Origin of the sequence: Rhizobium mesoamericanum STM3625, assembly GCF_000312665.1 — a bacterium.
In the GTDB taxonomy this organism is placed as follows: Bacteria; Pseudomonadota; Alphaproteobacteria; order Rhizobiales; family Rhizobiaceae; genus Rhizobium; species Rhizobium mesoamericanum.
In genome coordinates this window covers 217,106-332,448 of the sequence record NZ_HF536772.1, presented here as the reverse complement: position 1 = coordinate 332,448, position 115,343 = coordinate 217,106, and the positions used below count along the sequence as shown (strand labels likewise).

At 60.1% G+C, this 115,343-nt stretch carries 99 protein-coding genes and 3 pseudogenes (1 of these 102 cut by a window edge); 53 read left to right on the top strand and 49 right to left on the bottom strand.

Translation table 11 applies throughout. The features are described 5' to 3' along the window. The 7 genes from BN77_RS01640 to BN77_RS01610 all read right to left on the bottom strand — a co-directional run. Positions 1–293: the 5' portion of an ester cyclase gene (locus BN77_RS01640; protein WP_007527798.1), read on the bottom strand. 202 nt of this gene lie to the left of the window's left edge; 293 of the gene's 495 nt are visible here — the first part of the coding sequence; it begins with the start codon at positions 291–293; its stop codon lies off the left edge, out of view. A gap of 28 nt (positions 294–321) precedes the next feature. Next, positions 322–1,749 (bottom strand): gamma-aminobutyraldehyde dehydrogenase, encoded by a 1,428-nt coding sequence (locus BN77_RS01635; RefSeq protein WP_007527797.1) that lies wholly within the window; start codon positions 1,747–1,749, stop codon positions 322–324. 74 nt (positions 1,750–1,823) lie between these two features. Next, positions 1,824–2,639: an ABC transporter permease gene (locus BN77_RS01630; protein ID WP_007527796.1), complete on the bottom strand. Its 816-nt coding sequence runs from the start codon at positions 2,637–2,639 to the stop codon at positions 1,824–1,826. After that, positions 2,629–3,603 carry an ABC transporter permease gene (locus BN77_RS01625; protein ID WP_007527794.1) on the bottom strand — a complete coding sequence of 325 codons (975 nt, stop codon included), beginning with the start codon at positions 3,601–3,603 and terminating at the stop codon, positions 2,629–2,631. Before BN77_RS01625 ends, BN77_RS01630 begins: the two co-directional genes overlap by 11 nt. Continuing rightward, complete coding sequence (locus BN77_RS01620; RefSeq protein ID WP_007527793.1) at positions 3,600–4,586, bottom strand: ABC transporter ATP-binding protein; 987 nt, start codon at positions 4,584–4,586, stop codon at positions 3,600–3,602. Before BN77_RS01620 ends, BN77_RS01625 begins: the two co-directional genes overlap by 4 nt. 192 nt (positions 4,587–4,778) lie before the next feature. Then, complete coding sequence (locus BN77_RS01615; protein ID WP_007527792.1) at positions 4,779–5,939, bottom strand: ABC transporter substrate-binding protein; 1,161 nt, start codon at positions 5,937–5,939, stop codon at positions 4,779–4,781. A gap of 125 nt (positions 5,940–6,064) precedes the next feature. Continuing rightward, positions 6,065–6,973, bottom strand: coding sequence for a LysR family transcriptional regulator (locus BN77_RS01610; protein WP_007527791.1), 909 nt, complete (start codon positions 6,971–6,973; stop codon positions 6,065–6,067). A gap of 181 nt (positions 6,974–7,154) precedes the next feature. Here BN77_RS01610 and BN77_RS01605 point away from each other — a divergent pair, with 181 nt between their 5' ends. Continuing rightward, positions 7,155–7,880 (top strand): hypothetical protein, encoded by a 726-nt coding sequence (locus BN77_RS01605; protein ID WP_007527790.1) that lies wholly within the window; start codon positions 7,155–7,157, stop codon positions 7,878–7,880. 65 nt (positions 7,881–7,945) lie between these two features. On the opposite strand, the gene lysS is transcribed toward BN77_RS01605, so the two are convergent. The 4 genes and pseudogenes from lysS to BN77_RS01585 form a co-directional block, all read right to left on the bottom strand. Beyond that, entirely contained in the window at positions 7,946–9,442 is a 1,497-nt protein-coding gene (lysS, locus tag BN77_RS01600; RefSeq protein WP_007527789.1) for a lysine--tRNA ligase, read from the bottom strand. Between the two features lie 16 nt (positions 9,443–9,458). Then, positions 9,459–10,916 (bottom strand): glutamate--tRNA ligase, encoded by a 1,458-nt coding sequence (gltX, locus tag BN77_RS01595; RefSeq protein ID WP_007527788.1) that lies wholly within the window; start codon positions 10,914–10,916, stop codon positions 9,459–9,461. A gap of 192 nt (positions 10,917–11,108) precedes the next feature. Next, a pseudogene (locus BN77_RS31815) lies at positions 11,109–11,941 on the bottom strand (SLC13 family permease). 196 nt (positions 11,942–12,137) lie between these two features. Further along, positions 12,138–12,899, bottom strand: a complete 762-nt coding sequence (locus BN77_RS01585; protein ID WP_007527785.1) for a bestrophin-like domain — start codon at positions 12,897–12,899, stop codon at positions 12,138–12,140. A 148-nt stretch (positions 12,900–13,047) separates the two neighbouring features. Between BN77_RS01585 and BN77_RS01580 the strand changes: the two genes are divergently transcribed. Next, the gene (locus BN77_RS01580; RefSeq protein WP_007527784.1) at positions 13,048–13,596 is read left to right on the top strand and encodes a glutathione peroxidase; all 549 of its coding nucleotides are present in this window, start codon (positions 13,048–13,050) and stop codon (positions 13,594–13,596) included. Between the two features lie 29 nt (positions 13,597–13,625). Here the strand turns inward: BN77_RS01580 and BN77_RS01575 are convergent, their stop codons facing one another. Then, positions 13,626–14,282 carry a TetR/AcrR family transcriptional regulator gene (locus tag BN77_RS01575; protein ID WP_007527783.1) on the bottom strand — a complete coding sequence of 219 codons (657 nt, stop codon included), beginning with the start codon at positions 14,280–14,282 and terminating at the stop codon, positions 13,626–13,628. Between the two features lie 121 nt (positions 14,283–14,403). On the opposite strand from BN77_RS01575, the gene BN77_RS01570 reads away from it, so the two are divergent. Together BN77_RS01570 and BN77_RS01565 are read left to right on the top strand one after the other, a co-directional pair. Further along, positions 14,404–15,606, top strand: a complete 1,203-nt coding sequence (locus tag BN77_RS01570) for an HlyD family secretion protein (protein WP_007527781.1) — start codon at positions 14,404–14,406, stop codon at positions 15,604–15,606. Between the two features lie 23 nt (positions 15,607–15,629). Continuing rightward, complete coding sequence (locus tag BN77_RS01565; protein ID WP_007527779.1) at positions 15,630–17,213, top strand: DHA2 family efflux MFS transporter permease subunit; 1,584 nt, start codon at positions 15,630–15,632, stop codon at positions 17,211–17,213. 209 nt (positions 17,214–17,422) lie between these two features. Here the strand turns inward: BN77_RS01565 and BN77_RS01560 are convergent, their stop codons facing one another. Beyond that, positions 17,423–18,172, bottom strand: a complete 750-nt coding sequence (locus BN77_RS01560; RefSeq protein WP_007527777.1) for a TerC family protein — start codon at positions 18,170–18,172, stop codon at positions 17,423–17,425. Positions 18,173–18,839: 667 nt separating this feature from the next. Then, positions 18,840–19,511 carry a TetR/AcrR family transcriptional regulator gene (locus tag BN77_RS01550; RefSeq protein WP_007527774.1) on the bottom strand — a complete coding sequence of 224 codons (672 nt, stop codon included), beginning with the start codon at positions 19,509–19,511 and terminating at the stop codon, positions 18,840–18,842. A 153-nt stretch (positions 19,512–19,664) separates the two neighbouring features. Here BN77_RS01550 and BN77_RS01545 point away from each other — a divergent pair, with 153 nt between their 5' ends. The 9 genes and pseudogenes from BN77_RS01545 (at position 19,665) to BN77_RS01505 (ending at position 28,675) form a co-directional block, all read left to right on the top strand. Then, entirely contained in the window at positions 19,665–20,861 is a 1,197-nt protein-coding gene (locus tag BN77_RS01545) for an HlyD family secretion protein (RefSeq protein ID WP_007527772.1), read from the top strand. A 22-nt stretch (positions 20,862–20,883) separates the two neighbouring features. Beyond that, positions 20,884–22,476 (top strand): DHA2 family efflux MFS transporter permease subunit, encoded by a 1,593-nt coding sequence (locus tag BN77_RS01540; RefSeq protein ID WP_007527770.1) that lies wholly within the window; start codon positions 20,884–20,886, stop codon positions 22,474–22,476. A gap of 146 nt (positions 22,477–22,622) precedes the next feature. Next, complete coding sequence (locus tag BN77_RS01535) at positions 22,623–23,648, top strand: LacI family DNA-binding transcriptional regulator (protein ID WP_007527768.1); 1,026 nt, start codon at positions 22,623–22,625, stop codon at positions 23,646–23,648. Between the two features lie 18 nt (positions 23,649–23,666). Further along, on the top strand, positions 23,667–25,121 hold the full coding sequence (xylB, locus tag BN77_RS01530) for a xylulokinase (protein ID WP_007527766.1): 1,455 nt from the start codon (positions 23,667–23,669) through the stop codon (positions 25,119–25,121). Positions 25,122–25,159: 38 nt separating this feature from the next. Further along, positions 25,160–26,470: a xylose isomerase gene (gene xylA, locus BN77_RS01525; RefSeq protein ID WP_007527764.1), complete on the top strand. Its 1,311-nt coding sequence runs from the start codon at positions 25,160–25,162 to the stop codon at positions 26,468–26,470. 119 nt (positions 26,471–26,589) lie between these two features. Continuing rightward, a pseudogene (locus tag BN77_RS33390) lies at positions 26,590–26,882 on the top strand (transposase); the annotation flags it as partial. Positions 26,883–27,007: 125 nt separating this feature from the next. Further along, entirely contained in the window at positions 27,008–27,784 is a 777-nt protein-coding gene (locus BN77_RS01515) for a phosphodiester glycosidase family protein (RefSeq protein ID WP_040677505.1), read from the top strand. Between the two features lie 77 nt (positions 27,785–27,861). After that, positions 27,862–28,080, top strand: a complete 219-nt coding sequence (locus BN77_RS01510; RefSeq protein WP_007527759.1) for a hypothetical protein — start codon at positions 27,862–27,864, stop codon at positions 28,078–28,080. 127 nt (positions 28,081–28,207) lie between these two features. Further along, positions 28,208–28,675, top strand: a complete 468-nt coding sequence (locus tag BN77_RS01505) for a cupin domain-containing protein (RefSeq protein WP_007527757.1) — start codon at positions 28,208–28,210, stop codon at positions 28,673–28,675. A gap of 82 nt (positions 28,676–28,757) precedes the next feature. Here BN77_RS01505 and BN77_RS01500 read toward each other — a convergent pair whose 3' ends face one another. After that, positions 28,758–29,789 carry a LacI family DNA-binding transcriptional regulator gene (locus BN77_RS01500; RefSeq protein WP_007527754.1) on the bottom strand — a complete coding sequence of 344 codons (1,032 nt, stop codon included), beginning with the start codon at positions 29,787–29,789 and terminating at the stop codon, positions 28,758–28,760. A 170-nt stretch (positions 29,790–29,959) separates the two neighbouring features. Here BN77_RS01500 and BN77_RS01495 point away from each other — a divergent pair, with 170 nt between their 5' ends. From BN77_RS01495 to BN77_RS01485, 3 genes are all read left to right on the top strand, one after another. Continuing rightward, the gene (locus BN77_RS01495) at positions 29,960–31,483 is read left to right on the top strand and encodes a sugar ABC transporter ATP-binding protein (protein WP_007527752.1); all 1,524 of its coding nucleotides are present in this window, start codon (positions 29,960–29,962) and stop codon (positions 31,481–31,483) included. Between the two features lie 80 nt (positions 31,484–31,563). Then, positions 31,564–32,568: an ABC transporter permease gene (locus BN77_RS01490; RefSeq protein WP_040676595.1), complete on the top strand. Its 1,005-nt coding sequence runs from the start codon at positions 31,564–31,566 to the stop codon at positions 32,566–32,568. 88 nt (positions 32,569–32,656) lie between these two features. Further along, positions 32,657–33,604 (top strand): substrate-binding domain-containing protein, encoded by a 948-nt coding sequence (locus tag BN77_RS01485; protein WP_007527748.1) that lies wholly within the window; start codon positions 32,657–32,659, stop codon positions 33,602–33,604. 65 nt (positions 33,605–33,669) lie between these two features. Here the strand turns inward: BN77_RS01485 and BN77_RS01480 are convergent, their stop codons facing one another. Then, the gene (locus tag BN77_RS01480; protein ID WP_007527746.1) at positions 33,670–35,445 is read right to left on the bottom strand and encodes an adenylate/guanylate cyclase domain-containing protein; all 1,776 of its coding nucleotides are present in this window, start codon (positions 35,443–35,445) and stop codon (positions 33,670–33,672) included. Between the two features lie 293 nt (positions 35,446–35,738). On the opposite strand from BN77_RS01480, the gene BN77_RS01475 reads away from it, so the two are divergent. From BN77_RS01475 to BN77_RS01450, 6 genes are all read left to right on the top strand, one after another. Next, positions 35,739–36,791, top strand: a complete 1,053-nt coding sequence (locus BN77_RS01475) for a sugar phosphate isomerase/epimerase family protein (protein WP_007527743.1) — start codon at positions 35,739–35,741, stop codon at positions 36,789–36,791. Positions 36,792–36,910: 119 nt separating this feature from the next. Further along, a complete protein-coding gene (locus BN77_RS01470; RefSeq protein ID WP_007527741.1) occupies positions 36,911–38,098 on the top strand; it encodes a Gfo/Idh/MocA family protein in 1,188 nt (395 codons plus the stop codon). Between the two features lie 353 nt (positions 38,099–38,451). Then, a complete protein-coding gene (locus BN77_RS01465) occupies positions 38,452–40,053 on the top strand; it encodes an ABC-F family ATP-binding cassette domain-containing protein (RefSeq protein WP_007527739.1) in 1,602 nt (533 codons plus the stop codon). A gap of 162 nt (positions 40,054–40,215) precedes the next feature. Further along, the gene (locus BN77_RS01460; RefSeq protein WP_007527738.1) at positions 40,216–41,589 is read left to right on the top strand and encodes a GH1 family beta-glucosidase; all 1,374 of its coding nucleotides are present in this window, start codon (positions 40,216–40,218) and stop codon (positions 41,587–41,589) included. 40 nt (positions 41,590–41,629) lie between these two features. Next, positions 41,630–42,178 carry an NADPH-dependent FMN reductase gene (locus tag BN77_RS01455; RefSeq protein WP_007527735.1) on the top strand — a complete coding sequence of 183 codons (549 nt, stop codon included), beginning with the start codon at positions 41,630–41,632 and terminating at the stop codon, positions 42,176–42,178. Positions 42,179–42,324: 146 nt separating this feature from the next. Beyond that, on the top strand, positions 42,325–44,535 hold the full coding sequence (locus tag BN77_RS01450) for a bifunctional diguanylate cyclase/phosphodiesterase (RefSeq protein ID WP_007527733.1): 2,211 nt from the start codon (positions 42,325–42,327) through the stop codon (positions 44,533–44,535). A 40-nt stretch (positions 44,536–44,575) separates the two neighbouring features. Here BN77_RS01450 and trhO read toward each other — a convergent pair whose 3' ends face one another. From trhO to BN77_RS01435, 3 genes are read right to left on the bottom strand one after another with little or no spacing between them, the layout of a single operon-like run. Then, positions 44,576–45,517: an oxygen-dependent tRNA uridine(34) hydroxylase TrhO gene (gene trhO, locus BN77_RS01445; protein WP_007527731.1), complete on the bottom strand. Its 942-nt coding sequence runs from the start codon at positions 45,515–45,517 to the stop codon at positions 44,576–44,578. A gap of 46 nt (positions 45,518–45,563) precedes the next feature. Next, on the bottom strand, positions 45,564–46,472 hold the full coding sequence (locus BN77_RS01440) for a CHAD domain-containing protein (RefSeq protein WP_007527727.1): 909 nt from the start codon (positions 46,470–46,472) through the stop codon (positions 45,564–45,566). After that, positions 46,450–46,938 (bottom strand): CYTH domain-containing protein, encoded by a 489-nt coding sequence (locus BN77_RS01435; protein ID WP_007527725.1) that lies wholly within the window; start codon positions 46,936–46,938, stop codon positions 46,450–46,452. The genes BN77_RS01440 and BN77_RS01435 overlap by 23 nt, the downstream gene beginning before the upstream one ends. 151 nt (positions 46,939–47,089) lie before the next feature. Here BN77_RS01435 and BN77_RS01430 point away from each other — a divergent pair, with 151 nt between their 5' ends. The 4 genes from BN77_RS01430 (at position 47,090) to BN77_RS01415 (ending at position 49,528) form a co-directional block, all read left to right on the top strand. Then, the gene (locus BN77_RS01430) at positions 47,090–47,728 is read left to right on the top strand and encodes a 2-dehydro-3-deoxy-phosphogluconate aldolase (RefSeq protein ID WP_007527723.1); all 639 of its coding nucleotides are present in this window, start codon (positions 47,090–47,092) and stop codon (positions 47,726–47,728) included. 108 nt (positions 47,729–47,836) lie between these two features. Continuing rightward, a complete protein-coding gene (locus BN77_RS01425; protein ID WP_007527721.1) occupies positions 47,837–48,547 on the top strand; it encodes a tellurite resistance TerB family protein in 711 nt (236 codons plus the stop codon). A 70-nt stretch (positions 48,548–48,617) separates the two neighbouring features. Next, entirely contained in the window at positions 48,618–49,316 is a 699-nt protein-coding gene (locus BN77_RS01420) for a GNAT family N-acetyltransferase (protein WP_007527719.1), read from the top strand. Beyond that, positions 49,313–49,528, top strand: a complete 216-nt coding sequence (locus tag BN77_RS01415; protein WP_007527718.1) for a hypothetical protein — start codon at positions 49,313–49,315, stop codon at positions 49,526–49,528. The genes BN77_RS01420 and BN77_RS01415 overlap by 4 nt, the downstream gene beginning before the upstream one ends. A gap of 15 nt (positions 49,529–49,543) precedes the next feature. Here BN77_RS01415 and BN77_RS01410 read toward each other — a convergent pair whose 3' ends face one another. The 3 genes from BN77_RS01410 to BN77_RS01400 form a co-directional block, all read right to left on the bottom strand. After that, positions 49,544–50,563 carry a nickel/cobalt transporter gene (locus BN77_RS01410; RefSeq protein WP_244426199.1) on the bottom strand — a complete coding sequence of 340 codons (1,020 nt, stop codon included), beginning with the start codon at positions 50,561–50,563 and terminating at the stop codon, positions 49,544–49,546. Positions 50,564–50,616: 53 nt separating this feature from the next. Continuing rightward, positions 50,617–51,258 carry a DUF1007 family protein gene (locus BN77_RS01405; protein ID WP_007527714.1) on the bottom strand — a complete coding sequence of 214 codons (642 nt, stop codon included), beginning with the start codon at positions 51,256–51,258 and terminating at the stop codon, positions 50,617–50,619. An 87-nt stretch (positions 51,259–51,345) separates the two neighbouring features. After that, complete coding sequence (locus BN77_RS01400; protein WP_007527712.1) at positions 51,346–52,239, bottom strand: LysR family transcriptional regulator; 894 nt, start codon at positions 52,237–52,239, stop codon at positions 51,346–51,348. Between the two features lie 564 nt (positions 52,240–52,803). On the opposite strand from BN77_RS01400, the gene odc2 reads away from it, so the two are divergent. The 3 genes from odc2 (at position 52,804) to BN77_RS01385 (ending at position 55,947) form a co-directional block, all read left to right on the top strand. After that, on the top strand, positions 52,804–53,937 hold the full coding sequence (gene odc2, locus BN77_RS01395; protein WP_007527708.1) for an ornithine/lysine decarboxylase: 1,134 nt from the start codon (positions 52,804–52,806) through the stop codon (positions 53,935–53,937). Between the two features lie 88 nt (positions 53,938–54,025). Beyond that, entirely contained in the window at positions 54,026–54,616 is a 591-nt protein-coding gene (locus BN77_RS01390; protein ID WP_007527706.1) for a GNAT family N-acetyltransferase, read from the top strand. Positions 54,617–55,719: 1,103 nt separating this feature from the next. After that, entirely contained in the window at positions 55,720–55,947 is a 228-nt protein-coding gene (locus BN77_RS01385) for a DUF6719 family protein (protein ID WP_007527700.1), read from the top strand. Between the two features lie 91 nt (positions 55,948–56,038). Here the strand turns inward: BN77_RS01385 and BN77_RS35500 are convergent, their stop codons facing one another. From BN77_RS35500 to BN77_RS01365, 4 genes are all read right to left on the bottom strand, one after another. Then, positions 56,039–56,161: a hypothetical protein gene (locus BN77_RS35500; protein WP_280109903.1), complete on the bottom strand. Its 123-nt coding sequence runs from the start codon at positions 56,159–56,161 to the stop codon at positions 56,039–56,041. A 267-nt stretch (positions 56,162–56,428) separates the two neighbouring features. Continuing rightward, complete coding sequence (locus tag BN77_RS01375) at positions 56,429–57,418, bottom strand: WD40 repeat domain-containing protein (protein ID WP_007527699.1); 990 nt, start codon at positions 57,416–57,418, stop codon at positions 56,429–56,431. After that, the gene (locus BN77_RS01370) at positions 57,418–58,518 is read right to left on the bottom strand and encodes a CobW family GTP-binding protein (protein WP_007527697.1); all 1,101 of its coding nucleotides are present in this window, start codon (positions 58,516–58,518) and stop codon (positions 57,418–57,420) included. Before BN77_RS01370 ends, BN77_RS01375 begins: the two co-directional genes overlap by 1 nt. Positions 58,519–58,644: 126 nt before the next feature. Beyond that, entirely contained in the window at positions 58,645–59,436 is a 792-nt protein-coding gene (locus tag BN77_RS01365; RefSeq protein ID WP_007527695.1) for a creatininase family protein, read from the bottom strand. Positions 59,437–59,610: 174 nt separating this feature from the next. On the opposite strand from BN77_RS01365, the gene BN77_RS01360 reads away from it, so the two are divergent. The 3 genes from BN77_RS01360 (at position 59,611) to BN77_RS01350 (ending at position 62,233) form a co-directional block, all read left to right on the top strand. After that, positions 59,611–60,123 (top strand): MarR family winged helix-turn-helix transcriptional regulator, encoded by a 513-nt coding sequence (locus BN77_RS01360; RefSeq protein WP_007527693.1) that lies wholly within the window; start codon positions 59,611–59,613, stop codon positions 60,121–60,123. Between the two features lie 120 nt (positions 60,124–60,243). Continuing rightward, positions 60,244–61,266 carry a LacI family DNA-binding transcriptional regulator gene (locus BN77_RS01355; RefSeq protein ID WP_007527691.1) on the top strand — a complete coding sequence of 341 codons (1,023 nt, stop codon included), beginning with the start codon at positions 60,244–60,246 and terminating at the stop codon, positions 61,264–61,266. A 19-nt stretch (positions 61,267–61,285) separates the two neighbouring features. Then, positions 61,286–62,233: a 2-hydroxyacid dehydrogenase gene (locus BN77_RS01350; protein WP_007527689.1), complete on the top strand. Its 948-nt coding sequence runs from the start codon at positions 61,286–61,288 to the stop codon at positions 62,231–62,233. Between the two features lie 198 nt (positions 62,234–62,431). Here BN77_RS01350 and BN77_RS01345 read toward each other — a convergent pair whose 3' ends face one another. Continuing rightward, positions 62,432–62,803: a COG4315 family predicted lipoprotein gene (locus tag BN77_RS01345; RefSeq protein WP_007527687.1), complete on the bottom strand. Its 372-nt coding sequence runs from the start codon at positions 62,801–62,803 to the stop codon at positions 62,432–62,434. A gap of 284 nt (positions 62,804–63,087) precedes the next feature. Here BN77_RS01345 and BN77_RS01340 point away from each other — a divergent pair, with 284 nt between their 5' ends. Together BN77_RS01340 and BN77_RS34595 are read left to right on the top strand one after the other, a co-directional pair. Beyond that, a complete protein-coding gene (locus BN77_RS01340) occupies positions 63,088–63,978 on the top strand; it encodes an adenylate/guanylate cyclase domain-containing protein (RefSeq protein ID WP_040677502.1) in 891 nt (296 codons plus the stop codon). Positions 63,979–64,193: 215 nt separating this feature from the next. Beyond that, positions 64,194–64,776 (top strand): annotated as a pseudogene (locus tag BN77_RS34595) (VOC family protein); the annotation flags it as partial. A 45-nt stretch (positions 64,777–64,821) separates the two neighbouring features. On the opposite strand, the gene BN77_RS01330 reads toward BN77_RS34595, so the two are convergent. Continuing rightward, complete coding sequence (locus tag BN77_RS01330) at positions 64,822–65,601, bottom strand: gamma-glutamyl-gamma-aminobutyrate hydrolase family protein (RefSeq protein ID WP_007527684.1); 780 nt, start codon at positions 65,599–65,601, stop codon at positions 64,822–64,824. A gap of 296 nt (positions 65,602–65,897) precedes the next feature. On the opposite strand from BN77_RS01330, the gene BN77_RS01325 reads away from it, so the two are divergent. Then, on the top strand, positions 65,898–67,007 hold the full coding sequence (locus tag BN77_RS01325) for a TRAP transporter substrate-binding protein (protein ID WP_007527683.1): 1,110 nt from the start codon (positions 65,898–65,900) through the stop codon (positions 67,005–67,007). 58 nt (positions 67,008–67,065) lie between these two features. Here BN77_RS01325 and BN77_RS01320 read toward each other — a convergent pair whose 3' ends face one another. Together BN77_RS01320 and BN77_RS01315 are read right to left on the bottom strand one after the other, a co-directional pair. After that, complete coding sequence (locus BN77_RS01320; RefSeq protein WP_007527682.1) at positions 67,066–68,613, bottom strand: TRAP transporter large permease; 1,548 nt, start codon at positions 68,611–68,613, stop codon at positions 67,066–67,068. Between the two features lie 22 nt (positions 68,614–68,635). Continuing rightward, the gene (locus tag BN77_RS01315) at positions 68,636–69,175 is read right to left on the bottom strand and encodes a TRAP transporter small permease subunit (protein WP_007527680.1); all 540 of its coding nucleotides are present in this window, start codon (positions 69,173–69,175) and stop codon (positions 68,636–68,638) included. A 329-nt stretch (positions 69,176–69,504) separates the two neighbouring features. On the opposite strand from BN77_RS01315, the gene BN77_RS01310 reads away from it, so the two are divergent. The 6 genes from BN77_RS01310 to BN77_RS01285 all read left to right on the top strand — a co-directional run bounded on the left by BN77_RS01310 (position 69,505) and on the right by BN77_RS01285 (position 76,156). Next, positions 69,505–71,808: a putative bifunctional diguanylate cyclase/phosphodiesterase gene (locus BN77_RS01310; RefSeq protein ID WP_007527678.1), complete on the top strand. Its 2,304-nt coding sequence runs from the start codon at positions 69,505–69,507 to the stop codon at positions 71,806–71,808. A gap of 150 nt (positions 71,809–71,958) precedes the next feature. Then, complete coding sequence (locus BN77_RS01305; RefSeq protein WP_028746749.1) at positions 71,959–72,711, top strand: N-acyl amino acid synthase FeeM domain-containing protein; 753 nt, start codon at positions 71,959–71,961, stop codon at positions 72,709–72,711. A 180-nt stretch (positions 72,712–72,891) separates the two neighbouring features. Continuing rightward, complete coding sequence (locus tag BN77_RS01300) at positions 72,892–73,116, top strand: aa3-type cytochrome c oxidase subunit IV (protein WP_007527674.1); 225 nt, start codon at positions 72,892–72,894, stop codon at positions 73,114–73,116. A 92-nt stretch (positions 73,117–73,208) separates the two neighbouring features. Then, positions 73,209–74,366, top strand: coding sequence for a Re/Si-specific NAD(P)(+) transhydrogenase subunit alpha (locus BN77_RS01295; protein ID WP_007527672.1), 1,158 nt, complete (start codon positions 73,209–73,211; stop codon positions 74,364–74,366). Then, positions 74,356–74,754: a proton-translocating transhydrogenase family protein gene (locus BN77_RS01290; RefSeq protein WP_028746746.1), complete on the top strand. Its 399-nt coding sequence runs from the start codon at positions 74,356–74,358 to the stop codon at positions 74,752–74,754. Before BN77_RS01295 ends, BN77_RS01290 begins: the two co-directional genes overlap by 11 nt. Positions 74,755–74,761: 7 nt before the next feature. Then, positions 74,762–76,156: an NAD(P)(+) transhydrogenase (Re/Si-specific) subunit beta gene (locus BN77_RS01285; RefSeq protein ID WP_007527668.1), complete on the top strand. Its 1,395-nt coding sequence runs from the start codon at positions 74,762–74,764 to the stop codon at positions 76,154–76,156. Positions 76,157–76,267: 111 nt separating this feature from the next. Here the strand turns inward: BN77_RS01285 and BN77_RS01280 are convergent, their stop codons facing one another. From BN77_RS01280 to rpsU (BN77_RS01260), 5 genes are all read right to left on the bottom strand, one after another. Beyond that, positions 76,268–76,750 carry a DUF992 domain-containing protein gene (locus BN77_RS01280; RefSeq protein WP_007527666.1) on the bottom strand — a complete coding sequence of 161 codons (483 nt, stop codon included), beginning with the start codon at positions 76,748–76,750 and terminating at the stop codon, positions 76,268–76,270. Between the two features lie 58 nt (positions 76,751–76,808). Next, positions 76,809–78,467, bottom strand: coding sequence for a sensor histidine kinase (locus BN77_RS01275; RefSeq protein ID WP_007527664.1), 1,659 nt, complete (start codon positions 78,465–78,467; stop codon positions 76,809–76,811). A gap of 222 nt (positions 78,468–78,689) precedes the next feature. Then, positions 78,690–79,754, bottom strand: coding sequence for an NAD(P)/FAD-dependent oxidoreductase (locus tag BN77_RS01270; RefSeq protein ID WP_007527661.1), 1,065 nt, complete (start codon positions 79,752–79,754; stop codon positions 78,690–78,692). Positions 79,755–79,778: 24 nt separating this feature from the next. Continuing rightward, positions 79,779–80,642, bottom strand: a complete 864-nt coding sequence (locus tag BN77_RS01265; RefSeq protein WP_007527659.1) for a tetratricopeptide repeat protein — start codon at positions 80,640–80,642, stop codon at positions 79,779–79,781. 135 nt (positions 80,643–80,777) lie between these two features. Continuing rightward, positions 80,778–80,990, bottom strand: a complete 213-nt coding sequence (rpsU, locus tag BN77_RS01260) for a 30S ribosomal protein S21 (protein WP_003585885.1) — start codon at positions 80,988–80,990, stop codon at positions 80,778–80,780. A gap of 444 nt (positions 80,991–81,434) precedes the next feature. Between rpsU (BN77_RS01260) and BN77_RS01255 the strand changes: the two genes are divergently transcribed. Then, complete coding sequence (locus BN77_RS01255; protein ID WP_007527644.1) at positions 81,435–81,644, top strand: cold-shock protein; 210 nt, start codon at positions 81,435–81,437, stop codon at positions 81,642–81,644. Between the two features lie 3 nt (positions 81,645–81,647). On the opposite strand, the gene BN77_RS33380 is transcribed toward BN77_RS01255, so the two are convergent. Further along, on the bottom strand, positions 81,648–82,001 hold the full coding sequence (locus BN77_RS33380; protein WP_040676593.1) for a hypothetical protein: 354 nt from the start codon (positions 81,999–82,001) through the stop codon (positions 81,648–81,650). Positions 82,002–82,014: 13 nt separating this feature from the next. Here BN77_RS33380 and rpsU (BN77_RS01245) point away from each other — a divergent pair, with 13 nt between their 5' ends. The 7 genes from rpsU (BN77_RS01245) (at position 82,015) to BN77_RS01215 (ending at position 88,452) form a co-directional block, all read left to right on the top strand. After that, the gene (gene rpsU, locus BN77_RS01245; protein ID WP_007527643.1) at positions 82,015–82,254 is read left to right on the top strand and encodes a 30S ribosomal protein S21; all 240 of its coding nucleotides are present in this window, start codon (positions 82,015–82,017) and stop codon (positions 82,252–82,254) included. A 42-nt stretch (positions 82,255–82,296) separates the two neighbouring features. Next, on the top strand, positions 82,297–82,521 hold the full coding sequence (locus tag BN77_RS01240) for a hypothetical protein (protein WP_007527641.1): 225 nt from the start codon (positions 82,297–82,299) through the stop codon (positions 82,519–82,521). Positions 82,522–82,765: 244 nt separating this feature from the next. Next, the gene (locus tag BN77_RS01235) at positions 82,766–84,019 is read left to right on the top strand and encodes a sarcosine oxidase subunit beta family protein (protein ID WP_007527639.1); all 1,254 of its coding nucleotides are present in this window, start codon (positions 82,766–82,768) and stop codon (positions 84,017–84,019) included. A 12-nt stretch (positions 84,020–84,031) separates the two neighbouring features. Beyond that, complete coding sequence (locus BN77_RS01230) at positions 84,032–84,373, top strand: sarcosine oxidase subunit delta (protein ID WP_007527637.1); 342 nt, start codon at positions 84,032–84,034, stop codon at positions 84,371–84,373. After that, entirely contained in the window at positions 84,370–87,363 is a 2,994-nt protein-coding gene (locus BN77_RS01225; RefSeq protein WP_007527635.1) for a sarcosine oxidase subunit alpha, read from the top strand. The genes BN77_RS01230 and BN77_RS01225 overlap by 4 nt, the downstream gene beginning before the upstream one ends. Beyond that, complete coding sequence (locus BN77_RS01220; protein ID WP_007527633.1) at positions 87,356–87,904, top strand: sarcosine oxidase subunit gamma; 549 nt, start codon at positions 87,356–87,358, stop codon at positions 87,902–87,904. Before BN77_RS01225 ends, BN77_RS01220 begins: the two co-directional genes overlap by 8 nt. A gap of 152 nt (positions 87,905–88,056) precedes the next feature. Then, positions 88,057–88,452 (top strand): VOC family protein, encoded by a 396-nt coding sequence (locus BN77_RS01215; protein WP_007527631.1) that lies wholly within the window; start codon positions 88,057–88,059, stop codon positions 88,450–88,452. A gap of 42 nt (positions 88,453–88,494) precedes the next feature. Here the strand turns inward: BN77_RS01215 and BN77_RS01210 are convergent, their stop codons facing one another. The 13 genes from BN77_RS01210 to BN77_RS01150 form a co-directional block, all read right to left on the bottom strand. Then, a complete protein-coding gene (locus BN77_RS01210; RefSeq protein WP_007527629.1) occupies positions 88,495–88,980 on the bottom strand; it encodes a MaoC family dehydratase in 486 nt (161 codons plus the stop codon). An 87-nt stretch (positions 88,981–89,067) separates the two neighbouring features. Beyond that, positions 89,068–91,035, bottom strand: coding sequence for a glycogen debranching protein GlgX (gene glgX / locus BN77_RS01205; protein ID WP_007527627.1), 1,968 nt, complete (start codon positions 91,033–91,035; stop codon positions 89,068–89,070). A 10-nt stretch (positions 91,036–91,045) separates the two neighbouring features. After that, positions 91,046–92,677 carry an alpha-D-glucose phosphate-specific phosphoglucomutase gene (locus BN77_RS01200; protein ID WP_007527624.1) on the bottom strand — a complete coding sequence of 544 codons (1,632 nt, stop codon included), beginning with the start codon at positions 92,675–92,677 and terminating at the stop codon, positions 91,046–91,048. 6 nt (positions 92,678–92,683) lie between these two features. Next, positions 92,684–94,126 (bottom strand): glycogen synthase GlgA, encoded by a 1,443-nt coding sequence (glgA, locus tag BN77_RS01195; protein ID WP_007527622.1) that lies wholly within the window; start codon positions 94,124–94,126, stop codon positions 92,684–92,686. 3 nt (positions 94,127–94,129) lie between these two features. Then, positions 94,130–95,392, bottom strand: coding sequence for a glucose-1-phosphate adenylyltransferase (glgC, locus tag BN77_RS01190; RefSeq protein ID WP_007527620.1), 1,263 nt, complete (start codon positions 95,390–95,392; stop codon positions 94,130–94,132). A gap of 20 nt (positions 95,393–95,412) precedes the next feature. Continuing rightward, the gene (gene glgB / locus BN77_RS01185) at positions 95,413–97,620 is read right to left on the bottom strand and encodes a 1,4-alpha-glucan branching protein GlgB (protein ID WP_007527618.1); all 2,208 of its coding nucleotides are present in this window, start codon (positions 97,618–97,620) and stop codon (positions 95,413–95,415) included. Beyond that, positions 97,617–100,079 carry a glycogen/starch/alpha-glucan phosphorylase gene (locus BN77_RS01180; protein ID WP_007527616.1) on the bottom strand — a complete coding sequence of 821 codons (2,463 nt, stop codon included), beginning with the start codon at positions 100,077–100,079 and terminating at the stop codon, positions 97,617–97,619. The genes glgB and BN77_RS01180 overlap by 4 nt, the downstream gene beginning before the upstream one ends. 279 nt (positions 100,080–100,358) lie before the next feature. Then, positions 100,359–101,546 (bottom strand): vWA domain-containing protein, encoded by a 1,188-nt coding sequence (locus BN77_RS01175; RefSeq protein ID WP_007527611.1) that lies wholly within the window; start codon positions 101,544–101,546, stop codon positions 100,359–100,361. A 170-nt stretch (positions 101,547–101,716) separates the two neighbouring features. Beyond that, on the bottom strand, positions 101,717–102,604 hold the full coding sequence (locus BN77_RS01170) for a transglutaminase family protein (RefSeq protein ID WP_007527608.1): 888 nt from the start codon (positions 102,602–102,604) through the stop codon (positions 101,717–101,719). Further along, entirely contained in the window at positions 102,601–105,018 is a 2,418-nt protein-coding gene (locus tag BN77_RS01165; RefSeq protein ID WP_007527606.1) for a circularly permuted type 2 ATP-grasp protein, read from the bottom strand. The genes BN77_RS01170 and BN77_RS01165 overlap by 4 nt, the downstream gene beginning before the upstream one ends. Positions 105,019–105,031: 13 nt before the next feature. Further along, on the bottom strand, positions 105,032–108,355 hold the full coding sequence (locus BN77_RS01160) for a transglutaminase family protein (RefSeq protein WP_007527604.1): 3,324 nt from the start codon (positions 108,353–108,355) through the stop codon (positions 105,032–105,034). Positions 108,356–108,464: 109 nt separating this feature from the next. After that, the gene (locus tag BN77_RS01155) at positions 108,465–109,847 is read right to left on the bottom strand and encodes a sensor histidine kinase (protein WP_007527602.1); all 1,383 of its coding nucleotides are present in this window, start codon (positions 109,845–109,847) and stop codon (positions 108,465–108,467) included. Next, entirely contained in the window at positions 109,844–110,521 is a 678-nt protein-coding gene (locus BN77_RS01150; RefSeq protein ID WP_007527600.1) for a response regulator, read from the bottom strand. Before BN77_RS01150 ends, BN77_RS01155 begins: the two co-directional genes overlap by 4 nt. A gap of 163 nt (positions 110,522–110,684) precedes the next feature. Here BN77_RS01150 and BN77_RS01145 point away from each other — a divergent pair, with 163 nt between their 5' ends. The 4 genes from BN77_RS01145 to BN77_RS01125 all read left to right on the top strand — a co-directional run bounded on the left by BN77_RS01145 (position 110,685) and on the right by BN77_RS01125 (position 115,205). Next, positions 110,685–111,731 (top strand): ABC transporter substrate-binding protein, encoded by a 1,047-nt coding sequence (locus BN77_RS01145; RefSeq protein WP_208856449.1) that lies wholly within the window; start codon positions 110,685–110,687, stop codon positions 111,729–111,731. 511 nt (positions 111,732–112,242) lie between these two features. After that, complete coding sequence (locus tag BN77_RS01135; RefSeq protein ID WP_007527594.1) at positions 112,243–113,187, top strand: Bug family tripartite tricarboxylate transporter substrate binding protein; 945 nt, start codon at positions 112,243–112,245, stop codon at positions 113,185–113,187. Then, on the top strand, positions 113,184–113,675 hold the full coding sequence (locus BN77_RS01130; protein WP_007527592.1) for a tripartite tricarboxylate transporter TctB family protein: 492 nt from the start codon (positions 113,184–113,186) through the stop codon (positions 113,673–113,675). Before BN77_RS01135 ends, BN77_RS01130 begins: the two co-directional genes overlap by 4 nt. A gap of 12 nt (positions 113,676–113,687) precedes the next feature. After that, a complete protein-coding gene (locus BN77_RS01125) occupies positions 113,688–115,205 on the top strand; it encodes a tripartite tricarboxylate transporter permease (protein ID WP_040676592.1) in 1,518 nt (505 codons plus the stop codon). Positions 115,206–115,343 lie beyond the last annotated feature (138 nt).

Genomic DNA, 115,343 nt, shown 5'->3' with positions numbered 1-115,343 from the left:
GGATCGCCGCGCATTACCCATTTCAGATCAGGTGCCGCGGCCATGAAGTTGTCGATGACTGCGGCCTTGGCTTCCGCCTTTCCAACGGTCGGCTTGCCAACGGACGCGTCGTAGTAGCTGACCTTTTCATCGAAATATGAGGCGGCCTTGGCGGCATCATGCGCGTTCCATGCGGCCAGATACTGCTCGACGATCGAAAGCGGCGTTTGGTCGGCGGCGTAGACCGGCACTCCGGCAAGCGTTGAAGCGAGGAAGATGCCGCCAAAGGCGGCAAGAATGGTACGACGTTTCATGCAAGTCCTCCCTTTCACTTTTGGATTATCAGCCGTGGTTGATCATGACGTGACGGACGGCGGTGTAGTCCTCCAGCGCGTAGACCGACATGTCCTTGCCATAGCCGGACTGCTTCAAGCCGCCGTGCGGCATCTCGTTGACCAGCATGAAGTGGGTGTTGATCCAGGTGCAGCCATAGTGCAGACGGGCGGCGGTCTTCATGCCGCGGCTGATCTCCTTGGTCCAGACGGACGAAGCCAGGCCATAGTCGCTGTCGTTCGCCCAGATGACGGCATCCTCGACATCGGTGAAACGGGTGACCGAGACGACGGGGCCGAAAACCTCCCGGCGAACAATTTCGTCGGCCTGGGTAGCGCCCGCGATGACTGTTGGCGTGTAGAAGAAGCCCTTGTCACCAGACGTCTTGCCGCCGGCCGTGATCTCCATGTGCTTGTGCTCGCTGGCGCGGGCGACGAAGCTTTCGACGCGGTCACGCTGGCGTTTGGAGATTAGCGGGCCGATCTCGTTTTCAGTGTCGTCTGCCTGGTTGAACCGGATCGAGGAGACGGCCGAAGAGAGGTCGGCGACGAATTTGTCGTAAACCTTCGCGTCTGCATAGATTCGGCAGGCGGCAGTGCAGTCCTGGCCAGCATTATAGTAGCCAAAAGTCCGGATGCCGGAGACGACAGCATCGATGTCGGCGTCATCGAAGACGATGACCGGTGCCTTGCCGCCGAGCTCGAGGTGGGTGCGCTTCACGGTCTTGGCGGCCGCCTGCAGGACCTTCTTGCCGGTTGCGACATCGCCTGTTATCGAGACCATCGAAATCTTCGGATGGTTGATCAGCGCGTTGCCGACGCTTTCGCCGCGGCCGAGGATGACGTTGACGACGCCTTCCGGAAGAATCTCGGCAAGCAGCTTCGCCATCTTCAGCGCGGTCAGCGGCGTTTGTTCGGACGGCTTGAAGACGACAGTGTTGCCGCCCGCGATTGCCGGCGCCAGCTTCCATGCCATCATCATCAACGGATAGTTCCAAGGTGCGATCGAGCCGACAATGCCGACGGCGTCGCGGCGGATCATCGAGGTGTGGTTCGGCAGATATTCGCCGGCGACCGGGCCATGCAGGTTGCGCACCGCGCCGGCAAAGAAGCGGTAGCAATCGACGATCGCAGGGATCTCGTCGTTCAGCACGGCATTGATCGGCTTGCCGCAGTTCAGCGCTTCCAGCACTGCAAAGCCTTGCGCGTCATTCTCGATCGCATCCGCGATCTTCAAGAGATAAGCCGAGCGCTCACCGGGTGTCGTCAGCGACCAGCTCCTGAATGCGGATTCGGCTGCGTCCACGGCTGCGTCGATCTGGCCAAGCGAGGCTTCCGGCAGGTCAAGCACCGTCTCGCCCGTCTTCGGGTTGAGGATGTGCTCTTCAGTTTCCGTGCCCGCTACGAAGCTAGACCCAATCAGCATTGAGGTGTCCATGACGTTCTCCTTATTGTCGACGGAGTGGGATATGGGCGGAAAGCCGCTTCACACTTTTCCGCATCCCACTTTGGTTATTTGCCGGCTCCGGCGACTTGGTCGCCGTCGCGAGTAAGATAGTAGGCTGCCAGGATCGGCAGAAAGGTGACGAGCACGACGACCATCGCGACTACGTTGGTGACAGGGCGCTGGCGCGGGCGGATGAGTTCTTCGAGCATCCAGATCGGCAGTGTGGATTGCTGTCCGCCGGTGAAGGTGGTGACAATGACCTCATCGAACGACAGCGCGAAGGCGAGCATGCCGCCGGCTAAAAGCGCCGTGCCGATGTTCGGCAGGATGATGTGGCGAAACGTCTGGAAGCCATCGGCGCCAAGATCCATCGATGCCTCGATCAGCGAACCGGAGGTGCGGCGGAAGCGGGCAACGGCATTGTTGTAGACCACCACGACGCAGAAGGTTGCGTGGCCAAGCACGATCGTCCAGACCGAGAACGGGATGTCGAACAGGCTGAAGGCCGAGCGTAACGCAATGCCGGTGATTATGCCGGGGAGCGCGATGGGCAGGATGACCAGCAGCGAGATTGCCTCCCGACCGAAGAACTTCGTCTGGCTGATCGCCGCGGCGCAGAGGGTGCCGAGTACCAATGCAATTGATGTGGCGATGCAGGCGACCTGCACGGACAAGCCGAGTGCAGACCAGACATCCGGGCGGTTCCAGGCAATAGCGAACCACTGCATCGTAAGACCTGGGGGCGGCCACTGATAGCTCTTCTCCTCGGTCGTGAAGGCATAGACGAAGATCAGTAGGATCGGCAGGTGTAGGAAGAGCAGGCCACCGGCTGCGGCGATCTTCAGGAACAGCGGGGAACGTTGTGAACGGTCAGAGCGCATCGAAGGCCCCCTGTTTCTTGGCGAGCCAGAGGTAGACGGCCATGATGGCGATCGGGACGACGGAAAAGGCGGCCGCGAGCGGGACATTTCCGGCCGTGCCCTGCTGGGCATAGACCGCTTGGCCAATGAAGAGGCGCGACGAGCCGATGATCTGCGGGATGATGTAGTCGCCCAAGGTCAGGGAGAAGGTGAAGATCGAGCCGGCTACGATACCGGGTAGTGCCAGCGGGAAAACCACATTGCGGAAAGTCTGGCCGGGTGTCGCGCCGAGATCGGACGAGGCCTCAATCAGATTGCCTGGTACGCGCTCAAGTGCTGCCTGTGTCGGCAGGATCATGTAGGGCAGCCAGACATAGACGAACACGAGAAACGTCCCGAGATAGCTGACCGACAGTGAATTGCCGCCGATGATGGGCAGGTTGAGAATGCCGTCGAGCAGCCAGGAAAGGTGTAGCTTCTCGAAGATCCAGGTGAGGATGCCTTCCTTGGCCAAGATCAGCTTCCAGGCATAGATCTTCACGAGATAGCTGGACCATAGCGGCAGCATGACGCCGAGATAGAACAGCGCCTTCCATTTGCCCTGTGCATAGCGGGCGGCGTAATAGGCAATCGGGAAGGCGACGACAGCGGAGGTCAGCGTCACCAGCGCCGCCATGATGATGGTGCGAATGATGATGTCGAAATTCGTCGGGCTGAGCAGCTGCGCATAGGTCGCAAGCGTGAACTCGTAATTCACCAGGCCGGAGAAGTCATCGATCGAGAAGAAGCTCTGCAGCAGCAGCGCGATCAGGGAACCGATGTAGATGATGCCGAGCCACAGCAGCGGCGGCGTCAGCATCAGGAGGAGCAGCAGTTTAGGATGTCGCCAGAAAGCGTCCGAGAGCTGTCCGAAGAAACCGCCACGACCAGGAAGGATCGAGGTCTCACGCAGATCGGCGGGCTTGGTCAAAGCAATCGCGGTCATGCTGCGTCGTCCATGTAATGCACGTCCACGGGTTGCCAGGCGAGGCGAACGCTCGTGCCGATATCCGGTATGTGGGCGCCGGCAGGCAGCATGACGTGCAGCCGCGTGCCGCGGATATCGACCGACAGGCGGGTTGCAGCACCGAGAAAGCTCGCGTGCTCCACGCGCGCTTCGACACCTTCGCCGGCGACGTGGATCGCTTCCGGACGCAGGCTCGCCCAACGCTTCTCGCCGCCAAGCGTGGTCATCAGGTCGGGGGCTATGACATTGGAGGAGCCGACGAAATCCGCGACGAAGCGTGTCTTCGGGCAGCGGTAGATGTCTTGCGGGGTGCCTTCCTGGACGATCCCGCCATTGTTGAAGACGGCGACGCGGTCGGCCATCGACAGCGCCTCGCCCTGGTCATGAGTGACGAAGACGAAGGTGATGCCGAGCGCGCGCTGCAGGCTCTTCAGCTCCTCTTGCATCTGCTCACGCAGCTTCAGATCAAGCGCGCCGAGCGGCTCGTCGAGCAGCAGGACCTTCGGCTTGTTGACGAGGGCGCGGGCGAGCGCCACACGTTGCCGCTGGCCGCCGGAGAGCTGGCCGGGCTTGCGCCCGCCATAGCCGGGAAGCTTCACAAGGTCGAGCGCCTGTTCGGCGGCTTTGGTGCGTTCAGCCTTACCGATGCCCTTGACCATTAGCCCATAGGCGACGTTGTCAAGGATGTTAAGATGCGGGAAGAGCGCGTAGTCCTGGAAGACGGTGTTGACGTTGCGGCGATAGGGCGGAATGCCTTCGGCCGTCTCGCCAAAGATTTCGATGTGGCCGCCCGTTGGCTGTTCGAAGCCCGCGATCAGGCGCAGGCACGTGGTTTTGCCGGACCCGGAAGGGCCGAGCATGGCGAAGAATTCGCCCGGCGCAATTTCGAGATCGACGCGATCGACAGCGCGGACCTGCCCGAAATAGCGCGAGACCTGTTGGAAACGGACGGCGGGGATCATTGTAAAACTCCGGGATGTTGTGTCTTTCGTCTTCCCAGTGGGAAGGCAGCCCGAGGGCCCTGACGAGGGGACAATTCGGCGTTCCGTCGTCGCCCCAGCGCTCGGACGTTCGCTCTTGTCTTCATTGCCCCCTCGCGTTGCCGTCAGCGGGCGTCTTTTCCGCTTACGGAGAAGCAGAGATTGCGCGAGAGACTATCGTCCCCCGATTACGCCGATATAGTCTGAGACCCAACGGTGATACGGTACGCACTCGTTCTGCGTGGCGCACTTCGAGGTCGGCGTTCTCCAGAATTTGATCTTGTCGAAGTGGTTGAAGCCGTTCGTTGCGCAACCCTCGTCCGTCAGCAATTCGTTGCCTTTGCAGGCTGCGGGGACCGACGGCACGGCGCCAAACCAGGCAGCGGCATCGCCCTGGACCTTGGCCTGCAGCGAATGCTCCATCCACATGTACGCGCAGTTCGGGTGCTCGCTGTCGACGTGCAGCATGGTCGTATCAGCCCAGCCGGTCGCCCCTTCTTCCGGGAAGGTGGAGGCGATCTTCTGCTTGTCTGCCTGCATCAGATTGACCTGGAATGGCCAGGAGCCCGAGGCGACGACGCCCTCGTTCTTGAAATCGTCGATCTGGATCATCGCGTCGTGCCAGTAGCGGGAAACGAGCTTGCGCTGGCCGCGCAGGAGATCGAGGGCTGCCTTGTACTGGTCTTCGTTCAGCTCGTAGGGATCTTTGATGCCGAGGTCCGGCTTGTGCGCCATCAGGTAGAGGGCGGCATCCGCAATATAGATCGGGCCGTCATAGGCCTGGACACGTCCCTTGTTGGACTTGCCGTCCGGAAGCGTCTCTTCTTCGAAAACGACCTTCCAGCTGGTGGGTGCCTTATCCTTGAAGGCATCGGTGTTGTACATCAGAACATTCGGCCCCCAGAGGTAGGGTACGCCGTAGTGGACGCCGTTGACCGTGTACCACGCGCCCTTCTGCAGACGTGGATCGACATTCTTGAAGCTCGGGATCAGGTCCGTGTTGATCGGCTGGACGCGCTTGCCGGCGATCAGGCGGAGCGATGCGTCGCCGGAAGCGGTGACGAGATCGAAGCCTCCTTCGTTCATCAGCGAGACCATTTCATCCGAGGTCGCGGCCGTCTTGACTGAGACCTTGCACCCGGTTTCCTTTTCAAAGCTGGTGACCCAGTCGTAGCTCTTGTCGCTTTCGCCGCGTTCGATGTAACCGGCCCAGGCTACGATGCTTACTGCACCCTCGCCCTTGCCAAGCGCCTTCAGCGGTTCGGCGGCGACCCCCTGCGTCACGAAGCTCAGGCTCGCGAGGGCAGCCGTGCACGATTTCAGAAGATATTTCATCTGACGTCTCCCGGTTTGCCACTTTTCGTGGCGTTATGTTCCCGGGCGAAAAGGTGCGCCGAATCTTCCGTTTTCGCAAATTCATTTATCAGAAAGTCGATATCGGAAAATCCGATATCAGGCATTCAGCGGGGTCGACCGGATCGGAGCGCTTCAGCGATGCCCACGAAGTCGCGTGCCGCCTGTGGCAGGCTCGACCCCTTGCGCCAGACCATGCCCACCTGGACGACGGGCAGCGAGCCGGACACGTCGCGGCTTTCGATGCGATCGCCTTCCAATGACCAGGGACGATAGACGAGATCCGGCAGTAGCGCCACGCCGGCGCCGGTCGCGACCAGACTGCGCACCGCTTCCACCGAACGTGTGCGGAAAGCGACATGGGGGCGGGCGCCGAGCGCCGAGAGCAACTTGCCGGTGTTTTCCTCGATTTCGTCGACGGTAAGCATGATCAGCGGCTCGCGGGCAATATCGGCGACGGAAATGATGTCGGCGGAGACCAGCGGATGCCCCATGGGCAGCCACAGCCGGTAAGGCGAGGTTTCCAGAATTTCCGCCTGCAGGGCCATACGGTCCCGCAGGTTGGAGATCACCATGACGGCCACATCCAGCTCGCCGCCGACCAGCAGATGTTCGAGATAGCTGCCGTTGTCCTCGATGGCGCTGACTTCGACGCCCGGGCAGGCGCGGCGATAGCGAGCCAAGAGGTCGGAAAGCACGTAGCCGGCAACGAGCGAGGTGACGCCGATATTGAGCGTGCCTGACAATTCATTCTGCTTGCCGGAAAAGCTGGTGCGTGCATCAGAAACGCTCGCCAGGATCTTCGTCGCATGGCGAAGGAACTGATGGCCATTGTGGGTGATCGACAGACCCCGCGGATGGCGTTCGAAGAGCGCCACGCCGAGGTCGGTTTCTAGCTCCTTTAGCGCCTCCGTAACCGAGGATTGCGAGATCGAAAGGTTCTGCGCGGCACGCGTTACGGAGCCCTGTTCGGCGACTGCAACGAAATACTGGATCTGGCGGAGCGTAAAGGCCATACGCCGTTAGAGCATGGTCGCGAGGATATTGGCAAGCATAGGGAAAACTTGGACCTTTTTTGGTGCTAATCCCCTACTGACGCAAAGTTGGAGGGCCCGTTTAAGTATTCGGAAACGTCATTTCTCTAGCGTCGAGACCACTTGTATTGCGTTGGAGCTTATTAATGGCGGAGCAGTTGGCGTGAAGGCCCTACTGCGCATCTTCCGGCCTTCCCGGAAATTGGTGTTTATAATCGCTGGCGTTGCCCTCCTCGGGGGTGTCTCCGGCGGTGCCGCGCTGCTTATCGGTAAAAACAAGATCCTCGGCCTGTCAGCGGAAACGATGAACGGTCTCTCCTGCACAGACGTCAATCTCGTTACCATCAAAAAGCAGAACCGAGTCTGGATCCGCAAGTATATCAAAACCGAGCCGACCGATGGCATGACGCGGGTCAGGACCGCGCTTCGCGTGGCCAAGGCGATCTACGACGCGCAGAGGCCCGATCTTGTGCAGGTCGTCGTCCTCGACGCCAATGGGCCGACGCTGCGTTCCGACATTCGCGGCCGCGCGATCGGCGCCGACGTCGTCTATATTCCGCATCCCGATCCCGTCCTCGAGAGCACGGACGCCAAGACATACACTGCCCATTATTTCGACGGTGCGGCGGCCGCTAACGGACTATTCTTCGGCGAACGTGTGGATCTACCCGAAGACGAAATCACCGCTTTGGGCGCGTCCTTCAAGGAATACTCCGACTGTATCGATCCTATCGCCGTTGCGGCCACGAAGGGTGGAGAAGGTGGGGCTAAGAAGACTGCGAAGACAGAAGAGGCGAAGGAAGAAGGGTCGGCCGAGGGGGGCAGTCGGGACGCTGCGCCTAAAGAGGGACCTTCGCCTACCGACGCAGCCCCGGCTGCCGATCACTGACGATTTCGAAAAGAAAAAGGCGGCGAGCCCATCGGGCCGCCGCCTTTCTGTTCAATCTGCCTGGCTCAGTCGGCCTTGCTGCGGCGAGCTGGGAAGAGGATCACGTCGCGGATCGACGGGGCGTTGGTCAAGAGCATGATCAGGCGGTCGACGCCGATGCCGAGGCCACCAGCCGGCGGCATACCCTGGTCGATTGCATCGAGGAATTCGTCGTCCAGCTGCTTTTCCTTTTCGCCGCGGGCGTGCGCCTGCTCAAGCTGCTCGACCATGCGGCGGCGCTGCTCTTCCGGATCGTTGAGTTCCGAGAAGGCGTTGCCGAGTTCCCAGGCGTTGCAGTAGGTTTCGAAGCGCTCAACAAGGCGCGGCTCGCCCGGGACTTCCTTGGCGAAGGGCGAGATATCCTTCGGGAAATGCGTGACATGCGACGGCTGGATCAGTGTCGCCTCGACCTTCTCTTCGAAGATGAATGCAAGGCACTCGCCCCAGGTCCAGTCCTTCTCGACCGCGAAACCGGCGGCCTTGGCGGCGGCGCGGGCTTCCTCGTCCGTCGTCATCGCGAGGAAGTCGATACCGGTCGCGTCCTTGACGGCATCGGGCATCGGCACACGCTTGAACGGACCCTTGAAAGAAATCGTCTCGTCGCCGAAAGGGAATTCCGTCGTGCCGTGGATCGACAGTGCCAGGCTTTCGAACAGCCGCTCGACGAGGTCCATGATGTCCTCGTAGTCGGCATAGGCCCAGTAGCACTCCATCATCGTGAATTCGGGATTGTGCCGGGTCGAGACGCCTTCGTTGCGGAAGTTGCGGTTGATCTCGAACACCTTGTCGGTGAGGCCCGAAACCAGCGTGCGTTTCAGATACAGTTCCGGCGCGATGCGCAGGTACATATCAAGCTTCAGCGTGTTGTGATGCGTCTTGAAGGGCTCGGCGGTTGCGCCACCATAGACCGAATGCAACATCGGCGTTTCGATTTCCATGAAGCCGTCGTTTTCCATGAAGCGGCGGATGCCGGAGACGATCTTCGAACGCTGCTGGAAACGGAGCTTCGATTCGTCATTGGTCATGATGTCGAGGTGGCGCTTGCGATAGCGGATCTCGACGTCGGAAACGCCGTGCCACTTCTCCGGCATCGGGAGCAGCGTTTTCGTCAGCATGGTGATCTCGCGGGCGTTGATCGACAGTTCGCCGCGCTTCGTACGCCGCACCGTGCCGGTGACGCCGATGATGTCGCCGATATCGATCATGCCGAGCATGCTACGTGCTTCTTCCGGCGTCACGTCCTTGTGGCTGAAGATCTGGATCTTGCCCGAGGCGTCATGGATATCCATGAACATGCCTGAATTGCGAGAGGAATAGACGCGGCCGGCAACGGTTACGACATCCTGCGTTTCCACGTCGGGATCGAGATCTTTGTATTTCTCCGCCAGCTCGGCATTGGTCATGGTCCGGTGGAAATGCGCCGGATAGACGTCGCCGATCTGTTCGCGCAGCAGTTTCAGCTTCTGGGCGCGCACCTCGGTCGCGTCGGAGGAAAGGGTTGCTGTTTCGGTCTTTTCGGTCATGATGCAAACGTCCGGTTCAGGTCTTCGGGCCAACTAGGGAGGCGACTGTCTGGGCCGCAAGCTTCAAGCGCTGGCGCACGACGGAGCGGCCTAGAATCGCCATCGAGTCAAAGAGCGGCAGCGAGCGCGAGGAGCCGGAAACGGCGACGAAGAGCGGGGCTACCACGACCTTCAGCTTCTTGCCCATGCGATCGGCAATCGCGCGCAGTTCTGCTTCGATCGTCTCGACGTTCCATTCCAGGATCTTTTCGAGATCCGGCTGAACGGTGTTGAGGATCTCGAGGATCTCTTCCGGCGGCGACTTGATCTTGGCGAAAGCCGACGGATCGACACCAAGATCGGATTTCAGCAGGAAGCCCGCGAGATCGGGAAGCTCGCCGAGCTTGGAAATACGCGACTGCGACAGGCGCAGGCCAGCCTTTAGACGGTCGTTCTCCATTGCCCAGTCGAGCACGCGCGCAAGGAATTCCTCTTCTGAAAGCTTCTCGCGAATCCAGCGACCGTTCAACCAGTCGAGCTTCTGGATGTCGAAGATCGCGCCGGCCTTGGATAGGTTCTCGGGATCGAACTTTTGCGAGAGTTCGTCCATCGTCAGCAATTCTTCGCCTTCGGCGATCTGCACGAAGAACAAGCCGAGGAAGTTCATCAGCGCTTCCGGGATATAGCCGAGAGCGGAGTAATAGGAGATCGACGTCGGATTCTTGCGCTTCGAGAGCTTCGACTTGTCAGCGTTACGCATCAGCGAAAGATGCATGAACACCGGTTGCTCCCAGCCGAAGTAGCGGTAAAGCAGGATGTGCTTCGGCACGGAAGCCAGCCACTCTTCGCCGCGCGCGACGTGGGTGATCTGCATCAGATGGTCGTCAATGACGTTTGCCATGTGATAGGTCGGCATGCCGTCGCCCTTGATGAGGACCTGCATATCGACCGAATCCCAGGGAATGCTGACGTCGCCATAGACGCCGTCGGTAAAGTCGCAAGAGCCCTCGGTCGGGATCTTCATGCGGATGACGGAGGACTCGCCAGCCGCCATCTTGGCGGTGACTTCCTCGGCGGTGAGCTTCAGGCAAAGACCGTCATACTTCGGTGCCTTGCCTGCGGCGCGCTGCTCTTCGCGCATCTTTTCCAGGCGATCCGGCGTACAGAAACAGCGGAACGCATGGCCCTTGTCGAGCAGTTCCTGGCCGTAGGGCGTGTAGATGTCCTTGCGGTCGGACTGACGATACGGGCCGTAGGGGCCGCCGATATCGGGGCCTTCCTTCCATTCGAGGCCGCACCATTTCAGCGCGTCCAACACCTTCTTCTCGAATTCCGGGGTCGAGCGCGTCGCATCGGTGTCTTCGATGCGCAGAATGAACTCGCCGCCGTTCTTCTTGGCGAAAAGATAGTTGAAGAGAGCGATGTAAGCAGTGCCGACATGCGGCTCGCCGGTCGGCGAGGGAGCAATGCGGACGCGGACGCCGGAAGCTGTCATTTTTAAGTGCCCGTTAAATGAATGCCGGACGGCTTTTTCTGAGAAAGCGACGTTCGGCCGGAAAGAATGCAGATAACTGGATCAGGAAACCGGCTGGAAAAGGGCACTGCCCCCTTTCATCCGCCGATTGCCCATTTGGCTGGCCTTAAGGCCATATTCGACCGCGCGCGTCAAGGAAAATGGGCAATTGGGTCAACGAACCGGCCAGACGTATAGCAGAGCGGGCACGCTGACGAGGATGATGATGAAAGACAGCGGCATGCCGAGGCGAGGATAGTCGCTGAAGCGGTAGCCGCCCGGGCCAAAAACAAGCGTATTACATTGGTGGCCGATCGGCGTTAAGAAGTCGCAACCCGCCCCAATGGCGACCGCCATCAGGAAGGCCTCTGGCCGGTAGCCGAGAGTTTGGGCGAAGCTTGCCGCAATTGGTGCCATTACCAGAACCGTTACCGCATTGTTGAGGAACGGTGTTACCGCCATGGCGGTGATGAGTATCAGCGCCAATGCGCCGAAGGGTGGCATCTGGGCCGCAAATTGGCCGAGCCCACCCGGCAATCAGTTCGCTGCCGCCGGTTGTTCGCAGCGTGTCGGAGACGGGGATCAGAGCCGCAAGCATGATCAGGATCGGCCCGTCCACGGCCTTATAGACCTCGACGAGCGGGATGACCCGAAAGGCGACCATTGCCAGCGCCGATGTTCTTGATGAAGGCAGAGAGAACGGCGACGACGATGAGCAGCAGGGCGAGCTGCGCATGCAACTTAGTCAGATTGGGGAAGGACCGCTTGATTGTGGTGTCGACGATTCGCGAGCGCACGACGCCGGCGCTGACGATGAGTGCACTGCCGACAATGATGACGATGTCGTCGCTGAAACCGGAAAATGCCGTGTCGAAAGGCACGATGCCGACAGCTACCGCCAGAACGAGGGAACAACAGGCGACCAGATCATAGCTGAAGCGATCCCAGAGGAAGATCGCCATCATCAGGCCGATCACACTGAAGGCTAGGATCTGCTGTGTTGTCATGCGACTCCAGCGTCTCGAGGCTGACCGCGGGCCTGCGCCCGCCGCGTTGATATCTGAAAGTCTTCCTGGACTAATCAATGCCATGCCGGATGCAAAGTTCCGATTTGGACCTCCAAGCCACGCGGACCGTTTGCGTGCGGATCTCGTCGGTGTCTCGATAACACGAGCACAATGCCGCTCGTGGTTGCGCAAACTGCTATTGTTGGAGCTCGGCCAGGGCCCTGCGAAGGGGCGTATCGGAAATCTGGATCCAGCCCGAGAACGGAATATCCATGTCTAGCACAATGAAGATCGACAGCGATATGAGGAGCGCGGACATGAAGAACATCAGGACGACGATGATGTTTCTCGGAGCACGATAGCCGAAGCTGGCAAAGATCAAGGTCAGCCACGCCGTCAGCATTGTGATGAGCGGCCTCGGAATGACGCCTTCCGATTGTTCGACGATGATCCAACGCAGCTCGACGATCCTTTGATACTGCTGGCGGGCGTCGTTCCAGAGCGCAACATGCCCTGGGTCGGACGGCTTGATCAGCGAAAGGCTGTCGCCGACGGCATTGAGGGCAAGTTCGCTCGTGCGGTCGCTCTTGACCATTGGATCGGTGGCGGCGCGGGCCGGATTGGTAAGCGCCTTTTCGACGTAGTTTTCCAGGCGCGCACGGGTTTCATTAGCCTCGAGGCCAAAGGTGCGCAAGGTTCGGTCAAGAAGGATGATCTGCGTCGCGAAGGCGTGAACGTTCTTATCAATCTCGGCGAAGGTGTTCTTCGACGAATTGATCATTAGGCCAAAGACAAGCGATGTCATAACGACGAAGATATTGGCGACCAGCCGGACGACGGTATTGGTCTCATCCTGACGGTGATGCACCGGCAGCTTCGAGTAGGTCAGCATCGTTCCTATCGAGGCTATCATGAGCAAAGCGAAGACAACGACCGCCACCAGCAATTCCAGCACCATCTTCCGCCGCGCCCACCCGTGCTCTTTGGGGGCAAACTAGCTGTTTTGATTGATTTTGCCAGTGGACTGCATCTGCCTCCTGGACAAACGCACGGGTAGGTATAGCTTCCGCGGCGAAATTCTTGCTGGAGATAGTCTGGAGATGGTGATGATTGATCTTTTGAACATACCGGTGAAGTTGGCCGACGGTCGCGAGACAACGCTGAACGATCACCGTGGCAAGGTAATCCTCATCGTCAATGTCGCCTCCAAATGCGGCCTGACTGTCCAGTATGAGGGGCTCGAGAAGCTCTATGAGGACAAACGCGAGCGCGGCTTCGTGATTGCCGCCTTTCCGGCGAACAATTTCAAGGGACAGGAACCCGGCACGGATGCCGAGATCGTTGAGTTCTGCACTCTGACATATGACGTGAAGTTTCCGATCTTCTCCAAGATCTCGGTAAAGGGTGACGACAAGCATCCACTTTACCAGTTGCTGACAGCTGCTGCCGGGGTGGCCGTAGGCGAAGGTCCGATGCGGGAGCGGCTGCGCAGTAATGGCCTGGCGACCGACGACAACAGTGAAATCCTCTGGAACTTTGAAAAGTTCCTGATTGGCCGCGATGGCAAGGTTGCTGCACGGTTTGCGCCTGACGTCACGGCCGACGATCAGCGACTGACGTCGGCCATCGACAAAGAGCTTGCAAAGAACGCCTGAGGCGGCTCTCGATACCTACGCGCGGGCGGCTAAGCCGGAACGATTGCCGCGCCGTTCAAAAACAGATCGGCGCACATTTTTGCCCGGGCAGCGATCTCCTCGATCCCGGGCGCCGGCTGCTGGCGTAGCATTGCGGCGCGCTGCGGCTCCATGGCCATCATGCCGCGCAACATGCCGCAAGCGGCATGCGGGTCTTCGAGAGCGATGAGGCCGCGATCGACCTGTTTGCGCAGCCACCCCTCCATTAGTGCGCTCGTTCGAACGATGGCTTTTTCATAGAAAGATGCGGAGATTTCGGGGAAGCGGTCGGACTCGCCGATCACGAGGCGCATCATGGTGATGGTGTCGTCCGAGAGCGTCAGCATGCCATAGGCCATCAGCATCCGCTCGAGACCTTGGCGAAGATCGGCCGCAGCAAGCGTGGTCGGGTCGAGCGCCAGCAAAAAGCGGCTAATGCGATCGGAAATCAGGTCGGAAAAAAGGTCTGCTTTCGTCGGAAACAACCGGTAGAGCGTTTTTGTCGAAACGCCTGCTTCCTGCGCGATCGCCGCTATGCTCGCCGTCGCATATCCATTCTCGTGAAACTGCTTGTTGGCGGCCTCGATGATGACGCTCCTGGTGTCGTCATCGCAACGCGCTTGCGGTCTGCCTCGCGGCCTTCTCTCGATCTTGTGATTTTGGACCATTACTATTTTCCAAATTCATGTTGACATCGATTTTATAGAGCATATTTTGGAAAACGTCAATTTTCCATTTTATGCATCAGGCTGTATCCCGCGCGATAGCGGCTTTGATCCGGAGAAAACAATGACCGCCCAAAAGCTGCATGCCATGAACAACAATGCTACCCCAAGCACCGAAACGGTCGCCGAGGAAGCGCCGGGAACGCTAGAGGCGGGCAAGCCACTGCGCGCCGAGGCGCTGCGCGCTGCCCCAAACATGCAGCAGGCCCGCAAGCGACCAGGTCGGTCGCTGCTGCTTGGCGCAGCCGCCATCGCGATCGTGGTAGCAGGCGCCTATTATGGGCACGATTACTGGACGGTCGGTCGCTTTCATGTGTCGACCGACGACGCCTATGTGAAGGCGGACAACAGCACGATCGCCCCAAAGGTTTCCGGCTATATCGCTCAGGTGCTCGTCAACGACAACTCGGCCGTCAAGGCCGGCCAGCCGCTCGCGCGCATTGACGATCGCGATTTCCAGGCCGCGCTCGACCAGGCGAAGGCGGATGTTGCAGCTGCGGCAGCCACGTTAAGCGCAAAGCAGGCGGCCCTTGAGATCCAGCAATCGACGATCGCAGCCGCCCGCGCCGCGGTCGATGTCGACAAGGCCAACGAAACGTTCGCCGAGCAGAACAACAGGCGCTATTCGAGCCTTGCAAATAACGGCTACGCTCCGGTCCAGACCGCCCAACAGGCCGCCTCACAAATCGCTGCTGCACAGGCAACGATCTCGCGCGACAGCGCGGCCCTCGAGGCAGCCATAAAGCAGGTCGATCTTCTGAATGCCGAGCTTGCACAGGCAAAAGCTGCGCTAGGCCGCAGCCAAGCGCTGGAGCGTCAGGCCGAACTCAATCTCTCCTATGCCACGATTGTAGCACCCGTTGATGGCACGGTCGGCAACCGGACGCTGCGCGTTGGCCAATACGTCCAGGCAGGCACACAGTTGATGTCGGTCGTTCCCACCAGCGCGGCCTATGTGATTGCCAACTACAAGGAAACGCAGCTGACCGACGTACATGCAGGCCAGCCCGTCGACATCGAAGTCGATACGTTCCCCGGCCGCACCTATCGCGGTCATGTCGACAGCATCGCACCGGCGAGCGGCCAGGAATTCGCGCTGCTACCGCCGGATAATGCCACTGGCAACTTCACGAAGGTCGTCCAACGTATCCCGGTCAAGATAGTGCTCGACGACAATGGCGCGGCAGCCGGTGACCTTCGCCCCGGCATGTCGGTGCAACCAAGCATCAACACCAAAGTCGCCGATGCGGCCGGCCATGGGGCCTGACCGGAGAGGATGAGGATCGTGTCATGTCTACCGCAACTGCAACCGCTGCCCCCATCTCCCAGGAGGGCGCCAGCCTAAAGGATTGGATTGCCGTACTCGCCGGGATGATAGGCGCGTTCATGGCAATCCTGAATATCCAGATCACCAACGCCTCGCTGCTCGACATCGAGGGCGGCATCGGCACGGGCGTCGACAATGGCGCCTGGATCTCGACGTCGTATCTGATCGGCGAGATCGTTGTCATTCCGTTGACGGCGTATTTCAGCAGCGTCTTTTCCTTCCGCCGCTACATTCTCGTCAACTCGGTTCTTTTCCCGATCTTCTCGATCGCCTGTGCATTCGCTCATGATCTCGGCACCATGATCCTACTGCGTGGGTTGCAGGGATTTGCTGGAGGCGTGCTCATCCCCATGGCATTCACCATGGTCCTGACCAAGCTGCCAAAGTTTCAGCAGCCTCGCGGCCTTGCCCTCTTTGCGCTGTCGGTTACCTTTGCTCCGGCGATCGGCCCGACAATCGGCGGCTATCTCACCGAAAACTACGGCTGGCAGACGATTTTTTTCATCAACGCCGTCCCAAGCGCAATCATGGCGGTCGCGCTTGCCATCACGCTCGAGAAGCAGCCTATGCAACTTCATCTGCTGAGGGAGGGCGACTGGGCCGGCATCGCTACCATGGCGATCGGCCTTTCTGCCCTGCAGACCGTGCTTGAGGAGGGCAACAAGGAAGACTGGTTCTCTTCGACTTTTATCGTCAAGCTTAGCATCGTGGCGTTCGTTTTTCTTGCAGCCTTCATCTGGATCGAGATGACGGCTCAAAAGCCCCTGGTGAAGCTGCGTCTCTTGAAGCAGCGCAACTTCGGCATCGGTGTTGCCGTCAATGTGCTCGTCGGCGTCGCCCTTTTCGGGACCGTCTACATCCTGCCGCAGTATCTCGGTCAAGTGCAGCGTTACAATGCCGAACAGATTGGCAATGTGTTGGCCTGGACTGGCCTGCCGCAGCTGCTGCTCATCCCGTTGGTTCCGCTGCTGATGAAGCGCTTCGACGCTCGCTATATCGGCTTCCTTGGCATTTCGATCTTCGCTGTCAGCTGCTTCATGAACGTCACGCTGTCAGCGAACAACGCCGGCGATCAGTTCTGGATCCCGAACATCGTGCGCGCGATCGGCCAGGCTCTTGTCCTAACCCCGATCACCGCCATCACGACCGCAGGCATTGCTGCGTCGGATGCGGCTGCTGCCTCTGGTCTGACGAACATGCTGCGCAATCTAGGCGGCGCGGTCGGCACGGCATCGCTTGGCACGATCCTGACCAAGCGCGAGCAGTTCCATTCGAATATCATCGGTCAGTCTGTAACTCTGGCTCGCGACGAGGTTCGCGATCGCCTAAGCCAAACGACCAATTATTTCCTGGCACACGGCGTCTCCGATCCGGCCGTCGCCAGCCACAAAGCCATCATCGCCCTGGGTCAAATTGTCAGACGTCAGGCTTTGATCCTGGGCTTCAGCGATACCTTCGCCGTGATCGGTGTGGTGCTTGCCATCGCCGCCTTGGCCCTATTGCTCACCAAGAAAACGCAATCCGGCGGGGGAGCCGGGGCGCACTAAGCAGCGCAGTGGGATCAAATCAATGTGTGTTGCGGCGATGATCAACTTGATCTTGAGCCCCGCCGCTTCATCGCTCCCTGCGTTTGCCTGCCGGGGTGATTGGACAGTGATCCGGTGCCGCGTTGCCCCGGCCGATGCGAGGCTTGAGCGGATCGCCCGCAACAAAGTCCGAATGAAGCGAGCCGATCAGGCTATATCTCGCGGAGATGTCAGTGGCTGCCTTGCTTTCTGCGCCTACGGGCATTGCGAGCGAGCATATTGAGGGCTTCCACGAGCGCGGAGAAGGCCATCGCGGCATAGACATAGCCCTTCGGCACGTGCACGCCCATGCCTTCGGCGATCAGGGTCATGCCAATCATCATCAGGAAGGCGAGGGCCAGCATGACGATGCTCGGGTTTTTCTCGATGAAGTTCGCAAGCGGCGTTGCGGCAAGCAGCATGACGGTCACGGCCGCGACTACGGCGACGACCATGATCGGTAAGTGTGGCGTCATGCCGACCGCGGTGATGATGCTGTCGACCGAGAAAACGAGGTCCAACAGCAGGATCTGGCCGATCGCGGCGGTAAAGCCTGTTGCTACCGCCGTCGCAATGAAATCCTCGTCGTGATCGGTCGGATCGACGTTGTGGTGGATTTCCTTTGTTGCCTTCCACAGCAGGAAAAGACCGCCGGCAATCAGGATGATGTCTTTCCACGAGAAGCCGTGGCCGAACAGTTCAAAGATCGGCGTGGTCAGCTTCACGATCCAGGCAATGGTACCGAGGAGGACAAGACGCATGATGAGAGCAAGGCCGATACCGAGCGTGCGGGCCTTCTCGCGATGTTCAGGTGGCAGCTTGTTGGTGAGAATTGAGATGAAGATGAGGTTGTCGATCCCGAGGACCACTTCCATTACCACGAGCGTGACGAGGGCCACCCAGGCGGCCGGGTCCTGAACGAGCATCATGATATCTTGCATCGGTGTTTATCCCCCTGCGCTACATAGTTTGAGGCTCGCAATGTACGGACGCGGCCTGCCTTGGCAAGCGCGCAAGGGGATATACGAAAGCAAGACGAGTTTTATTCCTTCATGGGAATCCAGATCGGGATCGCGGCATTGCCGCCGTAGGGTTAGATCTCCTGCAGGCGGCAAAGAGCATCGGCGCAGTGTTTCGAAGCCTGGTGGTTCGAATTCGGGAGGGCGAGAGGGGTCCATGCGGATAGGCTCCAAAGTGCGAGGTTGCGCGTGTGCCCCTACTTACCGATGGCGGGTGTTTAGACCGAACTGGTTGCGAAGGCACGGGTGAATGCATCGTGCAAGCCGTGCATCTAGGGGCTACCTCGAGAATGCTCTCCGATCGATCGACCAGCACCGATGCCGCACCGATCAAGCGGCGGCTCGGATATGGCTGCTGATCGAATGGCCCGTCACGAGCCCGAAGACGCGTGAAAGGTGGTAGCGCGAAAGACCGACAACGTCCGAGGTCCAGAGTGATGTCTTTGGTGAATTTCTATGAAGCAGATCGCTCATCCGACGGCGCTCATTCGCTCTCCCTTGGGTGCGAGAGGTTGTAGGGCAACCGTTCGCGCCTGATTCCGGTTGCGGAATTCGGACGCGAATGGCGAGAGAAATCAAAAGGACGGGTTCAGGACTGCTTCTTGGCGCCGTAGGCTGCGGTGAAAACTCGGATCGCGCCATTGACCACTCGATCCATTTCCTCGTGCGGAGGTTGGGCGTCCATGTCGCCAAACAGGCGCAGCTTGAAGAAGCTTCCGCCGCAGAGTTCCAGGAACTGGCGGGCGGCAAGCTCGATGTCGTCGATCTCGAAACGGCCGGCCCCGACTTGGCCTGTCAGAAAGTCCCTTAACACCGTCCGAATGTTCTCCGGGCCACTGAAAAAGCGCTGACAGAGGTGGGGCATGCGGTCGCGTACGCCGATGACCGTGCGCATCGCATTGATGACCTTGTCCTCGGTAACATGGCTGACAAAGGTCATGCCGAAATCGTGTAGTGCGACGTTTGGATCGCTGGATTCCTTGAGAGTATTGCGCACGCTTTCGACGAAGGCCGCTCGCTCGCTCTCCATCATCGCGGTGAAAAGCTCTTCCTTGTTAGCGAAGTAGACGTAGAGCGTTCCCTTTGACACTCCGGCCTCGCGCGTTACATCGTTCATGCTCGCGGCATCGAAGCCAAGTTTCATGAAGACACGGCGGGCACCGTCGAGAATTTGCTTGCGCTTGGCAGGATCTTCGCCTGCGGCCCATCGGCCGCCTGTTGAGGGGGACTCGTCCACGCGCGTATCGGAAAGCTCTGTCATAGCTCCTTAACCATATCCGCATCAGCGAATTTTTCGTTAACAAAATCGAACCAGGTGGTTCGATATATCTTGATATGAATGGAAAAAGGTTCTATGTCAACTGAACCGAACCGTTCAGTTCGATTAAATTCACTCAATTTGCCGGTAGCCGCCATGTCGTCCAGTCCAAAAGCCAACGTTGCCCGTATCGTCAGCGAACCTGCTGAAGCCGAGGGCAAGGCTCAGGAAGCCGTAGTCCCCACCGCCGAAGCGCCGCGTGCGCCGCAAGCGCCCGCAGAGACGCAAGCCGTCCCCGCCGAGAAGAAGAAAAAGCGCAGTCTCGCTCTGCCCATCATTGGGCTTGTGCTGCTCGCAGGCGCTGCCTGGTACGGCTACGACTGGTGGACAACGGGTCGTTTCCTCGTCTCAACTGACGATGCCTATATCGAAGGTGACATCGCGACTATCTCGCCGAAGGTTACCGGCTATGTGGCCAAGGTGAATGTCGTTGCCAACCAGAAGATCAAGGCTGGCGATATTCTGGCGACGCTCGATGACGGCGACTACAAGCTTGCTCTCGATCAGGCGGTCGCTTCTCTCGATACCGAAAAGCTGTCGCTGCAGCGAATCGATGCGCAGATCGCCGGTGGGCAAGCAAGCCTCGATCAGGCCAAGGCTCAGAAGACGGCTTTGGAAGCCACCGTGCGGGGTGCGCAGATCACGCAGACCCGCGCCGCGGAACTGCAATCTAAGTCGGTCGGCACCACCGCCAATCTCGATGCTGCGAACATTGCGCTCGACCAGGCAAAGGCAAATCTCGTGGGTGGCGATGCCGCGATCGCATCCGCAGAGGCAAACATTACGCTCCTTCAGGCGCAGCGCCGCGAAGCCGAAGGCACGATCCGCCAGCTTGAGCTTTCGCGCGACAAGGCTGCGCGCGACCTCTCCTTCACGGTACTGAAAGCTCCTTACGACGGCGTCGTCGGCAACCGTTCAGTCCAGGAAGGCGATCTTGTGTCGCCCGGCCAGCGTCTGATGGCGCTCGTGCCGGTTCGCCAGCTCTATATCGATGCGAACTTCAAGGAAACGCAGATCCAGCACCTGGTCCCGGGATCAAAGGTCAACGTGCACGTCGATGCTTATGACGATCATCCGATCGTCGGCACGGTCGAGTCGATTTCGCCGGCATCCGGTTCCGTCTTCTCGCTGCTGCCGCCTGAAAACGCGACGGGCAACTTCACGAAGATCATTCAGCGCGTGCCGGTACGCATCGCGCTGCCGCAGGATGCTCTGGACAGTGGCCGCCTGCGCGCCGGCCTCAGCGTTGTCGTCGATGTCGACACACGCACAGCGCAGGATGCGGCCAAGTAATATCGGCGGACGAGGTTAACCTATGGCCGCGAGCGCAACAGTTGGAACCGTTCCGGCCACTCCGGCTGCGACGGATCACATGGATCCCCGCAAGCTCATTGCGTTTTTTGCGATGGTGCTCGGGATGTTCATGTCGATCCTCGACATCCAGATCGTTTCGGCCTCGCTTGCCGAAATTCAGGCTGGCCTCAGCGCCGGATCCGATGAGATCGGTTGGGTGCAGACCTCCTACCTGATCGCTGAAGTGATTATGATTCCGCTGTCGGGTACTCTCGCGCGCATTGTCTCGACGCGATATCTGTTTGCCGCGTCGGCCGCGGGCTTCACCATGGCGAGCGCGCTCTGCGCGACGGCGACGAACATCGACCAGATGATTGTCTACCGCGCCATTCAGGGCTTCATCGGTGGCGGGATGATCCCGTCGGTCTTTGCGGCCGCATTCACAATCTTCCCGCCCTCCAAGCGTAGCATCGTGTCGCCCATTATCGGCCTGATCGCCACGCTTGCGCCGACAATCGGCCCGACGGTCGGTGGTTATCTCAGCCACGCCTTCTCATGGCATTGGCTGTTTCTGGTCAACATCGTGCCGGGCATCATCGTGACGATTGTCACGTGGAATTTCATCGATTTCGACAAGCCCGAATTCTCGCTGATCAAGAAGTTCGATTGGTGGGGGTTGTTGTCGATGGGCGTCTTCCTCGGTGCGCTGGAGTACGTGCTGGAGGAAGGCAACTCCAACGACTGGTTCAACGACAGCCATATCTTCATGGGCGCGATCGCCTCTGCGATCGCCGCCGTTGTCTTCTTCTATCGCGCCTTCAGTGTGGAATTTCCGGTGGTTGACCTGAGGGCCTTCACGAACCGGAATTTTGCCTTCGGCTCCGTCTTCTCGTTCGTCATGGGTATCGGCCTTTACGGCTTGACCTATATCTACCCCGTCTATCTCGGGCGCATTCGCGGCTACGACTCGCTGATGATCGGCGAAACGATGTTCGTGTCAGGCCTTGCGATGTTCTTCACTGCGCCGATTGCCGGAAAGCTGTCGGCGAAGATAGACCTGCGACTCATGATGGTAATCGGTTTCGCCAGCTTTGCGGCCGGCACCTACATCATGACGCATCTGACTAAGGACTGGGACTTCTACGAACTCTTCATTCCGCAGATTTTCCGCGGCTTCGGGCTGATGATGTGTATGGTGCCGATTAACAACATCGCGCTTGGCACGATGCCGCCGGCCCGTATGCGCGGCGCGTCTGGGCTCTTCAACCTGACCCGCAACCTAGGCGGCGCTGTTGGCCTGGCGATCATCAACACGGTGCTGACGACCCGGCAGGATGTTCATTACGAGCGGCTGCGCGAGAATATAGATTGGGGACGCCCTGCCGCGATCGATCAAATGAACAACATGGCAGCGAACTTCAATACCTACGGCATGGATGGTGCCGTGGTCGCCATCAAGCAGATGGTCGGACTGGTGACCAAGCAGGCCGTCGTCCTGGCCTTCGGTGACGTCTTCCTGATGCTGACCTTGCTTTTTCTCGCCATGATCCTCGGCGTTGCAATGCTCGACAAGCCTGCGCCACAAGGTGGGGGCGGAGGTGGCGGAGGCCACTGATTAGTATTTCAAATCAATGTCCAAGACGATCGGGGTGTAACCGACCGAGCTTTGTTTTGCACAAAGCCGTGACGTGAACGGAAGCGTTCGCAGATTTTGATTTACGTACATCAAATTTGGAGCTAAAGGTCTCGTCAGGAGGAAAGATGAGGCCCACAGTTCACGATATTGCTGCTGCGGCAGGCGTCAGCCTGGCGACCGTTGACCGGGTTTTGAACCAGCGGCCGGGCGTGCGCCACGTGACGCGCGAGAAGGTCGAGAAGGCCATTCGCGAGATCGGCTACATCAGGGATGTCGCCGCTGCCAACCTTGCGAAGGGTCGGACCTATCCATTTGTGTTCATCCTTCCTGCCAGCGACAACTCCTTTATGCATGGATTGAACGACGAGGTGCGCGCCGCCGTCGCACGTTCGCCCGTGGAGCGAACGGACATCCGCACCATCGAGGTGCCGGCGTTCGATCCAGCCGCGCTGGTCAGGGTTCTGGAAGAACTTGGAAGAGAGCGGCCATCGGGGATCGCGCTTGTCGCGACTGATGCGCCCGAGGTGCGCGATGCCGTGGACCGTCTCGTGCAGGATGGCATTCCGGTCGTTACACTTGTCTCTGATCTCACCGGTTCGCAGCGACATCACTATGCCGGCGTCGACAATATTGCCGCCGGCCGGACTGCCGCACGGCTTCTCGGACGTTTCCTCGGTGGCGCAAGGGGCGAGATCGCAGTGCTCGCAGGCTCGATGCTGGTGCGCGACCATCGCGAACGCCTCGAGGGTTTTGCTTCCGTCATGGCGGCGGAGTTCCCATCACTCTCCATTCTACCTGTCATCGAGGGCCGCGACGATCCCGAGATGGCGCATATGTTGGTTGCGGACGCGCTCTCGAAGAAAAGCGGCATCATTGGCATCTACAGCCTCGGTGCTGGCAATCGTGGACTTATCAGGGCGCTGAAGGAAAAGGCGGTCGATCGGTCGCTGACGGTGATCGCACACGAGTTGACGACGCATACCCGCGCCGCACTTCTTGATGGAACGATTGATGCAATTCTGAATCAGAACGCGGGTCATGAGGTGCGTAGTGCCATCCGGGTCCTCAAGGCCAAGGCGGACGGACTTGCCGTCATCGAGGCGCAGGAGCGCATCCGCCTCGACATATTCCTGAAAGACAATCTGCCGTAACGGCAAAGGGAGAAACACATGTATCTGGGTCTCGATCTCGGAACCTCCGGCGTCAAAGCCATGCTGATCGACGGCGATCAGAAGGTCATCGGCTCGGCCAATGGTTCGCTCGACGTCTCACGCCCGCATTCCGGCTGGTCGGAACAGGAGCCCTCCCATTGGATCCGCGCGACGGAAGAGGCCGTGGGCGGCCTAAAGGCAAACTACCTGAGGGAGCTCGCCGCCGTGAAGGGCATTGGCCTCTCCGGTCAGATGCATGGTGCAACGCTGCTCGATGCCGACGACAAGGTGCTGCGCCCCTGCATCCTCTGGAACGATACGCGGTCGTACGTTGAAGCGGCTGCCTTGGATTCCGATCCGCGTTTCCGCAAGTTGACCGGCAATATCGTTTTCCCCGGCTTCACCGCGCCGAAGCTTGCCTGGGTTGCCAAGCATGAGCCTGAGATCTTTGCCAAAGTTGCCAAGGTTCTGCTGCCGAAGGACTACCTGCGTCTCTGGCTGACCGGCGAGCATCTCTCCGAGATGTCGGATTCGGCCGGAACCTCGTGGCTCGATACAGGCAAGCGCGCCTGGTCCTCCGAGTTACTTGCGGCGACCGGCCTTGATGAAAAGCAAATGCCTCGCCTGATCGAAGGCACGGAGCAGGGTGGCAAGCTGCGCGGCGAGCTGGCGGGCAAATGGGGGATTTCGGGAAGCGTCGTGGTTGCCGGCGGGGCCGGCGACAACGCCGCTTCGGCTTGCGGCATGGGCACGGTCAGCGATGGCGCTGCCTTCGTTTCGCTCGGCACCTCGGGGGTTCTCTTCGCGGCCAATGCCGCCTATCTGCCAAAGCCGGAAAGTGCGGTGCATGCCTTCTGCCACGCGCTGCCGAACACCTGGCATCAAATGGGCGTCATTCTCTCGGCGACAGACGCCCTGAACTGGCACTCGAGCGTGACAGGCAAATCGGCGGCGGATCTGACCACCGAGCTCGGTGAAACAGTGAAGGCGCCCTCGGGCGTCACCTTCCTTCCCTATCTCTCCGGCGAGCGCACGCCGCATAACGACGCCGTCATTCGCGGCGCGTTCATCGGCCTCGAGCATGAGAGCAGCCGTGTAGTGCTGACCCAGGCGGTCCTCGAAGGCGTGTCCTTCGCCATCCGCGACAATCTGGAAGCGCTGCACTCAGCGGGCACCGATATTTCCCGCGTCACGGCGATCGGGGGTGGCTCGCGCTCGCGCTACTGGCTTGCCTCGATCGCGACGGCACTCGGCGTTCCGGTTGACCTGCCCGCCGACGGTGACTTCGGCGCGGCATTCGGCGCTGCGCGCCTCGGACTTATTGCGGCGACCGGCGCTGATCCGGTTGCCGTCTGCACGCCGCCGAAGACGGCGGGCACAATCGAACCAGTCGCGGCGCTCTCTGGCGCTTATGAGGATGCCTACAAGCGCTATCGCGCTCTCTACCCGGCGATCAAATCGCTCCAGCACTGAACCCAGAACTACAAATTCGAAACCTGAGGAGACACAAGATGAGCACCGGATTCTTCGGCGACATCCAGAAGATCAAGTATGAGGGCCCTGAGAGCACCAATCCGCTCGCCTTCCGCCACTACAACAAGGACGAAGTCGTTCTCGGCAAGCGCCTAGAAGACCATCTGCGCTTCGCCGTTGCCTACTGGCACACCTTCGCCTGGCAGGGCGGCGACCCCTTCGGCGGCCAGACCTTCCTGCGCCCCTGGTTCGAAGACACGATGAAGGCCGCCAAGCTGAAGGCCGACGTCGCATTCGAACTTTTCCAGATCCTCGACGCGCCGTTCTACTGCTTCCACGACGCCGATGTGCGCCCTGAGGGTAAGAACTTTGCCGAAAACACCAAGAACCTGAACGAGATCGTCGATTACTTCGCCGAGAAGCAGGCCGCCACCGGCGTCAAGCTGCTCTGGGGCACGGCGAACCTCTTCTCCAACCGTCGCTTCATGTCGGGTGCTGCCACCAACCCCGATCCGGAAGTCTTCGCTTACTCCGCTGCGACGGTTAAGACCTGCATGGATGCCACTGCCAAGCTTGGCGGTGCCAACTACGTTCTCTGGGGCGGCCGCGAAGGCTATGAAACGTTGCTCAACACCGACCTCAAAAAGGAGCTCGACCATCTCGGCCGCTTCCTCAACCTCGTCGTCGAGTACAAGCACAAGATCGGGTTCAAGGGCACGATCCTCATCGAGCCGAAGCCGCAGGAGCCGACCAAGCACCAGTACGACTACGACGTCGCGACCGTTTACGGCTTCCTGAAGCAGCACGGCCTCGAAAACGAAGTGAAGGTCAACATCGAGCAGGGCCATGCGATCCTCGCCGGCCACTCCTTCGAGCACGAACTGGCGCTTGCCAACGCGCTCGGCATCTTCGGCTCGATCGACATGAACCGCAATGACTATCAGTCCGGCTGGGACACCGACCAGTTCCCGAACAACGTCCCTGAGATGGCGCTGGCATACTACCAGGTCCTGCAGGGCGGCGGTTTCACCACTGGCGGCACCAACTTCGACGCCAAGCTGCGGCGCCAGTCGCTCGATGCGGAAGATCTGCTGATCGGCCATATCGGCGGCATGGATGCCTGCGCCCGCGGCCTCAAGGCTGCTGCCAAGATGATCGAGGACAAGGCTCTGTCTGGCCCACTCGATGCCCGTTACGCCGGCTGGGATTCGGCCGAAGGTCAGAAGCTCGCCCGCGGCGAATACTCGCTTGAGCAGATCGCCGAGTGGGTCGAAGCTAAGGACATCAACCCGCAGCCGAAGTCCGGCAAGCAGGAACTGCTCGAAAACATCGTCAACCGTTACGTCTGATCGGCGGTCGATTGTGAGGAGAGGGCCGGGCAGTGAAGTTTGCCCGGCCCTATTCATTGCAGGCCGGGACATCGGTGGCCACGCTGCGGCGGGCTTCCGCTCGCCAAGGTCAACGAACCGGGCTCATGGACAAGGGGCAAAGCGCCAAACTGGTCGGTATCGCGCCGCCTCAACCGCGACAGTGGTCCGATGCGCGCCAAGCGGCTGATTGCCGGTGAACGCAACCCGGTGCGCGGCGCCCTCTACATCGCTGCTCTTCCGGCAATCCGCTTCGATCCCGGTATGAAGGCACTCTTCGAACGCCTCAAGCCAGGCGAAAGCCGGGCAAGATCGCCCCTCGTCGGCGTCATGCGAAGGACGATCACCATCCTCAACGCAACAATGCGGAAGTTACAGAGCAACGGCAATTGACGCCTGGCCGTTGCTTTTTGTTGATCGCGACGGGCGTGTGCCGATGGCTTTGAAGATGCAGGCGAGATACGCTGCTTGGCGCTTGGCATTGCCGGCATCGGTAACGAAAGGAAGGGCATCGCAGTGATGGCCTATCTCAGATGGGGTACGCTTGCCGGGGCGGCGATGCTGGCTATTGCAATATCAGCGGCAGCCGCTTCGGCGCAGACCTGTGCGCAGGACAGCTTCGAAGGAAATGCGTATATCGTCTGCGCCGTCGAAAAAGGAAACGGCGATCTCCGGTTGTTTTGGAAGAATGCGGACGGAGAGCCATATCGTGATTTCTTTAGCGTCGCCGAGGCCGTGCGCAGCAAGGGGCAAGTCCTGGCGTTCGCGCTCAACGCCGGCATGTATCTGCCCGATTTTTCGCCGATTGGTCTTTATGTCGAAGATGGCAAGGAATTGCGGCCTGCCAGCAGCACGCATGGAAATGGATCTGCCGCCCATCCCCTGCCGAACTTCTATAGAAGGCCGAATGGCGTGTTCTTTCTCGACAATGCTGGCGCCGGAATACTTCCGACGCCGGAATTCTTGAAGCGCCGTCCCAAGGTCCGCTTCGCCACCCAGTCCGGTCCGATGCTTGTCATCGACAACAAGCTGAACCCAATCTTTATCGTAGGATCGACCGACAGGACCCGCCGCGCTGGAGTGGGCATCTGCGGTGATGGAGCGGTGCGCTTCGCGGTCAGCGAAGACGAGGTGAATTTCCATGACTTCGCGCGCTTGTTCCGTGACTATTTAGGCTGCTCCAATGCGCTGTTTCTCGACGGTGGCCAGGGTGTCGGACTCTACAGTCCGGCCCTTGGGCGCAACGACAAATCGTGGCATGGCGGATTCGGCCCTATGTTCGGGCTTGTCGAATAGCACGTCTGATCATTCATGCTTGCGTAGCCAACGGGCCAGAGGGTAGACAGCGTTGCTGTCAACGAGAGGGCTGATACATGGGCGACGGTGAACGTGATTGGACCGCCGTTGTGAAGGCAGTCGCCGAAAGCCCTAGGCGCGACAACAGCGCCTATCACCAGGCAATGTCCAATGCGCGGCAGGCATTTGAAGCCGCCGAAGCGGCTCTTGGCGGGCCGGTTCAGGTCAAGACGAAAACGAAGATGAAGCGAAGCGGCGAATATGTCGTGAAATGGGTGTTCAAGCGGGTGAAATGACTTGCTTACATCCGATCCGATGAGCGAGTAGCGCTTGCTCAGAGATGGTCTGCGGACGTATTCTTGCCTTTCGCGAGCCTGCCCCAGCGCTCAGCCGAGGTGGAAGGCCCGCGAGAGGGAGGATATCATGAAAATCGCATCGATATTCGCAGTCTTGATCGGATTCTGTGGGACCGCATCGCTCGCTCTGGCGGAGGATGCGCACGTAATATTCGCACCCGGCGATGTCAAATGGGTCGAAGCTCCCAAAATGCTTCCGGCCGGTGCGCAAGCGGCGGTCCTGTTCGGCAACCCCACGAAGAAAGGCCTGTTTGCCCTTCGGCTTAAAGTGCCGTCGGGCTATGCGATTCCGCCCCACACGCATCCCGGCTATGAAGTGGTTACGGTGCTATCCGGGGCCGCCAAATTTGGCATGGGCAAGACCGCCGATCGGGGCGCCACGAAGGCACTGCCTGCGGGCAGTTTCTTTGCCTTGCCGCCAGGCACGGCGCATTTCGTTTACTTCGACGATGAGACCGTGCTGCAAATCAACACCAACGGCCCGTGGGGTATCAAGTACGTCAACCCGGCAGACGATCCTCAAAAGTCGCAATAATCAGAGTTGCGACATGAATGCCATTTGGTCCCGCCGCTAAGCGCGGCGGGATGTGCGCGTCAGCATCCGATAGCTGCTGGGTTCAGCGTTTCGTCCACCGGCGTGAAGGAGCACCCACCGAATTGCGCACGACCAAGTCTGGGCGCAGCAATATTTCAGTCTCGACCGGCTGGCCGTCTGCAAGAAATTCCAGAAGCAACGCCATCGCTTGCTTGCCGATCAAGGTCCGCGGTTGGCGAATAGTGGTCAGCGGTGGCGACATGAAGACGGCCTGCGGCACGTCGTCGAAGCCGGTCACCGAGAAGTCGGTCGGGATATCGTAGCCGCGAGCTCCAAGGCCGATCATCACGCCGATCGCCGTCTGGTCGTTGACGCACATGAACGCCGTCGGCAGCGTGTCGCGCATGAAGAGCTGCTCGACGGCGTGGCGTCCGCTTTCCAGCGTTCCGTCTCCTTCGAGCACGATGCGCATATCGGGTGCAACGCCCGCCGCATCGAGCCCGGTGTCATAGCCCTGGCGCCGGCGGCTATAGGCGAGGCGCGTGCGCGAATCGCCAATGAAGGCGATCTTGCGGTGACCCTCGGCCAACAGCAGGTCGACCGCCTTCCGGGCGCCTTCCACATCGTCGACGCCGACATAGGGAATGCCGCCATTGAAAACCGGCTCGAAGACGCCAACACTCGGCGGAAGGCGGGCGGTCATCGTCTGGTGGCCGAAGGGCAGGATGCCGGTAAAGAGGATCAGGCCGGCAGCTTGGTTGGAATTTAGGAATTTCAGATATTCGAGGCCACGCTGCGCATCGTTCTGCGTGTGGCCAATGAGGATGCCATAGCCATGGGCACGCGCTTCGTTCTCAAGGCCGACGAGAATGTTGGAGAAGTTCGGGTCGCCGATATCAGGAGCAACCACGAGGATCATGTTCGACCGACCGAGCCGCAGGCTGCGGGCCATGGCATTCGTGGTGTAGCCAGTGATGGCGATCGCCTGGTTGACCTTTAGCCGCGTCGAATTGGCGACTTTCTCCGGCGTGTGGATCGCCCGCGATACCGTCGCGATCGAAACCTCGGCGATCCGAGCGACGTCTTCTATTGTTGCGGGCGTGGAATTCGACACTGCGTCCTGCCTTGGGATGCCTTCGCCGCGACACTACACAGACTTGTCGACAGGTCAAACACCGGGGCCGGAAGATCTGTGTGTAATATGGATGTAAACCTTTACATGAGCCGTGTAAAGGTTTACATATGGCGTCAAGCGGATGGGAGCCGCAGGGAGGAAGCCAATTAATGAGTGTGGATCCAGTCGACACCGCGCCCGTGGTGTTGTCCGCGCGGCGCATCTGCAAGTCGTTCAGCGGCGTGCAAGTCCTCTTCAGCGTGAATTTCGATCTGCGTGCCGGTGAAATCCATGCTCTCATGGGTGAAAACGGCGCGGGCAAATCGACCCTCGTCAAGGTGATGTCCGGCTTCGAGCAGCCGAGTTCGGGCGAGATCCTGCTCGACGGCAGTTCGGTCGTCTTACCGGCCAACGGCGCTGCGGAAGCGCTGGGCATCGTTCTCATCCATCAGGAATTCAACCTCGCCGAACATCTGACGGTGACCGAAAGCCTCTTCCTTGGCCGCGAAGTCACACGTTTCGGCGTACTTGATCGCAAATACATGCGCGCCGAGACCCGCAAAGCACTCGACCTGCTCGGTTCGCACGTCGACGAGAATGCCATCGTCGGAACATTATCCATCGCCGACAAGCAAATGGTGGAAATTGCCAAGGCAATCAGCCGCGATGCCCGCGTCGTCATCATGGACGAGCCGACAGCAGTATTGTCGCGCGAAGAGACGAACTTCCTGTTCCGCCAGGTACGCAAGCTACGCGACGCTGGAACAAGCTTCATCTTCGTATCGCACAAGCTCGATGAAGTGATGGAAATCACCGACCGAGTGACCGTGCTGCGTGATGGTCAGTGGGTCAAGACGGCGCCGACCTCGATGCTCGACGGCGAGTCGATAGCCCAGCTTATGGTCGGGCGCGAACTGTCGAGCCTCTATCCCACCAAGGTGGAACCCAATGTAGACGAGGACATCGTTCTCCGCGTCGAGAGCGTCTCTACGGGCTATGTCCAGGATGCAAGCTTCGAAGTTCGTAAGGGCGAGATCATTGGTTTTTCCGGCATGATCGGTTCCGGTCGTACGGAACTCATGGAGGCGATCGCCGGGCTTCGCAGTCGCGCTTCGGGAGAGGTTCACATTCGCGGTGAATCGGTTCCGTCGGGAGATGTGCATGCCGCCAATCGCGCCGGGCTTGCCTACATGACGAAAGACCGCAAGTCCAAAGGCCTGCTCCTGCGCTCCGGCATGATGACCAATCTGACGCTGCAGTCGCTCGGCCAGCATTCGCGGCACGGCTATCTCAGCCCGAGCAGCGAGGCGCAGGCGCTCGCCAAAGCGCGGCGCCGCTTCGATATCCGCGTTCGCGACACCAATATCGTTGCTGGGCGCATGTCGGGTGGCAACCAGCAAAAACTCCTGCTTGCCAAGGTCATGGAGACCGAGCCCGAGATCATCATTATCGACGAACCGACGCGTGGCATCGATGTCGGCACCAAGCAGCAGATCTATCATTTCATCTCGGCGTTGGCTCGCGACGGCCGGTCCATCATCGTTGTCTCTTCGGAGATGCCTGAAGTGATCGGCCTCTGTACGCGTGTTGCCGTGATGCGAGAGGGACGGATCGTCGGCGTGCTTGAAGGCGACGAGATCTCCGAGCAGGAAATCATGCGCTATGCAGCCGGGTTGAAGAAGAAAGCCGCCTGACGCTGGCGGGGAGGCGGCAGCGACGGTCGTGCCGCGCAGTATGTGCCCATCGAATATGGTGGCGGGAGGTTGGTTTGGAGATGAGTGTGAACGAGGAGACCAGGGAAATCAGGCGTCGCCCCTGGCGCGATATCGACCTCAGGGCGGTTGCGCCTTTTGCAGCCCTGGTATTGCTGTTGATCGTCGGTGCTCTGGTCAATCCGAATTTTATCGGTATCACCAACCTTGCCAATGTCGCGACCCGCTGCGCCTTCATCGCGATCATTGCGGTCGGCGCCACATTCGTGATTTCGGCCGGCGACCTTGATCTTTCTGTCGGCTCGATGGTGGCCTTCGTTGCCAGTCTGATGATTCTTTTGATGAATTCCGGGGTCGTTGCCGACCCGACGCTGATGCTGACGGCTGCAGTCGTGTTCACGCTGGTTGCCGGTGCGCTCTGCGGACTGGCCAATGGCCTGATTACCACGGTTGGCAGGATCGAGCCGTTCATCGCCACGCTGGGCACGATGGGCATCTATCGCGGCCTGACGACGTGGCTAAGCCAGGGCGGTGCGATCACGCTGCGCTCGCCCGACATCCAGATGCTTTACCGCCCGGCCTATTTCGGCAGCATCCTCGGCGTGCCGGTGCCTATCGTCGTCATCCTTGCGGTTACTGCGGTCGCGGCCTTCATCCTCTACCGCACTCGCTATGGCCGGCATGTCGTTGCCGTCGGTTCCAATAGTGACGTAGCGCGCTATTCCGGCATTGCAGTCAATCGCGTGCGCACCGTCGCTTTTGTTATCCAGGGGCTCTGTGTCGCCATTGCCGTGCTGCTTTATGTGCCGCGCCTCGGTTCTACCTCGGCAACAACTGGCATCCTGTGGGAACTGCAGGCGATAACCGCCGTCGTCGTCGGGGGGACGGCGCTCAAGGGCGGTGCTGGCCGTGTCTGGGGCACCATCTGCGGTGCCTTCATTCTCGAACTCGTCGGCAATATCATGCTGCTGTCGAACTTCATCAGCGAATATCTCATCGGTGCGATCCAGGGTGCGATCATCATCATCGCCATGCTGGTGCAGCGCTCGCTGGTCCGCAAATTGTAAGAGGACTGGCTCCAGGAATTGGCCGGGATCACAGGGCGTCCGGTTGACGGGTACGAAAAGTCCCTGACGTTTATTGGGAGGAAATAGCATGCGCAAACTCATTTTGGGCCTTGCGGTTGCGGCCGTCACGCTGGCGGGTACCGCATACGCACAGGACAAGAAGTTCACTATCGGCGTCTCCATTCCGGCCGCCGACCATGGCTGGACTTCAGGCGTCGTGTTCCATGCCGAACGTATCGCCAAGAAGCTGATGGAACAGCATCCGGGCCTCAACGTCATCGTCAAGACCTCGCCTGATGCCGCCAGCCAGGCCAACGCCGTGCAGGACCTTGATACGCAGGGCATCGATGCTCTCGTCATCCTGCCGTCAGATCCGGATCCTCTCGTCAATGCCATTAAGGAAGTTAAGGGCAAGGGCAAGTATGTCGCTCTCGTCGACCGTGCGCCGTCGACCAACGATGATACCGTCCGCGACCTCTATGTTGCTGGCAACAACCCGGCGCTCGGCGAAGTCGCAGGCAAGTACATCGCAGCGCAGACGCCGGACGCCCAGGTCGTCGTCATCCGCGGTCTGCCGATCCCGATCGATCAGCAGCGCCAAGACGGCTTCGACAAGGGCATTGCCGGCTCCAAGGTCAAGGTTCTTGACCGCCAGTATGGCAACTGGAACCGCGACGATGCCTTCAAGGTCATGCAGGACTACCTGACGAAGTATCCAAAGATCGACGTGGTCTGGTGCCAGGATGACGACATGGCTGTGGGCGTGCTGCAGGCGATCGAGCAGGCCAAGCGTACCGACATCAAGTATGTCGTCGCAGGCGCCGGTTCCAAGGACATGGTAAAGAAGGTCATGGACGGCGACAAGATGATCCCCGTCGACGTTCTCTATCCGCCGGCAATGGTCGGCACGGCAATGGAACTGACGGCCGCTGGTCTTTACGGTCAGGTTCCGGTTCGCGGCACATTCGTCCTCGATGCGACGCTTGTCACGAAGGACAATGCCAAGGACTTCTACTTCCCGGATTCTCCGTTCTGATCTGAAAAGCCAAATTGCGGCGCCCGTTCGAGAGCCCGGGCGCCTTTCTTTGATAGTGCTGGTGGCTAGTCAGGCAGTCCGGCGCTGGCGAGGTCGGCGATGAACCGGTCGATGAAGGCTTCGGTCATGACGGGATTGTCGCCGAAATAGAATTCCCGACGGGCGTCGGTACGGTTCATTCCCGGCCGGAAACGATGAAGCCTTGCCATCGCTTCCTGAGCCTCGTCAGTTTTGCCTTGCCTTCCGAGGATCGCAACCAGAACGATCGCCGGCCAGAAGGTGGCATTCGGGGAGTGGAGCGATGCGCGGGCGGCCTTGGCCGCTTCCGCCATGTTGTTCAGTTGATAGTTCGCAATCGCGAGAATGTTATGGAAGGTCCAAAGATGCGGATCGCGAGGGCTGAGTCGGAACGCTTCCCTGACCTCGGCAATGCCTTCAGCGGGACGCTCGGCGTAGCAGAGGACCTGGCCGAGTGCGAAGTGAGCCTGCGCAAAACTCTGATCCAGCTGCAAAGCATTGCGCAGATGCGCAATTCCCGCCTCCGTCGCCCCATCGAGCGCAAGCGCTCTGCCCAAGGCAAGGTGTGCGGCGGGTTCCTTTTGATCGAGTCCGATCGCCCGTTCGGCAAGCTCGATAGCCTCGCAGATGCGCTCAGCTCGTTCGTCAAGAGGGCCATACCAGCCAAGCTGAATGTGCACATAGGCCAGGCGGGCCTGCGCCTGCGCGAAGGTCGGATCAATGCTGATCGCCTGCTCGAAAAGCGCTTTGGCGGTTTTCAACTCGTCGAACGTAAACCGGTACAAATGCCAGAGGCCCTTGAGGTAGATTTCCCAGGCATCCATATCCAGCACCGTGCGGCCACGGAGGGCGGCGAATTCGATGGAGCCAAGTTCCGGCTCGATCGTGCCGGTGATCTCGGAAGCAAGCTGGTCCTGAACCTCGAAGATATCGGCGAGGGTCCGGTCGTAGCGCTCCGCCCAGAGCAGGGTCCCATCCGTGCCGTTCAGCAATTGCGCCGTGACGCGAATGCGATTGTCCGCGCGGCGAACGCTGCCTTCCAGCACGTACTTGACACCAAGGTCCTCCGCCACCTGTCGGGCATTGGCCTGCCGGCCCTTGTAGCTGAACGACGAGTTGCGGGCTGCGACCAGCAGCCAGCGACAGCGCGCCAGTGTGGCGATCAACTCGTCCGTGAAGCCGTCCGAGAAATGCTCCTGCTCCTCCATACTCGACATATTGCTGAATGGCAGCACGGCAATCGAAGGCCGATTGCGCACGGGTCTCGCAACCTGATCCTTCGGCGCAGCCGACGATGGAAGCTGTTCGCCTTCCACCGTCCACCGCCAGACACGGATCGGCCGTTCAATGTTCTTGAGCCTGCGGTTGCCGAAATCGATTGCCCGGAAGTCAAGCTTCGACCGGATCTGGTCGTTGACTTGTTGGGAGACGCAGATTCCACCCGGCGGTGCCAGCGCCTGCAGGCTTGCGGCGACATTCATGCCGTCTCCGACGATATCCTCCCCCTCAACCAACACATCGGCAACATGGATGCCGATCCGCCACAACATGCGCCGGTCAGGCTCGATGGCTTCATTACGCCCGAGCAATGCTTTCTGAATTTGCACGGCGCAGCCGACGGCATCGACGGCGCTCGCAAATTCGGCCAGCGTGCCGTCGCCGACAAATTTGACGACACGTCCGTGATGTTTGCCAATGCTGGGGACAATGATTTCGCTGTTGTGCTCTTTCAGCGTCGCGAACGTGCCGCTCTCGTCAAGACCCATCAGCCGGGAAAAGCCGACAACATCCGCATCCAAGATTGCTGCCAGACGCCGCGTCATGCGCCATCCTCCTGGTCCAAAGACAGTAGCACGGCACGGCGGGATGTCTACCGCCGCAACACGCTGCAAGAGCCCGGATTACGGGCGGATGCCACTGCTGTGACAGGGTGGCGAGCAGAACTGCGGTACGTACGTCTTGTGCGCCGAAACAGGCCGTGGTTAAGTCGGCCGGCCTTCGGTTTCCGCACCGCTGAGCAAATTTGCAGTTTCGCCGAAATCGGCTTGCAGACTTCAAATCGCGTGCTAGAACTTCACCAGAAACGTTTACGGTCATCTTTTAGGGAGGAATTGACATGAAAACGATCAAGGGTCCAGGCTTGTTTCTCGGACAGTTCGCGGGCGATGCCGCGCCTTTCAACTCTTGGGATTCGATCACCAAATGGGCAGCCGATGTCGGCTACAAGGGCGTGCAGGTCCCGACCTGGGCGGGCCAGCTGATCGACCTCAAGAAGGCGGCGTCCTCGAAGAATTATTGCGACGAATTCGCTGGCGTCGCGCGCCAGAACGGCGTCGAAATCACGGAACTCTCAACCCATCTTCAGGGCCAGCTCGTCGCCGTGCACCCGGCCTATGACGAAGCATTTGACGGCTTTGCTGCCCCTGAGGTGCGCGGCAATCCGAAGGCACGTCAGCAATGGGCGGTCGAACAGGTCAAGATGGCGCTGACCGCGTCCAAGCATCTCGGCATCAAGGCACATGCGACCTTCTCTGGCGCGCTCGCCTGGCCGTTCATCTATCCGTGGCCGCAGCGTCCCGCCGGCCTTGTCGAAACCGCCTTCGACGAACTTGCTCGCCGCTGGAAGCCGATCCTCGACCATGCCGACGAAAACGGCGTCGACGTCTGCTACGAAATCCATCCCGGCGAAGACCTGCATGACGGCATCACTTACGAGATGTTCCTGGAGCGCGTCGGTAATCATCCCCGTGCCAACATGCTCTACGATCCGTCCCATTACATCCTGCAGTGCCTCGATTATCTCGAGAACCTCGACATCTATAAGGACCGCATCAAGATGTTCCACGTCAAGGATGCCGAGTTCAATCCGACCGGCCGTCAGGGCGTCTATGGCGGCTATCAGGGCTGGGTCCAACGCGCAGGGCGCTTCCGTTCGCCGGGCGATGGCCAGGTCGATTTCGGTGCCGTCTTTTCGAAATTGACGGCCAACGACTTCGACGGCTGGGCCGTTGTCGAGTGGGAATGCGCTCTGAAGCATCCCGAAGACGGTGCACGCGAAGGTGCCGAGTTCGTAGCTGCGCATATCATCCGCGTCACCGAGAAGGCGTTCGACGATTTCGCATCGAGCGGCACGGACCAGGCGGCCAACCGCCGTATGCTTGGTCTCTGAGACCGCGGCCCTTCCGAACGGAAATGGGCAGAATGGAACTGAGTGGGAAGGGGCTCTCCCTTCCTCCAACCCACCAAGGGAAGGGCGTTTTCTGCCCTACGCATCTTCAGGAGAAACCAATGGCAATTGAAGCATCTACCGAACAGGCGCGAGAACCGCGTATCCGTCTCGGCATGGTCGGCGGCGGCGCGGGCGCGTTCATCGGCGCCGTCCATCGCATCGCTGCCCGTATCGACGACCAGTATGAGCTGATCGCAGGCGCGCTGTCGTCAACGCCGGAAAAGGCCATGGCATCGGGCCGCGATCTCGGCCTCGATCCGTCGCGCACCTATTCCAGCTATCGCGAGATGGCGATCCGTGAAGCGAAGCTGAAGAACGGCATCGAGGCTGTTTCAATCGTCACCCCGAACCATGTTCACTATGATGCCGCCAAGGAATTTCTGCGTCGCGGGATTCATGTCATCTGCGACAAGCCGCTGACCTCGAACCTTGCAGATGCCAAGAAGCTGAAGAAGGTTGCCGACGAGAGTGGCGCGCTCTTCATCCTGACGCACAACTACACCGGCTATCCAATGGTTCGTCAGGCGCGCGAGATGATCGCCAATGGCGAGCTAGGCGACATCCGCATTGTCCAGGCTGAGTATCCGCAGGACTGGCTGACAGAGGCCGTCGAGCGGACGGGCGCCAAGCAGGCCGTATGGCGCACCGACCCGGCGCAATCGGGTGCTGGCGGTTCGACCGGCGATATCGGCACGCACGCCTATAACCTCGCCTCCTTCGTGTCCGGCCTAGAGCTCGACAGCCTTGCTGCCGATCTCGACAGCTTTGTCGAAGGCCGTCGCCTCGATGACAACGCCCACGTCATGTTGCGCTTCAAGGCGAAGGGTAACGAGAAGCCCGCCAAGGGCATGCTCTGGTGCAGCCAGGTGGCGCCCGGCCACGAAAACGGCCTGAAGGTTCGCGTCTACGGCACCAAAGGTGGTCTGGAATGGGTACAGGCCGATCCGAACTATCTCTGGTTCACGCCATTCGGCGAGCCGAAGCGCCTGATCACCCGTAACGGCGCCGGCTCCGGCGCGGCCGCAGCGCGCGTTTCGCGCGTCCCCTCCGGTCATCCGGAAGGGTATCTCGAAGCCTTTGCGACGATCTACACCGAGGCAGCGCATGCGATCAACGCCCATAAGAAGGGCAAGGCCGTAGACAAGGCCGTGGTTTACCCGACCGTTGATGACGGCGTGAAGGGCGTTGCCTTCGTTGAAGCCTGCGTGGCCTCCTCCAAGAAGAATGGCGCCTGGGTCAAGGTCTAACATCGTCAGACTGATGCAGCTAATGGGCGCATTTCCTGGAGCATTGGGGGGTGCGCTCATCGTCGTTTAGCAACCGAACATTGGCAAGAGTTGCGCACCCAGTGGGAGTACTCCCACGCGCCGAATGCGGCAGTGAACTTTATTGCCTTGTGCTGCGCGCTCGGCGCGTCGCTGCGTTGATAGCGACAACGACCGCGTTGGCGACGGTTTTGCTGAGGTGGGTGCTTCCCTTGATTATCGCGCATGGCGTGCCTAACTAGCTGTTGTCGCCAACACCAGCAGGATGTGTGCAGCAATGGATTTCACCGCGATCGCAACGCCAGTTCGCTTTGCCATTCGGGAGTCGTTTATCCATGCCTGCGTCCATTACCCTGTCCAACCTTTCGTGGTCCACGCTTGACGGGCGGCCACTTCTTTCCCATCTCGATCTGAACTTCGGCGCCGAGCGAACAGGGCTCGTCGGCCGTAACGGAGTCGGCAAGACGACGCTGCTGAAGCTCGTTGCCGGCGAATTGCAGCCGCAATCCGGCACCATCGCCTTAAGTGGACGGCTCGGCATCCTGCGCCAGGAGGTACAGGTGGAGGAGGGGGCAACCGTTGTCGACTTTTTCGGCGCAAGTGGTGCGCTGGCTATCCTGCGTCGCGCCGAAGCCGGCGAGGCCACTGCCGACGAGCTCGCCGGGGCCGATTGGACCATCGAGACGCGTATCGCTGCGGCGCTTGAACGAGTCGGACTGGATGCTCAACCGGAGACTCCGCTCGCCTCGCTTTCCGGTGGGCAGCGGACGCGTGCTGGTCTCGCAGCGCTTGCTTTCTCCGATCCCGATTTCCTTATCCTCGACGAGCCGACCAACAATCTCGACCGGGAAGGGCGCGAGGCTGTCATCGCGCTGCTTGCCGGCTGGCGCGGCGGCGCCATCGTCGTCAGCCATGATCGCGAACTACTCGAGACTATGGATGCGATCGTCGAGATCACCACGCTTGGTGCCCGGCGATACGGTGGAAACTGGAGTGATTTTCGCGAGCTCAGGGCGCTTGAACTCGCCGCTGCCGAACGCGATCTCGCAGCCGCGGAGCGGCGCGTGGCCGATGTGGTCCGCAGCGCCCGGGAAACATCCGAACGGCAGGCGCGCAGCGATCGCGCCGGGCGTGGGAGAGCGGCCAGAGGCGATATGCCTCGCATCGTCGCTGGCGGTCTCAAGCGGCAGGCGGAAAACACCAACGGCAATAAGATTCGCCTTGGCCAAAGACGTCGCGAGGAGGCAATGGAGGTGGCGTCAGTGGCGCGGCGACAGATCGAGATCCATCAACCCTTCTCGGCCCGGCTCGCGCCCGCGGGGCTGCCGCAGGGCAGGCACGTCTTGCGGCTGGACGGCGTCACTGTCGGCTATCAGCCGGATAGGCCGATCATCCGAAACCTCTCCTTGACCATGACCGGTCCTGACCGCGTGACGATTGCCGGACCAAACGGTTCCGGCAAAACGACGCTACTGGCGCTAATCACCGGCGCGCTAAAACCATGGTCCGGGACGGTCTCTGTCATGACCGGCTTTTCGCTGTTCGATCAGAGCGTCAGCCTCCTCGATCGATCGTTGTCGATCCGTGAGAATTTCCGCAATCTCAATCAGGATGCCAATGAGAATGCGTGCCGCGCAGCGTTAGCGCGTTTCATGTTTCGGGCGGATGCCGCCCTTCAGCAGGTCTCGACACTCTCCGGCGGGCAGCTGCTGCGGGCCGGCCTTGCCTGCGTTCTTGGTGGTACAAGACCGCCGCCGCTGCTCATCCTTGACGAGCCGACCAACCATCTCGATGTCGATTCGATCGCGGCCGTGGAGGCAGGTCTGCAGGCCTACGACGGTGCGCTGCTCGTGGTCAGCCATGACGAGGTGTTTATAGAGAATATCGGCATATCGCGACGGCTTCAGTTGCCTTTTGGCGAGGACACTATCGCGTAGCTGGGGAGGTGGGCGTACGGTCGCGTTTTCGTATCGCGGCGTGTTGGATCTGCAACGTTACAGTTTTGACATGTGAGCCCTGTACAAGCCTGGTTGGCTTGGTTAAACCGCCTCTTAAGATGGCCGCGCAGGCCAACCCAACAGCAACAGAGGGAAGCTCCTATGATCGATCCGAAGTCCCTTGCTGCCCGCTTCCCGGGTGATTTCACTTTTGGCGTTGCGACGGCTGCGTTTCAGATTGAAGGCGCTTCCAAGGCAGACGGCCGCAAGCCCTCCATCTGGGATGCATTCTGCAACATGCCGGGCCGTGTTTTTAACCGCGATAACGGCGATGTCGCTTGCGATCATTACAATCGTCTCGATCAGGATCTCGATCTTATCAAGTCCATGGGCGTCGAAGCCTATCGCTTCTCGATCGCCTGGCCCCGCATCATCCCTGATGGCACAGGCCCGGTGAACGAGGCGGGTCTGGATTTCTACGATCGTCTCGTCGATGGCTGCAAAGCGCGTGGCATCAAGACCTTCGCGACGCTCTATCACTGGGATCTGCCGCTGCTGCTCGCTGGTGACGGCGGCTGGACGGCACGCTTGACGGCCTATGCGTTCCAGCGCTACGCCAAGACGGTGATGGCCCGCCTCGGCGACCGCCTGGATAGCGTCGCAACCTTCAACGAGCCGTGGTGCATTGTATGGCTTAGCCATCTCTACGGAATTCACGCGCCCGGCGAACGCAACATGCAGGCGGCCCTCCACGCCATGCATCACATGAACCTTGCACACGGCCTTGGCGTCGAGGCGATCCGGGCCGAAGCGCCGAACGTTCCTGTCGGGCTCGTGCTCAACGCAATGTCCGTGATACCGGGCTCCGACAGCGCGGCCGACAAGGCAGCTGGGGAGCGTGCGCACCAGTTCCATAACGGCGCCTTCTTCGATCCGGTCTTCAAGGGCGAGTATCCGAAGGAGTTCGTGGAATCACTGGGCGATCGCATGCCCGTCGTGGAAGGGGACGACCTCAAGATCATCAATCAGAAGCTCGACTGGTGGGGCCTCAACTACTACACGCCGCTGCGTGTTGCCGACGATCCTGAAAAGAACGGTGACTTCCCATGGACGCTCGAGGCGCCACGCGTCAGCGACGTGAAGACCGACATAGGCTGGGAGGTCTACGCGCCCGGCCTGAAGAACGTCGTTGAGGATCTCTATCGTCGCTACGAGCTGCCGGAGTGCTACATCACCGAAAACGGCGCCTGCTACAACATAGGCGTCGTCAACGGCGAGGTCGACGACCAGCCGCGCCTCGATTACTACAGCGAGCACCTCGATACCGTCGCTAGCCTTATTAAGGACGGCTACCCGTTGCGCGGTTACTTCGCCTGGAGCCTGATGGACAATTTCGAATGGGCCGAGGGTTACCGCATGCGCTTCGGTCTCGTGCATGTCGATTACCAAACCCAGGTCCGCACGATGAAAGAGAGTGGCAAGTGGTACAGCGAGCTTGCGGCGCAATTCCCGAAAGGCAACCACAGGAGCAGCTGACGAGATGGTGCGAATCGGCGCCGTGGCTTAGACCGGTCAGATGGAAAAGTCGCTCATTCTCTATGCACTCTGCGGCAGCCAGCGAAAGGCATCGACCAATCGCCGGCTGCTCGAAGCGCTACGCGACAGTGCGCCGGCGGGTGTCTCCATTCGGGTCTGCGAGTTGATCGGCGAGCTGCCGATCTTCAACCCGGATCGCGAGGGAGAAAGCACGCCCGCTGTCGTGGAAGAATTCGCGGCCGAGATCCGCTCTTGCGATGGCATCGTCGTCGCCTGCCCTGAGTATGCTCATGGCCTGCCGGGCGGCTTGAAGAACGCGCTGGATTGGCTGGTCTCCCGCGACGAAGTGCCCTTCAAACCCGTGATGATCGCGCATGCCTCGCATCGCGGTGATTTCGCGCTGGAGCAGTTGACGGAAGTGCTGAAGACGATGTCGCTGCGGCTTGTCGATGAGGCGTTTCTGCGAATCTCATTACTTGGCAAATCGAGTGAGACACAGGCCGACGTTATCGCCGAAAGCGTCGAAAGCGGCCGGCTGTTATCAGCGCTTGTAAAATTCTGCGCTGCAATCAATCGGGCACGGGCCTGATTTCATTGTCCAAGTGTCGGAAATCATTGGGGAATTGGAGTCTTTGTCGGCTTTTCGTGCATCCGCGCTCGATTAATCGTTATATCGATCCCTTAACCGTTTTTTGAGCCATTCGCTGGCAGACTTCCTTGATCGGGGAGCAGTGAATGCGGGGAATTTTCACAAGCAGTAGGAAAGTCTCGGGAATCGGTCGCCATGCGACCGTTACTGGCGTCCTTTTTTCCTTTGCCATTGTTGTTGCGATCGTCACCATCATGGTGCTGAACGCGCTTGAACGCGTTGCCGACCGATCGAACGTACTGGATGACGAGCGTTCGCGACAAACCGTGTCTGGCGCGTTGAAGACCTTCGAAATGCAGTTGGGCGCGACGCTCAACGATTACGCTGCCTGGGACGACGCTGCGGTAAACGTCTATGCGGCCGACGGTATGGCTTGGACGATCAGCAACTACGGCGAAATGTCGGTCAACAGTTCGCTATTCGACATAGCTATCGTGATCGATGACGAGAAAAAACCGATTATGGTTTATCGGGAAGGCAGGCCGATGGACGGCTCGCTGGACGAATTCTTCTCGCCATCTCTCTGGACGCTTTTCGACAAGGTAAAGGCTGCGAGCTCGCAGGACAATCCGGAAGCGACGGGCTTTGTTGGTACCAAATCCGGTATCGCGGCAATCGGCGTGGCGCTCGTCCGGGAGAAGTCCGGTGCGCTTAATGTGCCGGCGGGAAAACATCGCTACCTCATTTTCGCGCGGCACCTTAGTGCCGATAGGATCGCCGAGCTTGGTGAGACTTATGTTATTGGCGGGTTGAAGCTGGTAGCTCCGGACTTCAAGGTCCCTTATTCGGTGACGATCTCGGACGCGCAATCGGTTGCCTTGGGAAAGCTTATCTGGATGTCGCGGGCCCCGGGCGACATCGGCTATGGCGAAGTCCGTCCAATGGTTGTCAAGGCACTCGGGCTTGTCGGCCTATTCTTCATCGTTCTGCTGATCATCGGCTGGCTGGCGCTGCGGCGCCTCAAGGCGGAGGAAATCAATGCCCGGGAAGAAGCCAATCGGGATCGGTTGAGCGGGCTGCTGAACCGCGACGGGCTTGGATTGGCCATTGACGCCTTCGTTGCCGAAGCAGCGCAAACCGGCTGCAATGTGCTCATACTCTATCTCGATCTCGACGGCTTCAAGGAAGTCAATGACGCTTATGGCCATGGCACCGGCGACCAGCTGATCCGTGCAGTGGCCGCCGGGCTGAATGTGCTCATTCCGGAGGGCGCAGTTCTCGCGCGCATCGGCGGCGATGAGTTTGCCATTGCCTTTGTTTCGGAGAGCGAACAGGCGGTTGCCCTGCAGCTTTCCGAGCAGATACTCGATTTCTTGGCAGAGCCGCTGGAGATCGGCCGGCGCGTCGTTGTCATCGGCGCGAGCATCGGTATCGCCATGTCGGAAGGTGGAACGATCAACCGTGAAGAGCTGGTGCGCCGGGCCGACCTTGCCATGTACAAGGCCAAGGAAGCTGGTCGGGCGCGCATGACGCTTTATGATCCGGCGATGGACGCCGACCGGGCAGAGCGCAATGCCCTGGAGCTCGACCTGCGGATGGCAATCGAGGGTGGTGATCTGCAGATCGCCTACCAGCCGCTCATCGACGCTGCGACATACGAAATGACCGGCGTCGAGGCCTTGGTGCGGTGGAACCGTCCTGGTCATGGCCCGGTCTCGCCTGAGGTGTTCATTCCCGTCGCGGAAACCAGCGGGCTTATCGAGGCACTGGGGCTTTTCGTGCTGCGCAAAGCATGTGAAACCGCGAAGCAGTGGCCGGAACTGCGTGTCTCGGTCAACGTTTCTCCGGGGCAATTTCGCAACCCGGCTTTTGCCGACTACGTCCGCTACGTCCTGAAACAGACAGAGATCGAGGCCAAACGTGTGACCCTTGAAGTCACCGAGGGTTACATGATCCAGAACCCGCAACGTACGAGTCAGGCGATCGAACGATTGAAGGCGCTGGGCGTCAAGGTGGCGCTCGATGATTTCGGTTCAGGCTTCTCGTCCATCGGCTATTTGCGCCAGTTCGGCTTCGACCGCATCAAGATTGACCGCTCGCTGGTGATGGATATCCTGGAAAGCGATAGCCAGCGCGAAATGCTGCAGGCGACCGTGGCGCTGGCCCGCTCGCTCGATATTCCGGTCACGGCGGAGGGTATCGAGACCGAGGAGCAGGGCATTGCGGTGCGGCTCTTCGGGTGCGATACGCTACAGGGATACTTCTTCGGGAGGCCGATGCCCGCCGATCAGATCACAGAGCGGCTGATGCAGGCACGCGCGGCGAAGGTTACGACGCGCCGAACCAGTGCCGCCTGAAAACAGGTTGGCTGACGTCGCTCTTTTGCCCTGAAAGGCTCTAGCTTCCGATATGCTTTTGTCCGCGCTTTTTGGCAAGCGCGATCTGGTGCTGCCGCTGGCGGTATCGCATACGGTCGTTTTCGCTGCGGGTGTCGTAGCAGTTGCTGCAGGAGACACCTTCCTCGTAGAGGGGTGAATCGATCTCCTCCGCCGTGATCGGATTGCGGCACGCATGGCAGAGCTTGTGCTCGCCTACCTTAAGGCCGTGCTCGACCGACACGCGTTCGTCGAAGACGAAGCAGGCGCCGTCCCAGAGGCTTTCCTCCTGTGGGATCTCTTCGAGATATTTCAGGATGCCGCCCTTGAGGTGGTAGACCTCCTCAAAGCCCTGCTCCTTCATGAAGGCGGTGGCCTTCTCGCAGCGGATACCGCCCGTGCAGTACATGGCGATCTTCGGCTTGTTGTGCAGGCCAGTATTGTTGCGCACCCAATCCGGGAATTCGCGGAAGGTCTTCGTATTCGGATCGACAGCGCCGCGGAAGATGCCGATTGCCGTCTCATAATCGTTGCGCGTGTCGATGACAATCGTGTCCGGATCGGAGATCAGGGCGTTCCAGTCCTTCGGCGCGACGTAGGTACCGACCACCTTGTTGGGATCGATGTTCTCGACGCCCATGGTGACGATCTCTTTCTTGAGCTTCACCTTCATACGCAGGAACGGCATCTTCGATGCGCGGCTTTCCTTATGCTCGAGAGCCGCAAATTCCGGCTGCGCGCGCAGGAATGCGAGCACCGTCCTGATACCCGCATCCGGGCCGGCGATGGTGCCGTTGATGCCCTCGTGGGCCAGAAGCAACGTGCCCTTCACGCCGCTTTCCTCGCAAAGCGTCTGCACCGGCTCGCGCAGGCTTTCGAAGCGCGGGAGTGAAACAAAATGGTAAAGAGCCGCAACGAGGAAGGGGCTCGTCGCAGACGTCGGTTCTGTCAGCGTGTCTGTCATGCGGCTGCAGATACAGGTTTTGGGCGATCTGCGCAATTGGGACGATTCAGCTCACCTGTGCGTGCCAGAGCAGTTCGATTCGGTCCGCTTCTTCCTGCGGATCGTCGGCGAATACTTCTTCGGCCCGTTCGAGGGCCGCCTGTCGCCCCTTCTGTTGGTGGAAAATGATGGCATCGAGGAGATGGGCCAAATCGTCGGCATTGGTGAAATGCCGTGGCTCGGCCTCCACGAGTTCGCAAAGCACATCAAGATCGTGGATGCGGCCTAGCAGATCGACCAGACTGCTTGTTACCTCGTACTTCGCATCCATGGCCGCTGGCCACAGCGGCCTTAGGGCTACGTGATAGGCGCGGTAATCCTGGGCGCGCTTGCGCAACGTGTGGAATGCCTCGGCTGACTGACCGTTCCGGCACTGGACGATTGCCTCCCGGGCCTTGAGAGCTGTCCTGCGCCAGCCCTTGGCGACCAGGCGAGCATGCCGGCGCGGACCGCCGTTGAAATGCACGTCTTCGACGGCTGCAGCCGCCTCCTTCAGGCAGTCCGGTGCCTCCGTCAGTTTTCGGTCGATCGTCGCCTCCGCTGCGGCCATGTGATCGCGGCGGACCTTCAGGACCTCGATGATACGGCCGAGTGCCCTCTTCTCGTCGCCGTTGCGCGCTTTGGCTTTCAGATGCGCGGCCGTCTCGATCAGAGCGGCAGCATCTCGGATTGTCGAAAGCGACTGCGCAATCTCTCGAAGGCGCGCGTTTTCCTGCTCTTGAATTTCCGGTATCTCCTCGGCAACGAGGCGATAAAGCGAGCGGACACGTTTCAAGTTCTTGCGAAAATCATGGATCGCTTCGTGCTTGCCTTCGGGCATTTCTTCGAGCGTGTGAATCGCCAGCCAAAGCTGTTCGCCAATGGCCTTTCGGAATTCTTCGGTGAAGCTGCGGTCAGGCCGTATTTGAAAGGGCATGCCGGTCATGCTCGAATTCGGTGGCCAGCGCCTGGTTCGAGTAGCGGAAATCGCCCGTGACTTCGCGCCCGAGCCAGGCGGGGAGTGCAGGCTTGTCACTTTCCGAGCGCATTTCCACTTCGGCGATCACCAGCCCGCGATGCTGGCCGGCAAAGACATCCACTTCCCAGATAAAGCCTTCATGCGGGACGCGATAGCGGGTCTTTTCGATGACAATACCGATTGCGTCGTCGAGCAACTGTTGGGCGTCCGCGACCGGAATGTCATACTCGAACTCTTCACGGGTCATCGTGCTGCGACCAATCTTGATCGTCAGCCGAGCGGTCGTATTGTCGAGCACCCGCACACGGACGGACCGGTCGTCCATCGAGGCGATATAGCCTTGTTTTAAAACAGATTTTGTCTCGGCGGCGGAGCGCCAGCCGTCGTTGCGTACTAGAAACTTCCGCTCGATCTCTTTCGCCATCACCGTAACCTTTGTGACAATTTTATTACGCTAGCCTAATTTTACCGCCGTGTGTACCCATAGTATTCCAAAGATGTGTTTCGGCTCGACAAAGCTTACCCTTGGGGTTATTCCGATCCCGAATTCAATCGTTTCAAAGGATCATGCGGCCATGGGCGAGAAGACAGAAAAGCTCCTTTCCATCCTGAAACTCCAGCCTGTCGTTCCGGTTCTGATCGTCGACGAGGTCAAGTCCGCCGTTTCGCTGGCGCGCGCACTTGTCGCGGGCGGCCTGAAAGCCATCGAGATCACCATGCGCACGCCAGCGGCCCTCGACGCCGTCCGCGCCGTTGCCGACGAGGTCGAAGGCGCCGAGGTCGGTGCCGGTACCATCCTCAACGCCGCGCATTGGGATGCCGCGGTTGCCGCCGGCTCGAAGTTCATCGTCAGCCCGGGCGCAACGCAGGAACTGCTCGACGCTGCGCGCAGGTCGTCGGTGCCGTTGCTGCCGGGCGCGGCGACCGCAAGCGAAGTCATGGCGCTCCGCGAGGAAGGCTATCAGGTTCTGAAGTTCTTCCCGGCGGAACAGGCCGGCGGCGCCGCCTATCTCAAGGCGCTGTCCTCGCCGCTATCAGGCACCGTCTTCTGCCCGACCGGTGGTATCTCGTTGAAGAACGCGATGGATTACCTGTCGCTACCGAACGTCATCTGCGTCGGTGGCTCCTGGGTTGCGCCGAAGGAACTGATCGCTGCTGGCGATTGGACCGGCATCACCAAGCTGGCATCGGAAGCCGCCGCCCTCAAGGCCTGATTTCAGGACAAACCCAGGCGTGATGCAGGCGGAGGTTCCGCCTGCATTTGTATTTCCCGCGTCATTACCTATCTCCCCTCTGGCCTCTAGACAGGGAGATAATGAGGAATGTTCGACGCGAAAAAGCTTCTTGAGCAGTTCTTGGGTTCGCAGGTGCCGGCTGTGGGCGGTTCGGTCAAGGACCGGGCGGGCGACGCGATACAGATGGCCAAGGATAACCCGTGGAAAGCCGGCGCGCTCGCAACCGTGCTTCTCGGAACCAAGACCGGTCGCAGCATTGCGGGCAATGCATTGACGATCGGCGGTCTCGCCGCGATTGCCGGCCTCGGCTACCAGGCCTACAAAAACTATCAGGCAGGGCAGGCACCCGCGACGCCGTCCGATGCACCGCCGCCGAAGACGGCAGTGCTGCCGCCGCCCCCCGAGTCTGGCTTTAGCGCAACTTCGCCGGCGCAGAGCAACGAATTCGTCCTCGTTCTCATTCGCGCCATGATCGCGGCGGCAAAGGCTGATGGCCATATCGACGACGGTGAACGGGCCCTCATTCTCGACAAGATCAAGGCCGCGGATGTCAGTGGCGAAGCCGCCTTCTTCATCGAACGGGAACTGAAGCAGCCGACGGATCTCGATGCGCTGGTTGCAGCCGCCGTGACAGAAGAACAGCGGGTGGAACTCTATACGGCCTCGCGCCTGACCATCGAGCCAGATTCGCGCGCCGAGCGGGGATACCTCGATTTGCTGGCCGGTCGCCTTGGCCTTCCCGACGCGCTGGTCGATCACATCGAGGCGACGGTCAATTCCGCCAAGGTCGGCTTGTGAGGGTGACAAGCGGCCAGTTGCCTTTCACAGGTGGCTGGCCTAAGCCATGTCTCCTTATCTGGAGGAGCGCATGCGCGATCTATCGATTTTCAGGGGCTGCCCGGCACCCCAGCCAGTAACCCTTAAGGGCCGTTTTGTCACGGTCGAACCTTATGTCCGCGAGCAGCACCTGCAAGCGCTATGGGACGCTCTTGGTGGCATGGCGATCAACCCCCTGCTACGCTACTTCGCGCAGCCCGATTTCACCGGCATGGAGGATTTCTCCAACTGGCTTCATTCGGTCTACTCCAAGTCCGGCTGGCTGACCCATATCTTCCGTGACAACAGCAACAACGGTAAGATCGTCGGCATGGCGAATTATATGCGCGCCGATCCGGCCAATGGCGTGATCGAAGTGGGCGGCGTTGCACACGGTCCTGACATGAAGCGCTCACCGCTCTCGACGGAAGCTCACTACCTCATGGCCAAGCATGTTTTCGAGGTGCTTCGGTACCGGCGCTACGAGTGGAAATGTGACAATCTGAACGAGGCGAGCAAGACGACAGCGGTACGCTACGGCTTCACCTTCGAAGGCGTGTTCCGCCAGCACATGATCTCCAAGGGCCGCAACCGCGATACCGCGTGGTTCTCGATCATCGATTCCGAATGGCCCGGCCTGAGTGCCGCGTTCGAGACCTGGCTGTCTCCCGGAAATTTTGACGCCGACGGCAAGCAGAAGCGGCGGCTGGAGGATATTCGCCCCGAGCTGAACAAGGAATTGCCCGCATGACGGCTCGGAAAACGGAAGGCCGTTCGCAGGCAATTGCGGCGGCTATTATCCTGCTGGCTGCTGGTCTCGTGCTCTATTTCATGCCGACCATCGTTCTTGGACTCGGCAGCTACTCGCCGTATCTGGCGGCCGGTGTCGGCGCCTGCCTGGTTCTCGCTTTCTTTGTCGTCTTCTGGCTGAGAGCACGCTATCAGCGCCGGCGTGGCAAGTGACGCTGCCGGCGTCGGCTAGCCCTGCAGCGAAGCGCTGAGGAGCAGCGCGCCCATGACCATCACCAGCAGGGCGCCTAGAATTTCGATCAAATTCCCAATCCAAATGGAAGCGGCAGAGCCTCGGCCTGCGAGCCGCACGGCTGTGCCCTTGGCAGTGACGGCAAGCGTCGCCAGCAGTGCGACCGTTATGGCGGTGCCGAACGACATTGCGGTAACCGACAGGACGCCGCCGAGATAGAGGCCGTTAAGAAGCGAGAAGGTCATCACCAGCAACGCGCCCGAGCAGGGGCGCAAGCCAACGGCAAGGATGGCGGACCAGGCTTCGCGGATATTGAACTTTTCTCCTCCGAGCAGGGATGGGTCGGGCATATGTGACTGGCCACAGGTCTCGCAGGCCATGCCTGCAATGAAATTGTGTCCGGCCTTCTTCGCTGCTGCCTCGCCGAAGGCATAGCGAGAGCCCTGCTTTGGTTCCTCATTGTCCTTCCAGTCCAGCATCATGCTGATGGGGCCCGAGGAGGTTGCCATAACCTCGCGGCGCGACATACCGGAGATGATTGCACGCAACTTGCGAAACAGCAGCCAGCATCCGAAGAGGATGACCATGATGAAGCTGGCGATCTCCATGGCCTGCGTCGCTGCCGTCAGCGTTATTCCGGTCCCGCGCAGCACCAGCCACGCTCCGCCGACCAGCACGATTGCGACCAGTCCCTGGAGGAAAGCGGACACGAAGGAGATCGACACCCCGCGCTTCAGCTCGATTTCGTTAGCGATCATGTAGGAGGAGATAACGGCCTTGCCATGTCCAGGGCCGGCGGCATGGAAGACGCCATACGCGAAGGAGAGGCCGATCAGCGTCCAAAGATGCCAGGAATCCTCGCGCATGGCGCGCAGCGCCCCCGTCAGGGCACGGTAGAAAGCCTGCTGTTGCGCGTTCACATAGAGAAGGAGTGGAGCAAACGGACCGCCCGTGGGCTGGAAGCTCGGCTCCGACGTGCCGATGCCGAGCGGCGACTGTGCGTGCGCAGCGGCCATGCCCGCAACGATCACGAGCGCCACACCGATCGCAATAGGCCGAAGCCCGGGCCTCAGCATGATACGTCCAGCCGCGTTGCGAAGAGCTTCGACATGTTCGTTCCCGTGGGATCGTTGAAGAAGGCGTCGGTCAAGGACTGCTTGTTTTCGGCGATCACCTGGTCAGCGTCGGGACGGACGACCTGGTGCTTGCAGCTGTTGAAGCCATCCCCGACGAGGACCAGTTCGTTGTCGCTCGGAAAATCGATCGAGGTATAAAGCGTCGGGTCGTAGACGCCGAAGGTCAGGCGTCCCTTCAGTGGCATCTTTTCCGCCGGCTTGACGGCGAAGAACATCAGCAGCTGGCCCTGCTTGTAGTCTACGTGGATCAGATCGGGCTTCTCGACCTTGATGTTTTTGCCGTTCATCGTGAGGTTCATGTAATAGTCGTAGTCGACCAGCGAATCCCGCACGGTCTTGCCGACCTCGGCCAGTTCGTTCGGATCGAGCTTCAGGTCGGTATTCTTATCGAAATCCATCACGACGGATGATGAGAAGACCTCGTCGAAACGCCAGACGTTGCGCAGTTCGGCAATATTGCCGTCAGCGTCGGCGACCACCTCGAGCCTCGCCTCAACGAATACATGCGGATGCGCAAAGGCGGCAGCTGGCAAAAGCGACAGGAGCGACGCCATCAGGAATGTCGATTTCTTCATGCGTGCTCTTATTGCGGGATCCCAAATTCATCTGATTCCTTGCCAGTAAATGGGACGGAATTGGGACCAGTCCCCAATGGCAAGCGGTCAGGAATGCTTCTTGAACCAATTGTGAAGGTAGTCGACGAAGATCCGCACCTTGGCCGGCAGATACCGCCGGTGCGGATAGACAGCATAGATGCCACGATCGGTCGGAATGTAATCGTTGAACAGCGTCACCAGCTCTCCATTCTCGATCGGCTTGCGGGCGATGAAGTCGGGAATCAGCGCAATGCCTATGCCGGCAAGTGCCGCGCGCAACGTTGCATGCGGACTGTTGACCTCCATTGGGCCGCTGACAGGAACGGCGAAGGAGGTGTTGTCCGGATTGTAGAAGCGGATGCTGCCCTGGCTGCGCGAATTCGTGTCGACGATGAAGGGGATGTTCGACAGGTCCGACGGATGGGCGAGCTCGGGATGACGTTCCACGAAGTCGGGCGTTGCGCAAAGATGGACCCGAAAATCCGAGATCTTGCGGGCGATCATGCCCGAGTCCTCGAGCTTGGTCACGCGGACGGCGACGTCGAAGCCTTCTTCGATGAGATCGACGAATCGGTCGTCGGCAGCAATCTCCAGCGCAAGATCGGGGTTTTCCCTGGCAAAGTCGATCAGCGACTGCCCGACATCGGCGTCGACGAACGTCCTGGGCACCGAAACCTTCAGTCGGCCCTTTAGCTGCGCGTTATTCTCACGCACCAAATCCGCGAGATTGTCGATTTCCTTGAGGATGTCGGAAGCCGTGCGATAGTAGGTGTGGCCGGCCTCAGTCATGGAGAACTGACGGGTCGTGCGATTGAGCAGCAGGGCGCCGAGTTCGTCTTCAAGTTCGCGGACATATTTCGACAGCAGCGCCTTGGAACGGCCAGTGCGCCGCGCCGCGGCCGAAAAGCCTTCCGCTTCAACGACATCGATGAAGGCGCGGATGCGAGTGAGCGTGTCCATGATAATCTCCCAAAAATGCGCCGAACCGCCATTCAAATCAGTGAGTTGCGGGCCGTTTCGCAACGTTGAACAAATTGTGACGTATTGTTCAAATATTTTCTGCCGGTGGATGCGAAAAAACCGCTTGATTATGACGGCGAATATTCTTATCTCCTGCCTTGCCCAAAGTCGCACGTGCCTGTGGGTGTCCGCCGACCCTCGATTTGGTGAGGATCATCGGTAAGGTACCTGGAACTAACCGCTCCAGTCGCTATTCCGGCCAACCGGGAAATGCGAGGACATCTTGAAGCAACGACGGTGCGGGCCTTTCTGGTGTCTGCCGGCTTTCCAACAGCCGGGGTTACTGAAGAGGCACACCTTCATTGCCGGAAGTGCGGTGGGATCTCCCTCCAATCCATGGCAGACAAAGCCGAACTATGCCGTGTCAGCGGCGTTGGTTCATTATCTGCGCGATCAGGCGCTTGCAAGGTTCCGGGGTCTCCACCGGCTGGTTCCTTATGTGAGCGGTTGTTTGCCCTTTGTCCTCCGGGTTTCCGGAGCTCTGGAATTGGAAGAGGGATTGATATGACCACTCAGCGTATCCGCGACTTTCTCGCAACCCGACGTCCCGACGGTCCCTGCCTCGTGGTTGACCTCGACGTCGTCCGTGACAATTTCAACGCCTTCCGTCACGCGATGCCGGACAGCGCAATCTACTACGCCGTCAAGGCAAACCCAGCTCCGGAAGTTCTGAAGCTGCTCGCCAACATGGGCTCCAACTTCGATTGCGCGTCCGTCGCTGAAATCGAAATGGCGCTCAACGCAGGTGCGACCGCTGCCCGGATCTCCTACGGCAACACGATCAAGAAGGAACGCGACGTTGCCCGCGCGCATGCGCTCGGCGTCAGCCTCTTTGCGGTCGACAGCCATGAGGAAGTCGAGAAGATCTCGCGTGCCGCTCCTGGCGCCCGCGTGTTCTGCCGCGTTCTGACGGATGGCGAAGGCGCCGAATGGCCACTGTCGCGCAAGTTCGGCTGTGTGCCGCAGATGGCGGTCGACGTGCTCGTCTATGCCCATCAGCTTGGTCTCGAATCGTACGGTGTGTCGTTCCACGTCGGTTCGCAGATGACCAAGGTCGATGCCTGGGATTCGGCTCTCGCCGATGCCAAGCGCGTCTTCGTTCAGTTGGCCAAGCAGGGTATCCACTTGCAGATGGTCAACATGGGCGGCGGCTTCCCGACCAAGTACCTTCGCGACGTTCCGTCGGCGGAAGCTTATGGCCGTGCGATCTACCAGAGCCTCCGTGACCACTTCGGTAACAACCTGCCGAAGACGATCATCGAGCCAGGCCGCGGCATGGTTGGCAATGCAGGCGTCATCAAGACTGAGGTCGTGCTGATCTCGAAGAAGTCGGACAATGACGATGCTCGCTGGGTGTTTCTCGACATCGGCAAGTTCGGCGGTCTCGCTGAAACGATGGATGAAGCCATTCGTTATCCGATCCGCACCGAGCGCGACGGCGACGAAATGGAGCCCTGCGTGATTGCCGGCCCGACCTGCGATTCTGCAGACGTGCTGTACGAAAAGAATCTCTACCCGCTGCCGCTCACCCTTTCGATCGGCGACGAGATCCTGATCGAAGGCACCGGTGCCTACACGACCACCTACTCAGCGGTCGCGTTCAATGGCTTCGAGCCGCTAAAGGCCTACGTTATCTAAGATTGTCTGCCCCGTAGCCAGCCGGGGCAGCGCCTTCACAATTTATATCAATCGCCGCTTATAACGGTTTTGGGTACGGGAGGCCAAAATGGCCGCTGTTCTTGATTCTGTCCGCGCATATTTTGCGCCTTCTGTCTTCACCATCGATACCGAGAACCCCGGCGACGTCGTGGCTCGCGAAAACCTGCTTGATCGTGTCATGGGCCCGAACCGTCGCAAGAAGTCGTCGGAGAAGATTCGCCGTGGCCGTCTGCCCGCTGAAGGGCTCGCGCTTGTCGCGCGCGATCGCGACAATCATGTCATCGGCACCGTGCGTCTGTGGAACATCGAGGCAGGCGTCAATGCCGACGCAACGCCCATTAACGCGTTGTTGCTCGGGCCGCTGGCGGTCGATTCCCTCTTCGAGGGCAAGGGCGTCGGTTCAGCGCTGATGCGCGCCGCCATTCTGGAAGCCAAGAACCGCGGGCACGGTGCGATCCTGCTCGTTGGCGATGCCCCTTACTATGAGCGCTTCGGCTTCTTTGCCGAAAAGGCTCAACATCTCGTCATGCCGGGTCCTTTCGAACGCTCGCGCTTTCTGGCGCTGGAACTGTTCGAGGGCTGGCTTGAGGGCGCGGCCGGCATGATCATCCCGTCGGGACGACTGTTGGCCAGCGCGGCGGTCCGCAGGGCGGCTTGATCGGCAGAGCCTCTCCCCGAAAGCGGAGGGGCTTTTCGGGGTTTGTCAAACAAAGGACATCCTCTGCGAGCCTGCAAGGTGTGGCGTTTGTCATTTGTCTTGATGGTTGACGAGTACCGGTTTTTTTTTGGTGCGCTCTCGGATCAGTTTACCACTCGGTCCATCGCGCGGACGCTGGCGGTGCAAACGGAAACATCACGACCGACGAGCAGTTCCATGGCAGACCTCCTGACCGCTTGAACCATGGAAGCCTATCGGAATTTCCCGCTACTCGCGTGCAGGGAGGTCGCCGCCGGGGCCCAATCATCCGATCTCTTATATCTTCCTGTATTTTGGAAATCGAGTTTAGAGACGCCGGAAGAGCCAGGCGAACGCTTGACCTTATTTTTTACGACTGCTTGCCCCGCAGGCTTCAAATCATTTTACGACGCTTGTGTCGATCATTTGAGTTCCGGCAGTCTGAACGACATTTTCAGGTATAGCGGCGATGAAGAACATCGTGAAAGCATAGACCGCGAATATAGTCGCTGCGGCAGTGGCCCTTAGAATCATTCATGCACTCCTATCTCAGGAACTTAATGTGGTCCCAAAAACCGGCTTTCCCAAGAGTTTTCTGAACGCCAGATGAACAAAAAACTGTGAGAGCAAAAATTAATGATATTTTAGCAACACCTGAGTTTTGCGACGGAGAGAATAAAGGTTCGCGATTTGTTCGCAGTAATATGCAATTATTTCAATCATATAGATGAAAATTTGAGCAGGAATTTTCCGCGCAGACGGCTTTTACGCCTGTGGTCAGCAGGGAGCGCGGTTCATGAACCGATCCGCCTCCCGTTCATGTTTCGGCGCTCGATAACGGTAAAATGGCGGGGTCTGACGCTCCTGCTGATCTCAAGACCCGATGGCCTGACACAATCGGGCGGGCGATACAGCCCAACATTCCACTACCACCCCAAGCACCTACCCGACGACTCAGATCCGGCAAAACCGCATCGCTGCGCCTTGGTCGTCCGGCAACGCCGGCTTACGTCTTTCGGGTTCATTGCGCCGGCCCTTGTGTTTTAAGATAGTAAAATAACAATGTACAATTGAAAGGTATGCACATGACGCGTTCGGCTTTAACACTGGTCTCCGCTTCGTTGCTCCTTGCCACTGTCGGTGTTGGGCCGGCAGGTGCGATCCAGACGGTCTCAACGAAGCCTACGCTGGGATCGCTGGCACCCGGTCAATCGGTGCTTTTCGACGACAAGAAGTGCCCGAGCGGCATGATTGCCAAGTACACCAAGGCGCAAAGGCGCTCCGCGATGAATCGCACCTGCGTGCATCGGTGAGCACCAGCAGATCATAAACTTTCACGTCCATCTGAGCCCATTGCGGGCGATGATTTTGCGTCCCGTCCCGCAATCACCGCTTGCTGGCTTTTCACGGCAGGAAAGCGGCCGGACGCTGGCTGGACTGATCCTCAAGCCAATGAAAGCCACGATTGTCGCCATAGGCGGACAGACGGTGGCGGAGCGAGGCTACAACGGCCGACCCCGTCAACATCAGCCCGCATCCAAATCGATAATCTCAAGCCTCGTTGGCATTGCGCGCAGGGCCCGAACACGCTCCGATCCTGAAAGCCGATATGCCTGCCAATCCAGCCCGCGCCTCGACGAGATCACGATTGGCAACCTGCTTTCGATGCGAGCGAAGCTCGGGTGGTGGCTCTCCGGTCCCGACTGCGGCTGCTGGGTCGCCCCGCGAAATGCGTGCATTTCGCGCTGCTCGCCCTCAAGCCGCAGGGCTGCTGTATCCAGCGGTGCATGCCGCCTAGGCTGCGATGTCGACGACGCCGCAATCGCCGGCTTCGGAGGCGAAAGCCAGCAGCTTGCCGTTCTTGCTCCAGCTCATTGAGGTGATCGCGCCCTTGCCGGGGCGGCGCAGCAGCGCTTCCTTGCTGTCGGCAATGCGGACGGCGAGAATCATGCCGTCAATGAAGCCGATCGCCAGGATGTCTTCGACCGGGTGGAACTTCACCGATGTCGCCATGATGTTGGCACGGGTGCCGAGCTCGAGCGGCGCCTTGCCCATCGGGCCGTCCCTGCCCTGGAAGGGCCAGACGATCGCGGCCGGCGCTCCAGAGGAGGCAAGCCACTTGCCCTTCGCCGACCAGGAGAGCGATTTCACCTTGGCGGGGTAGCCAGTCATGCGCATATGCCGGGCTTCTGCGCCGGCTTTGCCGTCGAGCTTCCAGCCATGCAGCGCATTCTCCTGCATCGTGGTCACGAGGAAGTTGCCATCCGGCGAGAAGGTCACACCGGTGTGGGCGCCCTTCCATTCGAGATCCACGGGCTTGGCGGCCGTTCCGACCCAATGCAGCGACACGCCGTTATATCGCGCCGCGGCAATGCGCATTCCCTTGGGCGCGAAGGCGAGACCTTCGACGGTGCGTTCTTCGGTAAATTCCTTGGTCATGCCATCGGCGAGGCGAACGAAGGCGCTCTTGCCGTGGGCATAGGCGACGGCGCCCTGCGGGCCGGCGGCAAGCTGGGAAATCCATTTGCGCGGTGCGTCGGCAAGCTTCGTCACTCCGGCGTCGGCTGCGATGCGCAGCACCTTGCCGTCCTCACCACCGGAAATCAGGCTCTCACTATATGGGTCGCGGATGCAGGTCAGCGTGCCCTGATGGGCTTCGGTCACCTTCTCGCTACCATCGAGGCGGTGGAAGGTGCCGGCGGCATTGGCGAAGAAGGGAATGTCGCCTAAAAATTCGACGGCCAGGATATGGCCGTCGAGATCAAACGGGGCAACTGTCGGCATCAGGCTGCCGCCTCGCATGCCCTGAAGGAGGCTTCGAGCTTTTCGCGGTCGAGTTCGCGGCCGATGAAGACGAGGCGTGTCTCGTGTTTCTCGCCTTCCCGCCATGGACGCTGATGATCGCCTTCGACGATCATGTGGACGCCTTGGACGACGTAGCGTTCTGGATCGTCCTTGAAGGCGATGATGCCCTTGAGGCGTAGGATATTCGGGCCCTGCGTCTGGGTGATCTTCTGGATCCACGGAAAGAAGCGTTCCGGGTTCATTTCGCCGCCGCGCAGTGAGACCGACTGCACCGTCACGTCATGGATTGGTGACATTGCTCCATGATGATGGTGGTCATGGTCATGGTCATGGTCGTGGTCGTGATCATGACCATGGTGATGATGGTGGTGGTCGTGATCACAATCCGGGCCGCAGACGTGATCGTCGTGGTCATGATCGAGGAAGTGCGGATCGTTCTCTAGCGCACGCTCGAGATTGAAGGCGCCCTGATCGAGAACACGAGCGAGATCGACGCCCGAGCGGCTGGTCTTGTAGACTCGGGCCGAGGGGTTGATGGCGTGGACGATATCTTCGATTTGCGCCAGCTCTTCGGGCGTCACGAGGTCCGTCTTGTTGATCAGGACGACATCAGCAAAAGCGATCTGGTCTTCGGCCTCGCGACTGTCCTTCAGACGCAGCGGAAGGTGCTTGGCGTCCACCAGAGCAACGACGGCGTCGAGTTCCGTTTTGGCGCGAACATCGTCATCCATGAAGAAGGTCTGGGCGACCGGCACTGGATCGGCAAGACCCGTCGTTTCCACGATGATGCCGTCGAAACGGCCAGGGCGGCGCATCAGGCCCTCGACGACGCGGATCAGGTCGCCGCGCACGGTGCAGCAGACGCAGCCATTGTTCATTTCGTAGATCTCTTCGTCAGATTCGACGATGAGATCGTTGTCGATGCCGATCTCCCCGAACTCATTAACGATCACCGCATATTTCTTGCCGTGGTTCTCCGACAGGATGCGATTGAGCAAGGTCGTCTTGCCGGCGCCGAGGTAGCCGGTGAGAACTGTAACGGGAATTGGCTTCTGCTGGGTGGGAATCGCGTCGGTCATCAGAACCTCGAGAGATGGCACGCCCGGGGGCGGGGGCTGAAAATTCGTCGGTCTCATATAAGGAGTTGCGAGCGGCAGTTCAAAGGGTTTTGTATGTTATAAGATCACATCGCGACGGGTATGGTATTAATCAAGCTCGGCTGCGTCGAATGTATCGACGTCCTGCAGCAGTTCGACCAGTCCGTTTACGGAATGGGCAATCAGCGCCTCGCCTCTCTCTGCTGTCGCCAGCGATGCATTACCTGCGACACCAGATGTGCTCAGATCCGACATCTTCCATCCGAAGGCATGTGGGCCGTAGGCGCGCAGATGTTTGAAGCGGGCGGCAAAATCGGACTGGCGGGATGGGAAGTCGCGTGCCTTGCTCATGTCGACCTTATCAGGATGAAGCGCCAGCATCACGGACGTCTCGATATCGCCGCCATGGATGTCGACCGCCTTTGCCTCGGGCGAAATGACCTTGGCGGGAACGCCGAAACGCGTCCAGCTGGTCGCGACGGCAAGCATGTTGAACCGGACGCGGGCCTCTGTCGCGACGATCGTCATCAGCGGCGAGTTGCCGCCATGGGCGTTCAGCATCACCAGCTTGCGTATGCCGATGTCTGAAAGCCTCCCGGCAATGGCGAGCCATCTTTCGATAGCCTCGCCATATGTCAACGTTTGTGTCCCGTTCACATCCATATGCTCCACTGAGTAACCGATTGTTTCCGTCGGCAGAAACGTGACCGGCAATGTGCTGGGAAGAGCAGCCTTGAGCCGGGCAACGATGCCGGCTGCAATCAATGTATCCGTTTCGAAGGGCAGGTGAGGTCCATGCTGCTCGTGGGCACCGAGCGGCAGTACGGCGATCCACCGGCTGCGGTCCGACGAGGAGAGATTCGGATCGTTGTGTTCGAAGTCGCGAGAAGGCGCGTTCATCCGGCTAAGACCTCTTGTTTATGACGAGATGATGCGCAATGTCATAACGCAGCGTTCTCAATGCTTATCGCATAAGCCCTTAAACCGAAATCGATTCAGGGGGGTGATCATGAATGTTCCGGCTCCCTTGCAGGGTGAGGGATGCGCAACGCATCAAATGGCAAAGGAATGGCGATGGGGAAGAAGCACAAGGACGGAAAGAAGCAGAAGTCCAAGAAAAAGGATCAGACCGAATACACAGTCGCCGATCTTTCGCCGGCTTTGACGCAGGCGGCCCGCTCGATGCGTACTGTTTTGTCTCGCAATCTGCTCGAAAGCGGCCTCTATGCCGGCCAGGACGGCGTAATACTGCTGCTTGCGGAAACGGATGGGATGACGGCCGGCGGGCTGGCGCAGAAGCTCGGCGTCAAGGCGCCGACCATGACGCGGACAATCGGGCGCATGGAGGCGCAAGGTTTTCTCGAGCGCAAGCCGGACGCCGATGATGCCCGGCTTACGAAAGTCTATCTGACCGAACTCGGCCGCGGCAGCGTCAAGGCAATCGAAATGGCGTCGTCGGCGTGCGACAGCATGGCTACCCAGGAGTTCTCCGAGAAGGAAATCCGTAATCTTGTCCGTCTATTGAAGGCAATTGACGGCAACTTGCAGTCCGCCGCCATTCCCCTCGATGAGCCTGAGGAAAACTGACAGATTTGTGAAAATACGAATTGCCTCGCTGTGTTTAATCTTTTAATTAAACATTTTAATAGCGCTCGATTCTTCTAGTGGCCGGGCGCAGGGAAACCGCGCGTTGCCTGGGGAGGACACGTGGCTCAGAAGATAAAGCTTTCGACGATCGCCGAAACGCTCGGCATTTCCACAGCAACCGTATCTCTCGCCTTACGTGACAGCCCGCTCGTGGCCGGCTCCACCCGAGACAAAATCAAGGAGCAGGCGCGGGCGCTCGGCTATATCTACAATCGCCGCGCTGCCAGCCTGCGCACGTCCCGCTCCGGCATCATCGGTGTCGTTGTCCACGACATCATGAACCCGTTCTACGGCGAAATCCTCAAGGCGATCGAAAGCGAGCTCGATCGCAGCCGGCATACCTTCATACTGTCGAACCATTACGACTCGGTCGAAAAGCAGCGCACCTTCATCGAAACGCTGCTGCAGCTTGGTGGCGACGGGGTCATCATGTCGCCAGCGATCGGCACGCCGCCGGAGGACATGCAACTCGCGGAAGACAATGGCATGCCGGCCATTCTGGTTGCGCGTTCGTTAGATGGATTGGACCTCCCCACCTATCGCGGTGATGACAGCTACGGCATTTCGCTTGCCACCAATCACCTGATCGGCCTCGGCCATCGCTCGATCGCCATGATCGGCGGTACGGACCAGACATCGACGGGCCGTGATCGCTACCAGGGCTACGTCAATGCGCTACGCAAGGCCGGAATCGATGTTGACTCCGGCTTGCGTATTCCTGGTCCGCGCTCGATGCAGGGCGGTTTCGAAGCGGCGGTACACTTCCTGTCGCTGCCGCAAAGGCCGACGGCAGCCGTCTGCTGGAACGACCTCGTTGCGATCGGCCTGATGAATGGCATTGCCCGCGCCGGTCTCGTTCCTGGAAAGGATATCTCCGTCACAGGCTATGACGATCTCGAGGAAGCCTCGATCTCTATGCCGGCGTTGACAACCGTCTGGAATGGCCAGGCAGAAGTCGGACGCCTTGCTGCCCGCGCGCTTCTCGATCGCCTGGCCGGCAGCCACGAGCCGGACGGGCTGCATCTCATCAAGCCCGAGATGCGTATCCGCCAGTCGACCAGCCCCCACCGACCGCGCCTGTAAAGAGCCAAGAGGAAGTGCCATGCCCCGCATCGTCATTCTCGTTCCCGGGAAGATACACGAGCGTGTCCTGACGCGCCTGAAGGAGAGCTTCGACGTCATCGAGGCCGATCCCTCGACGCTTGACGCGGAGACCGCGGGGAAGATTCGCGGCGTCGCCGTCTCTGGAACGTTCAACGCGGGTGCCATCGACAAACTTCCGAACGTCGAGCTGATCTCCAGCTTCGGCGTCGGCTATGACGGCATCGACGCCAAGCACGCGGCCGCCAAGGGCGTAATTGTTACCAACACGCCTGACGTATTGAACGACGAGGTTGCCGATACCACGATCGGATTGTTGCTCAACACGATCCGCGAACTCCCGCGCGCTGAAAACTGGCTTCGTGCCGGCAACTGGAAGCGTGGGCAGAACTATCCGTTGTCGCGCTTCTCCCTGAAGGGGAGGCATGTCGGAATCTATGGTCTTGGCCGCATCGGCCAGGAGATCGCCAAGCGCCTGGAACCGTTCAAGGTCAGGATCAGTTATCACACGCGCACGCGCCACCCGGATTCCCCGTACGGTTATTATCCGTCCCTGAAGGATCTCGCCGGGGCTGTCGATACCTTGATTTCCATCGTCCCCAAAACCCCGCAGACCCATAAGACCATCAATGCGGAAATCCTCTCCGCACTTGGCCCTGACGGCGTCTTCATCAATGTCGGGCGCGGTTGGACGGTCGACGAGGACGCACTTGCTCAGGCCCTGAGGTCCGGAACGATCAGTGCTGCCGGCCTCGACGTATATTACGACGAGCCTGATGTACCGGCTTCACTGCTTGATTTGCCAAACGCTGTGCTTCTACCACACCTTGCATCGGGCTCGGTGCCGACGCGCAACGCAATGGCGGATCTGGTCGTCGACAATCTCGTTGACTGGTTCGGAAAGGGAAGGGCGCTGACGCCTGTCCCGGAAACGCCAGCGAAGGGCTGATAATCTCGATGTTGGACTGGCATGAGGCGCGCATGGGAAAACGGACCCGCCCTCACTCCAGTTATGAGTCCTTCAAGGCTGAATTGAGTTTCGTTGGCTTAATCGGCGCGAGACGGTTGATCAACCGGCACCTCTCCGAAGGGCCGCCTACTCCGGCAGAACGCCTCAATTCAACCTGAAAGGCTCTAATGCGCTTGGCTACTTGGCGACATGCCAGACGCCGCCGACGCCGTCGCCGGTCATATCGCCAGGCTTCTTGTCGCCAGTGAAGGTATAGAGCGGCTTGCCTTCGTAAGCCCACATCTCCTTGCCGTCGGCCGCCTTGACGAGTGACCATTCGCCTTCGGCCTTGGCCTTTGCGGCAGCGTGGAAGGCCGGCCATTTCTTCAGACAGGCCGCGTCGCAGTTTGATTTGCCCATAGTGTCCTTGTCGAACGTATAGAGCGTCATGCCTTTGGCGTCCGCCAGGACCTTACCCATTTTCGTATCGACCATTTTGGCCGGTTCCGCTGCAAAGGCCGAAAAAGCGGTGGCAGCCAACAGGCCCACGGAGACGATCAGCGTTTTCATGATTACCTCCAGCTCAGGAGTGCCAGCGGGATGCTGGTAGCGCCCGATGTGAGCAAGAACGTTCCTGCAAGGTTGCGGTTCCATGATCTGACTTACAGAGAGACGAGGTATTCGGATTTTTCTTGTCCAGATCGGTAGGCCCGCGCATCGCCTTGTCGAAGCATGCGAGTTCGCGTCCCCGTTGAAATATATGATCTGCTATTGCAGAACTTTCGAATGAGGAATCTCTCCGTCAGATGCTGCGGGCGGACCTTCTTACCAAACCTGCGCTGGATTGCGACACGATGAACGAAATGCGACGCAAGCTTACGACCATCTTTTCCGCCGATGTTCAGGACTATACCCGACTGATGGGGGCCGACGAGGAGGGGACCCTCACCATGCTGAAATGGTCGCGCGATGCGATGTCGCGCCTGATCGGCGCGCATGGCGGCCGGGTAATCAATACCTGGGGCGACGGCCTGATTGCCGAGTTTCCGAGCGTCGTCGAAGCGGTGCGTGCCGCAATCGACGTCCAGAACGAGCTCGTCGGTATGAACTCCGGCCGGCCGGCTGAGGGGCGAATGCTCTATCGGATCGGCATCAATCTCGGCGATGTTATCGCCGAGGGCGACGATATTTACGGGGATGGCGTCAACATTGCCGCCCGACTTCAGGCTTCGGCACCGGCCGGTGGAATCGTGATTTCTAATACAGTCTATGACCAGGTCCGCAACAAGGTTGCAGTCGGCTTCGATTTTCTTGGGCCACTAATGGTGAAAAACGTCAGCGAGGCGGTGCTAAGCTATGTTGTGCGGATTGGAGACGACGTGTCAGCAACGCCCGCCCCACCGGCTCGTCCGCCTGCGGCTGGCGCGCCCGAACCGAGCCAGTCCTTCGGTCCGAGGGTGCGCGGCGTGTTCGCGGTTGTCGCCATCACTTTGATCGCGATCAATCTCCTATCGTGGCAAGGTGTCTTCTGGGCGGTCTGGCCGCTCCTCGGCTTTGCCTTCGTCTTGGCGATGGCCTGGATCCGCAGGCAGAGCCGTTTTGATCAACGTATTGCCGGATTGGTCTTCATCGGCATCGGCATCGTGATCGTCAATCTGCTGACATGGCACGGGGTATTTTGGGCGATATGGCCGCTCCTAGGCTTGGCGGTTGCCGTCGGCCTGCGATGGGCGATGCGACGGTAAATGCCGAGACTCCTGCTCTCGCTTCTAAGCTCTTCGGATGGTCTCCTCAGCTCCGCGACTTCTCTATCGCCGTGCCGAACCGATGGACGAATTGATTCGACTGCCTGCAACCACTGTGGTCCACTCGCCAGGTCTTATTGCCAAGTATCCAAAACAGGGAGCTGAACACGGGCAATTCTTCCGTGCAGAGCGAGGCTACTGCCAGGACACCGGCAATGCGGACCGCCGAATGAAGCTCGAAGTCATCGTCGTCCCGGTCTCGGAGTTGACCGTGCCAAGCAATTTTACGCCAATCTCGGCTGGCGGCTCGATGCCGACGTCATCACGGGTGACGATTTCCGAGTCATTCAATTCACCCCTCCGGGGTCGCCGTGTTCTGTCATCTTCGGCAAGAACGTGACAGCCGCTGTACCCGGCACCGCGCAAGGTCTCCATCTTATCGTCGCCGACGTGGAGGTGGCTCGCGCCGAGCTTGTGGAGCGCGGGGTAGACGTAAGTGAGGTGTTCCATGATGCTGGCGGCGTCTTCCATCATGCCGGCGAAAGTGGCCGATTGAAGCTACGGTTCGTTTGCTTCATTCAGCGATCCTGATGGCAATGGCTGGCTGTTCCAGGAGGTTACGGCGCGACTACCTGGGCGCATAGACGCCGACGAAACGATGTTCGTGTCATCGACGGATCTTGAAGCCACTTTGCGCCGGGCGGCGGCTGCCATGGAGAGCATGAGAAGCGCATCGGCAAGCACGATGATGACTGGCCCACCTGGTATGCGGAGTACATGGTCAGCGAGCAGGCGGGAGGCAGGTGCCGTCGTAAGTCGACAAAAGGTCAACCTGCTGGCCGATCAGGCAGGAGCCTTCTCTCCCGCCTTGGAGAGCTTGGCCGCCGCGTAGCCCCTGACCGCATCGCCGAAGGCCGTGAAGATCTGGTTCGATGGCTTGTCGGTCTCGGCCCAGTATTCCGGATGCCATTGCACCCCAACCGCAAAGGCCGGAGCATCGATCACGGACACGGCCTCTATGGTGCCATCCTCTGCGACCGCCTCCACCTGCAGGCGCGGCGCCGTGTTTGCGATGGCCTGACGGTGCAGTGAGTTCACCCTGATTTCGCCGGGGCCGACGATGCCTGCGATGCAGGAGCCTTCCTTGACGAAGACGCTCTGGCGGATCGCGTACTTACCGTCGCGGTCGACCTCGGCCGGCGTGCGGTGATCCCATACTCCAGGCTGGTTCTGGATCTCGCTCGCGAGCGTGCCGCCTAGTGCGACGTTGAGTTCCTGAATGCCGCGGCAGATTGCGAGCAGCGGAATGGCGCGGTCAATGGCGCGGCGGATCAGCGGCAGGGTGGTGGCATCACGCGCGATGTCGAAGGGGCCGTCGGCATCGGTTGCCGTTGCGCCATAATAAGAGGGATGGACGTTGCTGGCCGAACCGGAGACGAGAACCCCGTCGACGCGGTCGAGGATAGCGTCCGTTCCATACCCCTCCTCGAAGGCCGGAATGATGAAGGCCATGACGCCGGCGGCGTTCAGGGCGGCACGGACATATTGATGCTGGACCGCGTGCCATGTGGCACCGTCGAAGCTACGGATATCGGCAGGAACGGCGACGATCGGCTTCGTCATTTTAACCCCGGTCGGAAGATGCTGCTCGCTATGTGAGAGCTGAGAACGGCTTGGAAGTCAACGCCTCGATGTAATCGGGGGCGGAATTGCGGCACTCTCGTCCGCCGGTTCTGGCGTGCTTTTGCTAACTTGCTGATTTTGATGCAAATGCGCCTGGCTGCAATATTGCCGTCGTGATGCCAAAGACTAATGGGACAGTGCTTGAAACACGGTCGCCACCGTGCTTAGTTTCCCGCTATTGCTGCGGGCAGAGCTGAGGGTTCGCCTCGCAGCACCATCTGTACGGGAGGTTTTTGATGGATCGTCGTTCATTCATGAAGAAGGCAGGAACCGCCAGTGCCGGCGCGATGGCTGCTGCCGGTGCACTGGCGGCGCCCGCCATTGCACAAGAGAATCCCAAGATTTCCTGGCGCATGACATCGTCATTCCCCAAGAGCCTCGATACGATCTATGGCGCGGCCGACGATATCTCCAAGCACCTTGCCGCGGCGACCGACGGCAATTTCACCATTCAGCCGTTTGCTGCAGGCGAAATCATCCCGGGCCTGCAGGCGGCCGACGCGGTAAGCGCCGGCACGGTCGAGGCGGCGCATACCTGCTCCTACTATTTCGTCGGCAAGGATCCCACCTACGCGATCGGTACGGCGATCCCGTTTGGTCTCAACGGACGATTGACCAATGCCTGGTTCTACGAAGGCAACGGTAACAAGCTGATGAACGAGTTCTACGCCACGCAGGGCATTTATGGCCTGCCGGCGGGCAACACGGGTGCCCAGATGGGCGGGTGGTTCCGCAAGGAAATCAATACGCTTGATGATCTGAAGGGCGTCAAGATGCGCATCGCCGGTCTTGCTGGCCAGGTTATCAGCAAGGTCGGCGTCATTCCGCAGCAGATCGCCGGCGGAGACATCTACCCGGCCCTCGAAAAGGGTACGATCGACGCCTCGGAATTCGTTGGCCCCTATGACGACCTGAAGCTCGGCCTGCACAAGGTGGCGAAGTACTACTACTATCCAGGCTGGTGGGAAGGTGGACCTACCGTTCACGCCTTCTTCAATTTGGAAAAGTGGAACAGCCTGCCGAAGCACTATCAGGCCGCGTTGACCGATGCCTGCGCCTTTGCCAACACCAACATGATGGCAAAGTACGACGTGAAGAATCCGCCGGCACTCAGGCAGCTGGTGTCGGAGGGCGCAACACTGCGTCCCTTCAGCCAGGAAATCATGGAGGCCTGCTTCCAGGCCGCTCTCGGCATTTATGCCGAGATTTCGACATCGAACCCGTATTTTAAGAAGATCTACGAGGACCAGAACGCGTTCAAGCGCGACGCCTATCTTTGGTCCCAGCTGTCGGAATACACCTTCGACACCTTCATGATGATCCAGCAGCGCGCCGGCAAGATCTGATTCCTGCCCAGATTCGTGAGATCAAGAGAGCCCCGGATTTCGGTCCGGGGCTTTTTCGTCAGTTGATCTTCGGAGGTTGGCTGAGATCCGTTGCCGGTGGGGCGGTGGGTTTTGTCGGCGCGGGTGCTGCCGGTTGACCTGGCAGGCCGTTCAGGGGCGGTAGGGTCAGTCCGGGCATTTGCGGTGAACCACCCGGTGCTCCCAGCGGCGGCAGCGACAGGCCATTACCGCCAAAACCAGGCACCTCGATCTTGATCGAGTTCGGATCGATCTTCGGTCCCTTCTCCAGCCAATAGGTCACCGATTGCGGCCAGAAGATCACGATCGCAACGAGGATCAGCTGCATGCCGACCCAGGGCAGGGCGCCCATGTAGATATCGGATGTTTTGACGCTGCGATCGGCAATGGAGCGCAGGTAGAAGAGCGCGAAGCCGAAAGGCGGGTGCATGAAGCTTGTCTGCATGTTGACGCAGATCAGGACCCCGAACCAGATCAGATCGATACCGAGCGCGGAAGCGACCGGCGCCAGCATCGGGATTACGATGAAGGCGATCTCGAAGAAATCGAGGAAGAAGGCCAGCACGAAAATGAAGATGTTGACGAAGATCAGGAAGCCGACCGGGCCGCCGGGGATGCCGGACAGCATGTGCTCGATCCAGCGCGAACCATCCATGCCCTGGAACACCAGGCTGAAGCAGGTCGATCCGATCAGGATCATCACCACCATCGAGGTGATATGCATGGTCGAGCGCATGGCTTCCTGCATCAGGGGCCAGGTGAGGCGGCGATGCAAGGCTGCAAGCACCATGGCGCCGACGACACCAAGCGCGCCGGCTTCCGTCGGGGTCGCCAGTCCCATGAAGATCGTCCCGAGGACGAGGAAAATCAGCACAATCGACGGCACCATGCCCGAGAGCACCTTCAGGAGCAGCCCCCAGGTGAAGTCACCACGCACTTCCTTCGGCAGCGGCGGCACGGTGGCCGGATTCACGATCGACAGGACCAGGATATAGGCCATGAAGATCGCAACTTGCAGGATCGACGGGCCGATGGCGCCGAGATACATGTCGCCGACCGATTTGCCGAGCTGGTCGGCAAGCACGACCAGCACGAGTGAGGGCGGAATGACCTGGGTGATGGTGCCGGAGGCGGCGATGACACCGGTGGCGAGCCGCGGGCTGTAACCATAGCGCAGCATGATTGGCAGAGAGATAACGCCCATGGTGATGACGGAGGCAGCCACCGTTCCGGTGATTGCGCCAAGCACGGCGCCGACCAGGATCACCGCATAGGCGAGGCCGCCCGGAACGCGGCCAAACAGCTTGCCGGTACCCTCCAGCAGATCCTCGGCCAGGCCGCAGCGTTCCAGGATGGCGCCCATGAAGGTGAAGAAGGGAATGGCGAGCAGCAGGTCGTTGGAAACGATCCCGAAGAAGCGCAGCGGCAGCGCCTGCAGGAAGGCTTCGCTGAAATGCCCTGTCGCGATGCCGATAACGCCGAAGAACAGGCCGACTGCAGCCAGCGAAAAGGCGACCGGAAAGCCGTAGAGCATGAAGAGAACCATGCCCACGAACATGGCCGGCGGAATAATGCCGAAATCAAACAATGGTGTTCCTCCCTGGTCCGGCTTACTGCAGCGGCTTTTCGTACGTCGTGTCGATCTGGATGTAGCCGGTGAGGGCCGCGATCCGCTTGATCAACTCCGAGACGCCCTGAAGGGTCAGCAGCCCGAAGCCGAGGAACAGAACGAGCTTGACAGGCCAGCGAATCAGACCGCCGGCATTGGCCGAGACTTCATGCTGCAGGTAGGAGGATAGGAAGAACGGCCAGCAGAGCCAGGTTAGGAAAATGCAGGCCGGGATCAGGAAAACGATAAGCCCGATGACGTCGATCCAGATCTTTACCTTTTCGGAGACCGCGCCATAAATCAGGTCCACGCGTACATGCTCGTTCATGCGCAGAGTGTGAGCCGCGCCCAGCACAACGATGAAGGCGAAGAGATACCATTGGATCTCGAGCCATCCGTTGGAGCTATAGTTGAATGAGTAGCGGATTAGAGCATTGGCGGCGCTGATCAGGCAGCAGAACAGCACCATATATTCGGACAATTTTCCCATGAATTGGCTGACCGCATCGATCAGCCGGCTGACGGTCAGCAAAGCCGGCATGCCGTTCCCCCTATTATTGCGCCTTTGTGGCTCGCTTTATCTTTCCACCGGTTTAGACCACCGTTTTTAAAATTGAAAGATGAAACGGGGCGTGTTGGAATATAGTCGTATGACCCCCGCATCAGACACGCTGGGCGTCAATATCAGCGTTGTCAGACAACCTCAGGATAGGCTCGTTTCTGCGGAATCTTCACCGGATGGCTGCATAAGTCATTGCAAATATTAAAATTCACCCCAGGGTTTCGAAAAATTCGACAAAATGTATCGATTACCCGAAATCAATTTTTAAAGGGTTGCGGTTAAGGTTTCGCCGCACAGGGAAAGTATGGATGAAGCCACATAACCCGAACAGGGTCCCTACCGACGTCTATCTGTCGTTTGTCAGTTCCCTCTTCGGGAATCGAATGACACTCGTTGCGGGTGTCGTCGTGCATGTGGTTGCATTCCTCGCAGTTGCCCTGAAAACCAGTTCTCCGTTCTACGTCGTCCTGTCGGTTGGTTTCCTCACCGTTTTTGCCGGCCGGATGGTCACCTTCCGCATGTTCGACAAGGTTGATAAGCAAACGCTTTCGCGCGCGCAGATCGAACACTGGGAAACCATCTACGTTATCGGCGCCGCTTCGACGGCGGCGATCCTCGGCATTGGCAGCGGCTACGCCATCTTCATCCTGCAGGACCCCTTTGCCGAACTTGCCTGCATCGCGGTCACCATGGCGTCGATGGTCTCCGTTGTCGGCCGAAACTACGGCTCGCAGAAGGCAATTGACCTGCAGACGCTGGCCTGCTGTCTGCCGATGATCATCTGCAGCCTGATGGCGCTCGATTTCTATCGCGCCATCCTGTCCGCTTTCCTCATTCCGTTCGGCCTGACGACACGAGCCATGGCCAATGGCGTGCGCGAGTTCCTGTACGAGAACGTCATTGCGCATCGCCAGATCTCGATAATCGCCGACCGTTTCGATACCGCGCTCAACAACATGCCACACGGCCTAGTCATGGTCGATCCGGACAACCGCATCCAGGTCATCAACCGCAAGGCGTGCGATCTTCTGAAAATTGGCGATCCGGAGCGGCTGAAGGAACGCGATCTTGGCGCGGTGCTGCGCTACGGCGCGCGCTACAGTTTTATGGATTCGACGCAGCCGGAGCTGATCTTGCGGCAAATGACGCATGTCGCCGAGGGCATGCTTTCGCGCATGCTGATCCATTTTCCAGAGGATCTCTCACTGGAGTTTTCGGCAAGCCGCCGCGCCGATGGGGGCGCCGTCCTAATTTTCGAAGATGTGTCGAGCCGCGTAAAGGCCGAGCAAAAGATCCTCCACATGGTTCGCTTCGATGCGCTGACCGGTCTGCCAAACCGCGAATACTTCAGCCATCTCGTGCAGGACTATCTGGCCAAGCATCCGAAGAAGCGTGGTCCCGTCGCTTTCATGGTTCTCGATATCGACGAGTTCAAGCACGTCAACGACATGCGTGGCCACATCACCGGCGACCGGTTGCTGTGTGCCATCGCAAGTCGCATCTCCAAGCAGGCGGGCAAGGCCATTGTCGGTCGTCTGATGGGCGACCAGTTCATCCTCTTCTTCCCGCATGCGAAGGACACGGCCGCGCTTGATGCGGAGATTCGCCGCTTCCACGAGAGCATTCAGGGCAATTACGAGGCCGATGAGGTTACCTTCCTGATTTCGCTGAGTGCTGGCTTTGCGATCCTTGAAAGCGATGCCTTCGCGATGGAGGAATGGAGCATCAAGGCTGATCTCGCGCTGTTCGAGAGCAAGTCGAAACAGCGCGGCGGCATTGCCGGCTTCGAACGCGAGATGGACGGTCGCTATATAGAACAGCAGAAGCTCAAGGCGGATCTGCGCGAAGCGATCGGCAACCAGGGCCTCAGTATCGCCTACCAACCGATGTTCAAGGCCGATGGAACGCGCATCGAATGCGCCGAGGCGCTGGCGCGCTGGGTTCATCCCGAGAAGGGCGCAATCCCGCCCGATGTCTTCATTCGCCTTGCCGAAGAGATGGGCACTATCTCCGAAATCACGCGCTTCATTCTCATGAAGGCATGCCAGGACTGCATGAACTGGCCGGATCACATCGCCGTTTCGGTCAACCTGTCGGCACGCGATCTGCGTGACGCGGATATTCTCGCGGTCGTTTCCGAAGCGCTCGAGGCATCGAGACTAGAACCAGCCCGACTGCATCTGGAAATCACGGAAAGCTGCCTGATCGACGAGCCGGCCGCAGTGCGCGCGATTCTCGCCGAACTCAGAGCGCGCGGAATCACGATTGCGATCGACGACTTCGGCACCGGCTTCTCCAGCCTCAGCTATCTCGACACATTGCCGCTGGATATCGTCAAGATTGACCGCTCCTTCCTACGCAATATCGTCGAGGATGGGCGCCGGCTCAAGCTGCTGCGCGGCACAGTCAACCTGGCGCGCGAACTCGGGCTCAAGATCGTTACTGAGGGTGTCGAGACAACCGAGCAACTGGCCCTACTCAACAAGTATCGCGCCACCGATCTGGTCCAGGGCTATGTCTTCTCACCGGCAGTTCCGGCGCAGAACATCGCCATGCTCTCGCAAAGCCTCAGCCGCCGCGTGGCACCACGTCGTCGCCCGAAAGTTGCCTGAGCTCGCCTGCTTTTGCAGGGGAAGAACGCTTCGCGCAACGGCACGCCGTTAACCTTAATAATTCAAATATAATGCAAATTCTCCTACCGTTCTTGCCCTTCCGTCTGTTCCATATGATTAATGCTTCGTTAACAGACGGACCGAGTAACTATGGCAGACAACCTTTTAAAGACGAGTGATTTTAGCAGCAAACTTCTCGAAATAATGAACCACGTCGAATACCGCCGCGTCGAAAGCGGCGAAGATATGGAAGAGGTGGAGCGCCTGCGCTACAAGGCCTACAAGGCCCGTGAGGTGCTTCCGGTCGCCGCCAAAAGCATGATCGACGATGCCGATTTCGACAGTCAGGCCTACGTTTTCGGACTGTACTATTATGAACAGCTCGTCAGCACGATCCGTATCCATCACGTCACGCCCAACCATCGTGTCTCACAATCGGGCGGTATTTTTCCGGCCGAAATGGACGCCTTTCTGGACGCCGGACTCAGCCTGATCGACCCGGCGCGTTTTGCCGCAGACCCGGAACTCAGCACGGAAATGCCGTGGATCCCTTATCTGACGCTGCGTCCGAACATCGTCGCCGCGGCGCATTTTCGGGCCGACCGTGTGATGCAGCATGTGCGCCCGGCGCATGCAGCCTTCTACAAGCGCGTCTTCTATGCCGATACCGTCGTCGCGAGCCGCATGACCGAGACTTACGGCTTCGATCTGACACTAATGGCCACCAATGTCATCGATGTGGGGCGAAAGCTCCTGACGCGCTATCCCTTCTTCATCTCCAGCGCCAGCGAACAGCGCATGATGTTTTCGCGTATTCCCAATGACACGCTGCCGCCGCTCACCATCGTGCCGACTGCACGTTTCATGGCTGAAGGCGATCTCGGAACTGACCTTCCGCTATAGGCCCATCCGCTTGAATTTGGCTGAGAATGCGGCTCGCCTGCGGCATTCTCATGCATTGCGCTTTATCAAAGCTTTGTGTAATCCCTCTGCAGGGAAATTTCCTCGCGGGAGCGAGAGAATCACGGCAGTCGGCCGGCCGTATTGCTTTATCGGTCGGGAAGTTTGAGGGAGACGATATTCATGGCTGAGCATCACACCGGACCTGCAGAGGTTGGCGCGCCGATGGACTATAAGGAACACGAGCAGACCTACATCATGTTCCTTGCTGCGGCAAAGTACGGTACGCTGTTTCTTGTCGCTCTCCTGCTCGGCATGACCGCTGGCTTCTTCGCCGGCGCTGGCTTCCTCGGCGGCCTCGTCGTCATGCTGATCGTCTTTATCGCGGGTCTCGTCCTGCTGCGCTAACGCAGCCTAAGGGCTTTTCCAAAGCTTTGACTAAATTTACGGGCTGAGCAGGGGGACCTGCACCAGGCTGGCTGACCCGGAGGAGGGGGCGGTTGGGCAACGTTGTTTTTGTCGCGAAAGAAAGCACGGGGGATGAGACGCGCGTCGCGGCGTCCGTCGAATCCGTAAAGAAAATGATCGGCCTAGGCCTCGAGGTCGTCATCGAGGCCGGTGCGGGGACCAAGTCGAAAATTCCTGATGCGGAATTCGAGGCTGTTGGTGCACGGATCGGCCTGATTGGTGCTGCCGGGACCGCCGACGTTGTCCTGAAGGTGCGCCGTCCCACGGACGAAGAAATCGGCGGCTACAAGAGCGGCGCAATCGTCATCGCGGTCATGGATCCTTACGGCAATGACGAAGCGATCGCCGCCATGGCCAGGGCCGGGCTTTCCAGCTTCGCCATGGAACTGATGCCGCGCATCACCCGCGCGCAGTCGATGGATGTTCTTTCTTCGCAGGCAAATCTAGCAGGCTACCAGGCCGTCATCGAGGCGGCGGCGGTCTATGACCGTGCGATGCCGATGATGATGACGGCGGCTGGCACCGTTCCGGCTGCCAAGGTCTTTGTCATGGGTGCCGGCGTTGCCGGGCTGCAGGCGATCGCTACGGCCCGTCGTCTCGGCGCCGCTGTGTCGGCGACCGACGTTCGGCCTGCGGCCAAGGAGCAGGTTGCCTCCCTCGGCGCGAAGTTCATCGCCGTTGAGGACGAAGAGTTCAAGGCGGCCGAGACGGCCGGCGGCTACGCCAAGGAAATGTCGAAGGAATATCAAGCGAAGCAGGCGGCCCTTGTGGCTGATCACATCGCCAAGCAGGACATCGTCATCACCACTGCCCTGATCCCGGGGCGCCCGGCGCCGAAGCTCGTTTCGCGCGAGATGTTGAAGTCGATGAAGCCGGGTGCGGTTGCAGTTGACCTCGCAGTCGAGCGGGGCGGCAACATCGAAGGCGTCAAGCCGGGCAAGGTCGCCGACGTCGATGGCGTGCGCGTCATCGGCTTTGCAAACATGGCCGGCAGGATCGCAGCCAGTGCCTCGCAGCTCTATGCCAAGAACCTCGTCACCTTCCTTGAGACCATGGTCAACAGGGAAACGAAGACGCTCGCCTTCAATCTCGAGGATGAACTGATCAAGGCGACGATGCTGACGCATGCGGGCAATGTGGTGCACCCGGCATTCGGCGGCGTGAAGAAGGGGAAAACTGATGGCCAGTGAAGCAATGGACAAGGCGCTGGATCAGCTGAACCAGGCCATGAATGCCGTGGCGGCCGCTGCCGCCCATGCACCCGAGGCGGCCAGTGCCGCAACCGGCGGCGCGATCGATCCCTTCGTGTTCCAGTTCGCGATCTTCGTGCTGGCGATCTTCGTCGGATACTACGTTGTCTGGTCGGTGACGCCAGCCTTGCACACCCCGCTGATGGCGGTTACGAACGCGATCTCTTCAGTCATCGTCGTCGGCGCGCTTCTGGCGGTCGGCATTTCGACCAGTGGGCTTGCAACCGGCTTCGGCTTCATCGCCTTGGTCCTCGTCTCCGTGAACATCTTTGGCGGCTTTCTTGTGACCCAGCGCATGCTGGCGATGTACAAGAAGAAGGACAAGTGAGGAACGCATGACCAGTATCGCAGCTTTCCTTTATCTTGTTTCCGGCGTCCTCTTCATTCTGGCACTGCGTGGACTTTCCCATCCGGCTACCAGCCGCAAAGGCAATCTCTACGGCATGATCGGCATGGGGATCGCCATCGCCACTACGCTGACGCTGGCCACACCCTCGTTCGGCGGCTTGGTGTTGATCATCATCGGCCTTGCCATCGGTGGCGGCGCGGGCACCTATATCGCACGCGTGATTCCGATGACTTCGATGCCGCAGCTGGTTGCCGGCTTCCATTCGCTGGTCGGTCTTGCGGCCGTTCTGGTCGCGGCCTCGGCGCTCTACACCCCGTCTTCTTTCGGCATCGGCAATATCGGTGAAATCCACACCGAGGCGCGTATCGAAATGGCGCTCGGCGTTGCCATCGGCGCGCTGACCTTCACCGGCTCGATCATCGCCTTCCTGAAGCTCGACGGACGCATGTCCGGCAAGCCGATCATGTTGCCGTTCCGGCACCTGATCAATATCGCCCTCCTGGCGCTGATCGTGCTCTTCATCATCGGCCTGGCTGCAACTGAAAGCCATTTCGATTTCTGGGCGGTCGTCGCCCTGTCGCTGGCGCTCGGCGTGCTCCTGATCGTGCCGATTGGCGGCGCGGACATGCCCGTCGTCGTCTCGATGCTGAACTCCTATTCCGGCTGGGCGGCCGCCGGTATCGGCTTCACACTCGGCAACCTGGCGCTGATCATCACCGGCGCGCTAGTCGGCTCGTCCGGTGCGATCCTGTCTTACATCATGTGCAAGGGCATGAACCGCTCCTTCATATCCGTCATTCTCGGCGGCTTCGGCGGCGAGACCGTCTCTGGCGGTCCGGACAATTCCGATAAGACAGTCAAGCTCGGCTCGGCGGATGATGCCGCTTACCTCATGGCAAACGCCTCGAAGGTTATCATCGTGCCCGGCTACGGCATGGCGGTTGCACAGGCGCAACATGCGCTGCGCGAAATGGCCGACAATCTCAAGAAGAGCGGCGTCGAGGTAAAATACGCGATCCATCCGGTCGCGGGCCGCATGCCAGGCCACATGAACGTGCTCCTTGCCGAGGCGAACGTGCCCTATGACGAGGTTTTTGAGCTCGAGGACATTAATTCGGAGTTTGCCCAGGCTGATGTTGCCTATGTCATCGGTGCCAACGATGTCACCAACCCGGCGGCGCGCGACGACAAGACCTCGCCGATCTACGGCATGCCAATCCTTGATGTCGACAAGGCGAAGACCTGCCTCTTCGTCAAGCGCTCACTCGGATCCGGTTATGCAGGGATCGACAATACGTTGTTCTATAAGGATGGCACGATGATGTTACTCGGCGACGCCAAGAAGGTCACGGAGGAGATCAACAAGGCAATCAACCACTGAGGCGTCAGGTTGATTGATCTTATCGGGCTCTTGCCCTTTCTCCCTGACGGCTCGCTTCGCCTGATGAGGAGAGAGGCCGCTCGCCTCTCTCCTCTCGGCGGCGACCTGAAATCAGGTGGCTGCCGGCGCCAGCGTTAGTTTTTCCACGCCGACCGCGAGGTTCAGGCCTTCCTGAGCCTGCACATTCAGTGGCTGGAGCATGAAGGATTGGTTTGTGCCACCGGCAATAACCTTGGCACCAGCACCCGCGCCGAAGCTCGCATCGGCGCCCACGCCGTAATACTCACCAGCCAGCGCGTATTCCGCAAGACTGGTTCCGGTCTTTGCCAGGACCTGCCAGATCATCACCGTTTTGCCGGTCTGGCCGACATCCAATCCGAACTTCTGGATCGTTCCGGCATAGACAACCCTCGGGCCACCTTCCGCCGGCGTAAAGGTACAAAGCAGGTTTTTCTGCGAAGTGACGATTAGTCCCGGCCCCCCCTGCGATCCACAGACCAGCTGACCGAGCGTGATATAATTTGCGGCAGCTGCCGGGTTTGCGATGGCGGCGACTGCGGCTGCCGCCGCGGCAATCATCGTTTCCCTGAACATGGTCTTCTCCTTTCGGGTAGCCTGTCGGAAACGAATGTTCAGCGGGATTGTTCCGTGACTATGCACGCTCCAAGGAGCGGCGAGGGGCCGTCAACGCCCAGTAAAAGCCCTCCGGCCGGAAGTCGATTTCGACAGTGCCACCAAAGGCTGCCGCAGCATGATTCTTGATGATCGTCGTGCCGAAGCCCGGGCCCTGGGGGGGACGGGCGGGTGGGCCGTCACGTTCTTCCCATGTAAAGAGAACGAGCGGCTCCTTGCGCGCGTCATCCTGAGCGTCCCTCCAACTCAGCCGAACGCGGCCATGGGGCACGGAAAGAGCCCCGTACTTTACCGAATTGGTCGCCAGCTCATGCAACACGAGGCCGAGATTCTGCACGACGTCAGGCTTCAAGATGAAATCCCTGCCCAAGATCTCGGTTTGCTCGGCAGCCTGCGGAAAGCTCTTGAAGTGGATGTCGATCACCCGGCGCAGCGATGCGCCCGCCCATTGCTCGCTGGTGAGCAGATCGATCGAGCGGGAGAGGCCCTCAAGGCGGTCGGCAACTGCTGCCTGGTACGCCTCAACGCTGTCAGCACTCTTGGCAACCTGGCGCATCATCGCCTGCACCAGGGTCAGCAAATTCTTGGTGCGGTGGACGAGTTCATTCATCACGAAGTGCAGGCGGTCTTCGGTCTGGCTTCGGTCAAAAGAGGCATTGGAAAGTGCGACTGCAACCTGGTTTGCTTCGATGACGCTGGTCTCGATCGGCGCCACGATGTGGCCTTCGCCCATGCGAATGGCCATATCGGCGATCGAGCGGATTGTCGTGCGGACCTGGCGCGCCACGACATAGGCCGCCAGAATTGCGAGAAGCATCAGCGCGAGGCCACCGATGATCAGAAAACGCCATGTCGTCAGGATGGAAGCCTGCGCTGTAGCCACCGGTCCCCATACCACGGCTTTCCACGACCAACCAGGAATCTGCGCATAGCCCAGCATCGCCTTCGGCAGCACCTGCTTGTCTTCATAAACCCCGCTCGAATTGACCAGAAAAGGCAGAATCTGCGGATTGAAAGGTTGGCCGAAGCCGATGTTCGTGGCGCCGGCGGAGGCGACCACATGACCACTTTGATCAATGACAGCCGCGGACCAATCGGTTGGTAATCCTTCTGTCGTGACCAGCTTTGCAAGATCACTGGCATTCTGCGTGATAATCAATGCCCTGACAGCACCAACCTGCAGCGGCATCGTGACGTTGTAGACGAATTGACCGCTCGTTCGCCCCATGAACACATCCGAGGCTTCGATGCGGCCCGATTTGATAGCCGCCTCGACAGATGGCAGATTGCCAACCTTTCCGAGGGGTTCGCCGTAGTTCCGGCGAGTGTTCAGGAGTTGCTGCCCATTCTCGTCGACCGCAATGACATATAGAGTGTCTGCCCTCAGAGCTGTTTCAGTGCGGGCGTGAAAAGACGCGAAGTCATTGCTTTCCAATTCTGGCGAGTTCGAAAGCAACCTTAAAGTTGTAGCCATATCCTGAAGTTGGCGATCGATGGACCGGGCGAGAGCGGTGGCATCCTGGGCCGTCTCACGCTTTAGAATCGAGCGCTGGTTGTCTTCCAGCTGTGCCAGCAGAAGTGCCACGAGGGCGAAAATCGGCAAGGCGGTCGCCACTGCCATCGCGATCAGGTAAGTCCCGATCGATGCCTTCGGAAAGAAGCGGAAGCGGCCTTTCATGAGCCTGCACTTCGCTCAGTTGCGCGGCCGAAACCGCCGGTGCGCGCGCCGCTTACAGGCATGAAAGCAAGAAACTGGATCACCGCAATTGCCTTCAACGCACCCCCGGCTGTCCTGATAGCCTGCTATCGAAACGGCTGCATGTTAGGGACTGGTGTTGCTGCTCGCAACACACTAAAACATGCCGCCCGGCAATTCGCAAATGTTTGTTCAACCGTCGGGTCAGCGGAATCTTCCAAGGCGGAAGGACGCGAGAGATGGATCCGCATCGCCTGAAAGAATCTCCTTAGACGCGAGTAGACCGACGAGCGGCGCCAGCGTCACCCCGGAATGCATCACGGCAATATAGAGGCCGTTCTGCCCACAATTGCCGATGATCGGCAAGCCGTCCTTGGGTGTCGGACGGTAGCCGACCGTGAAAAACTCCATGCTCAGCTGGCCGCTCTCCGTCAGGCTCTCCTTGACCTTCGCAAAGAGTGCCACGGCGGTCGCGTACTGATCGGTGCCGGCTTCGGGGCCGCCGAAATCGGAGCCGGCGATGATGCGGCTGTCGGTCGTCTGGCGCATATGGAGGCTGGTTGCCATCACGAGGCCGTTCAGCCGCTTCTCGAAGGGACGGGAATGGACGATCAGCCCGGGCGGTGCTTCCAGCGGAAGTGTGACGCCGACGGACGCGGCGAGGGGAACACTGCCGGCGCCAGTCGCCAGGACAACATGATCGGCCTCGACAATGCCGGCCGATGACACCACCCCGGAAATTCGCTCGCCGCTACGAATAAATCCATCGACGGCTGCGTTGACGAACTTCGCTCCTCTGGCCTCGGCGTCAGCAAGCAGCAGCCGCGCCGCCGCCACAGGCTCGACCGCACCTTCTTCCGCAACTAGGAGCGCAGAATCGGGCAGCTGTCTCAGGTAAGGCTCGCGCGCAGTAATTGCGGCGCGATCCAGCCATTCGACACCATAGCCCCACGACGCATGCTCGACGGCAAACGCCTCGAGCCGATCGGGCGGCAGATCCCAGCAGATGCCGCCGCACCAGGAGAGCGGCAAGCCTGGGATCTCGTGGGCCAAGCGCTTCCATTCGGCCATAGAGCGGCGGCGAAAGTGAAAATAGAATTGCGGGTTGCCCCAACTCGCATTGATCCAGGCGAAGGAATGGCGTGTGGCCACACCGCCGACATCCTCGGCGATCACGGTGACGGCGGCACCGTCACGCGCCAGGTGCCAGGCGATCGAGGCACCGACAATGCCGGAACCGACGACGACCACATGCTGTTTGGCTGCCATCGTCGGTCTCCTGCCTGTAAAGCCTTAGCCGGTGGTCGATGCGCCCACGCGGGCGAGGCCATCCTTCGCCGGCTGGTACTTCGGATCGAGACCGATCGCGTGACGGTAGGAGCGGGCTGCCTTGTCCTTTTCGCCGCGGCGCTCATACACCAGAGCCTGGTTGGCCCAGGATTCGGCGACACTGCCGTTGAGTTCGATCGCGTGATTGAAGTCGGCAAACGCGTTGTCGTCATCGTTCAGCGCGATGTAGGAGATGCCGCGACCGTTATAGGGTTCCGGCGCGTTCGGCGAGAGCGAGATTGCCTTCGAAAAGTCGTCGATCGCCTTATCCTGCTGATTACGCTTCTGATAAAGCAGGCCGCGATTGTGATAGGCGCGGCCATCGGTCGTGCCGTTCTGGATCGCCTTGTTGAAATCGTTAAAGGCAGCATCATCCTGGCCGGCGGCGCGGTAGACGTTGCCGCGGCCGATCAGCGCCACATCGTAGTTCGGGTTGATCTGCAACGCGGTGCTGTAGTCCTGAATTGCCTGCTGCTGCTGGCCCATGTTGCGGTAAACCAGTGCGCGGTTGGCGTACGCCTGGTAGAAGCGCGGGTTGATCTGCAGCGCCGTATTGAAGTCATTCAGCGCCTGCCGGAAATTGCCGCCGCGGCCATAGGCGGAGCCGCGAACGTTGTAGCCTTCCGGATCCTTCGGATTGGCATTGATCACAGAGGTCAGCGAGGCAATGTTTTCCTGCGAACCCTGCGCCTTGTCGATGCGAATCACGGCATCGGTCGTGTTGCTTGTCGTGCAGCCAGCAAGGCCTAGCGCGGTGACGATAGCGAAAACCGGCAGAATAGCGATTTTCGGCGAACGCAGAGAGCGGGTCTTGGTGATGTCAGCCATGCGGGCTCGTTTTCCCCCAGTGCAGCCGCTCCGTTCAAGGACGAGCAGGCTTCAGCAACAAATTAAAAAGGCGGTGGCGAATAGATCGCCCCCGCCAACATGCATCTGAAAACGTCGAAATAACGACAGCTACGCTTAGCGTGCGACAAGACCTTCGCGCTGTGCCCGCTTGCGAGCCAGCTTGCGAACACGACGAACGGCTTCGGCCTTTTCGCGAGCGCGCTTCTGCGACGGCTTTTCGTAGTAGTCGCGCATCTTCATTTCGCGGAAAATACCTTCGCGCTGCATCTTCTTCTTGAGAGCACGGAGAGCCTGATCGACATTGTTATCGCGGACAAGTACCTGCACGAGAATCACGTTCCTTTGGTTTGGTTGATGCCGGCGTCGGCACGGCGCCAGAGGCAAAAAAATATACGGTTCGCGCGGCCGTAGCGTTGCGATTGAGGATGCGGATAGCAGAATGATGGGTCGAAGTCCATATACCCTCGCGATTCTTGCCTCAAAAAACGGTATGCTGCGATATGAAGCCACATTTTTAAACACGCACAAGGCGGCCCCCCAGCATAGCTGGGTCTCAGTAGAGGGCTGCTGAGCGGCGTTGCAGCCCCCCAGAACGCAAATATCCCGGCCCCTTGCCTTGCTTAATCCACAGTTTGCACTAAATATAGCTCATCGACTGTTGGTTGTGACCTTTGTCAAAGGGCGTGAAGCTCTGTCAGATTTCCTCTCAAAAATCGATTTTGGCCTTGTGAATAGACGCATGGCAGTAACGACCATTGAAAGGAGATCGTTATGAGTTCAGGTACCGTTAAGTGGTTCAACAGCACCAAGGGCTTCGGCTTCATTCAGCCAGACGACGGGAGCACAGACGTTTTCGTTCATATTTCCGCGGTTGAACGCGCTGGTCTCGGCAACCTGTCCGACGGTCAGAAGATCACCTATGATCTCGTTCGCGACGCGAAATCCGGAAAGAACTCTGCCGACAACCTTCGCGCAGCGTAGTTCTCATTCGGGCCTAGCTGAGGTGAGAACCAATGGCCCGCATGCCGAAATGCGCAGTCGGGCGACAACATCGTTCTGAAGGCCGGTATTGGCCGTAGCGAACAGGCAAGCAGGACCTGCGGGATCGCGGCGGTCCTTCCGTCTGACGGCAGTCACGCTCAGTATCGTGTTCGCTTTGAAGGCGAAAACTTCGATCGGCGGATTCTTGAGAGCGATATCGACATGAGCCAGTCGGCAGCCCCTTTGCCGAGAGTTGACGCCGTTGCGGATATCCTGGGCGGGGTCCTGGTTGAAAACGCCAAGCTTCAGGGTGCGGAAATCCCCACGCTGACCAACCCGGCAAACGAGTTTGCCCATGAAAGGAATGAATTTGCAGGTTCTCGTTCGAGACAACAATGTCGATCAGGCACTCCGCGTCCTGAAAAAGAAAATGCAGCGGGAAGGTCTGTTCCGCGAGTTCAAGGCGCGCAGCGCTTACGAAAAACCGTCCGAGAAACGCGTCCGCGAGAAGGCCGAAGCCGTTCGCCGCCAGCGCAAGCTGGCGCGCAAGAAGCTTCAGCGTGAAGGTCTCCTCCCGGCTCCGAAGAAGGCAGTCCGTCCGGCCCGCTGAACTGCCATCTGGCAGGCTCCCGTGCAGATAGAGAGAGTGCAGATGACTTCAAAGAGCGAATTCTTCAATCCGGCCAAACTCTCGTCGCGGGATAAGGCTGCTGCCACCGACGCGACAGCGAGAGCCATCGTGGATGCAGAGGCCGCAGCTCGCGAAAAGAAAACGGAGAAACTGAGGGCGCTGCGCTTGCAGCAGGAAGCCGAAACACTACCGGTCGCCGCCCCCCCCAAGAAGCGGACGGCGTCCAAGTCCAGATCCTCTACTTAAAAACGGAAGCGTCCGGCGCGGTTCACGCCAATCTTGCTTCTCCCTCCTCAAGCAATGCAGAAGGCCGACATCGATCGGTGTCGAGCCATTTCCATTCTCGGCTTGCTTAGCCCATCGTCCGCATTCTTCCGCCGTGTCAAAACAAAAGCCGCTTCGCGTCGCAAAAGAAACGTTGTGCCGCTTTTGGATTTGCGATTTGTATGGCCGACGAGAAGGGACCTTTCCCCGAAGGAGATGAAGGCGGATGCGCAGATACTCGGTTTTTGCCGTGGCAAGGGAGGCCCTGAGGGGTCACAAGGGCTGGGAGAAGCAATGGACGTCGCCGGAACCGCGCGCTGAATACGACGTCATCATCATTGGTGGCGGCGGACATGGTCTGGGTGCGGCCTATTACCTCGCCAAGGAGCATGGCATCACCAATGTTGCGGTGCTGGAAAAAGGCTGGCTCGGAGGCGGCAACACGGGTCGCAACACGACCATCATCCGCTCGAACTATCTCTACGAAGAGAGCATGCACATCTACGAGCATTCGATGAAGCTCTGGGAGAACCTCTCGCAGGATCTCAACTACAATGTGATGTATTCGCCGCGCGGCGTAATGATGCTGTCGCATAATGTGCACGACCAGCAATCCTTCAAGCGACACATCCATGCCAACCGCCTCTACGGCATCGACAACGAATGGCTTACGCCGGAGCAGGCCAAGGCTTATTGTCCGCCGCTCGATATCTCCGCGAGCGCCCGCTACCCGATCAACGGGGCGGCGCTGCAGCGTCGCGGCGGCACGGCGCGCCACGACGCGGTCGCTTGGGGCTATGCCCGTGCAGCGTCCGACCGCGGTATCCACATCATCCAGAACTGCGAAGTGACTGGCATCCGCCGCGCGCCGGACGGGCGCGTCACCGGTGTCGAGACCAATCGCGGCTTTATCGGCGCGAAGAAGATCGGTGTTTCGGCAGCCGGCCATACGACGACGATCATGAAGATGGCTGACGTGCGTGTACCGCTGCAATCGAGCCCGCTGCAGGCACTGGTTTCGGAACCGTTGAAGCCGATCTTCCCCTGCGTCGTCATGTCGAACACGGTGCATGCCTACATCTCACAGTCCGACAAGGGCGAGCTCGTCATCGGCGCGGGCACAGACCAGTACAATTCCTACAGCCAGACCGGCGGCCTGCAGATCATCACGCATACGCTGGACGCAATCTGCGAGCTGTTCCCGATGTTCCGCCGCGTCAAGATGATGCGCCAGTGGGGTGGTATCGTCGACAACACGCCGGATCGTTCGGCGATCCAGTCGAAGACGCCTGTTCCAGGGCTCTACGTCAACTGTGGCTGGGGTACGGGTGGCTTCAAGGCGACGCCGGGCTCGGCCAATCTCTTCGCGCACCTCATCGCCCGCGACGAGGCGCACAAGTTCAATGCCGGCCTGACGCTGGACCGCTTCCGCACCGGCCGTCTGATCGACGAAGCCGCTGCTGCCGCCGTCGCGCACTGACACGAGGACACCATGCTTCTTATCTATTGCCCATACTGTCAGGAAGAGCGCTCCGAGCTCGAATTCCGAGGCGCCGGCGATGCCCATATCGCCCGCCCGACCAATATCGCGGAAATCTCCGACGAGGAGTTCGAGGAATATTTCTTCCTTCGCGACAACCCGAAGGGGCTGATCTTCGAACGCTGGCGCCACCAGTATGGATGCGGCCGTTTCTTCAATGCGGCGCGTGACACGATCAGCGACAAGTTTATCAAGACATACAAGGCAGGCGAGCCGAAGCCCACGATCGGCGAGGCCGCCGTTCCGCACGCTCCCGTCGAGACCTACGAACAGCTCGAAGGAGAGGCACAATGAGCGGCACCAACCGTATTGCAGGCAAGGGTCGCCTGACGCCGGCCAAAACCGCGCGCTTCACCTTCGATGGCAAGAGTTACACGGCGCTGGAAGGGGATACCGTCGCCTCGGCGCTGATCGCCAACAACATCCATCTCGTCGGCCGCTCGTTCAAGTATCACCGCCCGCGCGGCATCCTATCGGCTGGCGCAGAAGAGCCGAATGCGCTGATCGACGTTGCACGTGACAGCGCCCGCAAGCAGCCGAACGTGCGTGCCACGGTGCAGGAAGTCTTCGACGGCATGATCGTGCAGTCGCAGAACCGTTTCCCGTCGCTCTCGTTCGATATCGGCGCCATCAACAACCTGATGTCGCCCTTTTTTGCCGCAGGCTTTTACTACAAGACTTTCATGTGGCCGAAGGCGGCCTGGAAGCATGTTTACGAGCCGATGATCCGTCGTGCCGCCGGCCTCGGCGTTGCGCCGAAGGAAGCCGATCCGGATCACTATGCCAGCCGCTTTGCGCATTGCGACGTGCTGGTCGTCGGTGCCGGCGTTGCCGGTCTGTCGGCAGCGCTTGCCGCGGCTCAGGCCGGCGCCAAGGTGATCCTCTGCGACGAACAGGCGGAAGCCGGCGGCGCGCTCCGCTTCGACAGCGGCGTCAAGATCGACGGTCTCGACGGTTACGAGTGGGCACAAAAGACGGTTGCTCGCCTGAAGGCGATGAAGAACGTGCAGGTTCTCACCCGAACCACTGCTTTCGGCTATTACAATCACAACTTCGTCGGTCTCGCCGAGCGCGTCACTGATCATGTCGCGAACCCGAGCCGCCATCTGCCGCGCGAGCGGCTCTGGCAGCTGCGTGCAAAGCGCGTCATCCTCGCCAATGGTGCTATCGAACGTCATATGGTGTTCCCGAACAACGACCGTCCGGGCATCATGCTGGCATCGGCCGCGCGCATGTATCTCAACCAGTACGGCGTTGCCGTCGGCCAGAAGGTCGGCGTCTACACAGCGCATGACTCGGCCTATGAGGCCGCTTTCGAGCTGAAGCGTGCCGGTGTCGAGATCGCGGCCATCATCGATTGCCGACAGACGCCGGGCGCTGCCGTTCTGGCGGAAGCCCGTTCGCTCGGCATCGACGTTCTCGCCGGTCAGTCCGTCGTCAACACTACTGGCAAGCTGCGCATCTCGTCGATGACAGTTGCCCGCAACGGCGGCGGCTCGCCGCGCAAGATTACGGTCGACGCGCTGCTGGTCTCGGCCGGCTGGACCCCGTCGGTGCACTTGTTCTCGCAGTCACGCGGGAAAGTGGCCTTCGAGCCGGAAACGCGGCGCTTCCTGCCCGGGACCTACGCGCAGGATTGCCTCTCGGTCGGCGCCTGCAACGGAACGGATGACCTGCAACAGACGATCGAGGAATCGCTGGCGGCAGGCGAGTTGATGGCGCAGGCAGCAGGCAAACCATCCGGCGGAAAGATCAGCATCTCAGCTGAGCAGGCGTATCAGTGGACCGGGGGCATGATCGGTGCTGCCGAAGGGGCGGGTCCGGAGACCAGTGCCAAGGCGTTCATCGATTTCCAGCATGACGTCTGCGCCAAGGATATCCGCCTTGCCGTGCGCGAAGGCATGCATTCGATCGAGCACATCAAGCGCTTCACTACAAACGGCATGGCGTCCGACCAAGGCAAGCTCTCGAATATGCATGGCCTGGCAATCGCGGCCGAAATGCTCGGCAAGGAGATCCCGCAGGTCGGTCTCACCACCTTCCGCGCGCCCTATACGCCCGTCACCTACGGCACGCTGATCAGCCACTCGCGCGGCGAGTTGTTCGACCCGACGCGCAAGACGCCGTTGCACCAGTGGGAAGAAGCCCATGGCGCGGTGTTTGAGGACGTCGGCAATTGGAAGCGTGCCTGGTTCTATCCGCGTGCCGGCGAGACGATGCATCAGGCGGTCGCCCGCGAATGCAAGACGGCGCGCGAAGTCGCCGGCGTGTTCGACGCCTCGACGCTCGGAAAGATCGAGGTCGTCGGTCCCGATGCCGCCGAGTTCATGAACCTGATGTACACCAACGCATGGGACACACTGAAGCCAGGAAAGTGTCGCTATGGCATCATGACGCGCGAGGACGGCTTCGTCTACGACGACGGCGTGGTCGGGCGTCTGGCCGATGATCGCTTCCACGTGACGACGACGACGGGCGGGGCGCCGCGCGTTCTCCACCACATGGAAGACTATCTGCAGACAGAATTCCCGCATCTGAAAGTGTGGCTGACTTCGGTGACGGAGCAATGGGCTGTCATCGCGGTACAGGGTCCGAAGGCGCGCGAGATCATCGCGCCGCTGGTTGAAGGCGTCGATATTTCCAACGGAGCCTTCCCGCACATGAGCGTTGCCGAGTGCACGGTGATGGGGGTGCCGGCGCGGCTGTTCCGCGTGTCGTTCACCGGTGAAGTCGGCTTCGAAATCAACGTGCCGGCCGATTACGGCCAGTCGGTTCTTGAGGCGGTCTGGGCCAATGCAGCGCCGCTCGGCGCCTGTGTCTACGGCACCGAGACGATGCACGTCCTTCGCGCCGAGAAAGGCTATATCATAGTCGGCCAGGATACGGACGGTACCGTCACACCTGCCGACGCCGGTCTTTCCTGGGCGGTCTCCAAGAAGAAGACGGATTTCGTCGGTATTCGCGGGCTGAAGCGCCCGGATCTGGTGAAGGAAGGCCGCAAACAGCTTGTCGGCCTCGTCACCAAGGATCCGAACCTCGTACTCGAGGAGGGTGCGCAGATCGTTGCCGACCCAAATGAGCCTAAGCCGATGACGATGCTTGGCCACGTGACCTCCTCCTATTGGTCAGAAAATCTCGGGCGATCGATCGCCTTCGCGTTGGTTGCTGACGGTCGAAAGCGAATGGGCGAGACACTCTACGTGCCAATGCCGGACAAGACGATCGCCGTCGAGGTGACTGACATGGTGTTCTTTGACAAGGAAGGAGGCCGCATCAATGGCTGATACGGCAGTTCGCAAGTCGGTGCTTTCCGGTCGTCACGGCGGCTCGGCCACGGTGCGGCTGACGCCGGCACCAGCGGCGACCCGCGTGGCGCTTCGCGCACCACGGGAGTCGCTCAAGGCTCTTTCCTCCGCGCTTGGTCTAACGGTCCCGGCTTCCCCGAAGACGTCAGGCCGTAAGGGTGGCCGTGCCGCCCTCTGGCTCGGCCCGGATGAATGGCTCGTCATAGACGAGTCCGGCGCAGACTTAATGGGTGCGCTCGCGAAATCAGGCGTGCTGCATTCGGCAACCGACGTCTCGCATCGCAATGTCGCCGTCATCGTCTCCGGCCCCGGGGCCGAGGCGACAATTTCCGCGGGTTGCCCGCAGGATCTGTCGCTTGAGGTCTTCCCTGTCGGCGCCTGCTCGCGCTCGATTTTCGGAAAGGCCGAGATCGTGCTCTTCCGCACCGAGGACGATACGTTTCGCGTCGAGTGCTGGCGTTCGTTTGCCGATTTCGTTTTCGGCCTCCTGGCCGAGGGCGCGGAAGACGCGGCGCAGTAAGCGCCGTTAGCCTGCGATTGTCGATCGGGGATGGTGCTATTGCGCCGTCCTCGGGCGGGTGCAAGTTGCAGGACCATTGTCATTCGTGCCATCATCCGGCGGGGGCGGGCGGTCCGTAGCCGAGCCTAGTCGCAACGAATGAGGTGGCATCGATGATGTTGCATCACGTTTCCATTGTCGTCACGGATATCGACCGTTCGGTCGCGTTCTATCGCAATGTCTTCGATCTCGAACAAATCGAGAGGCCGCCGTTCAGCACTATTGGAGCGTGGTTCGCCTGCGGGGCGCTGCAGGTCCACCTCATCGTCAATCCGACCGGGACCTTCCGGCGCGCAGCCACAATAGACACAGCGGACGGTCATTTCGCCTTTCGCACCGATGACTTTGAAGGATGCATCCGAGGGCTGATCGCGAAGGGTTTTCGCGAGGACGCGCCAGAGGGCGATCCCTGGCGGTTGCGTCTGAGGCGCGACGGGCCGGCGGGTTTTCCGCAAGCCTACCTGCTCGATCCTGATCGCAACATTGTCGAGATCAACGGTGCGCACTAGCGGCGCTGCGGATGGCCGCTTCTAAAAGTCGATGCGTATGCGCTAGACGTCGTCCGGTCGATCCTTCGGGTCAAACTGGATGATGGTGGTCCAGCGTGCGGTCAATGCCGGCTTTTTCTCGTTCTCGATCTCGATCGAGACCTCATAGGTAGTCATCAACATGCCGGCGCCACGGAAGCGGGCTTCGGAAAGCACGAAGTGGCCACGGATGCGTGCGCCTGATTTGACGGGCGACAGGAAGCGGACGTTCTCAAAGCCGTAGTTGATGCCCATCGTCTGCTCGCGAACCTTGGGCAGGCTGTTGTAGTTCATCGCCGAGAGCAGCGAGAGGGTAAGAAAGCCGTGGGCGATGGTGCCGCCGAACGGGCTCGCGGCGGCGCGCTCCGGGTCGACGTGGATGAACTGATGATCGTTGGTTGCATGCGCAAAGGCATCGATCATTGCCTGATCAACGAGAATCCAGTCCGAGAGGCCGGTTTCGGTGCCTACAAGCCCACGCACATCCGCGAGCGAAATTTCCTTGACCATTGATTCCTCGTGAGAAAGCGGCTGCGCAAGCCTTACAATGGGATTGTGACGATTGCGACAAGGAATTGCAGGCGGGAAGCCGCCAGATCAACCTTCGAGATAGAAAGCGACCGAACGGCGCGGCACGATTGCGGAAATTGCCGATTTTCCCGGCGCATCGCCGGCAAGGAGCTGCCATGTAGCCGAGCCGGGCAATGCAAAGATCTCCTCGCCGCCCGAGCGATTGAACAGCACAGCTAGCCGTGTCATCTCGCCGCTTTGGCCATCGCGCGTCGAAAGCACCATTCCAAGTGTGGAGAATTTTGGCGTCTCCCATTCCTGCGTACTCATCGGCTCGCCGGATGGCGATATCCATTGGATATCGCCATCGCCACCGAAGAAGCCCATTTCAGTAAAAACGGAGAAGCGCTTGCGCAGGCCGGAGCAGAAGGCGGTGTGGGCGATGAGTTCATCGTCGAGCGCCGCCCAGTCGACCCAGGTGATCTCATTGTCCTGACAATAGGCGTTGTTGTTGCCGTGCTGAGTGCGGCCGCCCTCGTCGCCGGCCGTCAGCATGATGCTGCCGCGGCTGGCAAAGAGCGTGGAAAGCAGTGCCTTCAGATCGTCGCGGCGCTTGCGAATGATGCCCGGAAAGCGGGTTTCGCCTTCGGCGCCGTTATTCCACGAGTGGTTCTCGTTGTGGCCGTCGCGGTTCTGTTCGCCGTTCGCTTCGTTGTGCTTGCCGCTGTAGGATACGACATCCCTAAGCGTGAAGCCGTCATGGGCGGCGAGGAAGTTGACGCTGCGCGTTCCCGTGCCGTTGTTGCGCGAGAAGATGTCGGAGGAACCTGCGAGAGCTGTCGCCAGCGTGCCAGTCTTGTGATCGTCGCCGCGCCAGTAACACCTGACGTCGTCACGGACTCGGTCGTTCCATTCGAGGAAGGGTGCCGGGAAATTGCCGAGTTGATAGCCGCCAGGGCCGATGTCCCAAGGTTCGGCGATCATAACGCGGTCCTTGAGTACTTCGTCGGTGAGCATTGCCTTAAGCGTTTCCGCGTGTGTTTCGAAGCCGGTTGCGGTGCGGCCAAGGACCGGGGCGAGGTCGAAGCGGAAGCCGTCGATCGCGGCGCCGAGCACGAAATGGCGCAGGCTGTCGATGATCAGCTGCCTGACATAGGGGTGATCGCAGGCGACGGTGTTGCCCGTTCCGGTATCATTGACCAGTTCGCCAGGCCGGCCGGGGAGATGGCGATAGAGGGAGAGGTTGTCGAGGCCGCGCAGTGACAGCGTCGTGCCGAAGCGGTCGCTCTCGCCCGTGTGATTGAAGACGAGGTCGAGAATGAGGGCAATGCCCTCGGCATGAAGCTTCGCCACAGTGTCGCGCAGCTCCGCCATACCGCCGGGCACTAGCCGCGGATCGAGCGCCATGAAGGCGATCGGATTGTAGCCCCAGCTGTTTCTCAGCCCGAGAGGTGGCAAGTGGCGCTCGTCGATCCACGCCGTAATCGGCATGAGTTCGACCGCATCGACGCCAATGCGCTTAAGATGGGCAATCACCGAGGGATGCGCCAGAGCCTTGACCGTGCCACGTTGGGCTGCGGGAATATCCGGATGCAGCATGGTGAAAGACCGAACAGCAACCTCGTAGATGAAGCCGCCGGGTTTGAAGAGCGGCTTATCCGGCGCCACGTGGATGTCGCGCGTGACGATCGCTCTCGGCACGAGATGCTGCGTCTCAGCGCCGAAAGTGCCGAGCAACGGATCGTAGCGGAACGGACGATCGAGTTCCTTCGCGTAGGGATCAATCAGCAGCTTTGATGGATCGAACCACAGGCCGCTATCGGGTGCATAGACGCCGTGGGCGCGATAGCCATAGCGTGCGCCTTCCTTCAGTCCGTCGACGACGAGGCGATGCACATGGTCATCGCCTCGCTCCATCGGCAAGCGGGCTATTTCCTTGTCGTCGTCGCCGAACAGACACAACTCGATCTGTCCTGAATTGTGCGACCAGACGGCGAAATCAACGCCCGTCTCGACGATGATTGCTCCGCCCTGCCGAGGTTTGTTCGCCGCCATGCTGCTCCGGTCAGGTGATCACGGAAGGAGCATCGCGGCCTGTGCGGCTGCGGATATCCGCGATCGTCTCGGCGGCGGCAATAAGATCGGCGAGCGCTTGCTGCGTCTCTATATTGTGGCGGGTCGAATCCGGCTCGTATCGCTCAATATAGACGCGCAACGTGGCGCCCGACGTTCCAGTTCCCGAGAGGCGGAAGACGACGCGCGAGCCGCCTTCGAACAGGATGCGAATGCCCTGGTGCTCACTGACCGACTTGTCGACCGGATCGTGATAGGCGAAGTCATCTGCCTTCTCGACTTTCAGCGGACCGAAGCTCTGGCCCGGCAGAGAAGCCAGCTGGCTGCGCAGGTTTGCCATCAGGCCATTTGCGGCGTCTGTGTCGACGCCTTCATAGTCGTGGCGCGAATAGTAGTTGCGGCCATAGGTCTGCCAATGCTGGGTGACGATGTCCTGGACGCTCTCGCCCCGCACGGCCAGAATGTTCAACCACAGCAGAACCGCCCAGAGGCCGTCCTTCTCGCGCACGTGGTTGGACCCGGTGCCAGCGCTTTCCTCGCCGCAGATCGTTGCCATGCCGGCATCGAGCAGGTTGCCGAAGAACTTCCAGCCGGTCGGCGTTTCGTACATGCCGATACCGCGACGCTCGGCGACGCGATCGGCGGCACCTGAGGTCGGCATGGAGCGGGCGATGCCGGCAAGGCCGCCGGAATAGCCAGGCGCCAGATTGGCGTTGGCGGCGAGGATCGCGAGGCTGTCGGAAGGCGTCACGAAGATGCCCTTGCCGATGATGAGGTTGCGGTCGCCGTCGCCGTCGGATGCGGCGCCGAAATCGGGCGCGTCGTCGCCCATCATCTCGTCGTAAAGTTCCTTGCAGTGGACCGGGTTCGGGTCCGGATGGTGGCCGCCGAAGTCCGGCAGCGGCATGAAGTTGCGAACCGAGCCGGATGGAGCGCCGAGCCGGTTTTCGAAGATCTCCTTGGCATAGGGGCCGGTAACCGCGCTCATCGCATCGAATGCCATGCGGAAGCCAAGGCTGATGAGGTTGCGGATCGCAGGGAAGTCAAACAGCTCTTCCATGAGTGCCGTATAGTCTTCCACCGAATCGAGCACCGAAAGAATCATGCCGCCAGGCAGCTCGTCCTTGCCGATGCGGTCGAGATTCACATCCGGGAAATCGGCGATCTTGTAGGTGTCGATCACCTTCGTGCGCGCGTAGATCGCGTCGGTTATCTTTTCCGGCGCCGGGCCGCCGTTGCCAATGTTGTACTTGATGCCGAAATCTTCGGTTGGTCCGCCGGGGTTATGGCTGGCCGAGAGAATGATGCCGCCGAAGGCCTTGTATTTGCGGATGATGTGGGAGGCTGCCGGGGTAGACAGGATGCCGCCCTTGCCGACGATCACCTTGCCGAAGCCATTGGCGGCGGCCATCTTGATCGCCTTTTGAATGACTTCCCTGTTATAGTATCGCCCGTCGCCGCCGATGACGAGACACTTGCCGTGGAATCCTTCCAGCGAATCGAAGATCGACTGGATGAAGTTCTCGGCATAGTTCGGCTGCTGGAATACCGGAACCTTCTTTCGCAGGCCGGAGGTACCGGGCTTCTGATCCTGGTAGGGCGTAGTGGATACGGATTTTATCATTTTCTCTCACTTGCCTTTAGGGGCGAGGCTTGAATAGAGGGCGGCATAGCGCTCGGCGCTCTTCTCCCACGAAACATCCGATTTCATGCCCTGCTTTTGCAATTGGGTCCAGACTTTTTGATCGGCATAGAGATGTAGCGCGCGGCGCACCGCCTGCAACAGACCGGATGGGGTTACAGGCGAGAATTGTATCCCGGTTGCCACTTTCGCCGCAAGCGCGGCATGGTTGGCGTCGATAACGGTGTCGTTCAACCCGCCGGTGCGGGCAACGATGGGCACGCATCCATAGCGTAATCCGTATAGCTGGGTCAGGCCGCAGGGTTCGAATCTGGACGGGATGATGATGGCGTCGCAGCCCGCTTGCATGAGATGCGACATCGGCTCGTTGTAGCCGATGGAAACGCCGATCCGCCCAGGGTGACGGGCGGCGGCGGCAAGCAACGAACCTTCGAGCGCTGCATCTCCAGAACCCAGGATGGCAAGCTTGCCGCCCATGTCGACGATCTGATCAGCCGTGGCGGCGATGACGTCCATCCCCTTCTGCCAGGTGAGCCGGCTGATGATGCAGAAGATCGGCGCATTGTCGTTGTGCAGTCCGAAGAACTCCGCGACCGAGGTGCGGTTTTCGACGCGGTTTTTCAGCGTGGTGCCGTTGTAGTGGGTGTGAACCACGGGATCAGTCGATGGGTTCCAAACGTCAACATCGATGCCGTTGACAATGCCGTGCAGCGAATCAATCCGGCTTGCGATGACGCCCTGAAGTCCCATGCCGAACTCGGGAGTCAGTATCTCGCCGGCATAGGAAGGGCTGACGGTGGTGATGGCATGGGCGCTCTGCAGGCCTCCCTTGAGGAAGCCGATATTGCCGTAATATTCGATGCTTTCCGTTGCGAAGGCATGCGGGGGCAGACGAAGGCCGGGGAAGATATCAGCGCCAAACTGCCCCTGGAACGCGATGTTATGGATCGTCAGCACGCTCGGCAGTTCCGGCGTTGGATTATAGCGCATATAGACCGAGGTCATCGCCGATTGCCAATCATGTGTATGCACGATGTCGGGTCGCCAGCCCGGCATCAAGCCCGCGGCAATCTCGGCGCCGGCCAAAGACAACGCTGCGAAACGGCGCCAATTGTCGGGATAGTCTCTTCCCGTCGCGTCGAGGTAAGGCCCGCCTGACCGGTCGTAATAGGCCGGGGCGTCGAGCACGAGCATGCTTATGCCGGCATGTTCCACCTCCAGGATCGTGGCCGGCTCGCCAAGCAGATCGTCGAATTGAAGTCTGACGACGGGATTGCGGATCGCTTTCATGACGGCAGGATAACCGGGCATGAGTGTCTTGGTTTCTACGCCGAAACGTTCGAGCGCGATCGGCAGGGCGCCCGCAACATCGGCGAGGCCCCCTGTCTTAATAAGCGGGAAGACTTCGGACGAAACCGAAAGAACTTTCATTGATCACTGACCCAGCTTGTCAATCATTGGTTGGGTGATGAGGCAAATTCCGCTTTCGGTGCGCCGGAAGCGCTTGGCATCAAGAACTGGGTCCTCGCCGACGATAAGGCCCTCGGGAATAACCACGCCATGGTCGATCACCACATTCTTGAGCTGCGCATGCCGGCCGATCTTTACGCTTGGCAGGACGACCGCTCCCTCCAGCTTGGAATAGGAGTTGGCGCGCACGCCGGTAAACAGGAGGCTCTTGTTGAGGGTCGCGCCCGAGATGATGCAGTCGCCCGCCACGACGGAGGACGTGGCGGAGCCACGGCGGTTTTCGTCGTCATGGACAAACTTTGCCGGCGGCGAAATTTCGGCATAGGTCCAGATAGGCCAGGACTTGTCATAGATATCCAATTCCGGAACGACCGCGGTCAGGTCGATGTTGGCTTGCCAATAAGCATCGATCGTTCCGACGTCGCGCCAGTAGGGCTCGTGTTCGAAATCGGAGCGGACGCAGGATTGCGCGAAGCGATGAGCAACGGCCTTACCATTCTTCACGATGTGAGGGATGATGTCCTTGCCGAAATCCTTGCTGGAGTTCGGGTCAGCCGCATCGCGGCGCAGCGCATCGATCAGAAACTTCGTGTGGAACACATAAATGCCCATCGAGGCCAGGGCAAAATCGGGCTTGTCCGGGATGCCCGGCGGATCGGCGGGCTTTTCGACGAAGTCGATGATCCGGTCGGTATTGTCGACATGCATGACGCCGAAGCCCACGGCCTCCATGCGCGGCACTTCCAGGCAGCCGATCGTCACGTCGGCGCCGGAATCGACGTGCTGCTGCAGCATCCATTCATAGTCCATCTTGTAGACGTGGTCACCCGCGAGGATGACCATATATTCCGGGCCGTAGGGCTCGATGATGTCGATGTTCTGGTAGACCGCGTCGGCGGTGCCTTCGTACCATTGCGTCTCCGAGACACGCTGGGAAGCCGGCAGAATGTCGAAGCTTTCGTTTCGCTCCGGACGGAAGAAGTTCCAGCCACGCTGCATGTGGCGGATCAGCGAGTGTGCCTTATACTGGGTGGCAACGCCAATGCGGCGAATGCCCGAGTTCAACGCGTTCGACAAGGCGAAGTCGATGATGCGGGTCTTACCGCCGAAGTAGACCGCCGGCTTGGCGCGGCGATCGGTGAGCTCTTTTAGGCGGCTTCCCCGACCGCCGGCGAGAACATAGGCCATTGCGTCGCGGGCAAGTGGCTGAACACGTTTTTCTACCATTTTTATCCTCCCACCAGTCTTCAGATCTCAGGTTCAAGCATAATCGTCGCCAGCGGCGGCAAGGTGATCGATGCGGCGATGCTGCCGCCGGCGTTGACGGCCTGAACGCGGCCGCCATTGCCCTTGCCACTTCCACCATAGATGTCGGCATCGGTATTCAATATCTCGCGCCACCGCCCCTCGATCGGCAGGCGCACCGTGTAGTTCTCACGGTAGACCGGCGTAAGATTGCAGATGACGGCGACCGGTTTCTCACCAGGCGCCTTGCGGATCCAGGCGAAGACCGAATTTTCGTTGTCGTCGGCGATCAGCCACTCGAAGCCATCACCCTCACAGTCGCGAGCGTGCAGGGCTGGCTTGCTGCGATAAGTGAAGTTGAGGTCGCGCACTAGCCGGCGCATTCCCTCGTGCATACGATACTGCAGCAGGTTCCAGTCGAGCCCCTTCGCCTCGCTCCACTCGGCCCATTGGGCGAATTCCTGGCCCATGAAGAGCAGCTTCTTGCCTGGATAGCCCCACATGAAAGCGTAGTAGGCGCGCAGGTTGGCGAATTTCTGCCAGTCGTCGCCCGGCATCTTGGCGATCAGCGAGCCCTTTCCATGCACCACCTCGTCATGGGAGAGCGGCAGCACGAAGTTTTCCGAATAGGCGTAGAGCAGACCGAAGGTCAGCTCATTGTGATGATGTTTCCTATGGATCGGCTCGCGGCGCATGTAGCTTAACGTGTCGTGCATGAAGCCCATGTTCCACTTGAAGCCGAAGCCGAGACCGCCTTCGTGCACCGGCTGCGACACCTTCGGCCATGAAGTCGATTCCTCGGCGATGGTCATGACGCCGGGATGCTCTGCGTAGATGCGGGTATTCATGTTCTGCAGGAAGCGGACCGCTTCCAGGTTCTCGTTGCCGCCGTACTCGTTCGGGATCCATTCGCCATGCTTGCGGGAATAATCGAGGTAGAGCATCGAGGCGACTGCATCGACGCGCAGGCCATCGAGATGGAACTTCTCGGCCCAGTAGAGCGCATTGTTGATAAGATAGGAGACGACTTCCGTGCGCCCGAAATTATAGATCGCCGTATTCCAGTCGGGGTGGAAGCCCTGGCGTGGATCGGCATGCTCGTAGAGCGCTGTGCCGTCGAACCAGCCGAGACCGTGTTCGTCGGTCGGGAAATGGGCCGGCACCCAGTCGAGGATGACGCCGATGCCGACCTTGTGGCAGCCATTGACGAAACGGGCGAAACCCTCCGGCTCGCCGAAGCGTGCGGTCGGGGCATAGAGCCCGGTCGTCTGGTACCCCCAGGACGGATCGTAGGGGTGCTCGGTAATCGGAAGGAATTCGATATGGGTGAAGCCCATGTCCACGCAATAGGGAATCAGCCGAGCGGCCAGTTCGTCCCAGGAAAGAAACGTACCATCGTCACGCCGCTGCCAGGAGCCGGCATGAACCTCGTAGATCGATATCGGCTGGCGGCGCTTATCGGTTTCGCTCCAATGCTTTAAATGCGCTTCATCTTCCCACTCCTGCAGCAATTCAGGAGCCACGACCGAGGCGGTCTTCGGGCGCAGTTCGCTTCGGCGGGCGAATGGGTCGGCCTTCAGCGGTAGCAGAACGCCGTCGTGACCGCGGATTTCGAACTTGTAGCCGACACCCGTCGGAACGTCGGGGGCGAAGATCTCCCAGATGCCAGCGCTGGAGCGGAAGCGCATCACATGGCGACGACCATCCCAGCCATTGAAATCGCCGACGACGGAGACACGCTGGGCATTCGGCGCCCAGACGGCAAAATGGATGCCTTGCGCGCCCTCGTGCTTGATCCAATGCGCGCCCATCTTGTCGAAGAGGCGTAGGTGGGAGCCCTCCCGCACGTAATAGTCATCCATCGGTCCGAGGACCGGCCCGAAGCTGTATGGGTCCGTCACCGCCCATTCCGCGTCGCCGCGCCGCGCGCGGTAGCGCACCGGCTGCTGCTTGGTGAGCGAGACCTGACCGGCAAAAAAGCCCTCCGGATGCTGCTGCTTTAATTCGCCGATGACGCTGCCGTCGAGCGCCATTGCGGTCACCTCTTCTGCGCCCGGAATGAAGCACCGGGCAACATAGGCGCTGCCCGATTTGTGAACGCCGAGGATGGCGAAGGGGTTAGAATGCGAGCCTGCGAGGATTGCCGCTATCTCATCTGCCGAAATCTCCCAGGGAAGTCTGACTTCAGGGGTGGCTTTCGGCGCTTTCATCCAGCTCTCCAGATTTCCTTGGCGTATTGGCGGATCGTGCGGTCGGACGAGAACCAGCCCATCCGCGCTGTATTGCAGACCGCCTTCGCATTCCATGCGGATGGATCGGTCCAGAGCTGGTCGACATCGCGCTGGGCCTGGGCATAGGCATCGAAATCGGCCGCGACCATGAACCAGTCATGCGCATAAATGCCTTCAATCAGCGCTGCGTACCGGTTTCGGTCGTCGTGCGAGAAGACGCCGGAACTGATCGCCGACAACGCCTGAGACAGTTCACGCGATGCCTCGATGATGGCGCGGGGATTGTGTCCGTCGCCACGCGCCGCGGCGACTTCATCGGCGCGCAGGCCAAAAATGATGATGTTGTCCTCGCCGACATGATCGCGCATTTCAACATTGGCGCCGTCGAGCGTTCCGATCGTCAGGGCGCCGTTAAGCGCAAACTTCATGTTGCCGGTGCCGGATGCCTCCATGCCGGCCGTCGAGATCTGCTCGGACAGGTCGGCGGCAGGCACCATCACCTCGGCCAGCGAGACGTTGTAGTTCGGCACGAAGACGACTTTCAGCAGACCGCGGACAGCGGGGTCGTTGTTGATCGTGCGGGCGACGTCGTTGATCAGTTTGATGATCAGCTTGGCATTGTGATAACTCGGCGCAGCCTTACCAGCGAACAGCTTCACCCGCGGCACCCAGTCCAACTCCGGATGCGAGCGGATCTGGTCATAGAGGGCGACCGCCTCGATGACATTGAGCAGCTGGCGCTTGTATTCATGGATACGCTTGATCTGGATATCGAACATTGCCGACGGATCGAGCTTGATGCCCATGCGGCTGGCGACGAGATTGGACAGCGCCACCTTGTTGGCGCGCTTCACCGCCGCAAACTTCTCCTGGAAGCCTGCATCGTTGGCGAACTTGTCGAGCGGCTTCAGCTTTTCGGCGTCATCGAGGAAATCGTCGCCGATCGTTTCGCGGATCAGCGAGGTCAGGCCGGGATTGCACTGCTGTAGCCAGCGGCGCGGCGTGATCCCGTTCGTCTTGTTGTTGATGCGGTCGGGATAGAGCTTGTGCAGGTCGGCAAAGACCGTGACTTTCATCAGGTCTGTGTGGAGCGCCGAAACACCATTGATCGAATGGGCGCCGACGAAGGCGAGATTTCCCATGCGCACGCGCCGCTCGCCGCTTTCCTCGATCAGCGAAATCGAGCGGATTTCCGTCTCGGAGAAGGTCTTGGTCTTGCGCGCCTCGAGCAGCACCTTCGCGTTGATCGCGTAGATGATCTGCATGTGGCGCGGCAGCAGGCGCTCGAAAAGCGGGATCGGCCAGCTTTCCAGCGCTTCGGGAAGAAGCGTGTGGTTGGTGTATCCGATCGTGCCGCGAGTGATATCCCACGCCTGGTCGAAGTCGAGGCCGTGAACATCGCACAGCAGGCGCATGAGTTCGGCGATTGAGACGGCCGGATGCGTATCGTTCAGCTGGATCGCCACCTTGTCCGGCAGCGAGGTGAAATCGTCATACTGCTGCAGGTGACGGCGCAGGATGTCTTGCAGCGACGCAGAGGAGAAGAAGAACTCCTGGCGCAGGCGCAACTCCTGACCGGCCGGCGTTGCATCGGCCGGATAGAGAACGCGCGTCAGGCTCTCCGCTTTGTTGCTTTCGCGCAGCGCGCCGATATGGTCGCCGGCGTTGAAGGCATCGAGCAGGATCGGATCGATCGGCTGCGCCGACCAGAGACGCAGCGTGTTGACACGCCTGCCGCGCCAACCGACCACTGGCGTATCGAACGCGGCGGCAATCACCCGCTCGGCCGGTTTCCAGACGTAACGGGGCTCGCCCTCAGGGTTGTTGACGACATCCACTGTGCCGCCGAAGCCGATTTCATAAGCGCTTTCGCGACGCTCGAACTCCCAGGGATTGCCATGCGCCAGCCAGCTTTCCGGCAGTTCCACCTGCCAGCCATCGGCGAGCTGCTGGCGGAAGAGGCCGTGTACGTAACGGATGCCGTAGCCATAGGCAGGAACGTCGACGGTCGCCATGCTTTCCATGAAACAGGCGGCGAGCCGGCCAAGGCCGCCGTTGCCGAGGGCGGCATCGGGCTCAAGGCCGGCAATGACCGAAACATCGACGCCGAGCGAGGCGAGCGCATCGCGGACCTGTTCCATCAGGCCAAGATTCGAGACGGCGTCGCGCATCAGACGGCCGATGAGGAATTCGAGCGACAAGTAGTAAACGCGCTTGTCGCCCGTCGCATAGACCTTGCGGGTCGACTCCATCCACTTGTCGATGATGCGGTCGCGAATGACAAGGATCGTGGCCGTCAACCAGTCGTGCGGCTTGGCAACCTTCGCATCCTTGCCGATGCGATAGGTCAGGCGTTCGATGATTTCTTCGGCGAGAATTTCCGGCTTGGAACTGCGCGGGGCGGGGGAAGGGATGGTCGGCTTCGAAACGGTGTTCATCGTCAGTCCTCGCCAATTTCGTTTCGGTTTCAGTGCGTTATGTCAATTTCAATCGGTTTACGCGCACTAAAGACGCAGTTTATGCATCGTTGCAACGCTGTTGCAACAAGGGAATTACCCAAACGAAAAAATTGACGAAGCAGGCCATCGCGCTGCGGAAAGAGCTTGATTTCAATCGGTTTTCCGACTTTGATACGCGCGTTTTTGCATGCAAACGAAAAAGCCGCGCCGGGTTGTTCCGGTGCGGCTTGTTCGATTTCCTCGATGGGCTTTGGCGTCTTATTGAGTGACCAGTACCTTTTCCGACGAAGCTTCCGAGCCGATCGCCGTGAACGCTTTCAGCAGGTCGCTCATGCTTTCCGCCTGGAAATAATAGCCGGCACCGCTCGCGCAGCTGAGAAGAAGGTTCTTGCCGGCGGTCGGGGCCATGAAGGCGACCGAGTAGATCTTGATGCCCTTGTCCTTCGCCTTCGTGCAATAAGTCAAGGTGGTGGCATCCGATGAGGAGGCGTTGTTTTCACCATCGGTCATCAGAACGATGTACTTGGTCAAGTTCGTGTTTCCTACACTCAGATGAACCTGCGTTTCCGATTTGGAGTCTGTTGTCGTCAGGCCTTCGTACGCTGACTTCATTGGAGCGCCAGATTCAGTGCCGCCACCTGCAGCCAAGACGTTAATCACGTCGCTGCGAGTTCGCAGAGTGCCCCAGGCAAAGGTGCTCGAGACTTGGATCTTGCTACTCCAGCCGATTGCGTTCGTGCGCGAATACTTTGAGGTCGGATCGGCTTTGTCGAGCTGGTCGAGTAGCAAGTTGGCGGCTGTCTTTAGCGCGTCGATCTTCTTGACATAGCACGGTTTATAGGTGCCGAGAGATCTGCCGCTCGTGTTGAAGTGCTCGCATTTGTTGTCGTTCAGCTTGGTCGTAGTGTCCGCCAACATTGAACCCGATTCGTCAAGGGCGAGTGTCATAGAGAGAGCACTCTTGACCTCGCTCGTGCCGCTACTTGTTGAACTGGAACTAGCTATGTTCACAGTTTTCTTACCAAACACGTTCATCAACGGAGTCAAACTCATCGCGTAGGCAGCATTGACTTTGACCTTATAGCTCTTGCTTGTGGCCGTAGTCGTTGTGGTGACGGAGGCCGTTGTTGAGTTCCTCAGCGAGGTTGCATCGGTACTGCTCAGATAGTTGACCATCTGGCCAACGACGAAATCCTTCGCCAGCGCTTCTGCTGCCGTACCGTCGGTGACCGTTCCTTTTACTAGCGCAGCGGCCGCCGCGAGAGCCGCGGCATCGGACGCCTCCTGAAGCTGTCGCTGTTGGAGTACCATGTTGGAAAAGTCGATCGCGACGCCGGCCGTGCCGATGAGGACCGGAACAAGGATCGCGCTCATGATCCCGAAATTGCCATGCCGATCCTTCTGCAGCCGAGACAGGCTCGACTTCAGCGCTTGAAAGGTGCTCATCATGTTCACCTGAATAAATTGCCCCAATAATGCCTATTTCATGCCCGGCAAAAGTTGAGCTCAGCTTTATCGGATTGTTAAGATTCTAGCGGAATGTCGCTTTTGCGCGCAGCCTCGATGAAAAATTCTCTTTTTTGAGGAGTTTTTTGACTCCTGCATCTACAGGATGTTCATCCCAGGGGGATGACGTCCACCGCCTGGACGGCGCGTTGGCCGCCGTAACTCTTTAGTACGCCGATCACGGGTGCGACGTCGGCGTAGTCGCGGCCATAGGCGACGACGATGTGGTCGGTGCCGGCCGGGATGTTGTTCGTCGGGTCGAGTTCGACCCAACCGATCGTTTCGCCGCACCAGACCCTGACCCAGGCGTGCATGGCGTCGGCGCCCTCCAGCCGTTCCTTACCGGGTGGCGGGATGGTGCGCAGGAAGCCGGAGACATAGCCTGCCGGAATCCCGAGGCTGCGCAGCGCCAGGATCATGACATGGGCGAAGTCCTGGCACACGCCGCTCTTCAGCTGCAAGGCCTCAAGCGGCGTTGTGTCGACGGTCGTCGCTTCGGCATCGTACGTGAAATCCCGATGGATTTTCTCGCAAAGCGCAGTGGCAATCTGCAGGACGGTTGATGACGGTTCGGCGCAGACCTTCGCATAGTCTGAAACGGCTCGCGTTTCCAGCAGGCGGGGACTGTTGCCGAGGAAGTGATGCGGGGCATCGGGCTTCAGCGACCAGACACCAGCGACCTCATCCGGCAGCTTCGCGAGCACTGGCGAAAAATCCGCCGCGATCGAATGGCTCTCCACCTGTACGCGGGCCTGCATAAGGATATCAAGCTTTTCGTGCGGCGCGCGCAGCATGAAAGAGGTCGCAGGGTGCTCGAAGAAATCGACGAAATGCGCCTGTTCGTCCGGCGTTGGCAAAACCTTGATGGAGCCGGCGATCAGCCGCTGGCGATCTGGTAGCGACAATGGCATCAGCCGCATAATGTGGCGGGCGCCTGAAGCCGGCGTATCGTAAATGTACCCCATGTGCAGGGTGAGATCGTAGAGCACCTGAGTCATCCGAGATATGTTTGGGCAAGAAGGTCGGACAGCTGTTCCAACTCACGTTCGAGACGGCGATAGACGTCGACGCTCATCGTCTCCGGCGTCATCACCGCAAGGCCTGCGTGGAGTCTCATTGCTTCGCGGTAGAAAGGTGACATCTGGCCGTTGACGAGCGCGTTCGGCAGCTGCTCCACCTCGCGATGGATTTCGTTCATCTGGAAGAGGATCGAGCGCGGATTGAGCGGGTCGAGCGCCAGAAGATCGGTGACCGTCAGGCGGGCAGTGTTGACGTTATAGCGACGGCGATGGGTCATGACGCTGTCGCCGATCTCGAGCAGCATGTCGAGCGCGCCGTCGGGCGCGTCCGGTCCCGACATGTGGCCGAGCAGCCGCGTCATGTGCAGGCCACGTTCGATATGGCGACCAAGCGACAGGAACCGCCAGCCCATGAAGCGATACATGTTTTCGTGCACGAGACCTGCAAAGCCCGCGAGCTTGCGCAGCAGGATCGTCATCGCATGGCTTGCATCGTCGCCCGGTGAGACCGTCGTGCGGAAACGCCGTGCAGTCTTGGCGAGATCGGTAAGAGCCAGCCAGCCGTCGGGTGAAAAGCGGTCACGGATGTTGCTTGCGGAATAGACGGCGCTGTCGATGTTGCGCAGCAGCGTGTCCGGCACCGCGTCCCCGGTGTCGATGTCGACGGCCGCCAGATAGGCCGTCACGTCAGCCAGCAGCGGCTGGTTCGGATCGGCCGCCTCGGCAAAGCGGGCGTGCCAGGCACGCAGGATGCGCAGGGCCCCCTCGGCGCGTTCGATGTAGCGGCCAAGCCAAAAGAGGTTGTCGGCAGCCCGGCTCGGCAGGCTGCCCGGCATGTTGCGGGTGAAACTGCCTTCGGCCGGCAGCAGCGTGTGGCGTTCCACCGGCTTGTCGCTGACGATCCAGACGTCGGCGGCGGAACCGCCCGATTGCATGGCGATGGCGGAAACGTCATCACTGCCGCCGATGCGGGCGAAGCCGCCCGGCATGATCTGCCAGCCGTTAGCTGTGCGGGCGGCGAAGACCCGCAGCGACATCGGGCGAGGCGTGAGTTTGCCGTCGATCCAGGCCGGGGTCGTCGAAAGCGTCACGACCTCCTGTCCGACGAGCTTTGCGCCGTCGGAGTTCAACCAGCCGCCAATCGAATCCTTGGCGGTGGCGCGCAGGCTCGAGCCGAGCACGGACTCGCCGCTGTCGTCGAAGAAGGGGGCGCGCGAATAGGCCGGGCCGATGACCATCTTCTCGATGTTCTCCGCCACATGCTCGCGCTCGCCCTTCTGGCCGCACCACCAGGTCGCAATCGAGGGGAGTTTCAGTTCTACGCCGAACAGGCGACGACAGATGGTCGGCATGAAGGCCAGCAGCGCGCGTGTTTCGATAATGCCGCTACCGAGGGCGTTGACGATCGTCACGCTTTCCGCGCGCAACGCCTCGACGAGGCCGGGCGTGCCGATATGCGAATTCTGGTTCAGCTCCAGCGGGTCCGCATAGGCGGAATCGAGACGGCGCCATAGCACGGTGATCGGCTTCAGGCCGGAAACGGTGCGGACCATGACCTTGCCGTTGACGACGGTCAAATCTTCGCCTTCAAGCAGCATGAAGCCGAGATAGCGGGCGATATAGGCGTGCTCGTAATAGGTCTCGTTGGCGGGGCCAGGCGTCAGGACGGCGATGCGGTCATCGCCGCTGTGCTTCATGCCCTGCAGCGCATCGCGAAACGCTCCGAAGAAGGACGCGAGGCGATGAACCGGCGTCTCTGCATAAATGTCGGAGAAGGCGCGGGTCGTCGCGACGCGGTTTTCAAGCGCAAAGCCAGCTCCTGACGGAGCCTGGGTGCGGTCGGCAAGCACCCACCAGTTGCCATCGGGGCCGCGGCCGATCTCGAAGGCGCAGAAATGCAGGTAGTGCCCGCCCGCGGGAGTGACGCCAACGAGCGGACGCTGGTACTCGGGATTGGCCGCGATCAGCGCCGGTGGCAGGACGCCGTCCTCGACCAGTCGGTTTTCGCCGTAGATGTCGGCAACGATCGCCTCCAGCAGGTCGGCGCGCTGCTCGAGGCCGGCCGACAGCGTCTCCCATTCTCGCGCATCGATCAGGACGGGCACATGCGAGAGCGGCCAGGAGCGCTCGGCGCTGCCGGTGCTGCCATAGGCCCGGTAAAACACGCCGGCATCGCGGAGATAGCGATCGGCTCGAGCGAAGCGCTCGGTCAGATCCTTCTCGGGCATGCCGCTCAGATGTGCGAAGAAACGCTGCCAGACCGGACGGATAGCACCATTGGTGTCGACCATTTCGTCGGCGACTCCAGGCAGCGGAGCATAGTCGAGCACTGCCTCGTTTCCGGTGAGGATACGTGGCTCTTCCCTCACTCCTGCCGTCGGTTTTTTGCCCATTTCGCCCTAACGTCTAAATTCCCACCGGTCGCCGAAGATCCAGGGTCAGCGGGAATTCCGATGAAGCCGTCTCCGCACGCGGAATGAATGCACCTGCCGTGTGCCCCCACGGCTCGAATCGCGCCAGGCGCCTTGCTTCCGCTTCGTTACCATTGACCGGGAAGGTGTCATAGTTGCGCCCGCCCGGATGGGCAACATGATAGATGCAGCCGCCGATCGAACGCTTTGACCATGTATCATATATGTCGAAGGTCAGCGGCGTGTTGACCGGCAAAACCGGGTGCAAACCCGACGCGGGCTGCCAGGCCTTGAAGCGCACGCCGGCAACCGAGACGCCTGCGGTGCCGGTCGGAGTCAACGGCATAGTGCGGCCGTTGCAGGTGACAGTGTATCGGGAGGCATTGCTGGTCTCCAGCCGCACCTGCAAGCGCTCGACGGAGCTGTCGACATAGCGCACGGTGCCACCGATCGCTCCTTCTTCGCCCATGACGTGCCATGGTTCCAGCGCCTGTCGCAGCTCCAGCTTCGATCCTTCGTATTCGACCTCGCCGCAGAAGGGGAAGCGGAATTCAAGCTGTGCCTTGAACCAGTCGGGGCTTATGTCGAAGCCGTTCCGCTTGAGGTCCCCGAGCACATCGAGGAAATCGGCCCAGACAAAATGGGGCAGCATGAAGCGGTCGTGCAGCGAGGTGCCCCAGCGCACGAACTTGCCGTCGGCGGGGTTCTGCCAGAAACGGGCGATCAATGCGCGGACCATCAATTGTTGGGCGAGCGACATGCGCGCATTCGGCGGCATTTCGAAACCGCGGAATTCGACGAGCCCGAGCCGGCCAGTCGGGCCGTCGGGTGAGAACAGCTTGTCGATGCAGATTTCGGCGCGGTGGGTATTGCCGGTGACGTCGATCAGCAGGTTGCGGAACAGACGATCGGTAAGCCACGGCAGTGGTGCGACGCCACGGCCGGGCGCCGGGATCTGGGCCAGCGCGATTTCCAGTTCATAAAGGCTGTCGTGGCGGGCTTCGTCGATGCGCGGCGCCTGGCTGGTTGGACCGATGAACAGACCGGAAAATAGATAGGAGAGCGAGGGATGACGCTGCCAATGCAGCACCAGACTCTTCAGCAGATCGGGCCGGCGCAGAAACGGGCTGTTGATCGGATTGCTGCCGCCGACGACAACGTGGTTGCCGCCGCCCGTGCCGGTGTGACGACCGTCGATCATGAACTTGTCGGTGCCGAGCCGGCTCTGGCGGGCTTCCTCGTAGATCGCCGTGGTGATGTCGACGCAGTCCTTCCAGTTCGATGCCGGATGGATGTTGACCTCGATGACGCCGGGATCGGGCGCGACGCGGATGACGTTGACGCGCTCGTCCTGCGGCGGCGCGTAACCTTCGATATGGACCGCAAGGTTGAGGGCCGCGGCGGCGCGTTCCGTCGAGGCAATCAGGTCGAGATAATCCTCGATGCTGACAGTAGGAGGCATGAAGACGCAGAGACGACCCTCGCGGGCCTCAACCGAGAGCGCCGTCCTGATATGGCCATCGATCTCCCCCGCCGATTGCGGTACGGTCGGCTGTTGGCCGCTATAGGGCTGGAAATGGGCGGCCTGCTGCGGCCGCCCCTTGTCCTGCCGGTAATCTGGAAGCTCACTGCGCGGAACCGTCGGATCCATCGGGTTGATGTAGGGATATTGCGCGGGCGAGATCCAGGTTAACGAATTGAGGGGCAGGCGGTAGCCAACCGGGCTGTCGCCGGGCACGAGGAAGATGCGGCCGCGTCGCGTCGACCACTTCTCGCTCGTCCAGCGGCGGCCGTTGGCGCGGGAATTCCACGCCTGCACCGGAAGGACATAGCCAGTCGGCCTGTTTAGGCCGCGTTCGAAGACGCGGGCCATGCGCATCCGCTCCTCCGGATCCTTCAGCTTGGAATTGGAGGGGTCCACGTTCTCGGGCAGGTTTGCTTCCTTCACCAGCCACTCGGCAGGATCTTCGTAGGCCGGGGCGACGTAGTCAGGCGGGATCTCGAGCTCGCCGGCAATCGCTGTCAGCAGGCGTCCTGCTTCCTCATCGGTCACCTGATAGTCGCGGCCCTCGGTTGCCACGAGGCCGTCGTTCGACCAGATCGGCCGGCCGTCCTTGCGCCAGTAGAGCGAGAAGGTCCAGCGTGGCAGGCTTTCGCCGGGATACCATTTTCCCTGACCGTAATGCAGGAAGCCGTTGGGCGCGAAGCGTTCCCGCAGACGACGGATCAGCGTATCGGCCCTTTCGCGTTTCGTCGGGCCGACGGCTGCGGTGTTCCATTCGTCGGACTGGAAATCGTCAATGGAGACGAAGGTCGGCTCGCCACCCATGGTCAGGCGCACGTCCTCGGCCTCGAGGATGCGATCAACCTTTTCGCCGAGCGCGTTCAACTCGTCCCAGCTCTCATCGGAGAAGGGCTTGGTGATGCGCGGATGTTCGGCGACGCGAGTGACCGTCATGTCGAAGGCGAAATCGGTATTCGCCTCGCCAAAGTAACCACCGGAGATCGGTGCGGCATTGCTGAAGTGCGGCGTTGCGGCCAGTGGAATATGGCTTTCGCCGGTCAGAAGGCCGGAGGTAGGATCAAGGCCTACCCAGCCGGCACCTGGCAGATAGACTTCGGCCCAGGCGTGCAGGTCGGTGAAGTCGACCTCGGTTCCCGAGGGGCCTTCGAGTGCCTTGAGGTCGGGTGTCAGCTGGATCAGGTAACCGGAGACGAAGCGGGCGGCGAGGCCGAGATGCCGAAGGATCTGCACCAAGAGCCAGCTCGTGTCACGGCAGGAGCCCTTGGCGTTTTCCAGCGTTTCTTCCGGCGACTGGACGCCAGCCTCCATGCGGATGACGTAGCCGATCTGGTGCTGCAGGCGCGTGTTAAGGTTGACCACCATATCCACGGTTGGCTGGCCCGGCGAGTGGTCGAGCGTTTCGAGAAAGGCTTTGAGGCGAGGGCCGGGCGTCTCTGGCGTCATGTAGATCGACAGGTCTTCGCGAAGCGTCTCGGGATAGTCGAACGGCCATTTGATCGCTTCCTCCTCGACGAAGAAATCGAAGGGATTGTAGACCGTCATGTCGGCAACGAGATCGACCTCGATCTTGAACTCCGTGACCGGGTCCGGGAAGACGTAGCGTGCCAGATAGTTGCCGTAGGGGTCCTGCTGCAGGTTCACGAAGTGGTTGGACGGGGTGACCTTCAAGGAATGACTGATCACCCGCGTCTTCGAGTGCGACGCAGGCTTGAGACGGATGATCTGCGGTCCGAGGCGGACCGGCTTGTCGTATTTATAGTGCGTCAGATGATGGATGCTGGCTTTGATCGACATGTATGGCCTTGTCCGCTGCCGTATCGTTGACGGCATTGCTGTTCCCGGGCGGCAGTGTGTGCAATGCAGCGAAAGAATGCAAGGCGGTAAGGCCAAGCCGGCTAAGCCTCTAGGAAGCCTTTGCAAAGGTCACCGAGGCTTTGAGGCCTCTTCCGTCCATGCCGGGCTCTAGCGCGAGCGCCGCATTAAAGAGGGAAGCGATCTCTTCAACGATCGGCAGGCCGAGCCCCGCCCCTTGAGCGCCCGAATCACTGCCGCGCGCGAAGCGCTGCCGCACGGCTGCCAGCTTCTCCGCCGGAATTCCCGGACCATTGTCCTCAACTTCGAGGCAGACGGTCTCATCCGCTTCGGCTATCCGCACGGTCACCTCCGCTCCGTTGCCAGCGTAGGCGATGGCGTTTCCCGCGAGGTTGCGCAACAGCTCGCCGATCAGCAGCGGCTCGGCGCGTACAATGGCGGGGCGGTGGCCTTCGAAGCCGAGATCAATGCCCGCCTCGGCGGCGGCCGGGATGAGCTCCCCGGTAATTTCCTGGGCGATGGCCGTCAGGTCGATCAAAGAGGCGGTCATTGCCTCCTTCGCCGTTGCCGCATCGATTTTCGCCATCAGCAGCAATTGCGCGAGAATTCGCTCGGCGTGTGCAACGGCCTGGTCGCCCTTCAGGGCAGAACCCTGTGCTTCAGCGAGCGTTTTGGCGCGGCCCGAGAGGGCAAGCTGCGTGCGGATGATGGCAAGCGGTGTGCGCAGTTGGTGGCTGGCGTTGCCGGTGAAGTTACGAAGCGCGTCGAGAGCCGATTGCAGACGCACCATGAAGCCGTTGACCGTGTCGACCAGCGGCTGGACCTCGCTCGGCACCGACTGTTCGATCGGATGGAGGTCGTCGGGACTGCGCTCGCCGATCGCGTCGCGAAGTTTGTAGAGCGGGCGCAGCGCGACGGTGACCGAAATCCAGACGATAATGGCAGCGCCCGCAATCATGAAGGAAAGGCGGAGTGCCGAGCGAAATAGGATGGCGCGAGCCAAGTGGCGGCGGGCAATCGTGGTTTCCGCGACGGTCACGGCAAAGGGTACGGAGCGGATGCCCGTCGAGGCAGACCGTTTGAGCGTCGCCACCCGGATCGGCTCACCGCGAAAAGTATCGTCGGCAAATGCTGCAGTATCGCCGACCGTTTCGGCAAGCACGGGCAGCGCCTGGTAGCCGGTGATGAATTTCCCCGGCGGCCCATCGACGCGATAGAAAACGCGGTCCTGCGCGGCGGAGGTCAGCATCTCCAGCGCTACGTAGGGGATGTCGACCTCGAGTGTGCCGTCTTCCGCAACGACGACGCGTTCAGCGATGGCGAGCGCAGACCCGGCCAGCACACGGTCCGATACAATGTTCGAGGTCTGCACGGCCTCGCGGTAGGTGTCGACGAGCGCGACCGTGCCGATGATTGCGGTCGAGATCAGCAGCCAGAATAGGAGCCTTCGTCTGAGCGAATAGGCTGTCGTCATGAGGGCTCGGGCAGCTTGTCGAGATAGTAGCCGATGCCGCGGGCGGTCTTCACCGTGAGGCCGTAAGGTGAGAGGCGCTTCCTGAGGCGGCTGACATACTGCTCGATGGCATTGGCCGAAATGTCGTCGTCGAATGCCGTCAGCGACTGGATAATCGCTTCCTTGGCGACCACCTTGCCGGCGCGCATGAAGAGGATTTCCAGCAGGCCAAGTTCGCGGGCGGGGATATCGAGGGGCGTCGAGCCGGCAAAAAAGGCACGCGAGTTGAGATCGAGCGAGATGCCGCCGAAGCTTACAGCCGCCGAATGCAGACCGGCCTGCCGGCGCAGCAGAACGCGAACGCGAGCCTCGAATTCCGAGATATCGAAGGGCTTGATGAGGTAATCGTCGGCGCCGAGATCAAGGCCCCTGACCCGCTCTTCCGGTGCGCCGCGTGCTGTCAGGATGAGAACGGCCGACCGGTTTTGCCGGGCGCGCATGGCGCGCAGCACCTCGAGGCCATCCATCTCGGGCAGGTTCAGGTCGAGCACGACAAGATCAAAGTTCTCGGCTGCCGTCACGGCATTGGCAGAGGCGCCGTCATGCACGACGTCGACGGCATGGCCGGTGCCGCGCAGGATGGCCGAAAGCCCGTCGGCCAGCGCGATGTTGTCCTCCACCAGTAGAATGCGCACGGATGTTCCCTTGGTTTTTGAAGAGGATACAGGTGGTCGTGAAGATGTCATAGCGTTTTTCGATTGCGCCGGCGCCAGTGGCCTCGGCAGGAAAGTGCTGGCGCGATCGCTTGCTGGATCGCTGCTGCTGATGCATTGTCGAGCAATGAGGGGTGTTCTTTTCCTGTTGCTGTGTCTCTGTCCCGGTGTGGCGATGGCGGACGAGGTGTCCTATCCCGCGCGTTCCGGCGATGCGGAAGCTCCGACGCTTGTTGTCTATTCATCGCTCGACGCGCCGCTGGCCGAGCCAATGATACGCGGATTTCAGGACGCCAACCCCGATGTGGCGGTCAAGTACGAGGATATGCTGACCGGGGAGATCTATGATCGCATCGTGCGCGAGACCGACGCTGGTAGGCGCACCGCCGATTTCGCCTTCTCCTCGGCCATGGATCTCCAGGTGAAGCTCTCCAACGACGGTTACGCGCAGGTGAGCAACCTACCGATGAGTGCTCGCTGGCCGAAATGGGCCAATTGGCGCAACACCGCCTATGCGCTGACCTTCGAGCCGGCGGTCTTCGTCTATCACAAGCCGAGCTTCGTGAAGGAGCCGCCGCCGAGTTCGCGCGCCGAACTCGTCGATTACCTCAAGCGCAAGGGCGATGCGGTCCATGGCCGGATCGGCACTTATGACATCGAGCGTTCCGGTGTCGGCTTCCTATTTATGGCGCGCGACCAGGAGCAGTTCGGGGATATCTGGTCCGTCATCGGCGCTATGGGCGCAGCCGGAGTCAAGCTCTATTCGACCAGCTCGGCCATTTTGGAGCGCGTGTCGGACGGCCGCTTTGTCCTCGGTTACAACATCCTCGGTTCTTATGCAGCCGACTGGGCTAAGCGCCATCCTGATGTCGGGATCGTTCTGCCAAAGGACTATACCGTCGTGATGTCGCGTATCGGTCTTGTTCCGCAGGCGGCTGGTGAGCCCGCGCTTGGCCGACGCTACCTTTCCTTCTTCATGTCGAAGGAGGGCCAGACAATCATGGCGCGCAAACTGCAGATTCCGGCCGTCAGTCCAGAGGTTGCGGGCGAAAATACGGCCAATACCATGCAGGAGCTTCTCGGTGCGCAACTTCGGCCTGTACCCGTCAGCCCTGGGCTGATGGTCTACTTGGATCAAGTCAAGCGTGCGAGGCTCATCGCGCACTGGAACGAAGTGCTGCGTACACAATAGGGATGGGGATTGAGCTACCGGAATACGCAGGGCCGCTTGGCGTTGGCCAGCAACTCCTGCTTGGTCGCGAATGATCCAAAGAGCGCGAGGAGACGTTTCTCCTCTTCCTTATCCAACCGGTGACGGTGTGCAAATTCGCGCACACTCCACACCTGTCGCAAGCCCTCATTTTCGATTTTCTTGCTATCGATGTGAGAACTCATGGGGCAATCCTCCTCATAGCCTCTAAACGCCGAGATTGCAGACAAGTTCCCGTGGTTGCCGCAGTTTTTCGCTATCGACAATTGCGGCAAAAAAGTGTCGGCGGGGGTGGATGCTGTGCCCGTGTCAGCTAAATGACAGCTTATTGTGGTCCGCTTTGCGGAACTTCAGCTCCGTGGAGGCGGAGAAATGAAGTTTCGGGAGGAGCTTGCCAGCCATATTGGACCTTGAAGTCGGTCTGCGGGCGTCCTTCCCGATTCCATCGAGAACAATGTGCGGTTTTTTAGCCGCACCCACGGAGGACACACTCTTGAAGCATACTCTTCTTGCAACGATTTTCGCGGCCGCGATCGGATTGCCGGTTTACGCCGCCGACTACACGATCATGGCGCCGGCGGCTCCCGGCGGGGGATGGGACCAGACGGCCCGTTCGCTGCAGACCGTCATGCAGAAGGAAGGTATTTCCGGCAATGTTCAGGTTCAGAACGTTCCGGGTGCCGGCGGCACCATCGGTCTCGCCCAGTTTGCCGGCCAAAACAGCGGCAATCCGAACGCACTGATCGTCGGCGGCTACGTCATGGTCGGCGCCATCCTGACGAACCAGTCGCCAGTTACCCTCAAGGACGTCACACCGATCGCCCGGCTCACGGGAGAATACGAGGCGATCGTCGTCCCGGCCTCATCCGACATCAAGACCATGGCCGATCTCGTCGCGAAGCTGAAGCAGGATCCGGGTGCCGTTTCCTGGGGCGGCGGTTCGGCCGGCGGTACCGACCATATCGCAGTCGGCCTGATCGCCAAGGCAGCTGGCGTCGATCCGACGAAGATCAACTATGTCGCCTTCTCCGGCGGCGGCGAAGCACTGGCCGCCATTCTCGGCGGACAGGTGACGGCGGGTATTTCCGGTTACGGCGAGTTCGAATCGCAAGTCAAAGCCGGCCAACTGCGCCTGCTTGCCGTATCCGGCGACCGCCGCATCGAGGGCGTCGATGCGCCGACGCTGAAGGAATCCGGTCTTGACGTCGCCGTGCAGAACTGGCGCATGATAGCTGCCGCTCCAGGGCTTTCGGCCGAACAGACCGCAGCGATCACCGCTGATTTCGACAGGGTCTCGAAATCCGCCAGCTGGCAGGAAATCCTGAAGACCAAAGGTTGGGCCGATACCTACCTCGCCGGCGACGCCTTCAAGGCGCAGCTCGAAAAGGACGTTGCTGCGACGGAAGGCATCCTCAAAGAGATCGGACTTGTTAAATGAGCGAGGGTAACGAACCCCTGGCAATGAAGCGCCGCCCCGACTGGGCGGCGCTGGTCATTGCCCTCTGTCTTTTCGCCGTGGCCGCGGTCATGCTCTGGGACGTTTCTCACATGAAGGCGGTCGCGCAATACGCGCGCATTGGTCCCGCCACCGTTCCGACAGCGGTTGCGCTCGGCCTGATCGCACTTGGGATCTGGACCGCGTTCGAAGCCTGGCATGGCGATTTTCCCGAGCGTGAGCATCAGGAAATCGCACCGGTCATATGGATCGTCGCCGGCCTTGCAGGCCAAATGCTACTCTTGAAGACGGCCGGCTTTTCGATCGCCACCGGTGTTCTCTTCGCACTCACGGCGCGTGGCTTCGGACTGCGCAAGCTTTGGTTATCGCTGCCGGCCGGTATCGCCCTCAGCTTCGTCGTCTGGATCATCTTCTCGCAGCTTTTGCAGCTCTTGTTGCCCGCCGGTCCGCTGGAGAGGCTCTTCTTCTAGGAACGAATGCCCATGAACACTTTCGAACTCCTCCTTCAGGGCGTCCTCGTCGCCATGCAGCCGATGAACCTGCTTTACGCATTGATCGGCGTAACGCTTGGAACGGCCGTCGGCGTTTTGCCGGGCATCGGTCCGGCGCTGACGGTCGCACTCCTACTTCCGGTCACCTACAAGCTCGATCCGGTCGGATCGCTCATCATGTTCGCCGGCATCTATTATGGCGGGATGTATGGTGGTTCGACAACCTCGATCCTTCTCAACACGCCGGGCGAAAGCTCCTCGATCGTTACCGCATTGGAGGGCAACAAGATGGCCCGGGCGGGCAGGGGCGGCCCCGCGCTCGCGACAGCGGCGATCGGGTCGTTCGTGGCGGGTCTCATCGCCACGCTCGGCCTGGCCTTCATCGCCCCTTATATCGTCAAACTCGCCCTCGTCTTTGGCCCCCGCGAGTATTTTGCGCTGATGATCCTTGCCTTCGTCACGGTTTCCTCTGCTTTCGGGGACTCGGCGCTACGGGGGCTCACGTCGCTCTTCATCGGCTTTGCGCTTGCAATGATCGGTATCGACCTGCAGACCGGCCAGGCGCGTCTTTCCTTCGGCGTTCCGGATCTGCTCGACGGTGTCGAGGTCACGACGCTGGCGGTTGCGATGTTTGCGATCGGCGAGACGCTCTATATTGCCGCTCAGGGCAATCGGGGCGAGGAGACCGTCGAGGCGGTCAAGGGTTCGTTGTGGATGACGGCGCAAGACTGGGCACGTTCCTGGAAAGCGTGGCTGCGCGGCACCCTTATCGGCTTTCCGATCGGTGCAATGCCGGCCGGCGGCGCAGAGATCGGAACGTTCCTCTCCTATGCCACTGAGAAACGGCTAAGCAAGAATCCCGAGGAATTCGGCCATGGCGCGATTGAGGGCGTGGCCGGTCCAGAGGCCGCGAACAATGCATCGGCTGCCGGTACGCTCGTTCCGCTCCTGACGCTCGGCTTGCCGACGTCGGCAACAGCGGCGATCATGCTCGCCGGCTTCCAGCAATACGGCCTGCAGCCCGGTCCGCTGTTGTTTGCAAACAACCCGCAGATCGTCTGGGGCCTGATTGCCAGCCTGTTGATCGCCAATGCAATGCTCTTGGTGCTCAACCTGCCGCTGATCGGTCTCTGGGTGCGTCTGCTGACGATCCCGAAGCCATGGCTCTATGCCGGAATCCTACTGTTCGCTACGCTGGGCACGATCGGCGCCAATCCCTCGGTGTTCGAACTCGGCATGCTGCTTGCCTTCGGTGTCCTCGGCTACATCATGCGGCTGTTCGGCTATCCGATCGCGCCCGCGGTCGTCGGCCTCATCCTTGGTCCGCTCGCCGAGCAACAGCTGCGCCGCGCCCTTGCGATCAGCCAGGGCGATGTGACGACGCTGGTGATGTCGCCGATCGCAGCCGGCCTGCTGATCGTTGCTGCCGCCGCCTTCATCATCCCGCTGATCCTGCGCCTGCGCGGACGCGGCGAGGTTCTGTCGCAGCTTGCGGCAAGCGAGGATTAAAAGAAAAGGCTGCCCGAACCCCTCAATTGCAGCCGGCGATGGAAACATCGCCGGCCCTTTCGTTCAGACCCGCGAGACGCGCCGGTGGCGGAGACGGAACCCGCGTCGCATCAGGCCACATGCTTGCCGGCTGTGCGG

What these genes read in the sequence shown, in the direction of transcription:
- BN77_RS01635 (WP_007527797.1), bottom strand. Translation starts at nt 1,749, where the DNA reads ATGGACACCTCAATGCTGATTGGGTCTAGCTTCGTAGCGGGCACGGAA.
- BN77_RS01630 (WP_007527796.1), bottom strand. Translation starts at nt 2,639, where the DNA reads ATGCGCTCTGACCGTTCACAACGTTCCCCGCTGTTCCTGAAGATCGCC.
- BN77_RS01625 (WP_007527794.1), bottom strand. Translation starts at nt 3,603, where the DNA reads ATGACCGCGATTGCTTTGACCAAGCCCGCCGATCTGCGTGAGACCTCG.
- BN77_RS01620 (WP_007527793.1), bottom strand. Translation starts at nt 4,586, where the DNA reads ATGATCCCCGCCGTCCGTTTCCAACAGGTCTCGCGCTATTTCGGGCAG.
- BN77_RS01615 (WP_007527792.1), bottom strand. Translation starts at nt 5,939, where the DNA reads ATGAAATATCTTCTGAAATCGTGCACGGCTGCCCTCGCGAGCCTGAGC.
- BN77_RS01610 (WP_007527791.1), bottom strand. Translation starts at nt 6,973, where the DNA reads ATGGCCTTTACGCTCCGCCAGATCCAGTATTTCGTTGCAGTCGCCGAA.
- lysS (WP_007527789.1), bottom strand. Translation starts at nt 9,442, where the DNA reads ATGACCGAAAAGACCGAAACAGCAACCCTTTCCTCCGACGCGACCGAG.
- gltX (WP_007527788.1), bottom strand. Translation starts at nt 10,916, where the DNA reads ATGACAGCTTCCGGCGTCCGCGTCCGCATTGCTCCCTCGCCGACCGGC.
- BN77_RS01585 (WP_007527785.1), bottom strand. Translation starts at nt 12,899, where the DNA reads ATGGTGCTGGAATTGCTGGTGGCGGTCGTTGTCTTCGCTTTGCTCATG.
- BN77_RS01580 (WP_007527784.1), top strand. Translation starts at nt 13,048, where the DNA reads ATGATTGATCTTTTGAACATACCGGTGAAGTTGGCCGACGGTCGCGAG.
- BN77_RS01575 (WP_007527783.1), bottom strand. Translation starts at nt 14,282, where the DNA reads ATGGTCCAAAATCACAAGATCGAGAGAAGGCCGCGAGGCAGACCGCAA.
- BN77_RS01570 (WP_007527781.1), top strand. Translation starts at nt 14,404, where the DNA reads ATGACCGCCCAAAAGCTGCATGCCATGAACAACAATGCTACCCCAAGC.
- BN77_RS01565 (WP_007527779.1), top strand. Translation starts at nt 15,630, where the DNA reads ATGTCTACCGCAACTGCAACCGCTGCCCCCATCTCCCAGGAGGGCGCC.
- BN77_RS01560 (WP_007527777.1), bottom strand. Translation starts at nt 18,172, where the DNA reads ATGCAAGATATCATGATGCTCGTTCAGGACCCGGCCGCCTGGGTGGCC.
- BN77_RS01550 (WP_007527774.1), bottom strand. Translation starts at nt 19,511, where the DNA reads ATGACAGAGCTTTCCGATACGCGCGTGGACGAGTCCCCCTCAACAGGC.
- BN77_RS01545 (WP_007527772.1), top strand. Translation starts at nt 19,665, where the DNA reads ATGTCGTCCAGTCCAAAAGCCAACGTTGCCCGTATCGTCAGCGAACCT.
- BN77_RS01540 (WP_007527770.1), top strand. Translation starts at nt 20,884, where the DNA reads ATGGCCGCGAGCGCAACAGTTGGAACCGTTCCGGCCACTCCGGCTGCG.
- BN77_RS01535 (WP_007527768.1), top strand. Translation starts at nt 22,623, where the DNA reads ATGAGGCCCACAGTTCACGATATTGCTGCTGCGGCAGGCGTCAGCCTG.
- xylB (WP_007527766.1), top strand. Translation starts at nt 23,667, where the DNA reads ATGTATCTGGGTCTCGATCTCGGAACCTCCGGCGTCAAAGCCATGCTG.
- xylA (WP_007527764.1), top strand. Translation starts at nt 25,160, where the DNA reads ATGAGCACCGGATTCTTCGGCGACATCCAGAAGATCAAGTATGAGGGC.
- BN77_RS01515 (WP_040677505.1), top strand. Translation starts at nt 27,008, where the DNA reads ATGGCCTATCTCAGATGGGGTACGCTTGCCGGGGCGGCGATGCTGGCT.
- BN77_RS01510 (WP_007527759.1), top strand. Translation starts at nt 27,862, where the DNA reads ATGGGCGACGGTGAACGTGATTGGACCGCCGTTGTGAAGGCAGTCGCC.
- BN77_RS01505 (WP_007527757.1), top strand. Translation starts at nt 28,208, where the DNA reads ATGAAAATCGCATCGATATTCGCAGTCTTGATCGGATTCTGTGGGACC.
- BN77_RS01495 (WP_007527752.1), top strand. Translation starts at nt 29,960, where the DNA reads ATGAGTGTGGATCCAGTCGACACCGCGCCCGTGGTGTTGTCCGCGCGG.
- BN77_RS01490 (WP_040676595.1), top strand. Translation starts at nt 31,564, where the DNA reads ATGAGTGTGAACGAGGAGACCAGGGAAATCAGGCGTCGCCCCTGGCGC.
- BN77_RS01485 (WP_007527748.1), top strand. Translation starts at nt 32,657, where the DNA reads ATGCGCAAACTCATTTTGGGCCTTGCGGTTGCGGCCGTCACGCTGGCG.
- BN77_RS01480 (WP_007527746.1), bottom strand. Translation starts at nt 35,445, where the DNA reads ATGACGCGGCGTCTGGCAGCAATCTTGGATGCGGATGTTGTCGGCTTT.
- BN77_RS01475 (WP_007527743.1), top strand. Translation starts at nt 35,739, where the DNA reads ATGAAAACGATCAAGGGTCCAGGCTTGTTTCTCGGACAGTTCGCGGGC.
- BN77_RS01470 (WP_007527741.1), top strand. Translation starts at nt 36,911, where the DNA reads ATGGCAATTGAAGCATCTACCGAACAGGCGCGAGAACCGCGTATCCGT.
- BN77_RS01465 (WP_007527739.1), top strand. Translation starts at nt 38,452, where the DNA reads ATGCCTGCGTCCATTACCCTGTCCAACCTTTCGTGGTCCACGCTTGAC.
- BN77_RS01460 (WP_007527738.1), top strand. Translation starts at nt 40,216, where the DNA reads ATGATCGATCCGAAGTCCCTTGCTGCCCGCTTCCCGGGTGATTTCACT.
- BN77_RS01455 (WP_007527735.1), top strand. Translation starts at nt 41,630, where the DNA reads ATGGAAAAGTCGCTCATTCTCTATGCACTCTGCGGCAGCCAGCGAAAG.
- BN77_RS01450 (WP_007527733.1), top strand. Translation starts at nt 42,325, where the DNA reads ATGCGGGGAATTTTCACAAGCAGTAGGAAAGTCTCGGGAATCGGTCGC.
- trhO (WP_007527731.1), bottom strand. Translation starts at nt 45,517, where the DNA reads ATGACAGACACGCTGACAGAACCGACGTCTGCGACGAGCCCCTTCCTC.
- BN77_RS01440 (WP_007527727.1), bottom strand. Translation starts at nt 46,472, where the DNA reads ATGCCCTTTCAAATACGGCCTGACCGCAGCTTCACCGAAGAATTCCGA.
- BN77_RS01435 (WP_007527725.1), bottom strand. Translation starts at nt 46,938, where the DNA reads ATGGCGAAAGAGATCGAGCGGAAGTTTCTAGTACGCAACGACGGCTGG.
- BN77_RS01430 (WP_007527723.1), top strand. Translation starts at nt 47,090, where the DNA reads ATGGGCGAGAAGACAGAAAAGCTCCTTTCCATCCTGAAACTCCAGCCT.
- BN77_RS01425 (WP_007527721.1), top strand. Translation starts at nt 47,837, where the DNA reads ATGTTCGACGCGAAAAAGCTTCTTGAGCAGTTCTTGGGTTCGCAGGTG.
- BN77_RS01420 (WP_007527719.1), top strand. Translation starts at nt 48,618, where the DNA reads ATGCGCGATCTATCGATTTTCAGGGGCTGCCCGGCACCCCAGCCAGTA.
- BN77_RS01415 (WP_007527718.1), top strand. Translation starts at nt 49,313, where the DNA reads ATGACGGCTCGGAAAACGGAAGGCCGTTCGCAGGCAATTGCGGCGGCT.
- BN77_RS01410 (WP_244426199.1), bottom strand. Translation starts at nt 50,563, where the DNA reads ATGGCCGCTGCGCACGCACAGTCGCCGCTCGGCATCGGCACGTCGGAG.
- BN77_RS01405 (WP_007527714.1), bottom strand. Translation starts at nt 51,258, where the DNA reads ATGAAGAAATCGACATTCCTGATGGCGTCGCTCCTGTCGCTTTTGCCA.
- BN77_RS01400 (WP_007527712.1), bottom strand. Translation starts at nt 52,239, where the DNA reads ATGGACACGCTCACTCGCATCCGCGCCTTCATCGATGTCGTTGAAGCG.
- odc2 (WP_007527708.1), top strand. Translation starts at nt 52,804, where the DNA reads ATGACCACTCAGCGTATCCGCGACTTTCTCGCAACCCGACGTCCCGAC.
- BN77_RS01390 (WP_007527706.1), top strand. Translation starts at nt 54,026, where the DNA reads ATGGCCGCTGTTCTTGATTCTGTCCGCGCATATTTTGCGCCTTCTGTC.
- BN77_RS01385 (WP_007527700.1), top strand. Translation starts at nt 55,720, where the DNA reads ATGACGCGTTCGGCTTTAACACTGGTCTCCGCTTCGTTGCTCCTTGCC.
- BN77_RS35500 (WP_280109903.1), bottom strand. Translation starts at nt 56,161, where the DNA reads ATGTTGACGGGGTCGGCCGTTGTAGCCTCGCTCCGCCACCGTCTGTCC.
- BN77_RS01375 (WP_007527699.1), bottom strand. Translation starts at nt 57,418, where the DNA reads ATGCCGACAGTTGCCCCGTTTGATCTCGACGGCCATATCCTGGCCGTC.
- BN77_RS01370 (WP_007527697.1), bottom strand. Translation starts at nt 58,518, where the DNA reads ATGACCGACGCGATTCCCACCCAGCAGAAGCCAATTCCCGTTACAGTT.
- BN77_RS01365 (WP_007527695.1), bottom strand. Translation starts at nt 59,436, where the DNA reads ATGAACGCGCCTTCTCGCGACTTCGAACACAACGATCCGAATCTCTCC.
- BN77_RS01360 (WP_007527693.1), top strand. Translation starts at nt 59,611, where the DNA reads ATGGGGAAGAAGCACAAGGACGGAAAGAAGCAGAAGTCCAAGAAAAAG.
- BN77_RS01350 (WP_007527689.1), top strand. Translation starts at nt 61,286, where the DNA reads ATGCCCCGCATCGTCATTCTCGTTCCCGGGAAGATACACGAGCGTGTC.
- BN77_RS01345 (WP_007527687.1), bottom strand. Translation starts at nt 62,803, where the DNA reads ATGAAAACGCTGATCGTCTCCGTGGGCCTGTTGGCTGCCACCGCTTTT.
- BN77_RS01340 (WP_040677502.1), top strand. Translation starts at nt 63,088, where the DNA reads ATGAACGAAATGCGACGCAAGCTTACGACCATCTTTTCCGCCGATGTT.
- BN77_RS01330 (WP_007527684.1), bottom strand. Translation starts at nt 65,601, where the DNA reads ATGACGAAGCCGATCGTCGCCGTTCCTGCCGATATCCGTAGCTTCGAC.
- BN77_RS01325 (WP_007527683.1), top strand. Translation starts at nt 65,898, where the DNA reads ATGGATCGTCGTTCATTCATGAAGAAGGCAGGAACCGCCAGTGCCGGC.
- BN77_RS01315 (WP_007527680.1), bottom strand. Translation starts at nt 69,175, where the DNA reads ATGCCGGCTTTGCTGACCGTCAGCCGGCTGATCGATGCGGTCAGCCAA.
- BN77_RS01310 (WP_007527678.1), top strand. Translation starts at nt 69,505, where the DNA reads ATGAAGCCACATAACCCGAACAGGGTCCCTACCGACGTCTATCTGTCG.
- BN77_RS01305 (WP_028746749.1), top strand. Translation starts at nt 71,959, where the DNA reads ATGGCAGACAACCTTTTAAAGACGAGTGATTTTAGCAGCAAACTTCTC.
- BN77_RS01300 (WP_007527674.1), top strand. Translation starts at nt 72,892, where the DNA reads ATGGCTGAGCATCACACCGGACCTGCAGAGGTTGGCGCGCCGATGGAC.
- BN77_RS01290 (WP_028746746.1), top strand. Translation starts at nt 74,356, where the DNA reads ATGGCCAGTGAAGCAATGGACAAGGCGCTGGATCAGCTGAACCAGGCC.
- BN77_RS01285 (WP_007527668.1), top strand. Translation starts at nt 74,762, where the DNA reads ATGACCAGTATCGCAGCTTTCCTTTATCTTGTTTCCGGCGTCCTCTTC.
- BN77_RS01280 (WP_007527666.1), bottom strand. Translation starts at nt 76,750, where the DNA reads ATGTTCAGGGAAACGATGATTGCCGCGGCGGCAGCCGCAGTCGCCGCC.
- BN77_RS01275 (WP_007527664.1), bottom strand. Translation starts at nt 78,467, where the DNA reads ATGAAAGGCCGCTTCCGCTTCTTTCCGAAGGCATCGATCGGGACTTAC.
- BN77_RS01270 (WP_007527661.1), bottom strand. Translation starts at nt 79,754, where the DNA reads ATGGCAGCCAAACAGCATGTGGTCGTCGTCGGTTCCGGCATTGTCGGT.
- BN77_RS01265 (WP_007527659.1), bottom strand. Translation starts at nt 80,642, where the DNA reads ATGGCTGACATCACCAAGACCCGCTCTCTGCGTTCGCCGAAAATCGCT.
- BN77_RS01255 (WP_007527644.1), top strand. Translation starts at nt 81,435, where the DNA reads ATGAGTTCAGGTACCGTTAAGTGGTTCAACAGCACCAAGGGCTTCGGC.
- BN77_RS33380 (WP_040676593.1), bottom strand. Translation starts at nt 82,001, where the DNA reads ATGGGCAAACTCGTTTGCCGGGTTGGTCAGCGTGGGGATTTCCGCACC.
- BN77_RS01240 (WP_007527641.1), top strand. Translation starts at nt 82,297, where the DNA reads ATGACTTCAAAGAGCGAATTCTTCAATCCGGCCAAACTCTCGTCGCGG.
- BN77_RS01235 (WP_007527639.1), top strand. Translation starts at nt 82,766, where the DNA reads ATGCGCAGATACTCGGTTTTTGCCGTGGCAAGGGAGGCCCTGAGGGGT.
- BN77_RS01230 (WP_007527637.1), top strand. Translation starts at nt 84,032, where the DNA reads ATGCTTCTTATCTATTGCCCATACTGTCAGGAAGAGCGCTCCGAGCTC.
- BN77_RS01225 (WP_007527635.1), top strand. Translation starts at nt 84,370, where the DNA reads ATGAGCGGCACCAACCGTATTGCAGGCAAGGGTCGCCTGACGCCGGCC.
- BN77_RS01220 (WP_007527633.1), top strand. Translation starts at nt 87,356, where the DNA reads ATGGCTGATACGGCAGTTCGCAAGTCGGTGCTTTCCGGTCGTCACGGC.
- BN77_RS01215 (WP_007527631.1), top strand. Translation starts at nt 88,057, where the DNA reads ATGATGTTGCATCACGTTTCCATTGTCGTCACGGATATCGACCGTTCG.
- BN77_RS01210 (WP_007527629.1), bottom strand. Translation starts at nt 88,980, where the DNA reads ATGGTCAAGGAAATTTCGCTCGCGGATGTGCGTGGGCTTGTAGGCACC.
- glgX (WP_007527627.1), bottom strand. Translation starts at nt 91,035, where the DNA reads ATGGCGGCGAACAAACCTCGGCAGGGCGGAGCAATCATCGTCGAGACG.
- BN77_RS01200 (WP_007527624.1), bottom strand. Translation starts at nt 92,677, where the DNA reads ATGATAAAATCCGTATCCACTACGCCCTACCAGGATCAGAAGCCCGGT.
- glgA (WP_007527622.1), bottom strand. Translation starts at nt 94,126, where the DNA reads ATGAAAGTTCTTTCGGTTTCGTCCGAAGTCTTCCCGCTTATTAAGACA.
- glgC (WP_007527620.1), bottom strand. Translation starts at nt 95,392, where the DNA reads ATGGTAGAAAAACGTGTTCAGCCACTTGCCCGCGACGCAATGGCCTAT.
- glgB (WP_007527618.1), bottom strand. Translation starts at nt 97,620, where the DNA reads ATGAAAGCGCCGAAAGCCACCCCTGAAGTCAGACTTCCCTGGGAGATT.
- BN77_RS01180 (WP_007527616.1), bottom strand. Translation starts at nt 100,079, where the DNA reads ATGAACACCGTTTCGAAGCCGACCATCCCTTCCCCCGCCCCGCGCAGT.
- BN77_RS01175 (WP_007527611.1), bottom strand. Translation starts at nt 101,546, where the DNA reads ATGAGCACCTTTCAAGCGCTGAAGTCGAGCCTGTCTCGGCTGCAGAAG.
- BN77_RS01170 (WP_007527608.1), bottom strand. Translation starts at nt 102,604, where the DNA reads ATGACTCAGGTGCTCTACGATCTCACCCTGCACATGGGGTACATTTAC.
- BN77_RS01165 (WP_007527606.1), bottom strand. Translation starts at nt 105,018, where the DNA reads ATGGGCAAAAAACCGACGGCAGGAGTGAGGGAAGAGCCACGTATCCTC.
- BN77_RS01160 (WP_007527604.1), bottom strand. Translation starts at nt 108,355, where the DNA reads ATGTCGATCAAAGCCAGCATCCATCATCTGACGCACTATAAATACGAC.
- BN77_RS01155 (WP_007527602.1), bottom strand. Translation starts at nt 109,847, where the DNA reads ATGACGACAGCCTATTCGCTCAGACGAAGGCTCCTATTCTGGCTGCTG.
- BN77_RS01130 (WP_007527592.1), top strand. Translation starts at nt 113,184, where the DNA reads ATGAGCGAGGGTAACGAACCCCTGGCAATGAAGCGCCGCCCCGACTGG.
- BN77_RS01125 (WP_040676592.1), top strand. Translation starts at nt 113,688, where the DNA reads ATGAACACTTTCGAACTCCTCCTTCAGGGCGTCCTCGTCGCCATGCAG.